Raw genomic sequence first — 115,343 nt, 5'->3', positions numbered from 1 at the left:
TGAAATTTAGGCTTTTTCTATTGATCACAGTGCTTTGCCAGTTATCGGTTAGTGCTCAAATTCTTAAATATACCAATGGCAATAATGATTGGAACCCAGATTCTTTGGGCAACCATAGAGCGGTAATCCAGTTTAATGGCAAGGGGGAAATTGCCCATGTGCGCATCGATTGGCGTAGACGTGATGAACATCCCGAGCTTAAAAGAATCATTGTTCAAGATATCAACGGAAAAGTTATTCCCTCAGTCGCCTTAAATTTAACCAGGGAACTTGCCGATATTTACCTGAATACCAAAGTGGCAGGTAAATATTTTATCTATTACATGCCCTATAAAAATGAGGGAAAAAGTAATTATCCAAAGGGAGTATATTTAAAATCGGTTGCCGGAGAAGGTTCTTGGTTAAAAGCCGTCGAAGAAGCACCTGTAAATGCAGTGGTTACCGAAATTCAATCTATCGATGCCTTTAATTCCTTTTATCCAATGGAGGTTATTGCCACCACAAAGGAAACAAAAGCCTTAAAAGCTAAACATAAAGCCGAGTCGTTTATTGTCTTTCCGGAGGATAGGATGTACCCAATTAAAATGCTAAAGAACTTGCCTTATCGATGGATACAAAAGGGCGCAACAAATACTTTTACAGGCTCCGCAAGCAAAGGCGAAAATTATGCGTTTCAGCTAGGCGTATTTGCATTAACCAATTTAAAAAATGTTGAGGTAGCTTTCGGCGATTTAAAAACATCAACTGGTAAAACCATTGCTTCAAAATACATTAACTGCATAAATACCGATGGAACAAGTTACGATAACAAGCCATTAAAGCAGGTCGTTAACGTTGCTTCTGGTCAAGTTCAGGCTTTGTGGATTACTATAAATGTTCCAAAGAATACTTCAGCAGGGTTGTACAATGGAAAATTCTATGTTAAGGCCAACGGAAAAACAAAGGCGGTTGATGTTAAACTAACCATTGGGAATGATGTTTTAGCTGATGCAGGTGTTGCAACGCCAAATAAACAAACCCGATTAACGTGGTTAAATTCTACTCTAGCTCAACAAAACACGGTTGTTGCACCTTATACACCTTTAACAGTTGAGGGAAACGTAATATCCTTATTGGGAAGAAAGTTCGAAATTAATGCTGATGGATTTCCTAAACAGATTCAAACTTTTTTTAATTCAGAGATGACTGCTTATACGGATAAGCCGAACAATTTGCTGGCAGAACCCATTCATTTCCATTTTTACAATACACCTAAAACGCAGGAAAAATTTGTTCCGGGCAATTTTCAAATTACGAATAAAGATGCTGGAACGGTAAAATGGACAGCGACTAATACATCTGCTAACCTTAAAATGGATTTAGAAGGCAGTTTGGAATTTGATGGCTATGTACATTATGTGGTTAAAGTTACAGCGCTTAATGATGTTGATTTTAGCAATGTTGATTTTCATATCCCCTTCGAAAAAGGTTCGACAAAATATTTAATGGGTTTGGGCGAAAAGGGCGGAATTAGACCAGATACTGTAAAGTGGAAATGGGATGTAGCACATAAAAATCAAGATGCTGTTTGGGTTGGCAATGTAAATGCTGGCTTGTACTACAATTTAAGGGATGAAAATTATGTTCGCCCACTCAACACAAACTTCTACTTACAAAAGCCGTTGCTACTTCCGAAATCTTGGGGGAATGAAAATAAAGGTGGAATCCAGATTAACATCAAGGGAAGCTCAATGCTTGCCGATAATTTTACAGGCGCCAGAACGATGAAAAAAGGCGATGTGCTTTATTATAATTTCAACTTATTGATTACCCCGTTCCATTTAATTGATACCGATTTTCAATGGGAAAACCGCTTTTACCATAAATATGGCGATTTAGATTCTATCAAAGCTACTGGAGCAACAGTTGTAAATATTCATCATGCTACACCAATTAATCCTTGGATCAATTATCCGTTTATCGAATGGAAAAAAATGAAGAGCTATATTGATGAAGCACATTCAAAAGGCTTAAAGGTAAAAATTTATAATACCGTTCGCGAACTTTCCAATCATGCCTACGAACTACCTGCATTAAGAAGTTTGGGCACAGAGGTATATTCTCCTGGAAAAGGTGGCGGATTTAGCTGGTTGCAAGAGCATTTGGATTCTAATTACATCGCTGCTTGGTTTGTTCCGGAAATTAAAGACGCTGCAATCATAAACAGTGGGATGAATCGCTGGCACAATTATTATGTTGAAGGTATGAATTGGTTGGCAAATAATGTTGGGATTGATGGCGTTTATCTTGATGATGTTGCTTTTGATAGAGTAACCATGAAACGGATTAAACGTGTATTAACAAGCAATGGGCATCCAGGTATTATCGATTTACACTCTGCAAATCAGTACAACAAAAGCGATGGTTTTAATAATAGCGCCATTTTATACATGGAGCATTTCCCTTATTTAAATCGCCTTTGGTTTGGAGAATATTTCGACTACCAAAAAAACAATCCAGATTTCTTTTTAACTGAAGTAAGCGGAATACCTTTCGGTTTAATGGGTGAAATGTTGCAGGACGATGGGAATCAATGGCGTGGAATGATTTATGGCATGACGAGCCGGTTAGCTTGGAGCGAAGGCAGTGATCCAAAACCACTTTGGAAAGCTTGGGACAACTTCGGAATGAAGGGCTCTTCTATGATTGGTTACTGGAGCAATAACTGTCCTGTTAAAACCGATAATCCAAAGGTTTTAGCTACAGTTTATAAAAAGCAAGGCAAAGCGATGATTGCCATTGCGAGCTGGGCAGAAAGCGATGTTAAAGTGAATTTAACCATAGATTGGAGCAAATTAGGATTGGATGAGCGTAAGGCAAAAATTTCGGTACCAGCAATTGATAAGTTTCAGAGTTCAGGTGTTTATAAAAATGGGGAACCCATTTCTGTAGAAAAGGGAAAAGGTTTGATTTTGATAGTGGAGTAGCTCAAAAAACCGTCATTGCGAGGCACGAAGCAATCTTAATGCGCTAAATTATAGCGATAGTTGTAGGATTGTAACATAGTCACTCCTTTGGAGCTTCGTACCTCGCAATGGCGATAAGTTATTATATTTTCACATTCTGCATTCCATACTGCTTCAATACATCATCCGGAACACCAGCCCATTGATTCGGAGAATTGCCTACATAACCAATATCCTTAACGCCAATTTCAGTTGTGTAAAAACCTGAAGCCGTTAAATCTCTCATTCTGTTAAAAAAGGCAACTCCAGCCTGCATTTCTGGTCTTGCCTTTGCAGGATAAGCAATTTCATCTATAATGGATATTTGCTCTTTTTCCGAGGCTTCTACAAAAGATTTCTGAAATTTGTTAAAGCTGTAAATATCTAACCATTTAAGTCCGCCACGCATCGGAACTTTGTGCTCTGGAATGTCTTTTACAATAAATTCGATAAATTCAGGGACTTTTGCATCTGAAGCGCTTCCAGATATATCATCTTTAGGGATAATGATATCAGCCAAAACGGTTATGGTTGCCATCTCATGCTTATTAAAAAACGTTTCAGATTTTAGATTTTTATCTCTATCAATCTCCCATGGTTCTCTGCCTGCTTCTTTGGCCGTTTCTTCTGGTTTGGCAATTTCTGTTTTGGTTTCAGGTTGTTTACAAGCTTCAACAAGAACAGCCGTACTTATCGCGGTTAGGCCAATGGCCTTTAAGGATTCTCTTCTATTCATATTAAATATTCTGTTTTTTCTTTTGAGCCAAAATATATTCAGCAGTTCTCATGGATAAGGCTAAAATGGTCCAAGTTGCATTTTTATCACCCTGCTGTACAAATGGACCAGCATCAACAACAAATAAATTTTTACAATCGTGTGCCTGGCAATATTTATTTAAGGCCGATTTTTTAGGGTCATCGCCCATGCGGATGGTTCCAACCTCATGAATAATCTTCCCTGGATTTAATAAGCCATAATTGGTATCAGCACCATGGATTTCAGAAGTAACCACTGCACCCATTTCCTTCATAATGGAAAGGAAGGTTTCTTGCATGTGCTTGGCCTGAAGAATTTCTTCCTTAGCCCAAGTATAGTTGAATCTTAAGACTGGAATTCCATATTTATCAACCATATTCGGGTCGATTTCGCAATAATTATCTTCACGAGCGATCGCTGTTCCCCTACCTGCCATACCCACACTTGTTCCGTAAAACCGGCGGTAATCATCTTTTAGTGATTTACCATATCCGCCGGCTTCTTTTTTGTTGCCATTTCGATCGGGAACCATCCCATTTATTTTTGAAACACCTCCGCCAAATCCGTAAGATGGCATACCCATTCCACCACCATATTCTATGTGGTAACCACGAGGAAAGTTTAATTTCTTATTATCAAGCCACCAAGGGGAATAAATATGTACACTTCCAAGTCCATCTTCATTATAACGTTTCCGATCCATTAACTGTGGAAGAAAGCCATAAACACCTGCGCCTGTAGAATCGTGGAGATATTTTCCAACTACACCACTGCTATTGGCCAAACCACCAGGATGTGCCGAAGATTTTGAATTTAAAAGAATCCGAGCAGATTCGCAGGCACTGGCACCCAAAATTACAAGTTTCCCATTTACCTGATATTCCTGCAAATCTTTTCTGTTAACATAAGAAACACCTTTTGCAGTTCCATCCTTATCGGTAATTACCTCTCTAACCATTGCGTCGGTAATCACAGTTAGATTTCCGGTTTTTACGGCGGGAATAACCAAGCAAGATGATGCAGAAAAATCGCCATAAACTTTACAGCTTCTTCCACATTGACCACAATAGAAACATGGTGCACGATCGTTATTGCCCTTAATGGATTCCGTCATTACGGCTCCACGACCGGTAATTACTTTCACGCCCGCTTTTTCTGCACCTTTTTTTATGAATAATTCATTTAAACGAGGTTTCGGCGGTTTCATAAAGATTCCATCGGGTTCATTTTCTAAGCCTTCTACCGTTCCGTAAATGCCAATCATACGATCAACCTTATCGTAAAATGGTTTTACATCGTTGTAGGTTATAGGCCAATCGTCAGTTAAGCCATCGGTTGGTTTAAAATCCTGCGGACCCATTCTTAACGAAATTCTTCCCCAGTGATTGGTGCGGCCACCAAGCATTCGCGATCTAAACCATTCGAATTCTGTTTTATTTTTTTGGGTGTAAGGTTCTCCTTCAAGCTCCCAGCCGCCGTATGAAGCATCAAAATCTCCAAACGGACGAACAGTACCCGCGCCACGGCGAGGCGATTCCCACGGCCATTTTAGCTGATGAGAATCTAATCTTGGATCGAAATATTGACCGGCTTCGAGCATTAAAACTTTTTGACCTGCATTGGCAAGAACATAAGCGGCCATGCCACCTCCTGCGCCCGAGCCAACAACAATGGCATCATACACAATAGGCGACTTTTTTATCTGAAATTCACTCATAGATAATGGTTAGAAATGAAATGATATTCTAATCTAAAGCTAAAATTTGTGAATTAAAAGCTTATTCAACATGATTTTCTATTTTGGAATGATTACATATTCTTACTTGTGGTGTTTTCTAAATCGTATTAGTAAAAGGTTGCTGGTAAATATTTTAAAGATGATTCTTTTAAATTACAAAAATGATTTGAATAATTAGTTTTTTTAAAGTCGTGCAATTGTTACATTATGGTCTTTTGGGTGATGACAAAATAAATTGGATTATCTTTGTTTTTTAAAATTTATCGATGGTATTTTCAGAACATATAGAACAATTTATTTCAGCCTTTGAACTGAGCTTAAAATCACAAAACTTTGTTAAAGTTTCTTTGGGTAATTATAAAGGTTCGGAAGAGGCATTAAAGCAAATTCTTGTTCGAAAAGTTTTAATTAAGCGAGAAGATAAGTTGGCTTTCACTTTTCGATATAAAACTCGGGATGTAGTTAAAAACTTTGAATTTAAGGAAGGAGTAAATCTAATTTCTGAATACTTAAATACCGGATTTAAAATCGGAACATTGTTTACAACCGAAAAGGATTTAATTTTTGAGGAGTTGAACAATGGTAAAATTGTTTTAAGAGAAACAAAAGCGTCTGCAAAAGAAGTTCCGACAGGTAGCCATGATAAAGAAAAATCGAGGTTGATTAAGCCTGATTCAAAATCTTACTTAACGGAATTAAAGATTACAGATGCTGATGGAAAAGTTTTCAAAAATGCACAGGATAAGTTCCGTCAGATTAACCATTACATCGAGATTTTAAGTTCTCTAATTAAGGAACTGCCAGAGGGTACAATTAAAAAAGTTGCCGATATGGGTTCTGGTAAAGGTTATTTAACTTTTGCATTGTATGATTATCTGCATTCGGTTTTAAATCTAAATTCAGAAGTTGTTGGCGTTGAGTTTCGCCAGGATATGGTAGATTTATGTAATGCAGTGGCTGATAAATCGTCTTTTGATCAATTGAATTTTGTTCAGGGAACGATTGAAGATTATAATGCTGAAGATGTGAATTTGCTAATTGCACTACACGCTTGTGACACGGCAACCGATGATGCAATCTTCAAAGGCATTAGAGCCAATGCTGAACTAATTGTAGTTGCACCATGTTGCCACAAACAAATTCGTAGGGAAATTGAACAAAATAAAGTGAAGAACGATGTTTCGTTTTTAACCAAATATGGCATCTTTCTGGAGCGTCAGGCTGAAATGGTTACTGATGGAATTCGTGCCTTGATTTTGGAATACTTCGGTTATAAAACAAAGGTTTTTGAATTTATTTCTGATGCGCATACACCGAAGAATGTACTGGTAGTGGGGATTAAGAGCAAAGAGCAAGGAATAAGGAACAAAGAGAAGAGTACTGAGATATTAAATAAAATTAAAGAGAGCAAAGCATATTTCGGAATTGGTTATCATCATTTGGAAAGATTGCTGGAATTGTAATTTAATCTTAAAATGAACCATATAAGAAAATATAAGACAGATGGCTTATATGATTCTTCGATGTCTTATATGGTAAAATGGTTTGTGTCATCACGATGGCTTTTAAATTTCTTAAACATAAATCCAAAGCAAAACCGGCTTTTTCTTGGTTTTTAAAAGAGCATCGATTTTCCGCATCGTCGCATCAGATAAAACTGGGCAACCAGCGCTTTGCCCAAACAACGTTTGAGGATAAATTTCCTGACTCGGAACCGGTGTATAGGAATGCAAAACTACAATTCGTTTAAAGGCATTGCTGTTCGTTTTTTCCAGTCCATACATTTTATAATGAACATTAATTCCCCAATTGCTGTACGAACGGCCCTGAACTTTATACTTTCCCAATGAAGTGCAATAACTGCCTTCTTTGTTGCTGAATACTGGCTTGGTTGCTGTACTTCCGCCTCCAATACCATGTGCACAGAGACCTTCGATTGTGATTTCTTTTTTATTAAAATCGTAAACAAAAATTCTGTTTTTGCCAGAATGAATGCTCATATCTACAAAAAGGCAAATGGAAGTATCCATTTTGTTTTGCTTACAAAACGTTAAAGCTTCATTAATTTTTGACTCGTTTATTTTATTGTTAGTGGTTGATTTGAAACTGGTAAGTGTAAAAAGGATGATGAGCATTAAACAATTTCTCATGCCTTTTATCTATTTCAAATGCAATAAAATCAAAGCAACCAAAGCTGGGATAGATTGCACATAAAGAATTTTTTTACTCGCTGTTGCAGCACCATAAATACCGGCAATAATTACACAGGTTAAGAAGAATATGGCTACGTAAAATCTCCAATGATGGTCGGTAATGCAAAGCGACCAGATTAAACCTGCAGCCAAAAAACCGTTATAAAGACCTTGGTTCGCTGCTAAAGTTTTGGTTGGTATGAATAAATCTTTGGGGATTGTTTTGAAAACTTTTGGTGCTCTTGTTGTCCAGGCAAACATTTCTAGCCACAAGATGTAAATGTGGATTGAGGCGACTAAGCCAATAATGATTTCTGCTGCTAATTGCATTTTGATTAGGTTTTAGAATTGAAGATACAATAAATTGAGGATTATTCATCTTCATTGCCGTTGGTTTCAACCAACGGTTTTTGGTTTCTTTCGGTCAGATAAGTTAATGCCGATTTTATCGGAAAGCTTTTTCCACTTTTTCTTGATAAAAAGTGGAGCAAAAATCAAGGCTGAGGCCAGTCCTCGCCACTTTGAATGTTTGGAGTTTGGTAATTTAGTATGTACTAACTTTAGGTTGTGCCTTTAGTCAATTTTTTTGGCCTGCACTATCCAGCTCCCCTCTTTATTTTAAGGAGGGGTTGGGGGTGGTTTCTTTACGAAAAGCACAAAACTCCTTTTATAACCCGATGGGAGCGAGCACGGAGTGTAACGAAGTAAAGCGTACAGCTCCAAAGGAGTGCCTTTGGCACGGGGCATGTGCTCCCTAAGAACTTCTAACTTTAATTTTCAAATAGCCCAACCCTCCCCAAAAGGGAGGGCTTAGCCAGTTGCCTAGCTAGTATGCTATCCTTCTCCTCTGGAGAAGGTGGCCAAAGGCCGGATGAGGCTCTCTCTGTCATGCTGTCAGTATTCAAAGACAACATTTTTTACATTTTATCAGTCTTTTACCAATATTAACTGCCAAAAACCAATTGGCACATGCATTGTTTAATAGGAGTAGAAATTATAATACTTAAAAAAGAGAAAATAAAAATACAATGGGAAAAATTATTGGAATAGACTTAGGAACAACAAACTCTTGCGTGAGCGTAATGGAGGGCAATGAGCCTGTAGTTATCGCAAACAGTGAGGGTAAACGTACTACACCGTCTATTGTTGCTTTTGCAGAAAACGGTGAGCGTAAAGTTGGCGAGCCTGCTAAACGTCAGGCTATAACCAACCCAACAAAAACGATATATTCGATTAAACGCTTTATGGGCAGCAGCTACGACGAAAGTGCGAAAGAAGCTGGACGTGTACCTTATAAAGTTGTTAAAGGTGATAACAACACACCTCGCGTAGAAATAGACGACAGAAAATATACTCCACAAGAGATTTCTGCAATGATTCTACAAAAAATGAAAAAAACTGCTGAAGATTTCTTGGGTCAGGAAGTTACCGAAGCAGTTATTACTGTGCCGGCTTACTTTAACGATGCACAACGTCAGGCTACTAAAGAAGCTGGTGAAATTGCTGGTTTACAAGTAAAACGTATCATTAACGAGCCAACTGCAGCTGCTTTAGCTTATGGTTTAGATAAGGCACATAAAGACATGAAAATTGTTGTGTTTGACTGCGGTGGTGGTACTCATGATGTTTCTGTTTTAGAATTAGGTGATGGTGTTTTCGAAGTAAAATCTACTGACGGTGATACACACTTAGGTGGTGACGACTTTGACCACATTATTATTGATTGGTTAACTTCTGAATTTAAATCTGAAAACAGCATGGACCTTGCAAAAGATCCGATGGCGTTACAACGTTTAAAAGAAGCTGCTGAGAAAGCTAAAATTGAGTTATCTAGCACAACTTCTACTGAAATTAACTTACCATACATTACTGCTGATGCGAGCGGCCCTAAACACTTAGTACGTACTTTAACTCGTGCTAAATTTGAGCAATTGGCTGATAGCTTAATTAAACGTACTATCGATCCTTGTAAATCGGCTTTGAAAAACGCTGGTTTAAGCACAAGTGATATCGATGAAATTATCTTGGTAGGTGGTTCAACTCGTATTCCTGCAATTCAGGAAGCGGTTAAAGCTTTCTTCGGTAAAGAGCCAAGTAAAGGTGTTAACCCTGATGAGGTTGTAGCAATTGGTGCTGCTATTCAAGGTGGTGTGTTAACTGGTGATGTGAAAGATGTATTGTTATTAGACGTTACGCCTTTATCATTAGGTATCGAAACTATGGGTGGTGTAATGACTAAATTAATCGAGTCTAACACAACCATTCCAACTAAAAAATCTGAAACTTTCTCAACTGCAGCTGATAACCAGCCATCAGTAGAAATCCATATTTTACAAGGCGAGCGCCCAATGGCTACTCAAAACCGTACAATTGGCCGTTTCATTTTGGATGGTATTCCACCAGCACCTCGTGGTGTGCCTCAAGTAGAAGTATCTTTCGATATTGATGCTAACGGTATTTTACACGTAAGCGCTAAAGATAAAGCGACTGGTAAAGAGCAAAAAATCCGTATCGAAGCATCTTCAGGTTTAACTGATGCTGAGATCAAAAAAATGAAAGAAGAAGCAGAAGCTAATGCGACTGATGATGCTAAAGCAAAAGAAGAAGCTGATAAAATCAACGGTGCTGATGCTTTAATCTTCTCTACCGAGAAACAATTGAAAGAGTTTGGCGATAAATTATCTGCTGATAAAAAAGCGCCAATCGAAGCTGGTTTAGAGAAATTGAAAGCAGCACACGGTTCTCGTAACTTTGCAGATATCGATGCAGCACAAGCTGAATTGCAAAATGCATGGAATTCAGCATCAGAAGAAATGTACAAAGATGGCGGTCAGCCTCAAGGTGGTGAACAACCACAAGCTGATGGTCAGCCTCAAGGTGGCGGTGATAACGTTACCGATGTTGATTTCGAAGAAGTGAAAGAAGAAAAATAGTTTTTAGTCAAAAGACCAAAGATTATAAATATAAAAAGCGTTTCTGATTAAGTTCAGAAACGCTTTTTTGTTTTATGCGCTCGTCATTGCAAGGCACAAAGCAATCTTAATGCGATCGCTATTCATGTCTATAGTTTTAGGATTTAACACGATCAACTCCTTTGTAGCTTCGTGCCTAATAATGACCAAATTTTTATTTTTTTGGAAATGAAAGGTTCTATACTTTTCGGGAACAGTAGCCCCGCCATTCGCTATTGCCCTCATGAAGAATTCGGGGCTGTCGCTACTGTCGGGTTTGTTGATTGTAGCCTCTACAACTATTAATCAAATTTGGCTAAAGCCCAAAACCAGTTGCAAAAAAAAGTCGGTTAAAACCGACGGCAATGAATATTAATTATGCTGTGTAATTTTCGTGTATTTGTCATTCAGAGCGATAGCGAAGACTCTATTACTAATTTATATTCCTATTATGATTCTAAACCGCAAAGTACTTATAGAATTTATAATTAACGCATTTTGCTATTCATTGCCGTTGGCTTCAGCCAACGGAAAACATTATAAACATTCATCAATTATTTCCTGCAGTTCTTTCTCGTTTACGAATAATTCATGCAACAGTTTAAACTGGTTTTTCGCTCGATCCAAATTTTGATTGGGATAGTTTATCGGGTAATACACATCTCCATTTAAAAAATCTGTTAAGAAACGAATGGCCTGCATATAAATCATATACTTGCCAGAGAATAATATAAGTTCCTTTTCAGTAGCGGTTAAATTATTCTTCATTTCCGATAAATAACCTTTCACTGTAGATTCGAAATAAGGTACGCGGATTCTGATTTTGCTTAAATCTGTTTCATTCTCAGAAAATGCACAAAGATAGGTTCGCATCATATCGCCCAAATCAGAGATAAACTTACCAGGCATTATCGTATCTAAATCGATTACGCAAATACCTTCGAAAGTGTTTTTATCCAATAAAACATTACTAATTTTAGTATCGTGATGCATAACGCGATCAGGAAAATCATTTCTATGTATAAATGAATTATAATAATCCAATACGTATTTATGATCAATAGCAAAATCTATTTCATGTTTTGCCAAGCCTTTGAGCTGTTTAGAAGTTTGGTTTAAGGCGAGCACAAACTGTTCGTATCTCAAACTTAGATTGTGGAATCCGGGAATGGTAGGTTCTAATGCATCAACATTAAACTGATTCAATAATCGACTCAGCTTACCGAACTGCTTGGCAGCTTCGTATGCTTGTTTCGGATTGGATATAACTTCAAGAGATATTGCATCTTTAACAAAAGGAAGCATACGCCAATATTCACCATTAATATAGGCCATTTCTTCACCATTTATGGTTAAAATGGGTTTTATAAAAATGTAATCGGGGTAATTTTTGGTTAGGTAGTCGGCAATTGCTTTGAGATTATTCGCAATGGCCTCTGGGCTTTTAAAAACTGATGTATTAATATGCTGCAGAATGTATTGTTTATCTTCAGATAGGGGCGAAAGCAAATAAGTTCGGTTAATTAATCCCGAACCTATTTGTTTAACACTTACATTTTCTTTAGTATATCCGTACGTTTTTAAAATTTCGGGGGCTAAAATTAGCTCCATAATTTTTCAGGGTAAGTACCATTTTTAACCAATTGATCAATACTATCTTGAACGTATGGTTTATCTTCTTTATAAGTTACGCCAAACCATTTGTTTGATGTAGGAACAACCTTAAAAGTAGCTTCGTTGGTTTTTACCAAGCTTTCGCCAATTAGTGGAATAAAGAATTCGGCTTTAGGCTTGTCTTTATTTGCCAATGCAAATTCTTTAAATAGCGCTTCGGTAATTTTAAAAACCGCTGGTGTAAAGCCCCAAAAGTTCATAGAAACCGGAGTATCGAAGCTCAACGGGAATTCTTCTCCATCTTCTTCGTAGAAAATCTTTCCATCCTTTGGATATACCTTTGTGCGTTCTATAATTTCTTCTAAGTTTCCAGATGCATCTACTTTGCAAACACCACGAGATACTGCACCAAATTCAGAAAGCGTTTTGCCAATTTCATAGCCAATTATGGAGAAATTACTGTCTGATGCCTCATCATTTAAGAAATCGACCATTTTTTTAAATGCATCATATCCATAATAATCATCTGCATTAATAACGCAAAAAGGCTCTTGAACAACTTTTCTGCCCGAAAGAATCGCATGAGCAGTTCCCCATGGTTTTTCTCTATAAATTTCCTCTTCGATACCAAATTGTTTTAAATCGAAATTCTGGAAAACGTAATCTGTTTCTATTCTTCCGTTTAATTTTGGTTCAAAGATGGATTTAAAATTATCTACAAATTCTTCTTTAATAATGAATACAACTTTGCCAAAGCCAGCTTGTATTGCATCATAAATAGAATAATCGATAATGGTTTCGCCATTCGGGCCAAATCCATCAATTTGTTTCATGCTTCCGTAGCGGCTTGCCATCCCGGCTGCTAGTATTAATAGGGTAGGTTTCATAATTAGAATTGGTAACAGCCTTTTGCTTTTTTTTGAAGGCTATGCGTTTTTTTATAGTTTGTTAAAGTATATAAATAGATTTTTTAGGTCTTGGTCATTTTTGAAATTAACCTTTGTGTTTTTCAAGTAATCTGTTATCTCAGTTTTCTTACTTTCAAATAAAGTTAGAACAGTTTTTGAACTGAGGCTGATCTTTTTTAAAGTGCCATCTTGAAACGTGTAGTAACTGTTGTTCAATTTGAAAGATTTATTAACAGTTGCCGAACCGTATGGTTTGTCTTCTACTACAACTTTACTGGTTCTTTTGTATAAGGCAACCTTTCCATCATAAATAACTTCAAGATAAGAATTAGAGTTTAATCCTTCGGCACTAGGCAAACCATTTACAAAATAAGATTTTTCGCCAAGACCATTTTCGATTTCAAATTTTGTAACCGGTTCAGCAAAATGCATTTGAATTCCTTTATCTCCCAGAAAAACTAATTGATCATCTATTAAATCATATTTCAAAGAGTCTACCTGGTACATTTTGCCACTTTTGGTTATGATTTTACCTTTGCTCCAATTGTCAAAAAAATAAGCACTTCCCGATACCTCTGTATATCTTACTTCTTTTAGTGGAGTTCCTTGAACATCGCCATAGGGCTGAATGGCGTACTGAGCACTTGCCGTTCCAGAAAAACAAAATAAAATAAAGAGCAAATTTTTCATATAAATAATTAAAAGCCGAATAATCCGCCACCTTTTCTAGTTTTCTTTCCGGTGAGCATACCAAAAATACCTCGAACAATTTCCTTCCCAATTTGCCGGGTGATTGTTGCGCCCATAACCTGTTCAACAATACTTTTCTCGCCTGGTTTTGGTTTACTTTCTTCTTCAGCTTGTTTCTGTGCCTCAACCTGTTGTTTCTGCTCTTCTACAGCCGCAGTTTGTTCGTTAATTCTTTTTGTTAAAATTTCGTATGCACTTTCCGGATCGATCGGGTCTTTGTATTTGGTATACATCGGACTGCCCTGAACAACTTTCTCAAAATCAGCAGAAGTTAAAGGCCCCATTACGGCTCTTGGTGGCGTTAGCATTGTAGCTGAAACTTCGGTGGGAATACCTTTTTCATTTAAAACTGTAATTAATGCCTGTCCTGTACCTAAGGAAGTGAGGATTTTATCTATTTCGTAGAAATCTGATTTAGGGTAGGTATTAACCGTTTTCTTTAGAGCATCAACATCATTAGGCGTAAATGCTCTTAATGCATGCTGAACCCGATTTCCCAATTGTGCCAAAACACTTTCGGGAACATCCGTAGGGGATTGCGTACAGAAAAATACACCAATGCCTTTTGATCGGATTAATCTAATAATCGTTTCAATTTGCTCTAAGAATGCTTTGGAAGAATTTTTGAAAAGCAAATGTGCTTCATCAAAAAAGAAAACCAATTTTGGTTTGTCTAAATCGCCAACCTCTGGCATTGTATTAAATAATTCGGCCAGTAGGCTTAAAAGAAATGTAGAATACAAAACAGGTTGATTTTGAACATCAGCAATGTTGAGTAAACTTATGGTTCCTTTTCCATCCACACGCTCAAATAAATCTTCAATATCAAAAGATTTTTCTCCAAACATGCCACCTAAACCTTGTTGTTCTATAGCAACTATCTTTCTTAAAATCGTACCAGAAGTAGCCGTAGAAATTGTGCCGTAATCACTTTTAATTTCTGCGGCGCCAGCACCCTCCGATAAATATGAAACTAATTTTTTAAGATCATTTAAATCAATAATCGGCATTTTATTATCGTCGGCATATTTAAATATGACCGCCATAACGCCCGCTTGAGTGTCGTTTAAATCTAATACTTTAGATAAAAGTGTTGGGCCAAACTCTAAAACTGTTGCACGCATTTGAGCACCCAGTTTGCCAGAAAGCGAATAAATTTCTACTGGAAATCCGGAAGGGGTAAATGGTTTTTTTAATTGTTGTGATCTTTCTTCGATTTTTGGATTTACAGCACCTGGTTGGTTTAAGCCTGATAAATCGCCTTTCACATCCAGCATAAAAACAGGAACTCCGGCATCAGATAACTGTTCGGATAGCAACTGTAAGGTACGGGTTTTTCCTGTTCCTGTTGCGCCCGCAACTAAGCCATGTCTATTCATCATTTTTAATGATAAATTAACTTCGGCATCGCCATAAACTTCTCCATCTAACATACCCGCACCCAAATAGATATAAGAACCTGTTGGAGCATAGGATGCTTTGATTTTTTCGATGAATTTTACTGAAGAATCACTCATTATTTACATTTTGAAATGCCAATTTAAGAAACTAATCTTAAAAAGATATGGTTTTATTATTGCCTTTTACTACTAAAAATAATTTACCATAAATATAGAGCAATTCGGAGCATTTATTTAAAAAATTAATGCACTTGATGATAGTAGTTAAGCTCGTTTTTTAACTGTAATACCTCGTTTTGCATTTTATATAATTGATTTAACAATTGTGCAACGGCATGGAGGCCTTCTAGATTAATTTCGAGATCTTTTGATAAGCGAATGCATCGTTCGAGTTTGGCTAACTCCTCCAGATCTAAAAAAACCGTCTTTTTTATAATGGTTGTCTGCACCAAACCAAACTCTTCTAAAGAGCGAACAAAATTGATTTCTATATTGTGAAATGAACAGATGTCTTCTACAGATATGAGATTATTTTCCATCAGAATCTATTTGGCTAAACGTATTTTATTTGCTCATATATAACGTATAGATTCTGCATTTGGTTTTAAGAACGATAGGGTTGTTTATAGTTGGGAGAGTTTTTCAAAAAGCTCCTTTTGTTCTTTGTTAAGATGAGTGGGAACTTTAACCTGCCACTTTACATATAAATCGCCAAATTGGTTTTCTTTTTTATAAACAGGAAAACCCTTGCCTTTTAACCTTAAAGATGCATCTGATTGGGTACCCGCCGGAACATTTAGTTTTACCTTGCCATTTAAGGTTTCAACAATTTTTTCGCCTCCTAAAACTGCAGTGTATAGATTGAGTTCTTCGTTAATGTAAATATCATTTCCCTTACGCTTAAATTTAGGGTCATCGGCAATGGTAAACGTTATAAATAAATCTCCCGGAGGGCCATTGTTGACACCAGCAGAGCCGTAACCCGGTAGTTTAATCTTTTGCCCATTTTCTACACCCGCAGGAATTGTAATTCGCACCTGCTTACCATTTACAGTAAGCGTTTGTTTATGTGTAGTATAAACATCAAGGAGATTTAACTGAAGTTCTGCTGTGAAATCTTGTCCCTTAAAAGGAGATTTTCCGCTGCTTCTTGCACCACCGCCACCAAACATCGAAGAGAAGAAATCAGAAAAATCGCCCCCACCAAAGCCTCCAAAAGCATCATATTCAGAATTTCTGCCTCTAGATTGGTTTTGTCTTTGTTGGTTAAACTGATCTGCATGTTGCCAATCTTTTCCGTGCTGATCGTACTTTTTGCGTTTAACGGGATCACTTAAAACCTCATTAGCCTCGTTAATTTGCTGAAACTTTTTATTTGCCTCTTCATTGTTGGGATTCAAATCAGGATGATATTTTCTAGCCAACTTGCGGTAGGCCTTTTTAATTTCATCGGCAGTTGCATCTTTCTTTAACTCAAGGATTTTATAATAGTCTACGTAGTCCATATGGTACTAAACAAATAAATGGCGGGTATGTTCAATTTTATCACGATAAAGGTAACCTTAAAAAAAATAAAATCAACCTTAGAAACGTAAAGAACGTAATTAAATGAAAAATGCCCCGAAATTTCGGAGCATTTTTATGGTTTAAGAAAAAAAATTACTTTTTATTCTTTACATATTTCTCCAACCATTGGTCCTGTTCCCAAAGCATGTGTAAAAGATTTTCCTTTCCACGATAACTGTGTGCCTCATAAGGTAAAAATACAAAACGCGTTGTGCCGCCTGCACCCTTAATTGCATTAAATAAGCGTTCGCTATTTATTGGAAATGTGCCTGGGTTATCATCAGAATCCCCATGGATTAAAAGAATAGGCGTTTTAATTTTATCAGCATAACTAAATGGACTCATTTCATAATATAATTGAGGCGCTTGCCAATAAGTACGTTCTTCGTTTTGAAATCCAAACGGCGTAAGTGTACGGTTGTAGGCACCACTACGGGCAATACCTGCAGCAAATAAATTGGTGTGCGCTAAAAGATTTGCAGTCATAAACGCACCATAACTGTGTCCGCCAACTGCCATACGCTTCCGATCGCCAACACCTAAATCTGCCAATTTATTTATGGCCGCTTCTGCATTTAACTGAAGCTGATCTACAAAAGTATCATTAGGTTTTTTACCATCTTTTGCAACAATTGGCATTTCTGCATTATCCAAAACAGCATATCCTCTGGTTACCCAAAAAATTGGAGATGCCCAGCTAATGGTTGTAAACTTATCTTTAGATCCGCGGATTTGAGCTGCGTCTGCTGCAGAGTTAAACTCGCGTGGATATGCCCATATCAGTGTAGGCAGGGGTCCATCCTTATCTTTATTATAACCTTTTGGTAGATATAAATCTCCAGTTAAATCTACTCCGTCTGCACGCTTGTAAGAAATTTTTTCTTTGGTGATGCCCTCTAAAGATGGATAAGGATTTGTGAAGCTGGTTACCGGTCTATCTGCAATCCGCAGAATTAAGTTTTTAATGTAATAGTTGGGCACTAATTTTTGGCTCTCTTTACGTGTTAATAAAACCAGCTTTTCTGGATCAATTACATCAGTTACATATTCATAAGTTCCTTCTGCGCTTCTCCAAATAATTTCATTTTTTTTAGTTGAAAGATCAAATTTGGCCAAGAAGGGTAAATCCCCTTTTTCTGAAGATCCGACCGTATTATTCATTAATAACTTGGTGCCGTTATCAACCGTATGAATCACCTGGCGGCCATATTTGTTTTTTGTTGTTACTGGACTTCCGGGATTTCCATAAGCATCAGTTTGGTTACGACTATAAAGTTCTTCTACTGCGCCAGTTGTTGGGTTGTAGCGGCTTACCTTGCTGGTTTGTTTGCTGCGTAAACCCTCCATAATTAGGGCAAGATTTGCATCGCCCCATTGTACATTGCGATAACGCGTAACCGTTTTAAATAATTCTTTTTCTGTTCCTGCAAAGGGTGCGCTTAATGAGTAAACAGCATCGTGAAAAGGAACGTTTTTCTTAATTAAACCACTATCCAATGGCTTTGCCCAAACAATTGTTGCAGGTTCATCATCTCTCCAATCGAAACCACGAGAAACATTTTGCGTATTATCATATCCCGATGGTGTGCCTTCTGATGATGGCAGTTCTGCCAAAACTTTAACCGCTTTGCCATTCAAATCTGTAATTGTAATGGTTGATGGAAAACCTCCGGCAGCAACCAAATATGAAAAAGGTTTGCGAATGGTTTCTATCATCATGTATGTTTTATCTGGAGATAATCTTACCGAACTATAAATTGCAGGTTTACCAATTGGCGTTTCGATTCCGCCGGTGTTTTTTACCAGCTGTGAAGTGCCATAAAACTCGAATAATTGTTCGTCAAAAGGCGATTTAATTAAATCTTGATAAGTTGCACTTGGCGCAGCCTTACCCAAATTTTGCTGAATAGTTGGTCCTTTTGGCATTAATGGCTTTGCAGGAGCAGAGCTGGCCGGTTTTGTTGCCGTACGATAAATGATGGTATTATCACTTAGCCAGGTTAAGCCACTTCCTAAAACAACATTTAAAAATGCTTTATTAACCTTTGTCGCTTTTTTTGTTGCTAAATCTATAATATATAAGTCAACTCCTTTTTGTGTAGTGTTGGTAAACGCTATTTTGCTTTCAGAGGGATTCCAACTGATGTTGCTTGCGTATAGAGGTGCAGGTAAGCCTGTAACTGGAAATGTTTTATCTGTCTTAATATTTTTCAGACTAAAATTGTTGATGTAAGTCTGTCTACTTGGCGAATAATTGTTGGGATTTAATCTTAAACCTGCAATGCGATATTCTGGCATTGCCAATTCTTCTACCGAAGGGTAAGAGTTACGTTCGCTAAATAAAATCCATTCTGCCTTGCCATCAATACTTACGCCTGGAGTAGGTTTAGCAAGTAACAAATCTGCAATTTCTTTTGGGGGAGTTTGATAGCTAACAGCATCTTGCGCCCTTGCATTTAACGAAACGCAAGCGCCAGCTATTAAAAAATAGAGGTGTAGTTTTTTAATCATTTCCGGTTAGTTTGTTTGAAATAAGGAATAATCAAATATGCGAAATTTACCTTAGTGTATTATTTCGTAACTGCATATTTACAAGGTTAATTGCTTTATTAACAGATTATAGGTCTTTTTTTTGAATTATACCTCGGATAAATTATGGGTACATGCTTTTAATTTTTTCTACTGAATTAGTTATCATCTCTTTTAAGATGTTAATATCTATATCTGATAACTTTTTAATGTATACACAGGCTTTGGCAGTTTTGTGCTTGCCAAATTTTTTTAATAGAGCTTCTCGATCTTTAAATTGGGAAGAAAAGTAAAGTGAAAAAGCATCTTTTCTTGGAGAAAAACCTACCAAGGGTGCATCGCCTTGACGGCCACTTTCATAAATGTAATGATAACTACCAAATCCAACTATTGCGGTACCCCACATTTTGGCATCCAGACCCGTAGTATTGGAAATGATACGAACCAATTCAAAACTATCTTTTCTTTTCGCTTCATCCTCAACTTTATTTAAAAAATCTGATACACTAAGATTGTTTTCGGTAGTTTTATTCTGAGCCATAACATTTATAATTTAACTATAAATTTAAACAACACATTTCAATTTTAGCCAATCATTTCATAATAAGTACATTGTATTCTTTCGGAATTTTAAGGCCATGGAAGTGATTGGTCAATCCAAAAAGGATAACTCCAGTAAATATAATTCCAAAACATACAATAATTATGGCCTGCCGATTTGGATTTAACCCAATAAAACTCCGCTCAGCTTTGGATTGGTGTATGGAAGCGACATGTCCAAATACGGAGATTATAGCCAGTGAATAATATGGAATAAAAAATAAGTTAAATGGAAATACATTTAATCCTGCAACACCAAAATAGATATTGGTGTCTAGATGTAAATAATATCGGCCAACGAATACGGCCAATAAATGGATAATTAAAAATATTGAGAGATAAATTCCAGTCCAGATCTGTAGTTTTTTAAATCCCGACAAATTGATTTTTTTCCTTTTTTTCAATAGTCTAAACCCAGAAATTATTTGAACAAATACAGCTAATAATAAAATTGATTCTATAAATGCATTTCTGTAAACCATACGTAGAGCATTCATCAAATGTATGTGGTGTAAAATTCCAAATACACTGTAAAAATGATTGAATAAGTGCAGGCTTATAAATATAGATAGTATAATGCCTGAAAAGTAATTTAGCTTTTTGGTATCCATTTCAATAAAAAAGTATTCTTACCAAGTTTAATATCGGTAGTTTCATTATTTAATTGGGATGAATGTATTTGAAATCGGGAGGAAGGAATTTAATCATTCAAAATTCGCTTTGCGAATATAAAAATTAAAATGTGTGGTGAATAAAATTTGTAATATTTTCATGTAGATCTGATAACAAAAGCATTAATGTATAACTTGTAGAATCACCAATATAGATTACTATGAAAATGGTCACTTTATCCACCTGTTTTAAAGGATTAATCCTTTTAACTTTTATCTGCTTATCACTTTGTGTTAGAGCTCAAAAACTTAATGTGGCGATTGCTGGCCTAAATCATGATCATATTTATCTGATTATGAATAGTTATCAAAAAGGCTAAGTAAATATTACAGGGATTGCAGAGGTAAACCCCGAATTGGTGGATCGATTTAAAAGTCGCTTTAAACTTGCAGACAGTCTGTTTTACCCAGACTTAACGGCTCTGCTTAAAAAGAAAAAGCCAGATGTTGTTTTGGCATACAATGCAATAAGCGATCACCTTGCTGTTGTAGAAACTGCAGCTCCCTTGGGTGTTTCGGTCATGGTAGAAAAACCTCTGGCAATGAATGTTAAACAAGCGCAGAAAATGGCAGAGCTGGCAAAAAAATATAAAATTCATTTGCTTACCAATTATGAAACCACTTGGTATCCAAGTAATCAGGAAGCTTATTTAAATATTAAAGAAAAAAGTTCAATTGGGCCAATCCGAAAAATGATTGTTCATGATGGCCATCAAGGACCGAAAGAAATAGGCGTAAGTAAAGAGTTTTTAACTTGGTTAACCGACCCAAATAAAAATGGGGCAGGAGCATTGGTAGATTTCGGTTGTTACGGCGCAAATTTAATGACTTGGCTTATGGATGGTCAAGCGCCCGTTTCGGTTTCTGCCATTACGCACCAAATTAAAAAAGATGTATATCCAAAGGTTGATGATGACGCGACAATTGTATTGGAATATGCCGATGCAACGGGAATTATAGAGGCCTCTTGGAATTGGCCATTTAGTATAAAAGATTTAGAGGTTTTTGGGAAAACCGGTTATATACAGGCTGTAAATGAGCAAAACCTTCGTACTAAAGAAAGCGGAAAATCAGAATATTCAATTTATAAAGCTAAACCATTGACCACGGCTTATGCAAATCATTTGGGCTACTTATCGGCAGTGCTTAAAAACGAAATTCAGCCGGTAAATGATTTATCTTCTCTAGAAAACAATTTAATTGTGGTTAAAATTTTAGAGGCTGCCAAAACCTCTGCAAAAACGGGAAAAAAAGTATTCATCAAGTAAGTTAATATGTATCATTAATCCCGACTTTTGTATAAATCTGGCTCGCCTTAACGCTATAAATTTGCTTTATAAATTAATAATAAAGCAATGGCTAAAACAATTTTTATTACTGGCGCTTCTCGTGGATTTGGTAAAATCTGGGCAGAAGCATTTTTAAAACGTGGTGATCAAGTAGTAGCAACCGCGAGAGATTTAAGTACCTTGAGTGATTTGGTTTCTACTTATGGCGATCAAATTCTTCCGATAAAATTAGATGTTAACGATAGAGCTGCAGATTTTGATGCAGTAAAAAAAGCTAAAGATCATTTCGGACGAATTGATGTGCTGATTAACAATGCTGGTTATGGCTTATTCGGTGCAATTGAAGAAACATCGGAAAAAGAAGCAAGAGACCAAATTGAAACTAATGTTTTTGGACTTTTATGGATGACACAGGCTGTTCTTCCAGTTATGCGAGAACAAGGCTCGGGCCATATTATTCAAGTTTCTAGTGTACTTGGCATAGCAACGCTTCCGGTTTTGGGTATTTATAATGCATCGAAATTTGCCGTTGAAGGTTTAAGTGAGACTTTGGCAACTGAGGTAAAAGGTTTTGGTATAAATGTTACACTGGTAGAGCCTAATGGCTTCGATACCGATTGGGCAGGTGGTTCTGCAATTCGCACTGAAACAATAAGCGCTTATGATGGTGTTAAAGAGGCTTTTAATGCAGGCTTAACCGAAGATAGTTTTGGTGTGCCAGCTGCTACTGTTGATGCGATTTTAAAATTGGTTGATGCTGAACAGCCACCGCTTAGGTATTTCTTAGGTAAAGTAGCTTTGCCATGGGTTAAGCAGGTATATGCAGAAAGATTGGCAAGCTGGGAAGACTGGAAGGATGTAGCCATAGCTGCACACGGAAAATAAGTGAAGTTTTAACTCGAAAATCTTTAAATAAACTGACAAAAATCTGCGTTTTACAGCGTAGATTTTTGTTAAAATTGTATATCATGAAACATTACAGCAGTCTTAATCAGCTTCATCGTGAAAACGGTTTTAAGCTTCCAGAAAACCCGTTGGTTAGTGTTGTTCAGTGCGATAAAAGCTGTTCGATTGGAGATAGAGAATTTACCACAGATTTTTACATTATCGGATTTAAAAAACTTAAATCGGGAACGTTTCTTTATGGAAGAACAAAGTATGATCATGATCTGGGTTATATGTCGTTTATTAAGCCTCGGCAGGTAATGGAAATGAAAAATCTAGAATTTGAGGAAGATGGTTTTTTGATTTTTTTACACGAGGATTTTTTAAACGGACACCCGCTTCATTCCGAAATTAAGAAGTACGGATATTTCGATTATGAAACGAGCGAAGCCCTGCATTTATCGCCAAATGAAGAAGAAATTATTTGGGATCTTTACCATAAAATAGAAGGCGAATACTATAATAATCAGGATGAATATAGTCGCGAGATAATTATTGGTTATATAGATTCGATTTTAAAATATGCCCAACGGTTTTATAAAAGGCAGTTTATTAATCGAACAGCGTTGTCAGGTAAGGTGGTATCTAAATTTAACGAAAGTCTTTCGAGCTATTTCGAAAAAGGATTTTTGGCAGAAAAGGGATTGCCAACAGTAAAACTGATGGCTGCGAGCCTTAATTTAAGTTCTAGGTATCTTAGCGATTTATTAAAAAAGGAAACGGGTAAAACCGCTTTAGAATTGATTCATATTTTCTTAATTACCGAAGCTAAAAATATGTTAAAAGTTTCGGATACCAATATTGCAGAAACGGCTTATAATCTGGGCTTTGAAAATTTACCATACTTTTCTAGGTTATTTAAAAAGGAAGTTGGAATTAGCCCAAATCAGTTTAAACGGCAAGTATTAAATTAGTTAACTGCAAAATCTGTAATGTCTTGGCTGGTGCCAATAATTTTGCTGATTTCGCCGGTTTCTTGTAGCAAAATACCGTCTACTTTTATTTTTCTAATGGCTCCATCCGCACGTTTAATTCTATATTGTACATTGTAACTGCTTCGTTCTCCAGATATGGTTAATTGGATTTCATCCTGCATGATATCCAAATCTTCGGGCAAAATCATTCCTAATAAATCATCGAAAGTAAAACTGGCATCAGCCAAAAGACCGTAATTTCTTTTACAGGTAGAACTGGTATGCAAAATCCCAGATTCGAACTGAAACTCCCAAAAACCGAGCCTAACATGATCAAAGATTACATCCCAATGGCTATCACAGATCATAGAAAAATCCGTTTTCTTGGTGTTGATACGAGCATCCATAACAAATAATGGTAAAGAATAATAAGTTTGGTTGAATGGCGAGGAACCATTTATGATATAAATATAATGAATTTGTTACAGTCAATTTAAAAAATCCACATATACAACCATACGGAGTAAGAAAGTGATGTTCTTTATTAAATTTTATAAATGGTTAATTTTAAGAGGCTTAAAGATTGTTTTTTAGACCCGATCATTTTTATTGCAAATGTTGCTCGAATTTTTATTCAAGATAATAGTGTCTTATTTTTTGAAGATTATCATCCAGTTCGTAAACCAATGGAACACCGGTAGGAATTTCCAATGCTGTAACCTCATCGTTGGATAAATTATCGAGGTATTTTATTAAAGCTCTTAAGCTATTGCCATGTGCCGATATAATTACCTTTTCGTTCTGGCTTATTGCTGGTACAATGGCTTCGTTCCAAAAAGGTAAAACTCGGGCAATTGTATCGCTTAGGTTTTCGGTTAGTGGAAGGTTTTCTAATTTTAAAGATTGGTAACGTAAATCGTTGCCCGGATAGCGTGGGTCTTCTTTTGTTATGGCCGGTGGTTCTTCATCCGGATCCCGTCTCCATTTATTTACTTGTTCTAAACCAAATTTATCTGCAGTTTCCTGTTTGTTGAGTCCTTGTAATGCGCCGTAAAAGCGTTCGTTTAAATGCCATGTTTTTTGTTCGGGAATCCAAAGATGATCGAGTTCTTCTAAAACAATGTGCAATGTTTTTATGGCTCTTTTAAGAAGAGAAGTAAAGGCGATATCGAAATTATAATCGTGTTTTTTTAAAATTGCACCAGCCTTTTTGGCCTCTAAATAGCCACTTTCTGATAAATCTACATCTGTCCAGCCTGTAAAACGGTTTTCTAAATTCCAAAGGCTTTGTCCGTGGCGAATTAATACAATTTTCTTCATTTGCTTTTTATCTAAGACAATTCGGCGAAGTTTATGTTTTGGTAGATATCAAGTAAGGTTACTAAGTTTTTTGCAGTTGCCCAACCAAATAAACCCGACATACGTGGAAAGCGCCCGATTTTTCTTCGGGACTTGCAACATTGGCAGGACTGTTGTGTAATTTGTGCACTGCAAATGCTTTTCTATTAAATAATAAAAGGTCTAAGAAATTAATCCTAGACCTATCTTTAATCCTTGCCCTTTATCTTTGCTCTTTGTTCCTTTATCTTTGCTCTTTTCTATCCTACTTAAATTCCCTGAAATCCTGCCCGTCTTTAATATTCAGCAAGCTCTCGTAAATTAAGCTGATTACATTATCTACGTCTTCTTTGTGTACCATTTCTACGGTGGTATGCATGTAGCGCAATGGCAAAGAAATTAATGCAGATGGAACACCGCCGTTCGAATATGCGAAAGCATCGGTATCTGTGCCTGTAGAACGAGATGATGCCTGGCGCTGAAAAGGAATTTCGTTTTTCTCTGCAGTTTTAATCAGCAATTTGTTCAGGTTGGTTTGAACCGCTGGCGCATATGATACTACTGGCCCTTTACCCGAAGCTAAGTCGCCCTGAACGTTTTTGTTGATCATTGGCGTAGTGGTATCATGAGTTACATCAGTCACGATTGCCACGTTTGGTTTAATGCGTTGCGCAATCATTTCTGCACCGCGAAGACCAATTTCTTCTTGCACCGAGTTAACAATGTACAAACCGAATGGAAGTTTTTTCTTGTTCTCTTTTAATAAACGTGCAACCTCGGCAATCATAAAACCACCAACACGGTTATCTAATGCACGACCAACATAATAGCGGTCGTTTAAAACCATAAATTCATCTTCGTAAGTAATTACACAACCCACATGAATGCCCAATTTTTCTACCTCTTCTTTTGAAGTACAACCACAGTCCAAGAAAATGTTTTTAAGTTCTGGTGCCTGTTCTTTTTCACCATGTCTTGTGTGGATGGCTGGCCAACCGAAAACAGCTTTAACCATGCCTTTTTCTGTATGGATATTTACACGTTTTGACGGTGCGATCTGATGATCGGAACCACCGTTACGGATTACATAAATTAAACCATCACTGGTGATAAAGTTTACATACCAAGAGATTTCATCGGCATGTGCTTCTATAACCACCTTATAAGGCGCCTTTGGATTAATAACGCCAACTGCAGTTCCGTAATTATCAACAAAATGATCGTCGATATAAGGTTTTAAATAGTTAAGCCAAAGTTTTTGTCCTTCCCATTCATAGCCAGTAGGAGCAGCATTGTTTATATATTCTTCAAGAAACTGTAGCGATTTTTTGGTCACAACAGAAATGTGTTTTTTCTTTTCGTCTTCTTTTTTCTTTGCCATATTTATTTACGGTTTTAGATTTACGATTTTAGATTGGCAAGTACCAAACCGATCGAAAAATCATTTTTATTTTTTGTGGGTTTTAAATCGTATTTCGTGCCAAAGGCATCCCTTTGGGGTAAATCTACAATCTAAAATCCCCTTTCCATTACCACAAAATCATTTCCGTCTTTTTGAAAGATTTTATTGGTTTCGTGGAAGCCAAATTTAAAATAAAATTCTTTAGCATTTACACGGGCATTGCACCATAATTTGGTTGCTTTTTGAATTTTACAAAAATCTAAGATATATTCAATCAATTGCGATCCATAACCTAGTTTTTGAGCATTAGGCAGAATAGCGAGTTTTCTAAACTGATAAACATCTCCATGAGAAAACAAAGAAACCACTCCTGTTAGTTTATGATCGGCATAAAGCCCGAAATGAATTCCATCAAAATCATCCTCAAGCTTAACAATATCGAAGGGTTGATCTGCATACATGGCCTCATGCCGAATGCGCCAGGTTAACGATGGGAATATTTGTTCTATTTGAACCATTAAATAACTATGCTGTTTTTCTTCCGTAGAACTGATAAATTAAAATATTGAGGACAATGATTCCCATCATCCCGTAGCAGAACAAAGCCCAGCCACCATGATCCCAAAGGAATAAGCCCAATGCAGAACCACAGCTTGCACCGATAAAGCTAACCGACATAAAAATGGTGTTTAGTCTGTTTCTAGCTTCAGGAATTAAAGTGTAAATACGGGTTTGGTTGGTTACGTGAATGGCCTGCTGACCAATATCTATCAAAACAATTCCGATTACGAAAAGATATAAATGGCTTCCGGTAAAGTAGAATAAAGCGATGCTGATGATCTGAAGGATAAAACCGATCATTAAATTTTTCCTTGGGTTATTTCCATCACTTAGCTTTCCAACCAATGGCGCTGCTAAGGCACCGGCTGCACCGGCAATTCCAAATAAACCGATTTGTAAGGTTTGAAAGTTAAAAGGAGGATTGGCCAGAAACAAAACCATGGTTGTCCAAAATGCGCTGATGATGGCAAAGGCCAAAAAGTTAATAATTGAGGTTTCGCGTAGGGCTGGCTGTGTTTTAATGTAACCAAACATTGAACGCATTAACTCTTTATAAGTTCCCTTAAAGGCGGGGTAGCTTTGTGGAAAACGCTTGGCCATTAATCCAATTAGCAATAAACAAATCCCTGCTGCCATGTAATAAACTGAACGCCAGCCAAGCCAAAAGCCAATGCTTCCGCTTACTGCACGCGAAGCTAAAATTCCAACCAAGAGACCGCTCATAATCATACCAATATTTGCTCCTCTATTTTCATCAGAACTTAGGTTAGCGGCCAATGGTAAAATTAGCTGTGGAACAATAGAACAGGCTCCAATGAGTACTGATGCAAATTCTAACAGGAAAAATGTTTTTGAAACCGCAGCTACCAAAAGCGCTGCTATTGCCAATCCGGTTATTACGAGGATTTGTTTTTTCCTTTCGAACATATCGCCAAGTGGTACCAAAAGAAATAACCCCAGCGCATAACCAATCTGCGTTAAATAAGTGATTCGCCCTGCGTAACTTTCCGTTAAATTAAAATCTTTGGCCACCAAAATAACCAATGGCTGGCAGTAGTAAATATTTGCAACGATTAAGCCTGTGCAAAAGGCCATGAGTAGGATATCGGTACGGGATAATTGTGAAGGTGACTGCATAAATTGGGTTGATAGATTATGGTCTATGATCGATGGCTTTGCCGGCAATTGGCCATTAAACCATCAACTATTAACACCATTACAAAGGTATATTTCCATGTTTCTTACGAGGGTTGTTTACAACCTTATTTTCTAACATTTTAAAGGCTTTTATCAACTTAATGCGGGTTTGCGATGGTTCGATCACTTCATCAACAAAGCCACGTTCGGCTGCTCGGTATGGGTTGGCGAAAATATTTGAGTAAAGTTTCTCTTTTTCAAGCCATTTATCCTGCGGATTTTCTGCCGATGTAATTTCTCTTTTAAATATAATTTCAGCTGCGCCTTTTGCGCCCATAACTGCTATTTCAGCACTTGGCCAGGCATAATTCATATCGGCTCCAATGTGTTTGCTGTTCATTACATCATAAGCGCCACCGTAAGCTTTTCTGGTAATCACAGTAATCCGCGGAACGGTTGCCTCACTAAATGCATAAAGTAATTTTGCGCCATTGGTGATGATTCCATTCCATTCCTGATCTGTACCAGGTAAGAAGCCTGGAACATCTTCAAAAACAAGTAGGGGAATATTAAAGCAATCGCAGAATCGGACAAAGCGAGCGGCCTTGGTTGATGAGTTACTATCTAAAACTCCAGCCAAATAAGCAGGTTGATTGGCCACAATTCCGATACTTCTCCCCGCTAAGCGAGCAAAGCCAACAACAATGTTTTCGGCAAAATCCTTGTGAACTTCCAGAAAACTATCAACATCGGCAACTGTGCCAATAATTTCTCGGATATCATAAGGTTGAGCAGCATTTTGTGGCATAAATGTATTCAACGCTGGTCGGCTTTCGTCGCTTTGCTCATAAGGTAAAAATTCAGCCATTTCCTCACAATTTTGAGGCATGTAACTCAATAATTTTTTAACATGATCAATGGCTTCAATTTCATTAACGCAGGCAAAATGCGTTACGCCAGATTTGGTAGCATGTGTTGTTGCACCACCCAGTTCTTCTGAGGTTACCTCTTCATGCGTAACCGTTTTAACTACGTTGGGGCCAGTAACAAACATGTAAGATGTATTTTCTACCATCAATACAAAATCGGTAATGGCAGGAGAATATACGGCTCCACCTGCACACGGACCCATAATTGCCGAAAGCTGAGGGATAACACCCGATGCCTGAACGTTACGATAGAATATATCAGCATAACCTCCTAAAGAAACAACACCTTCCTGAATTCTGGCACCACCGCTATCATTTAAACCAATTAACGGAGCGCCATTTTTCATTGCCATTTCCATTAACTTACAGATTTTCTCTGCATGCGTTTCGGATAATGATCCTCCGAAAACAGTAAAATCTTGAGAGAAAACATAGGTTAAGCGTCCGTTAATGGTTCCATAGCCCGTAATCACGCCATCACCCAAATACTTTTCGCGTTCCATTCCAAAATCGGTGCTGCGGTGCGTTACCATCATTCCAATTTCTTCGAAACTTCCTTCGTCCATTAAAAAATGAATTCGTTCTCGAGCAGTTAATTTTCCTTTTTTGTGCTGACTATCAATTCTTGCCTGTCCACCACCAAGGTTTGCCTGGTTTATTTTATCTTGAAGTAAAGCTATTTTTTTGTCCATGCCAATGTTATCAGAATTTAAATTTAAAAATTACCAACGGTATTGCAAGCGGGTAGTAAACACATCATCTCTAATGTCGTTGGGTACATCGATAAGGCTGGTGCTTTCGTTGGTAACATGTTCATTGTAAACTGTAAATTTTAAACGATTGCTGAGTTGATAAGTTAAGCCATATCCTAGGGTGTTGTATTTAACATCGCCTGAGGTTGTAAAGGTGTTGGGTTTGCCAATTTCCATGCCCTTAACATCGGTATTTGGATCGTAAACATCGTAACCAACAATGGCCGCCAGTTTAGTTTTGCCAATTTGTTGCGTTAGCCAAAAGTAATAGCCACTAAAATTACGAGCATATAAATTGGTTGCTGGCTGTATTGCAAAACTCTGACTTGCATAAGGGCCTTTTAAATCTGCAGAACTGGCAACACCGGGTTGCTTGCCTGCAATATATTCTGCTTTAATTGCCGTTTTACCAAAGGTATTATCATATTGCAATTGAGTGTTTGCTCCGTAATAATTCCGATCTAAATATTTGCCTACAAAATCATCGCTCGTATTTGCATTAAATCCTCCAATGGTGGAATTGTAATAAGTTTTAGTACCACTTCTTACGTAGCCCCTATAAATGGAACCACCAAAACCAATATGGAATTTTTTACCGGCAAGGCTATCAAACTTAAAAGCGATGTTGCCAATCATGTCTTTCTTTGAGTCATAATCTCTTGCCGTTAATCCGCTTCCATTAACAACAGCAAATTCTAGCGTTAAAAACTTAAGAATGGTGTGTGGGCGATACCCAATTAAAGCGCCAATATCTCTTTCTCTTGGCATTAAAAGTTGAAATACGCGTGGCCTTTCGGGAAAATCCCGATAACCTGATGAATACACGATACTATAACCAAAGGGTCTATTAAATAATCCAGCTGTAAAGCTAAACTCTTTTAATTTTGGCTCTCTTAATTGTATAAAAGCATCCATTAACTGCAATCCATTTTGAGTGGCATCCAACTGGAAAACAATGCTTGTGTATTTATCTACACGGTCTATTTTTAATCGGCCACGTCTGATTATAAAACGATTATCTGAGTTTGTGGAGAAATCTCCACCAGAAAAAGAAGTTATTCCGGCCGATTGTGCTTTTTGAAATTGAGTTTGAAGATAACCTGTTATCGCAATTTCATGTGGATCGTAAGTAGACGGCGCATTGTTATTCTGTGCATAAATTAATAGTGGGCTACACAACCAAGTTAAAAGCAAAAATTTCTTCATATTACGCGAAATTAAAACATTAAATTCAATTAATATCTTTCGCTATACTACTTAAATTACAAATATTTTACAGCTTTTTGCATTGAAAAACCAAATATGCTCTTATTTTTGTAGGCATAGAATTAAAATAAGATTAGAAGAAATCGATGTTTTTAAGAAAATACAAATACTTAATCGTAACCGCCTTTATGTTCATCTTCATGGCGAAGATGGGTATTTCTGGTGCACCGGTTTTTTGTACCAGTATTGATAAAGATATTATGAACGCGGTAATCATGCAAATTGAGTTAGAGCACGATGGCGGGAAGGATACCGCCAAAGACACCGCAAAATTTACCGATTTTAAATTGGTAGAACTTAATCATCCTATCTTTTCTTACGAGTTCTCTTCAAGTCATTTCGTTCTAAAAAGTAGTTTTGTAGAACATTTTAAAAGATATGTAGATCCATATCATCCTACCGTACCTACCCCACCACCAAACGTTATCTAGTTTTTGGTGCTTTAAGCATTCATCATCATCGTTATAGTCATGTTATGGAATTCAGTATTGAAAACATCAATGCCATCCATTTATTGTTATGCGTTTGGTTTGCTTAAACATCACGATTATTCGTTAAAATTTACTAGATAATTATATCGTTATGCAAAAGTTTAACCCGGCCTTTTCAGGCTCGGATGTAAAGAAATATTTTCTTAAAAAGAATCTAAAGAAAGATTTACCCTCAAGTATTGTTGTTTTTTTGGTGGCTTTGCCGCTTTGTTTAGGTATTGCCCTTGCTTCTGGCGCACCATTATTTGCAGGTTTAATAACCGGAATTGTTGGTGGTATCGTAGTGGCTTCGTGTAGCGGCTCGCAATTAAGCGTTAGTGGGCCAGCCGCCGGTTTAACTGTTATTGTACTGGGTGCAATCACCTCTTTAGGAAGTTATCAAACCTTTTTGCTTGCTGTTGTTTTGGCAGGTGTTTTTCAGTTGATTTTAGGCTTGGTAAAGGCCGGGACCATTGGGAATTATTTTCCATCAAGTGTTATAGAAGGAATGTTGGCCGCTATCGGTCTGATTTTGATTTTAAAACAATTACCGCATGCTTTGGGTGTAGATACTGATTTTACGGGTGATGAAGGCTTCTTTCAGCAAGATCATGAAAATACTTTTTCTGCAATTACGGCTGCGGTAAGTCACTTTAGTCTGGCTGCGGTTGTAATCAGTTTACTTTCGATTGCCATTCTGATTATCTGGCCAAAATTTCCAAAATTAGCCGTTGTACCAGCTCCTTTACTTGTCGTAACCTTAGGTGTATTGGGTACAATATTTTTCGCTGGTACAGATCATCCACTTCGTGCCGATCAGATGGTTAAAATTCCGGTAGTTAGTGGTTTTGGAGAGTTTTTAGGACTTTTTACCATGCCAGATTTTTCTCAGCTGAACAACAAAAACGTATACATTGTTGCTTTAACAATTGCGGTTGTAGCCAGCTTGGAAACTTTATTAAGTTTAGAAGCCGTTGATAAAATAGATCCGATTAAGCGGGTATCTCCAACAAATAGAGAACTCATTGCCCAGGGTATTGGTAATATGACCAGCGGAATGATTGGTGGTTTACCCATGACCTCCGTTATTGTTAGAAGTTCGGCCAATGTCAATGCTGGCGGAAGAACCAAAATGTCGGCCATTTTTCATGGCACCTGGCTTTTACTTTCTTTGCTCTTTATTCCGCAGGTTATCAACATGATCCCACTTTCATGTTTAGCTGCTATCCTTTTAGTTACCGGTTATAAATTAACCAGAATTAGCTTGTTTAAACACATGTACCATAAAGGTTGGGATCAATTTGTTCCATTTGTGGTAACTGTTTTAGCCGTATTGTTTACCGATTTATTAAAGGGTGTTGCAGTAGGAATGCTTGTATCAATCTTTTATTTATTACGTACCAATATGCGTAATCCGTTTTTTTATAGAATAAGTAACGAAGGCGATAAAAAGAATATCAGAATTAAACTTGCAGAAGAAGTTTCATTTTTAAACAAAGCTGCAATTCAGGTAGTTTTAACGAATATTCCAAAAGAAACAAATGTAATTATTGATGGTTCAAATTCAAGATACATAGATCCTGATGTGCTTGAAACCATTTTTAACTATAAGCATAATGCATACACAAAAGGCATTATTGTAACCCTGGAAAACATAAAAAACCATTATGTGGTTCCAAAATTAACGAACAAAGTTGTAGAAGAAATTAACAAGTAAAATTATGTGCGCAAAAAAAATAGCAACAAAAGATATCTCATGTGAAACCCTTTTACAGGGCAATAAAGATTGGGTAGAGGAAATGATTCAGACAGACCCAGAATATTTTAATATCCTATCTGCAGGCCAAACACCGCCAGTATTGTGGATTGGCTGTTCTGATAGTCGTGTTCCAGCAAATCAAATTACCAATACCATGCCGGGCGATGTTTTTGTACATCGCAATATTGCAAATGTAGTCGTTCATACCGATATGAATTTATTATCTGTTTTGGATTACTCGGTAAACGTGTTAAAAGTAAAGCACATTATTGTTTGTGGCCATTATGGTTGCGGTGGCGTAAAAGCTGCATTAGGCAATAAACAAGTAGGAATAATAGATAATTGGTTAAGAAATATTAGAGATGTTTATCGTATGCACGATAGAGAAATGGAAACCATTAAAGATCCCGAGCTAAAATTTGATCGCCTGGTTGAACTTAATGCCATCGAAGGTGCTGCAAACGTAATGAACACTTCAATCGTACAAAACGCCTGGTCAACCGGACAAGAATTGTCTGTTCATGCCTGGGTGTATAGCTTAAAAACAGGTTTAATAAAAGATTTGAAGGTTACAAGCTCAAGTCTTGATGATGTTACACCGACATTTAAGGTAAGTTAAACCACGCCGATTAGGTGTTGTTTTTGTTGTTAGGAAAGCCTCGGTATAACACCGGGGCTTTATTCTTATTCCTCCGTATTCGGCATGTTGCCTGCATGGCCTTTGTTTCCCTTTTCCGAATCTTCTCTCGCTTCTTCAGATCCGAAATCGCCTCTTCCAAAATTTCTGCCTAAGTTTCCTGCGTCAGATTTCACTTTGTTTTTATCGTTATTTTCATCGCTATGATGGCGAGGAACCAATCCATCTGGCATGTTCGTTGCATCTGGAGCATTATCAGCGTTTTTATCTTGTAAGTTTTCGTTTTGATTTTCCATGGTGTGATTCTTTATTTATAGAACAGTTGGAAGTAGCGATAGTTTTAAAAGAGTAAAAAGGATTTGGAAATGAAGGTTGGTACATTATTGAAACAATAATTAAAATACTGTCTTTGCTTTCCAAATCCTTTTAGACAGAAAAAACCCCCGATTGCTCAAGGGTTCTAATATGTAGTCATCGGATGAATATAAACATCATGCAGATATCATCCGATGACTAGTACTATTTTTCTTAATCTTCAGCTAAAAACGGATAGCGATAATCAGTTGGCGACTCAAAAACTTCTTTTATAGTACGTGGAGAAACCCAACGCAATAAGTTAATCATTGAACCTGCTTTATCATTCGTGCCCGAACCTCTGGCGCCACCAAACGGTTGCTGACCAACAACTGCTCCAGTACATTTATCGTTGATGTAAAAATTACCGGCAGCGTTACGTAAAGCATGGCTCGCTTTTTCAATTGCATATCTATCTTGAGCAATAAAAGCACCCGTTAAAGCGTATGGAGAAGTGGTATCAATAACTTCTAAAATTGAATCAAAATCTTTATCTGCATAAACGTAAACCGTTAAAACCGGACCGAATAACTCTTCGCACATGGTAGTATATTTTGGATCGTCTACAACCAAAACAGTAGGTTCAATGAAATAACCTTTGCTCTTATCGTAATTTCCACCTGCAATAATTTCTACACCTTTATCTTTTTTAGCCTGATCAATATATTTAGCTAACTTATCAAAAGAGCGCTCATCAATAACAGCATTAATAAAGTTGCTAAAATCTTCGGTTCCGCCCATTTTAAATGAAGCTAAATCACGTAACATTTGCTTTTTAATTTCTGGCCAAAGGCTTTCGGCAATGTAAACGCGGCTCGCAGCAGAACATTTTTGTCCTTGATATTCAAAAGCACCACGAACAATTGCTGTATTTGCAACATCGGTTTGTGCCGAGGGGTGAACCAAGATAAAATCCTTACCGCCAGTTTCTCCAACTATGCGGGGATAAGATTTATACTTATGGATATTAGTGCCTATTGTTTTCCAGATTTCCTGGAATACTTTTGTAGAACCCGTAAAATGAATGCCTGCAAAATCTGGATGATTGAAAATAACATCGCCAGTTTCAGGTCCATCAGCATATACTAAATTAATTACACCAGCAGGTAAACCCGCTTCGATAAAAATTTCCATCAAAAGGTTGGCTGCATAAACTTGTGTATCTGCAGGTTTCCAAACCACAACATTACCCATCATGGCAGCTGAAGCTGGTAAATTTGCAGCAATAGCGGTAAAGTTAAATGGCGTTAATGCGAAAACAAAACCTTCTAATGGGCGTTGTTCCACTCTATTCCAGCTTCCACGTGGAGAAACCGGAGGTTGCTGTTTATAAATATCTGCCATATAGCTTACGTTAAAACGTAAGAAATCAATCAATTCACAAGCCGCATCAATTTCTGCCTGATAAGCATTTTTGCTTTGGCCAAGCATTGTTGCAGCGTTTAATTTATAACGGTATTTTCCAGCAATCAAATCGGCAGCTTTTAAGAAAATTGCTGCACGGTGCTCCCATGCTAGGTTTTCCCAATCCTGTTTAGCAGCAAGCGCTGCATCAATAGCTTTGGTAATATGAGCTTTTTCGCCAATACTAAATTGAGCCAAAATATGTTGATGATCGTGAGGAGGTGTTACTTTGCCTTTCTTTTCGGTATGCACAGCTTCACCACCGATGTACATAGGTATATCTTGTTGGTGTGAGCGACCTTCAGCAAGAGCTTCTTTTAAAAGAGCACGTTCTTTACTGCCTGGCGCATAGTTTAAAATAGGCTCGTTTACCGGAATTGGTACGTTAAAAAATCCTTTAAGCATGATGTTGTTTTTTATGATTTGCGCAAAGATAAGGCTTTTATAGGTAGGCAATTCTATTATTCTGTAAAGAAAATAAAGCAGTTTTTATAATTCTCACCGTTCAATCTTTCAGCAACCCTCAACACTCAATTTTGCACAAATCATTTTAATCAACGAGATAATTTTATCCTCATTAATTATTTAAAATACCCGTATGTAACATTCAGAACATAAGGTTCCCCATACTCATTTCCATCTCTTTTGCTATAACTGCTGATTGATGTAAATTTATTGTTCTGTAAGGTAAACTCATATTTTCTCGATCTGTAAGGATTACTGCTTTCGAGTACCAAATTGCCTAAGCCGTTTTTGCTGTAAGTAGAGTTTGTTTCTATAACCTTGTCATATAATAGGTCCTTTCTGATCACTTTTACAGGCAACTCCCAATTGGTATTATTATAACAAATAGATGCTTCAAATTTCTTGCTTTCAGTACCAGTACTTTCCAAACATTTTTCGTTAACAATTTTGCTGTCGCTATTTCTAAGCACCATGTTGCTGTAATCATCCTTGTTGATTTTATAACGCTCTACATCGAAAAAAACCTTGTTTGCCAACTTAAAAACGCTGAGGTAATTTTTCTCTTTCATGATAACCAAATCATTCTGGTAGTAGAATTTAAATGTTTGCCCCTGTCTAACAGCCACATCCGGTAGGCCGTTTTTGTAGGTTATTGTAGTGCTGTCTCGCCTATCTTCAAAAATTTTAATCAGCTGATTGTTTTTGTTAAATACATAGGTAACTCTTTTATCAGCCTCTTGCACAGATTGAATGATTATTTTGCTTACCCCAGTTAAATCAGTAAATTGGAAAGGTACCACTGCTTCGTTGAACATCTCTTTTTCCAAAAAGAAGTTCATGTTATCCTTTAATTTTTCTGACGGATTAACAGTGTTTTGATAATTTTCTATAATTAAACTGTCTTTTTTAAAGTTTCTATAATAAGATGATGTTTTGCTATCATGGATTTTTTCTGCAACAAGTTCAGTTAGCTGAACCATTTTTGTTCTATGAACGGTACTATCGTTTTCGTTTCCGCTCCAAAATAAAAAACCTGTGTGTCTAATCTGCCTATCGAGCAGGTTTAAAGTCTGTTTTTTAGTGTTTGGAGTTTCAATCAGTGTGTTGCGAAATACGTACTGGTATTTGTATTTTTCTTCTGGAAAATTTCTGTGCAATTCATCCCATTCTCTTTTGTTCAAACCAGATAGTGCGTAATAATCTTTACTTAAATCGCTCTGCGTAGGTTGGTTGCTATAGCTTCTTGTGTCGGGACTGCTCATCCATTTCACATCATAAATAATAATATGGGGCACATTGGCTTCTAACTTTAAAGTGTCGCAAGTTGTACAAATCCGCTCATTTCTAAACTTTGTCTCTTCAGCACTTTCCATTACCATTGGTGGTGCGCCAATACTCATACTCCCGCTGTACTTTGGTGGCGGCGGCGGAGTTTCGTATCTGTAAGTATCTTTTTTAATTTTTGGAGGTGTAAATCTTATTGCCGGTTTTTTAGGTGGCGGTGGTGGCTTTGGTACCGTTTTTTTTATCGGTGGTTTTACTGGGGTTACCTGTGCTGATGCACTTAAAGCTAAAATTAAAAACAGATAAGTTAGGATATGTTTGCTCATGCCTTTACATCAGAAAATATTAGGCCAATTAAAAAAGAATACCACAAGCCATGCAGGTATAGATTGGTAAGCTGAACTGTGGATATTATTCCCCTTTTTACTGATTTGCGTCCTGATTTGGGGAATATCAATACAACTGTGTTTCCCAACTTGGGGTATTTTAAGAAAAAAGCAATAAAAAATTAGGAATATTAACAGTGTTAATTATATTTGCGGTGTAAATATTTATCATGGGAATTAAAGAGCGTAAAGAAAAGCACAAAGAAGATTTAAGGCAACGAATTTTAGATGCGGCCAAAGAACTTTTTTTGAAAGATGGTTACGATGCAACCTCAATCAGAAAGATTGCAGAGAAGATTGAATTTAGCCCGACAACGATTTATCTGTACTACAAAGACAAAGCTGATATCATGTATGCTTTGCATCAGGAGGGTTTTATTTTGTTGGGAACTCAATTCGCAGTTTTGCAGCATGTTCATGAACCTTTCGAGCGTTTAAAGGCTATGGGTCGTGTTTATATGAGCTTTGCGTTAAATAATCCCGACTTCTACGAACTCATGTTCATTATGAAAGAGCCTATTGAATTTGTAAAAGCACATTGTCATGGAGAAGAATGGGAAGAAGGCGAACAGGCGTTCGGTGCTTTAATCATGACGGTAAATCACTGTAAGGAAGTGGGCTATTTCACCAAGTTTGATACGACGGCCTTTGCGCTAAATATCTGGTCGCTGATGCATGGGTTATGTGCCTTAAAACTTCAGGGTCATTTAGATCATATGGCATCTACTAAAACTGAAATATTTGCTGGCGACGATTGGATGGAGAAAACATTCTCCAGTTTTGTTCAAATGCTCGAAGGTTTGAAATAATAAAGTTAACACTGTTAATTATGAAGTTGTCTTTTAAATTATCGATTTGTTTTTTTGCATTTGCCTCATGTGCACATGCTCAACAGATTATTGATGGTTATATTGCTGAGGGTTTTAAAAACAATATCGTTTTACAACAAAAACGAATTTCTTTAGAGAAAGCTCAGTATGCCTTGAAAACGGCTAAAAGTTTGTTTTTGCCAACAGTCGCTTTTTCTGGGGCCTGGTCTACTGCAGATGGTGGCCGTAATATTCCCTTGCCGCTTGGCGATTTATTAAATCCTGTTTATTCCACGTTAAATCAGCTTACAGCAACCAATAAGTTTCCTTTAATGGAAAATCAGAGTATTAATTTCCTGCCCAAAAATTATTACGATGCAAAGGTTAGAACAACCGTTCCGATTGTTAATTCTGATCTTGTTTACAACAAGCGCATTTCCGAGCAACAGGTAGTTCTTCAGGAATTTGAAGTGCAGATTTATAAACGCGATTTAGTTAAGGATATTAAAACAGCATATTACAATTACTTAAACGCACTTCAGGCCGTAGAAATTTATAAGTCTGGTTTTCAACTGGCAAATGAGGGATTAAGGGTTAATGAGAAATTGCTCGATGGCGGTAAAGGTTTGCCAGCTTATGTACTCCGATCTAGAAGTGAGGTAGAAAATGTAAATGCACAGGTCGTAACGGCCGAACAACAGGTTATAAATGCAAGAATGTATTTTAATTTTCTTCTGAACCGAAGTGCAGATGAGAAAATTGATGTGGATTTTGATAATAAATCCGGACTTGCAGAAGTTGAAGGTCTGGTCGCTAATTTGTCGCCTGCAGTAAATCGAGAAGAATTGAAAGCCTTGGATCAGGTGGTAACCATCAATAAAACTGCCTTGAAAATGAATAAGCAATTTGCAGTTCCCAAACTTGGTGCATTTGTAGATTTAGGTTCGCAATCTGAAGGTTTTAAGTTTAACGATAACACCCGATATTACATGTTGGGCTTACAATTGGACATTCCAATCTTCACCGGAAACCGTAATAACATCAAAATCAAACAGAGTAATTTAGACATTAAAAATGCCGAGCTAAATTCTAATTTGGTGGCGCAGCAATTAAATTTAACAGCTAAAACTGCACAAAATAATCTTAGGGCAACTTATCAAACCTATCAATCTTCTTTAAAACAATTTGAAGCAGCATCAAGCTATCAAAGATTAATTGAAAAAGGATATAAGGCTGGAACAAATACATTTATCGAAACAATTGATGCCCGAAATCAATATACAGCTGCCCAACTTTTAGTCAACATTAACCGATATAAGGTTTTATCAGCACTGGCTGATGTAGAACGCGAAACCGCAAGTTATTCAATAAATTAATTTATGAAGATGAAACTCATATACACCACAATAATTCTGGCAACTCTGGGTATAAGCGCCTGTAAAAGCCATAAGGAAAAAGAAGTTGCAATTGGCAGTCAAGATACCATTCCGGTTAAAGTAATTTCGTTAAAGGTTGAAGATGCAAGTCATACCATCTCTGCTTCTGGTCAGTTTACTACAAACGACGAAACATTGCTTTCGTTCAAAAACGGTGGGATTATTAATAGAATTTTGGTTAAGGAGGGGGATGCCGTTCGAACTGGACAGCTATTGGCAACTGTTAACCAAACTGAAATTTCTGCACAGGTTCAGCAGGTAAATTTATCTTACCAAAAAGCCGAACGCGATTATAATAGAGCAAGTAAATTATACAAAGATAGTGTGGCCACTTTAGAGCAAATGCAAAATGCAAAAACGGCTCTTCAGGTAGCAAAGCAACAATTAGATGCTGTAAAATTTAATCAGAACTACTCTGAAATTAGAGCCACCAGCAATGGTTTTATACTGAAAAAGCTGGCAAATGATGGACAAGTTGTTGGTCCTGGAACACCCGTTCTTCAAATCAATGGCGCCAATCAAAGCAAATGGATTTTAAAAATCGGATTGAGTGATGCCCAATGGTCGGTTTTAAAGATAGGTGATGGAGCTACCATTACAACAGATGCTCTGCCTCAAAAATCCTTTCAGGCTAAAGTTACCCGAAAATCAGAAGGCATTGATGCTCAAAGCGGAACTTTTGGGATTGAGCTTACACTTACGGATTCCAAGGTACAGGGTCTGGCATCAGGCTTATTTGGAAAAGCGGTAATTATCCCAACCAAAAGTACAAGTGGATATAGTATTCCTTATGATGCCTTGTTGGATGGTGGAGAAAATGAGGGTTATGTTTTTGTAACCAATGATGATAAAATTGCCCGAAAGGTTAAAGTTCAGCTGGGTGCAATTCAAAATGATAGAATTATTATAAGTGGTGGATTGGAAAATGCAACATCGTTAATTGTATCAGGAAGTGCTTATTTAACAGATGGTTCGAAGATTAAGGTAGTGAATTAAGCTGAGAGCAAACCCAAGCTTTCGTCACCCTGAATTTATTTCAGGGTCTTAATAACAAGAAAAATGCTGTGTTAAATTTCGCATAACGAGCAACTTTGCCTTTCTCTGTGAAAGCTTTATGCCCTCTGTGGTTAAAAATATAAAACATCAAAAGATGAAAATATCAGAATACGCTGTAAAAAATTACCAGTTTACTTTAATCATGGTACTCATGGTTTTGGCACTCGGAATTACGACCATATTTAACATGCCTCGATCTGAAGATCCGGACATGAATGCTCCAAATTATCCTGTTGTAGTCGTTTATCCAGGTGCAAGCCCAAAAGATATGGAAGAACTTGTTGTAAAACCCCTGGAGAAAAAAATCTATGGGTTGGATGACATAAAAACCATTAAAACCACCATTCGCGATGGTTTGGCCGTATTATTTGTAGAATACAAATACAGTGTAAATGTTGATGATAAATTTCAGGAACTGGTTCGTGAGGTGAATAGCGAAAGGGCAAATCTTCCACAGGAAATTTACAGCATGGAAGTTCAACAAGTTCAGCCTTCGGATGTAAATGTGCTTCAGGTAGCCTTAATCTCCGAAAATGCATCCAGAGATAAATTAAAAAGTTCGGCCGAGGATTTACAGACCGCTTTGGAAAAAATTCCATATTTAAAAAATGTAGAGATTATGGGGCTTCCCGATCAGCAGGTGCGGGTAGATTTAAACCTCGAAAAATTGGCCCAGCTTCACATACCAATTACATTTATCGCAAATGCCATTCAAAGTGAAGTAGCCAATATTCCGGGAGGGAGCGTAAATGCTGGTACTAAATCCTTCAATATCAAAACAAGCGGTAACTATCAAAATATTGATGAGATCAAGAATACGATTGTTTTTAGTGGAAATGGAAAAAATACAGCCCTAAAAGATGTAGCAAATGTTTATTTCGATTATTCGCAAGAGAAAGACATTACCCGTTTAAATGGCCATCGCTGTGTTTTCGTTGTGGCCGCCCAAAAAGCAGGCGGAAATATTACCGTAGCACAAAAGGCATACTTGCCAATAATAGAAAGTTTCAAAAAAACGCTTCCAGGCAATATCGATCAACAGTTAATGTTCGATCAGGCCGATAATGTAAATAATCGTTTAGGTGGCTTGGGCACCGACTTTTTAATTGCAATCCTCTTGGTTTTGGTAACGCTTTTACCTTTAGGTACTCGGGCATCAATCGTAGTAATGGTTTCAATACCGCTTTCCTTAGCCATTGGTGTAATCTTGTTAAGTGTTTTAGGTTTCGGTTTAAACCAATTGAGTATTGTTGGTTTAGTGGTTTCTTTAGGCCTTTTGGTTGATGATAGCATCGTTGTAGTTGAGAATATAGAACGATGGATGCGTGACGGACATAGTAGGTTAGAAGCAACCTTAAAGGCAACCAAACAAATCGGAATGGCTGTTATGGGTTGTACCGCAACTTTGGTAATCGCGTTTATGCCCTTGATGTTTTTGCCAGAAGCATCAGGAGAATTTATTAGAAGTTTGCCAGTAGCAGTAATCTGTTCGGTTATTGCATCTATGTTGGTGGCATTAACTGTCGTTCCATTTCTATCAAGCAAATTATTAAAACCTCATGCCGATGTAAATGGAAACATTTTCTTGCGTACGCTACAAAAAATCATCCACGGTTCGTATTCTAAACTATTGGACAAAGCTTTGGCAAAACCAATATTAACCATTGTTATCGCCGTTGCAATTTTCATTGGTTCAATTATGTTGATTCCTGTAATTGGTTTCAGTTTATTTCCGGCATCAGAAAAGCCACAGTTTTTAATTAACATTTCAACGCCACTTCAATCTAACCTAAATTACACCGATTCAATTACCAAACAGATAGAAAAGGAACTGAAAAAAATTCCTGAGGTTAGATATTTTGCCTCAAATGTTGGTAAGGGAAACCCGAGGATTTATTACAACGTAATCCCTCAAAACGAACGGACCGATTTCTCTGAAATGTTCGTACTGCTTCAGCCTGATATTCGTTCAGACCGCAAAATCGAAATCATCGAAATGCTCCGCAAAAAATGGACGCCATATCCAGGTGCGAAGGTAGAGGTTAAGGATTTTGAGCAAGGTCAGCCGATTATTTCTCCTGTAGAAGTTCGTTTATTGGGCGATAATTTAGATACCTTAAGAAACCTTGCCGGTAGAGTTGAAAATATGCTTTTAAAAACTCAGGGCACCATCTATGTAAACAATCCGCTTAAAAATCTTAAATCAGATATTAAGGTTGATATTAATAAAGACAAAGCGCAAACGCTCGGAATCCCGACGGTAAATATTGATAGAACGGTAAGAATGGCCGTAGCTGGGCTCGAGGTCGGAAAATTCATTAACCCGAAATCAACAGGAGATGATTATAGTATTTTGTTAACCACAAATCATCCTTCCTACCCAGATTTATCTGTATTCAACAACCTTTACATAAATAACAATCAAGGAACATCGATTCCATTATTGCAGGTTGCTTCATTGCGATTGGAAACATCACCATTGAGCATCAATCACTATAACAAGACTCGAACCATTTCAGTTAATGCCTTTGTGCAGAAGGGCTTCCTGAACGATAAAGTTATTCAGGATGTAAATGCGCAAATGGATAAGATAAAATTGCCAGCAGGTTATCATTTCGAAATGGGTGGCGAACTGGAGAGTCGGAACCAATCTTTCGGAGGTTTTGGAAGCATTTTATTGGTCACCTTATTCTTGTTTATTGCAGTATTGGTATTAGAATTTAAAACATTTAAAAGTACGCTAATTGTGCTTTCCGTTATTCCATTAGGAGTTGTAGGTGCAGTTTTAGCGCTAATGGTAACCGGAAATTCCTTATCATTTGTAGCTACCATTGGTATTGTCGCCCTGGCAGGAATTGAAGTGAAAAATACCATTTTATTGGTTGATTTTACTAACCAGTTACGCTCAGAAGGTAAACCGTTAAACGATGCAATTGAAGAGGCCGGAGAGATTCGATTCCTTCCAATTATTTTAACCACGTTAACAGCAATAGGAGGGTTGTTGCCAATTGCGTTATCAAGCAACCCACTCATTTCTCCATTAGCCATAGTTATGATTGGAGGATTAATCAGTTCTACTTTACTATCCAGAATTGTTACACCAGTGGTTTATAAATTAATGCCACCACGGGTTGATTTAATCGAAGAGGTTAAAGAATAATACATATCATAACATTTAATAAATCACATCTTCAAGAAGAGGTGCACAAAATAAGGTATTTTTAAAATTAGAAAAGCAGGGGCTGGCATTTTATAGGAATGTCAGCCCCGTTTTTTGCTCCAATCTTTTTTTACTTCTTCCCTGCTGATATTCAGGGTTGTTGTTAAAAAAAGTATTTCCGCTTCAACCGGGTTTAGGTACTTCGTACAGTTATAATTTGGGTCCAATTTCTTTCAAAGCGTAATTATTGTGATATTAGTGATAGATAATCTAACCATTATATAATCTAAGTAATCTCTCGATCTACCCATGCGCTACGTCCCAAATATCTTTCTATCCATTGTAATCTGCTCGCTTTTTTTATTTAATAATGTACTGGCTCAAAAAATTGTTACCGGCAATATCGTTAACGAAACAAATAAGGGCATTGAATCGGTATCTATTTATAACAAGAAAATCTTAATTGCACTAAGTGATCGTGAAGGAAATTTTAGTGTTAAGGTCGATTCTTTAAAAAACGGACAAACGCTTTCATTCAGCTCGGTTGGTTACGAAAACCGATCTATTGTGATAGATGAAAACAACACTGCTACAAGCATTACCGTTAAATTAAAAGATAAATATGTTAATTTAAAAGATGTTCAAATTTACGCTCCAAGCTTCGTTTTTACATTGCTCAAAAATGGTTTGAAAAAACTTGCGGATACAGGTATTGTTAACAAAAGCATACTATGCAGGCAATATATGGTGAGAGAAGGTAAATATAAAACTTTCGCCGAAGGCATTTTTAACCTGCGTACCGATGAATATAAAAACGATATTCTTCTTCAGTTAAATAGTATAAGAAGGCTCGATCATTTGAGCAGTGTAAACCCCAACGGAGTACAAATAAATTATGCAATTGATATGAGGATGGAACTCAAATCTTATTTCGTTAATAATTTAAACGATAACCTTTCGAGTGAGGATAATGATTATGAAATTGAAGGACAAGTTGAATACGAGGGCGAAAAATGCTATAAAATTTATTTTAATCGAGCTAAAAATGTACAATATAAAACCAGAAATGGATGGATTTACATTACCGTTGAAAAACATCTTATTAAGGGAATAGAAAGCAATATTGCAACACTGGCTAAAAATATGATTTGGATAAATAAGCAAAACTATACCATTAAAAACGGCATGTCCCATCTTGCAACAACCTACTTAAAATGTAATGTAGTTGCCGGATTATTCTCAGAAGGTGAACCATCTGCAGAAATGGAGTTGATTTTTCTTGAAGATATTGATCCATTAGAAAAGAATAGCAATAACTATTCTACCTCAAAGCTAAGGCAAGATCTTTATAAATATCCTAAACGATATAGTGCCGAATTTTGGAGAGATATTTATCAAAAACACAATCTAACTTTCCCGCAAAGTATTGTAGAAACCTATAAATTTAAGGGCAGTATAGAATCAGAATTTTAATCTATCTATCGCTTCGCTCTTCCATGTTCAAATCGGTATCAAACGGACTTTTGGTAAAGGGATAAATAGATTGTTTAATAAAGCCCTTCGGGTACGACGCCTCATGAACTCCTGTGCCTGCCGGCCAAGTATTTCCGGGTAAATAATAAGTGCCAAAAATCATATCAATAAAAGGAAATATCGATGCGAAATTGTGGCCATAATATTTTGGATCTTCACAATGATGCCAATGATGATACTGTGGCGTAGTGAAAATGTATTTTATTGGTCCGAAGTTTACCCGAGTATTTGCATGTATTAACACGGCATGTATGGCAATGAAAATAATGTAAACATTAAAAACGGTCGAAGAAAAACCTAAAATGTACAGCGGAATAAAAGTCATTGCCCTGGTAAAAAAGATATCGATAAAATGCGTACGACTACCGGCAAGCCAATCCATGTTTTGAGTAGAATGATGAACGGAATGAAAGCGCCATAACGCAACTCTTGTATGAAAAAAACGATGCGCCCAATACTGAAATAAATCGGTACTGAAAAAGGCAATAAACAAAGCTACAGCAAAAGGTAAGCTTTGAATCCAAAGGTGAACCTTATCTAAACCCATCCATCCAAAAAATAATATGGCAGGTTTCTGAGTTACAATCCCGAAAAACTGAATAAACAAATGGCTGATTACAAAATAGGTCAAATCAGTTCGCCATTCTTCGTGAAATTTAGTCTGTTCGTTGTTTTTAGGAAAAAATAATTCTAATGGAACAAAGATGGCCACCATTAAAAGTAAATCCAAAATCATCCAGTCTAGGCCAAAATGCCAGCTCGATTTTGCAACATCCCTGCCTTCAACGCTCAATGCGCCCAATAATACCGCTAAGCCTGCCAATACAAATCCCGGCCAGCCATATTTCAGTTTCTTGCTCAAAATAATGCTCAGTGCGGCGAAGAAAAAAGATGCAATAACGCCACCCAGCATTAATGCTTCCATACTGTTCTTGGTGTAAATCTCCCTAAATTCTGGCGTGGTTAGTTTCTCTGGAAAATGAAAACACAGAATACCCAATAGCGCCAAAACGGCTAAAAATATAGATAGATACCCACTAATTTGGCCTTGGCCAACTACTAAACGCTTTCGTGCTGACATTAAAATATGTTTATTTACTTATAACAATGATAACTAAAATTATAGATTATTTAAATAATAAGCTTTCTCTTGATCTGCTCTAAAAATTGTTTTCTGTAAGTGTCTCCAATAAAAATTTCCGATGAAATTCCTTTCAGCGTAACTTGATTTCCATTGATAGCCGTTATTTTGTTTATTGCAATTATGAAAGATTTTTGAACCCGAACAAAATGTTTCTCGGGCAAGCGTTCTTCTACATCTTTCATGGTTAATAAGGCGAGCGTACGGATACCATTATGATGAAAAGCAACATAGTTCTTCATGCCCTCAATAAAATCAATATCCATAATATTAATCTTAAGCATTTTGCCCTTTGCTTCGGTTTTAACCATAAAATAATCCATCTCCAATGGTGTGGTTGTAGCCTCTGCAGGCTTTTCTAACCTATTTTGCACCTTGTTAATGGCCTGCAGAAATCGATGGAGGGGAATAGGTTTAACCAAATAATCAGCCACTTCCAAATCAAATGCTGTAGTTGCAAATTCTCTGTATGCAGTGGTTAAAATAAATAACTGTTTTTTATCTATAAAAGATTGGATAAATTCTATACCCGAAATCTCGGGCATGTGGATATCCAAAAAAATCAGATCTACTTTTTGGCCATTTAAAAAATTCATGGCCTCAACGGGGTTGGTGAAACTTGCTACTAAGTTTATGTAGCTAATAGACTGAATATAATGTTGTATAACTTCTATTGCGTGCTCTTCATCATCAACAATGACACAGGTAATCATGGTAAAAATATTTTGTTTAAAAGGCTTGCGCCAAATTGGAACTATATTTTGGGATGATTAAGCTGGGCTGATTTTTTTAAGCTGTTACAAGTATCGGCAATTTTAGTTCAATAGAATAATTAGTTTCACTTTCGTTGATATTTAAGGTGAATTTATTTCCATAGTGATGCGTTAACCGCTTCCTAATGTTTTCTATCCCTATACCGCTAGATAGTTCTTTTGGGCCATTTTTTTTTTGTTGCTGGCATGGAAGTAAATTGCCTGATCCTGTTCTGAAACACTTAAAATAATATAAACAGGGTTAAGTCTATCGGTACAATCGCCATGTTTTAATATATTTTCAACCATTGTAATTAGCACCAAAGGGATTATACGGACATTTGATAGGCTGCCCTTAATATCAAAATCCAGTTGCAGTTTGTTGTTAAAACGAAGCTGATTAATGCTAATTACATTTTTAATGTGTGCAATCTCATCGCCCAACAATGTAGTTCGATCGTCTTTATCAATTTCCAATGAGTATTGCATTATTTCGCTTAAAGTCATTATACAGGTAGCCAAATCTGCAGATAAGGGCAACGATTTAGCATAAATGAAATTAAGTGTATTGTTTAAAAAATGTGGGTTTATCTGCGCTCTTAGAAATGCATATTCTGCTTCGTGTTTTTCTTTTTCGATACTACGTAATTTTTTCTGGTGCTTGATGTTTTGTGTGGCGTAATAGTAGCTAAAACCAAAAAGAGCATATTTGATGAAAATCCAAATCAATAAAACAGAGTAGTTCCAAACACTCATAACCGGTGCAGCATCGCCGTTCATCCTAAAGTGAGGTCGTATAATATATCCTGTTACATACCAATGTAAACAAGAAAATACGTAAACTAATGTTATGCAAATGAATAGCGGAACAATCCTTAGTGGTGTAGCAAATTTGTTAAAAAGAAAAATGCATAAGTATACTGTGCAAATATTAGGGAATTCTGAAAAAAAAATATCAGGAATACTAAAAAAATAGCTTTTAGGGTCTGCTACGAACTCTAGTAATCCACCTAATAGCATATATGGTATCCAAAAAAGGATATGATATATTATTAATTTATATTTATTATTAGTCAAGGATTATTTCTCTTTATATTTTCTTACATAATCGACCCAATTTTCAACTTTTGTAGAAATTTCTACGTCAGGCTTTATACCAATATTATCTAATGGATTTTTAATGCTATAAAGAGATTTACCTGCAGGATATACTAACATATAAAATACACAAGGTAGTTTGGCAACTACAACTTCACCATAGTCTACCATTCCAGAACTATTGGAACCAAATATTTTTGATTTTGAACTTTGCTTTGCTTCTAATAAAAAAAGTTCCGCTGCGCTTGCTGTATTCTTATTAACTATGAATGATACTCTTTCTGGGTTTTTTAAAACACTTTCATATTTGATAGTGTCAACAGGATATAAATTATAAAGTTCACCTTCATGTTTTTTGAGCTCTATTAAATTTTGATTTAAGACATTCTGAATGCTGTCTGAAGCCTCAGGATACTTGATTGAATATCCATCTTTTATGTTATCTGGTGTGGCCAAGACCATTCCCCCAACTGTTAAAATGGGTTTAGTATAAATGTATGGAGTCAAACTTTTGTATACATATATTGATCCTCCCCCATTATCTCTTAAATCAATGATTAAATGCTTGGTGTTTTTTAATATTGATTCATTTTCTTTTACAATACTATCAACTTGCTTTATGTATGACATAGATTCGAACGATGGCATTGTAAATAAAACAGTCTGACTATCTAATACTTTAAATTTTGGAGACAAATCTGTATTATTTGCTATAGTTTCTTTAGGCTTATTTACACCCTTAATCCATTTTCCGAAAATCCCGAAATCTAGTGTGTCTTTTTTATAAGAAAGTCTAGGGTTATTAATTGAGTGATCACCTCCGCGAAAAAAAACAGTGCTATATTTGCTATTATTTTTTAATACTCTAAATTTTATTTGTTGAGGTACCCACCTCGACCCATCTGCTTTCAATATAAATGCAATGAACTCTTGGTTTTTTTTGGTTCTATCTCTTACAATCCCAACTTGATATACTCCAAAACTCCAAATTCCCTCAATGTGATCTAGATTGTTTTTCTTCTTTTCTAGATATTCTTTGAACTTATCATGAGTCCATGTAGTTCTTTCTTCTCTTGAGAAAAAATGTCTTATTGAATCAGGAGATATTGCATCGAAATCTATCCCAATATTTACATGTTTATCTTTAAATAGAGCGAGCCACTCTCGACTTAGAGACAAGCACTTATAAGGATTAGAGTGGCTTGCGATTTTCTCTAAACTGTCAGTTGTTTTTTGAAATGCATTCTGGTTTATAGGAGTAACTTTGTCAGAATATCCCACATAATTTTTTTTAATTCGTTCTACCATAAAACGAAAATTCTCAGAACAATTGCAATTTTGTGCAACTGCAGAAGTAGATAATAATAAGAAAAATATGAGTTTTATATATTTCATTAGATTATAAAAAAATAAGGTAATTGCTCTGTCTGTGGTTATTCATTAAACTAATTCTTTTAAATTAGTTACTTACGGTTTTGACGGAAAAATTTTTACACGCAGGATTTCCTGACCAATCACCTCCATTTGTGCCTCCACCACCATTAATATTGTTCATCTGATCTTTATTCAAGTCTTTAATCACATTTTTTTTGAAAACAAATGCTGTTTTCTTTTCTAATTTTTTAGGTTTCATAAAAGTATATTTAATTGTTTATGCACCTAAAATGTAATTTCATTACAGATTTGCCAAAATTGATACACCAAATGGGTCATTCTCTATATCAAAGCATCTAATTGTAAGTATTGCCTTAAGTTACACTTGTTAAAAAATCTTATTTTAATATCTTTAAATTACTCTTTAATGGTATATCTTTTCTTCTTAATTTTTAATAGTAAAAGTTCGAAAAAATCCATAATGTACTTACAAAGTGCCAATTGGTGTATCTTTTTTGTAGCTTAAAAAATTAAGCTCAATACTTGTTTAATGTTTGGCCAAAAGTGGCGGAACCCGAAAAGCCAATTATGAGTAGGGAAGATAAATAGTAAAACAAATTATGAAAAATTTAGAATTACAAAACTTTAGTGTTGTAGAAATGGACACCAAAGAAATGTGCGAACAAAATGGAGGAATAAATCCATTCTTAGGTTTCGCTGTGGCTTATATTTTAGCAGAGGCAGCATTAAACCCAAGAGCTCATTATAAGGCATTTATGGAAGGTTGGAATAGTAAATAATTAATTAAAAAATATTGATATATGAAGATTAAAGAAAACATTCTTTTAATAGAGTTGAAAGAAGAAGATTTAACAAATATTAATGGTGGTAGCGAATTTAGTGAAGCAGTATTTAAAACACTTGGATTTGTTGCTAAAGCTTGCTACATTTTTGCTTTGGAAGGTGGGCGAAACGCTCATATTTCAGTTAGATAAATTGTTATACTGCCATACTTATTTATGGGGTGGCAGTATAATTCATTTCCTTAAAAGCTATAATCGGAGTATGAAAAAAAATAGTCTTTATTTAAAAGAAGTGATATATGCTTGTTTTTTTCTTTTAACTATGTTTTTAATCGAAACTGTAATCAATATCATAAATAGTATTGATTTCAAATTGTTTAATGTCTTTTTTTCAGTTGCATGGAAGATATTACTTATTTTAGTAATTAGACTTACTTATTTACGTTTTGTTTTTTTTAAAAAAAGAAATGAATCATAAGCATATAAAAGAGATTGGCTGGATAAGAGTTATTCAAATAATAATTCCGTATATATTAATTGTTGGCTCCTTTCAGCTTTTGGCCTATTTTATTCTCGGTTTAAATATTGAAAATAATCTTCAAGAAAAAACTATTTTTCAAAAGCTAATAATAGTCCTATTTACTTTTTTGGGTACATTGATCGTAATTGGCCTTTTCAGAAAATATATTGATAAGAAAACATTTAAAAGCTTAGGATTTGAAAATATCCTGAGGAATGATATTTACTTAGGGTTATTAACAGGTTTCTTCATAATGTCATTCTCATTCTTGATGCTATTGTTTTTTAATCAAATATACTTTGTAAAATTTGACTTTGATTTCTCTAAAATAATCTTTAGTTTTTTGATTTTCTCTCTTGTCGCAGTTACAGAAGAACTTTTAATCAGAGGCTATATACTTAATAATTTGATGGTTTCAATTAATAAGTATTTAGCATTAGCAATTTCAGCAACAATATTTAGTCTAATGCACGTTGCAAATGATGATTACGGATGGTTTCCTGCAATTGAACTATTTATTTCTGGTATTTTTCTTGGTATTTCTTACATATACACTAAAAATTTGGTCTTCCCTATAGTATTTCACTTTAGTTGGAATTTCTTTCAAGGGACTGTCTTTGGATTTAATGTTAGCGGAAATAGATCATACTCAATGTTGCATCAATCTAGGTTGCATGATAATATTTGGAATGGGGGTGCTTTTGGATTTGAAGGATCGATTTTTTCCATAGTTGCACAAATTATTATGGCTATGTTAATTTATTTATATTGGCGTAAGTATAGAAATGTTTTCCAGTAATGCACTACTTTTCTAATAGTTACTTAATCTCTGGTCAGTTTTTTTATTTCAACATTTAAAATGCTCTGTGGGAAATCATTAATCAATTATTTATGATACAAGAATTGAATGCAGAAGAGCTGTTGGCCACAAATGGAGGCTTAGCAAAAAGTCCTAAAGATGTTGGCTACTTTGTAGGACATTGGGTAGGGAAAGCTTTAATAGTTTGGGCTACTTTCTTTGAATAGTAATTAATGTTATACGATTTTTTTAAAAATCCTAATATTCAATTTAAGCAAAGCAAATCCTTTAAAGATTCTTTAAAGGATTTGTTTTCTGTTTTTGGCTATGCATTTTTATGTGTTGCTCTAAATTATTTAATTGTTTCATTTATCGATTTTATTATAACCTCAACCAAGCATTTCTCTTTTATTACAGCTATAGATAAGGCTCAGAATGTTGCATCTACAGAAAAAAACATCTTATTCTTTTTGGTTATTGCTCCAGTAATCGAAGAATTAATTTTTAGATTACCTTTAAAAGCAAGTAGATTAAATATCTTTATCTCTTTTATTTTAGCTTATTATCTATTTTATTTATCTCATAAAACTTTTCAATCGATAGTAAATATTAATGAATCAATAAAATTTTTAACTTTTAGTTTAATATGCTATTCTCTTTTATATAAAGTAAATACGAAATTTTATTATACCTTTTCAGGTAAATACTTTACGGCTTATTTTTACCTACTTACAATTACTTTTGGTTTATTACACCTTTCTAATTTTATACATCTAGTTCCAGATAATTTAATCTTATTCGCTCCAATATTTGTCATACATCAAATAATTGTAGGTTTTTTCTTGGGTTATCTTAGATTAAAAAGAGGATTATTCTGGAGTATTTTAATGCACACTATGCTTAATGTATTACCCACAATAGGATATTTCATTAAAAAATAATCGCAAATCTTGTTAATGATGACGGAACCCAAAAAGCCAATGATGAGTAAGGAAGATAATATTAAACAAATTATGAAAAATTTAGAATTAACAAATTTTGGTGTTCAGGAATTGGATGCTAAAGAAATGAGAATGCAAAACGGAGGGTTTATTGGTGAGTTAGCTATTGGTATGTTGTGTTTAGCTGCAAGTTGGATATATGAAACCGGAAAGAAACAAGGTGCTGAACATCATAATAAGTAAAAATTTAGAAAATATTCGTATGAAAAATTTAGAAAAAATAACTGAAGAATTTCATGAACTTAGCTCATCGGAATTAATAAAAATTGATGGTGGTGTTTGCGACAGTTTGAAACACAATCTTACTCAAGCAACATTTGGAGCGCTTTTTGGCCCAATCGGGTGGATTGCATATGAATGGGGGCATGCTAATGCATAATTGCAAGAAAAAATGTATATTGCTGTTTAATATATGTTATGAACACGAATATTAAAACAAATTAAAAGCCTATTTAATGATTTTATTGATTGTTGCATCAATGCAATCAATTTATTGGGTGGGTAAAAAAATGGGACATGAACATTATACTAAGATAGTTATAAGGTAGGTTTTCGGTTTTTAATGTAATTTATGAAATAATTTAAATGCATATTACAAATATTTAACAACTTGAATAGCCTGTATTAAATTTTACAGGCTATTTATTTTTAATGGTAGTATAATTATATAACCTTGTTATTATAGATATCAGCAAGCGCATCTCTCGAATACAAATGCTTTCTAATATTGATTGTTAGATTAACACAGACTCATATCTAAACAAAAAAGCTACATATGGAGATTTATGGATTTCCCCTATTCTCAAGATCGACATACTTTAATTGCATAAGCATCCTAAATGCTACTTTACCTAATTTTTCAACAAGTTATCAGGTTTTGTCCCTACAAAACACCCTTTAGTGTATCATTTTTTAACTTTTAGATCCTTTGATGTACACTTGTTGCATAGATGTACATTATGATTTTATGCAGTTAACTAAAGAAGATGATTTACAAAATACATCCCTTCTTTTTATTCACCAAACCCGTATCCGCTCTCAAATTACCTATAGTGTAACCCTCATAGCTGTTTTGGCAGTTATAGGGTTGCTACCTTTTTTGTATACTACAGTTAGTGTAAAAGGAACTGGTTTAATTCAGAGCAACATCGAAAAAATCGAGCTCTTGGCACCTGCGAGTGGAAGATTAATATCTGTTAAATTAAAAGATAACTTAAAGGTATTAAAAGGCACTACACTTTTAACCATCGATGCCACTTTACCCAATCAACAAAAGAATTTAATTGGCAATCATGAACAGCAAATAGAACAACAGCTTCAGGATGTTCAGATTTTACTTTCCAATATTAATAAGCCATTTAACAGTATTAATAGTGAAATATCAATTGGAAAGCTAAGTACTGGTTTATATATGGCCAGTTGGCAACAATATATCGAAACCTTACAAAATGCAACAAATGCAAAGGAGCAGGCAAATAGAATTTATCAGCGATATCAAATTTTGTACTCCAAAAAAGTAGTTACGCAGGCTGAATACGAGCAATATCAGTTTAATTACAATCAATCGGTTTCAGATTGGAAAATGGTTAACAAAAAATATAAAACACAATGGCAAACAGAGTCCAATCAGTATCGTAACGAACTTAGAGATTTACAAAATCAGCAAGTACAGCTAACCGATCAGGAAAAACAATATTCGTTAAAGGCCACAGTTACAGGATCAATACAAAACTTAACGGGTGTACAGGCAGGCGCTTATGTATATGCAAATCAAAAATTGGGCGAAATATCTCCAGATAGTGCATTGCTGGCTTATTGTTACATCAAACCTTCAGATATTGGGCTAATAAAAAAGAGACAACATGTTCGTTTTCGAATTGATGCCTTTAATTATAACCAATGGGGTTTAATATATGGACAGGTTTTAGATATATCTGATGACATAATTATCCAGAATCAAAGCCCATATTTTAGAGTAAAATGTAAGCTTGATAAAGATTTTTTACAGCTAAAAAATGGTTATAGAGGGCAAGTTAAAAAAGGAATGACATTTAGCGCCAATTTTACTGTAACCAAAAGAAGTTTATACCAATTGCTTTATGATCAGGTTGATGATTGGCTAAATCCTAATGGATTTAAAGATTAAAAGTAATGAAATAAGCACTCGCATTTAAATTTAATATCTCACTTCCATGTCTATTCTTATAAAACAACGCGATATAACCGATTGTGGTGCCGCATGCCTAGCCTCTGTATCTGCACATTATAAGCTAAAAATGCCTGTGGCAAGGATTAGACAATTTGCCGGAACCGATAAAAAAGGCACCAATGTTTTAGGTTTAATAGAGGCGGCAAATAAACTTGGTTTCGAGGCTAAGGGCGTACGCGGAAGTTTAGATAGCTTAAGCAAAATACCTTTACCGGCAATTGCTCATATTGTAATTAAAAATCAGTTGCAACATTACGTAGTGATTTATAAGTTAAACGATAAGCATATTGAAGTAATGGATCCTAGCGATGGTAAACTACATCGTAAACCGATTGATGAGTTTGTTAAAGAATGGACGGGTGTTTTAGTGCTTTTATTGCCCGATGAGAGCTTTAAAAAAGGTAATGAAAGTGTAGCTAACAGCCTCCGTTTTTGGAAACTAATACAGCCACACAAAAGCATAGTTCTTCAAGCTTTGTTTGGTGCTTTGGTTTATACTATTCTGGGTCTTTCTACTTCTATTTTTGTTCAAAAAATTACAGATCATGTTCTGGTGGATGGAAATCGGAATTTGCTTAATTTGATGAGTATAATGATGATTGGAATTTTGTTATTGCAACTATTCATTGGCACTGTAAAAACCGTTTTTACCATGAGAACTGGACAACAGATTGATGCTCAATTAATTTTAGGCTATTACAAGCACTTGCTCAAATTGCCACAACAATTTTTCGATACCATGCGGGTTGGTGAAATTATTTCGCGAGTAAATGATGCGGTAAAAATCAGAACTTTTATTAACGATGTATCAATCAATCTCGTAGTAAATGTATTTATTGTTTTCTTATCCTTCACACTAATGTTTACCTATTATTGGAAACTAGCATTACTTATGCTTGCTGTAATTCCACTGTATTTGGCTGTTTATTTAATTACCAATAGATTAAATAAAAAAATCCAGCGTAAACTGATGGAAGATTCTGCAGAGTTAGAATCGCAATTGGTAGAAAGTTTAAATGCCATTGGAACAATAAAAAGATTTGGTTTGGAAGAATTCACCAACTTTAAAACAGAAAATAGGTTTGTTCAATTATTAAGAACTGTTTATAAATCTGGAATCAATTCTGTTTTTTCTGGTACATCAGCAGAAATAATTTCACATTTGCTTACTATTTTCTTATTATGGGTAGGTGCTGGCTATGTACTGGATAATGAAATAACGCCGGGCGAGCTATTTTCATTTTACACCCTTATTGGATATTTTACCACACCTGTAGCATCATTAATTGGAGCCAATAAAGTAATTCAGGATGCGATCATTGCCTCGGATCGATTATTCGAGATTATGGATTTGGAAATTGAGAATGATACTTCAAACGTTGAGCTTACGCGTGAACTTATTGGTGATATTCGTTTCGAAAATGTGGCCTTTAGATACGGTACAAGAGTTACCGTTTTTGAAGATTTGAATTTAAATATAAAAGCAGGAACTTTTACCGCAATTGTTGGCGAAAGTGGTTCGGGTAAATCTACTTTAATGGGTTTGTTGCAAAACATTTATCCCATCCAAAAAGGCAATATATTTATAGGGAAATACGCCATTAAATATTTAAAAAATAATTCGTTAAGAAATCTTTTGAGTGTGGTGCCTCAACAAATAGATTTATTTGCAGGAAACGTAATTGACAACATTGCAATTGGAGATTACGAACCTAACATGCAACGTATAGTTGATATCTGCAACCAACTTGGTATTTTGAATTTTATAGAAAGCCTACCAGAAGGTTTTCAAACTTATTTAGGAGAAAATGGGGCAACATTATCTGGAGGGCAAAAACAACGAATTGCTATTGCGAGGGCTTTATATCGCAACCCGGAAATATTAATCTTGGACGAAGCAACATCTTCTTTGGATTCTGCTTCCGAACAATACGTTCAACGAACAATCGATTTATTGGTAGAGCAACAAAAAACCATAATCATTATTGCCCATCGTTTAACTACTGTTAGGAAAGCAGATAAGATTATAGTTTTGGATAAAGGAAAAGTAGTAGAAGAGGGAAATCACGAAAATATGCTTATTAGTAATGGGCATTATACAAATTTATGGCGTCAGCAGTTTGGCTAGTTATTATTGTAAAAACCACTTTCAATTTCAAAAAACATTTCATGCACCTAATCGGTTGCTTTATAGGGCGTCGCCAATAAGCGATGCTTTTCTTTTTTAAATAATCTGTATTTTTGAAAACACGGTATGCTAATTAAATATCTCCGCCTTTTACTTTTTCCTTTCTCATTCATTTACGGAATGGCCATTGTGCTTCGTAAAAAACTGTACGATTGGGGCATAATCCCATCGGTTAAGTTCGATCTGCCAATAATTTGTGTAGGCAATCTCGCTGTAGGTGGCTCAGGAAAAACACCCACAACCGAATATTTAGTACGTTTACTGGCCGATTATAAGATTGCGATTTTAAGTCGCGGTTATGGAAGAAAAACTAAAGGTTTTATTTTGGCAGATGAAAATTCAACTGCAGAATCTATTGGAGATGAACCGCTACAATACCATCAAAAGTTCAAAAACGTAACGGTTGCCGTATGCGAAGATCGGGTAAAGGGCGTAAATCAATTAAAAGATGATCATGATTTAGTTATTCTTGATGATGCCTTTCAGCACCGCCACATCCAAGCCGGATTTAACATTTTGCTTTTTGAATTTAGGAAACTCGGAACACTCCAGTTCTTGCTTCCGGCAGGTAATTTAAGAGATGTATTTTCTTCAAGAAAAAGAGCTGATGTTCTTTTGGTCACAAAATCACCTGTGCCGTTATTGCATGTAGCTCAGCAGGCATCCATAAATGAGCTGCAGCCCAATAATAATCAGCCGGTACTCCATTCTTATTTAAAATATGGAAATTTAGAGCATCTTTATAAGGATGAAAATCGTTCTTTGGAATCGATTAGAGATTTTGAAATCTTTTTGCTTACAGGAATTGCAAATCCTCAACCTTTAATTGAAGAGCTTCAGAAGCAGAGTAAAAACATCCATCACGAAGAATTTCCAGATCATTATACCTTCAAAATCGATGATCTTAAAAAGTTTAAATCGGCTTTTGATCATGCAAATGGAAAAGAAAAAATCATCATCACAACAGAAAAGGATAGTCAACGTTTAAGAGCTATCGGATTTGAAGATTTACTGGTAAATTTACCAGTATATTATTTACCCATCGAGGTTGAATTATTTGAAGAAGATAAGATTACCTTTGATGAACTTATTTTAAACTATGTTAAGAGCAATAGAAGAAACCGTTGAATACATTAAACGTAAAACTGAAAACTTTAAGCCTGAAGTAGGCATAATCTTAGGAACCGGATTAGGTGGGCTGGTAAAAGATATCGAGGTTGAATATCAGTTGATGTATTCTAATATTCCAAATTTCCCAATATCTACATTGGAGTTTCATAGCGGAAAATTAATTTTTGGAACATTAAACGGAAAAAAAATAATTGCTATGCAAGGCCGATTGCATTATTACGAAGGCTATAGCATGCAACAGATTACCTTCCCGGTTCGGGTTATGAAAGGCTTAGGAATAGAAAACTTAATTGTTTCCAATGCTGCGGGTTCTTTAAATCCTGAATTTAAAAAGGGCGATTTAATGATCATTTCCGATCACATTAACCTACAGCCAGATAATCCGCTTCGTGGCTTGATTGAGAGTGAATTAGGTCCGCGTTTTCCAGATATGAGCGAGCCTTATAAACGCTCTATTATTGCAAAGGCATTGGAGATTGCAAAAGAGGTTGATGTAAAATGCCATAAAGGTGTTTATGTTGCCGTATCTGGACCAAATCTGGAAACTAAGGCAGAATATAAATATTTACGCTTAATTGGTGCCGATGCCGTTGGAATGAGTACTGTTCCAGAAGTTATTGTGGCAAACCATGCCGGAATTCCTGTGTTTGCCATTTCTGTTTTAACAGATGAAGGTTTTCCGGAGGATTTGAAACCATTTAATTTAGACGAAATTTTAGAAGCTGCGGCAAAAGCAGAACCTAAAATGACCGAAATTCTAACCCGCTTAATCTCTGAATTATAAGATGCAGAAAATTTTTCAAATCTGCTTTTTGATGATGCTTTTTATAAGCACAAGCTCGGCATTTGGACAGGAGTTACAAACGCATATTAATGATAATAAAGAAGCAGATTCGATTCGTAAAAAATTAGATGGTGCTAAAGATTCTGTAATATTTACGGCAAAATATATTCGTTTTACAAAGCTGGGATTAAGTAAAGACAGTATTATATTGTTGCCTTTAGATACCTCTACCGTAAACATCCAAAATTATAGCCCGCTTTTACAGCCTAAGCACCCAACAATAAGCTTGGGCAATATGGGTTTGGCGGCTCGGCCTTTGCTTTATGAACCCTCGAAAAGAATAGGTTTTGATGAAGGTTTTCATTCTTTGGATTATTACGCCCTAACTCCAGAAGATATTGTTTACTATCAAGCCAGAGCCCCTTTTACCAGTTTGTATTTTGTTAGTGCAGGGCAAAAGGAGCAATTGTTTAGGGCCATTCACAGTCAAAACATCAAGAAAAATTGGAACGTTGGCGTAAATTTTAATCGTGCCGATTCGAAAGGATTTTATGCCAGGCAAAGAGGCGATAATTTAAATGTAGCTGTTTTCTCTTGGTATCAATCTCCAAACAAACGGTACAACATGTGGGCTTCGGCTATTTTTAATACCATGAGGGCTTACGAAAATGGATCCAATGCCGATTCGACTATTTTTGAACCTGGATATAATAAAATCAGTCGAGATGCTGAAGAAGTTAAACTTACAACCGCTAGAAATTTATATCGTAAAAATACTTTATTTTTAAAACAGACATATTACGTAGGTAGAATTGATACTTCTACTAATGCCAACAATTCAGTGTTGCCTACAAACAAAATAACTTACACAATAGAATACAACAACAACAGCTACGATTTTTATAAAAACGAAACGGATACTTATGGCGTTATGCCTGGAGGAATTGCGAATTCAGTATATACAAACGATTCTACCCACGTCCAGCATGTAAGAAATGAATTTATTTACAGTTTCTTTTTGAGACCAAAAAATTCTACTGTCATAAAAAATGAACTTAAGATCGATGCGGGTATACGTCATGATTATTATAATCATAAATATTTAAATTTCCTTCCAACTGGAGCCACATTTGAAAACAGTCAAATCGCTTTTCAGAATATAACGATATTAGGGTCTGCCGGATATCGTTTTACGAGCAATATCGATTTGAATTTAGATGTTCAGCAGGTTTTGCAAGGTAACAATGCGGGCGATTTTTTATATGAAGCAAAGAGTAGAATTTTACTCGGTAAATCTGTTGGAAGAATAGAACTTGGTGCATATCTCCAGAATCAATCACCCGCTGAGATTTTTAACTATTACCGCGGAAATCATTATAAGTGGTCTTATACTGATTTAAAAAATACCAAAATTGCAAATGCCTCATTTAACTACATCAACGATAAGTTTGGATTTGAAGCTGGAGCAAAATATTTTCTAACCAGTAACTATCTGTATTTTGCTGCAAATGGAACCAATTCTATTTTGCCTGCGCAGGAATCTGCAGATATTAGCTTGATTAGAATTGATGCCTCTAAAAAATGGAGGTTTGGGAAATTTGTGATCGAAAACTATTTGGCTTATCAAAAAACTGATAAAGAGGATGTATTAAGAACGCCAGAATTTTATACCTGCAATAGCTTTTATCTGGATCAAACTTTCTTTAAAGTGTTAAAAGCAAATATCGGTTTCGATGTAAGATATAATTCTGCGTATGCAAATTATTCTTATTCTCCGGCAACATCCCAATTTTATGTTGGTGAAGCAACTGTTTATAAATCGACACCAATTATTGATGTTTTCGTTAAAGCAAATTTAAAAAGAGCAAATATCTTTGTTAAATACGATTACGTTAATCAAGGTTGGCTTTCTCCGGGATATTATACTGTAAATCGATACCCAATGCAGGATGCCTTATTAAAGTTTGGTGTAAGCTGGAACTTCTACGATTAATAAAAACATAAAAAAGCCGTTCAGATTTAAATCTGAACGGCTTTTTGTTTTTCAGGCAATCGCTTAGAAAGAGTAACCTACTGAGAAACCCAATACACGGTTTGATAATTTTGCGTCACCTGCTCTAGAATCTTTCGGAATTAAATTCGAAAAGCCTAAACCATAGTTGGCACCAACCAAGAAACCAGAGGTTGTACGGTAAGCCAAGCCAAAGTTTGCACCAAATTCTGTCGAACTGTAATTTTTATCAGTTGCCGAGCCAAAGGATAAATCATCATCGCTTGATGATGTAGAAGTGCTTGTGGTATTTGCTGTGTTATTACGTGTTGTAATTGTTGATTCCAGTTTGTTTTTACCAGAAATGTTAAATCCTACATATGGACCAGCAGAAATTTGAATCGCACCAGCATCACCTGTAGGAATTCTAAATACGGCATTCACCGGAACTTCAATTGTCATTAAACTTGTTTTGTTTGTAGCAACTGTGGTAGTTGTGGTATTGCCAACTGTTATCGCATTGGTTGATTCGAATTTTGCTCCTTTATTCTGCAACGAAACGCCTGGCTGAATAAAGAAATTATTTCCGACACCAAAATCGGCAAAAGCTGTAACGTTAAAACCAACGTTATCTTTTACGTTGTTGTTAAAGTCCGAACTTCCATTAGTACCGCTTGAATGAAATCTGGCAAGGTTTACACCCGCTTTCAGTCCAAATCTGGCATCACTTCCCGTCATTGTTGTTGTTTGTGCAAAAGCACCTGTGGATAATAATAGTGCAGTAGCACCGATTAGTAACTTTTTCATAATAATATTTTTCTTTAGGTAAAGAATCTTGTTTAAAAATGCCGAGCTAACCCGGCGTTAATTGCAAGCATGTTTCCAAAAGCTGTGCCAAAGTATTATTTGTGTTACAACCCAAAGCGTTAAGCAACTGATTAACAGCTCTTTTTTATGCGATTTTCAGTATTAAAACCAAAACTTCAGCTAGCAGGTATTTGATGTTAAAGTTGTATAGATAAAAGGAAAAAAAGAAAATATTGGTCTTTTTTGATACCAATGAAAATTAAATTTTAAGTTTTCTGTGGTTTCTTCTTCGCAGCAGGGAACAATACGTTGTTTAAGATTAATCTATATCCCGGTGAATTTGGGTGGAGATTTAAATCTTTAGTCTTAATAAACTAATTTTTTAGTCTGATTTAAAAATTATTCGCCTCACTATAAGCTAAATACAATTATTTTCAAAACCCAATTCACGGAAACCGCTGTTTCAATTGGCTTATATATAAACAGCTAATATTAACCTTTAAAACTAAATTAATGAACGCTATTTTTTATCGCCTTTCAATTTTATTGATTATTTCAATAGTTTATTTTTCTTGCAGAACAGATCATTTATTATCGCCAAATATTGATAATCCACTTGATGAAGTAATTCTTTCAAAGGCAAAAACTTGGTATAGAGAAAGCAGTTCTATGCCTGCATCAGATAATCCAAACGATATTAATTTGAAAGAATACATACCTGATTGGGACAATTTTAAAATTAGTCACAATTCTGTAGGTGCTAAAGTGATAACAATTCCATTAAATAAAGTAAAAAGTACCAGTAAGGTTATTGCTTATTATTCCGAAATAGGTTTGGTACTAAACAAAGCTGGTGTAGCTTGTGGTATGATAAAAGAATATGTAGGAAACCCATATGCTGGGGAAACAAGGTTAAATTTATATTCAAAAGACGGGCATTTATTTGATCAAGGTTTATATGATTCTACAACACGCACCTTTATCTCAGCCGTTAAAAGACGTAGTAATACGCCAAACAGCCAATAAAAAAATTGATCACTAGATTTTCCCAAATCAAATGCCTAGATAAAAATTATTTGCCTCACTATTAGCTAAATACAATTATTTTCAAAACCCAATTCACGGAAACCGCTGTTTCAATTGGCTTATATATAAACAAACTAATATTAACCTTTAAACCTAAATTAATGAACTCTATTTTTTATCGCCTATCAATTTTATTGATATTGCTAAGCACAGTTATTTACTTTTCTTGCCGAAAAGAGAACCTGCCAACACAACCTAACGAACTAAAACTTACCAACCCATTAGCAATAAAGGCACAGGAATGGTTTAAAGAGAATAGTGCCTTGCCAGCATCTACAAATAAACGTGACATTAATGTTAGAGATTACACTCCAGATTGGAACCACTATAAGATAGATACCAATTCAAAAGGAGTTGATGTTATTACAGTGCCATTAAATAATAAACCAGCTCGTAACAAAGTAGCAGCATACTATACTGAAATAGGGGTTGTTTTAAATAAAGATGGCATAGCTTTGGGAATGGTTAAGGAATATGTAGGAAACCCATATGTTGGGGAAACAACTTTAAAATTATATACAGGTAGTGGCCGTTTATTTGCCGTTGGATTATACAATGCTAACACAAAAAAGTTTACACCAGTAATGGCAGAGAGCGGATCTCGTGGTGTGGTCAATGGAGGTGGTAATCCACATGATCGTTTAATGAGCGTGCCCAATACGTATATGGTTGGGGATCCTGAGTCTGGTGGAGGTATTCCATTGGGAGAAGTTACGATAAAACCTAATCCAACAATTCCTACTGGTAATGTTGGAGATCTTCCAACACCTCCAGGTGGAAACGGAGTGCCAAGTAATCCCATAACACCGGCTGTTATACTAAACCGTTTAGTTGCTAAACTAAATATTACAAATACAAATCAACTCGCATACTTAACAGCACATCCAGAAGTTGTAGAGGCCTTAGATCAGTATTTAATAAATAATCAGAATTCTCAAGAAAGTATAGATTTTGGTAAATGGGCTGTTGGATATTTAACTGCGAATCCTGATTTTAATACCTTGAAAACGGGATGGCTAGAAAAATTATTGTTAATTAAATCATTAGATATAACTACTTACCAATTTACATCTTTATCGGATAAAAATTCGATGTATAGTGCCATAGTCGATATTCTTAATGAAGAAGATAATAATACAGAAGAAAATGAAATTGTAGCCGAAGCAGTTTTCGAATATATGAATGTATCTAATTACTCTTCAAATTATAGTGTAAAAATGACTAGGCTTAAGCAACACACAAAAAATGCAATTACTAAAAGTATTATAGCTACAGCAAAGGTTGCACGGAAATTATATTTGGTACTTAACCGGTTAGCTGAAAATAATCCTGGTACAATAAATAATATTAATACTTACTTTCTAGATCCACTTAGAAGTGAAGTTAATAGTACTGTTAATTTTAACCCACAAAGTATGAATTGGGGCGATTTATTTACCATTTGGGTTTTTGAGTTGGGAAGCTTCCCTTCGGCAAACGGTGTGCCAACCATTAATATTATTACTGGCGCAAATCTTATTACAGGTATTAGTATTTCAAACCCGAGTACAAATGCTTTTAAGAATTTGTCAACAATAGTTACATTAAGGGAGCGAAATAGAATCCTCTTGCAAAATAGCATAAAAAATGTTGGAGGACAAGATTCTTTATATTATCGTTATGATGTACCAGAATATTATAATTCATTGGTAGAAAGAAGTACAGCAAATATTTTCTTAGGCTCATTCAACACTAGGATAACTATTTTGGCTAAGGGTTCAAATTCCGCTACAATCCTTTTCTTATCAGAAAATGTCTCTAGTTGGGAATCTGCAACCCGTTTTATTAAAACGGAAAGGGGGAATGTGGGTATTATAGATAACAAAGCAAGGGGAACTGGCTTACATTTGGGTGGAAATGTTGGTGAAAAATTTACTTGGACAGAAACTATAACATGGTAATCATGAAAAATAAATATTTGATTGTAATAATGGGTGTATTTTTCGCTCTGTTTTTTACAAGCTGCCACGATATTTTGACCAACCTCGATAATGAGACCGAAATGGTTACTGATTCTTTGAGCTACAAGGAGTTAATCGGTACCTATACTTTTGTGCCAAAAGATTATCAAGCAAAAATACTTCATATTGAAACAAAGGATACCATTATACTTAAAATAACAAGCGATTCATTACATACTACAAAATCTGGAGGTTATAGCGGTAAGTATGAAATTAACAGAATGATTTTAGTTAAACACATTAATTATACATTGCCTTATAAAAATGATTGGTACCTCGATTTTTTAAAAGAAAAAAACATATTAATTCCAAATATTCTAAATTTTAATCAAAATATCAAAAATTTTAGCAATATAAGTTACGAGATTAGAAAGGATACTAGTGGCGTTTTGCATATTATAGGCGTTACTGGAGATGAAGGAGGCGAATATAATGAAGCATTTGAGGTCTTTAATTTTAAAAAGACAAAATAGCTCATTAATATAAGTTGGCACATACGTTCATGTTGTGCCAACTTTGAAAGTTATTGCATAGAAACTATAACATGGTAAACATAAATATTTAATTGTAATAATTGTTGGGTTTTTCACTCTGTTTTTTAAAAGCTGTCACGATATTTTGACCAACCTTGATAATGAGACCGAAATGGTTACAGATTCTTTGAGTTATAATGAATTTAATAAAATGGTCCTAGTTAAAGACATCAAGAATGTATTGGAATATAGAAATGATTGGTATTTTGATTTTTTAGGGAATAACAAGGGTATAGTTCAAACTCAAACCAAATCCGTTTTTATCAAAGTTTTCTTAATGGCTCTAATATTACTTTCCAAATAAGGCGTGATACAGATAGCATATTACATATTATCGGAATTACAATTGATGAAAATGAGCTCGATAAAGAACCATTTGAGGTTTTTGATTTTAAAAAAGTAAAATAATCTCTAATACCATTTGAGAGGTCATCGACCTCTCAATTTATTTAATTTTATGTTAAAATCATCAAGCGTTATTTCTGTTTTATGCGTAGCAATCTTTAGCTCTTGCCAAAACCTTTCAGCTAATATTGAAAAGGATAAGGTTAAACTTAAGGATTCATTATTCAAAATGTACAGTAACAAGGCCGATTCTGTAAAACGTGAGGCCGTACTGTTTTTAATTGATAATATGGATGAAACCCAAACGGTAACCTATCCATACTTTTTTAATAAAAACACCAATAAACAAGTAAATTTTAACCTGCTCGAAATAGCTGGAGAAAATGATTTTAAAGCTGAACTTAAAAAACGAAATATTGCTTATAAAGATACTACAGTTAATGATGCTCAAATATTAACAGCTAAGTATTTGGCAGGTTGCATTGATAAAGCATATGCCGATTGGAAGAATTATCCCTGGAACAGGCATGTTTCAAAAGAAATGTTTTTTAATTATTTATTGCCATATAAGGTATACAATGATAAACCGAGCCAATGGAGAGATTTGTTAGCCAGGCAGTACTATTTGGATCTCTTGCCGCTCGATGGACAGCGAAGAAACTCTACATCGGAGAATGTTATAGATAAAATTCCTTACTTCCACCCACTACAACCAGATCCGTTACTAACTTTTAATGAAAATAGCTTTAAAATATCTAAAAGTAACCATTTTGATGAAATGATGGCAATAAGAGTAGGTGATTGCTTGACTGGAAATTTAATGAATATTTATCGTCTAAGAGCAATGGGCATACCCGCAACGATGGATTTAATTCCACTTTGGGGTAAACTAAATGCTAGCCATTCTGAAACAGTATATGAAAATTCGAGCGGAAAAATGGTTGCATTAAATACAACTGCCAAAAATTTACAGCAAACGGCTAAAGTAATTCGATATACCTATAAAAACCAAAAAACCTGGAGCGATACCATTAGTAAGTTATTGCTAAACCCTAAAGAATTCGGATTAAAATATTTGATGAATAATCATTGGATTGATGTAACATCATCTTATAACCAGGTTGGGGATATTAATTATAAAATAAAGGAGTTTTACCCTGATGGCTATGCCTATATATGTGTTTTCAATTACGGGAATTGGGCACCTGTTTTTTGGGGTAAAAAAAACAAAGATGAAGTGGTTTTTAAAAATATGGGAACCGATATCTTTTATCGAATTGCTATACCTTTTGCCGGCCAAATGAAATTTGTGAGTGAGCCGTTTTTATTTACTAGAGATAAAAAAATTAAATTTTATCATAATAACAAACAAACCTATCCTAAATTAAACCTTTACAAAGTAAATACTGGAACAGCATCTTTCGTAGAAATTGATGGCATTTACACATTATCATATTGGGATGAAACAAATAATTGGAGAATTGTTGCAACTAAAAAAGCACAAGCACTTTCTATCGATTTAAACAGTCCAGAGGTAAAAGAAAAAATTAAGTCATATAAAATTACTGGTTTTTCGGACGCAGCTATTAACGATTTAATAAAAAACGACTTAGAACTTAAAAAAGGTATTGAATTTAATAATGTGCCAAAAAATGCTTTATTAAAACTCCAAAAAAGCGATGATACAAAAGGTTTGGCTCGGATATTTTTAATTGATGGTTTAACCCATAAGCAAATATGGTATTAACTAAGGTTATAAGGCAACTACCCACTAGTTTGGCTTTAATATTAATTAGTATTAGTAGTTTTTGCTGGTCGTTTTATAACCTAGAGAATAGTAGTTTTTACCCGCTTTTTTTTAATGCTACTACTTTAGTGGTAAGTACTATAGTTTTAGTTTTTGCAAGTGTAAAAAAAATCCCATTTCAATATCACAAAATAGATGTTTTGGTTTTTATTTATCTCATTTACAATATTATTTCTACTTGTTTTAACGGTTGCTATAATGTGCAATATCATCAGTATGATGTTTACAATTATATTTGTTATTTATGGATATATTTTGTTGCTCGAGTTTTAATACCAAACTTCTTATCCATTAACCATGCCATAACCATACTCTTGGCAATTGCTTTGGTAATTTGTAGGCAATTCATTACCCATAAAAATATCCTGATTATAAATTCAGGCTTATTGGCAGGCTATTTATGTGCATTGCTTCCATTATCCATTATTTTGTTTAAACGTAAAAACTACATACGGAATTTTATCATTTTATTAGGACTAATTTTAATGTTAGCTGCCATTCTAATGGCAGATTCTAGAACGGCAATTATTGCACTAATTAGCACAGCATTTCTTTATTTTGGAAGTAAGGTTAAATCGAAAAAGCGTATTTGGTTCGCTGGTTTCATGTTAATTTTAGTTTGTGGATTATCAATATTGCTTTACTTCAAGCGTCCAGAATCTTTTAATGGAAGGATACTGATTTGGAAAATTGCATTTTCTATTCCCAAAGGGAATAACTTTATATTCGGTAAAGGAATAGGATATATTGATAGACAGTTTAATAGACACCAGAAAAATTATTTTGAGAATAGCAATCGCAATTTAAGCGAACAACAATTGGCAGACGATACGCATGCTGTTTTTAATGAGCCCCTTAGAATCCTTATAGAAGCAGGATTAATTGGTTTAGTAATTTTATCATATTTATTGTTTTGTGTTTATAGAACAGGTCTGATAAATCTGATAAATGATAATAAAGCTCAGGTCTTTTTGAAATTATCGATATCCTCCATACTTATTTTTGGCTTATGCTCCTATCCATTTCAATCTTACAGCATAAGCAGTTTGTTTTATATCCTATTAGCCATTTTTGCAGGTTTAGATAAAAAAGATAGTAAGGTTTTGCCCCCTAGATTCGGACTTTATGTTTTGCTCTTTATTTGTTCGAGTTACTTTCTGTTTATTGTAAGTAAAACTATTTATGCCACAAAGGAATGGGTTAATGCCAAACAATTAAACTGGCAATATAATGAAGCCAAAGCTTGGAATATCTATAATAATCAGAATAATGTGCTGCGGTATAATGGTAATTTTTTGGCAGATTACGGACAGAAACTGAATATATCCGGATACCATAAAGAAGCTGAGTTTGTGTTGAGTAATGCATTGGTTCAACATTATTCTGTTGCTAATCTTCTAAATGCTGGATATAATGAAGAACTAATGTTAAATTTTAGGAAAGCAGAGCAATTCTATTTAAATGCAAGCTGTACAATGCCGAAGATGATTTCGCCTAGATTTTATCTATTTAACCTCTATGTTAAAAATGGGCTAACTAAAAAGGCTATTGAACAGGGTTTAATAATTTTAAGTACACCAATTAAAGTACCTTCAAAAGAGGTGGATGAAATGCGTAATACCGTAGCAAAATACTTAATTGATAACGACTGATTAAGTTTTCTGCGGTTTCTTCTTCGCGGCAGGGAACAATACGTTGTTTAAGATTAATCTATATCCCGGTGAATTTGGGTGGAGATTTAAATCTGTCGGTGGATCGCCAACAGCATGCTGATAATCTTCAGGGTCGTGGCCACCATAAAATGTAAACTGCCCTTTACCAATTTCTCCATGTAAATATCTTACTTCCGATGCACCCTTGTTTTCTCCTAAAACCGTAACGCTGGTTTTAACAAGATTCTTTTTAAAAGCGGTAGTTTGCCCCATAAAGCCCTTAATTACTTTGTCATGATTTTGGGTTAGCATTGTTGGAACAAGATCCCATTTGGCAGAAAAATCGAACAATGTAAAGTAATCATTAGTTTGGTTTAAGGTTCTGTAAGAAGTAACATCAATATCCGAAAACTCGTAATTCATCGGGTTGTTATCTAATTTAAAATTTTGAAAGGCTAGTGTTTTATTAAAATCCAATTTGGATTGAGCATTTGGATCGGCACCATCACCATCAAACATACTTGCGCAAATATCTACACCTTCTGCAGCCAAAGCAATATCAAAACTATCTGTTCCAGAACACATTGCAAAAAGGAAACCCCCACCTGCACAGTACTCCTTAATGTGTTTGGCAACCGCCAGTTTCATTTCGGAAACTTTTTTGTAACCCATTTTTTTGGCTAGTGCTTCCTGGTTTTTAACATCCTCCTGATACCAGGTTGCATATCTAAAAGAGGACCAAAAGCGTCCATACTGACCCGTAAAATCTTCATGGTGAAGGTGTAGCCAGTCATATTTGCTCAGCTTGTCCTGCAAAATATCATCATCGTAAATAACTTCGTATGGAATCTCGGCATAGGTTAAAACGAGTGTAACGGCGTCATCCCAGGGTAATTTACTTTTTGGTGAATAAACTGCAATTTTTGGCGTTTTTTCCAGCTTAACCATCTCCATATTTACAGATGGATCACTAATTTCATTTAAAAGATTGGTTACCTTTCCATCGGCCAAAACCTCATAAGAAACCCCACGTATTTTACATTCATCCTCAACGGTTTTGTTGTATTTAATTAGAAAACTTCCTCCGCGATAGTTTAAAAGCCAGTCTACCTCCACTTGCTTACTAATTGTCCAATAGGCTATTCCGTAAGCTTTTAAATGGTTTTTCTGATCTTCATCCATATAAATTAATAGAGAGGATGCTCTAAGACCTATACTGGATAAGAGGCAAATTAGTAAGATATAATATTTTTTTGTCAAAACCTTTGTTGCTTAAAATACTAAAATACCGCATTTAAATTGGTTAGAAAAATTTTATGGTGTTATAAGTTACACAATTTTGTTATTTTTGCCCTCTACTTAAAAAAACGCTTTGTTTATTAAGTTGGATAAAAACGATAATTAGTACCAAAATTGATATGAGTAAAGCAATAATAAAAACCGAAAAAGGCGAAATGACCGTTGAATTTTATGAAAACGATGCGCCAAAAGCAGTTGCAAACTTTAAAAAATTAGCTTCAGAAGGCTTTTACGACGGTGTAACATTTCACCGTGTAATTCCTAACTTTATGGTTCAAAGCGGATGCCCAAATTCAAAAGACGGTGCATCGGGTATGCCAGGTACTGGTGGTCCGGGTTACAAAATTGATTGTGAGTTAGATGGTGAAAACCAATACCACGATCGTGGCGTGTTATCAATGGCTCATGCTGGCCGTAACACTGGTGGATCGCAATTTTTCATTTGCCACAGCAGAACGAATACTGCACATTTAGATCGTAACCATACTTGTTTTGGTAAAGTAATCGAAAATGTAGATTTAGTTGACGATATTCGTCAAGGCGATAAAATCGTTGGCATTGAAGTTTTAGAAGATTAAAAACAATAGATGTGAGATGTGAGCAATTAGAATTGAGATTTGGTTCTCTAATTTAAATCTCCTTCTCATTAATAATTAGACAATAGGTTTGAGTATTTGATTTGAGCGATTTCGCACATCTCAGGTCTCATATCTCATATCTCAAAAAAAATATGAATTTAAGAGGAATTGTTGCCGTTTCTGGCAGACCTGGTTTATTTAAACTGGTTGGGCAAAATAAAGTTGGTTACATATTAGAAGGTCTTGATGCTCAAAAGCTTAAGGTGGTTGCTAATATTACCAATACAAAACTTGCTTCGCTTGAGGATATTACAGTTTATGGCGAAGATGAGGAAATTAAATTGGTTGATATTTTTACCAAAATTTCTGAAAAAGGCAGCACGCCTGATTTAAAAGGCGATTTGCGTGCATATTTTCTTGAAGTGGCTCCTGGTCACGATCAAGAAAAAGTTTATGCTTCTGATATGAAAAAAATTATCACCTGGTATAACATCATCAAAGATTTGCCATTGTTTACGGAAGAAACTCCTGAAACGCCAGGTAGTGCCGCAGAGGTAAAATTATCAGAAGAGAAAGCTGCTTCAGATAAAAAACAAAAAGCAACGGCTTCGAAAGGATCTGCTAGTGCTAAAGCATCAACTAAAACATCAGCGCCTGCTAAAAAAGCAAGTATGACAAGTAAGAAAGGCGTTTAAGCTTATCTTAAAATAGAATTGAAAGCACCATGCATTTTGTATGGTGCTTTTTTTGTAAAATTAATCCAAAAAATACCAAAGCAAGGCAACAATTACAAGAGAAGCCAAAATGCTAATCCACAGGTATTTATTGTTTCCACTTTGGTTACTTTTATAACGATATTCCCTTTTATATTTATCTAATAGCATAATTTTTTTTAATATATGATGATTTTAAATCTTGTTTTCCATATCAATTTTTAGGCATGATGATAGGGTTCACCTTTTAAAATACTAAATCCTCGGTATAACTGCTCTACAAAAAATAACCTGATCATTTGATGCGAGAAAGTCATGTCAGATAAAGATATTAGTCCATTAGCTCTTTTGTAAATGGTCTCATCAAAACCATAAGGTCCGCCAATTATAAAGATTAAATGTTGCACACTGCCAACCATTTGTTTATTTAAGTAGGATGAAAATTCTACCGAAGAGTATTTTTTCCCTTTTTCATCCAACAAAATAACAACATCGCCATTATTAATTTGTTTGTGTAACAGCTCAGCCTCCTTGGATTTTTGTTGAGCCTCGCTTAAATTTTTTACATTCTTAACATCAGGTATCGCTAAAAAACCAAAGTTGATGTAATGCTTTAAGCGATTGATGTATTTTTCAATGCCCTCAATTAAATATTTGTCTTCTGTTTTACCAATGGCAATCAGCGTAATCTTCATCTAATATTTCCCTATCTTTATAATTTTAGAGATTCAAATATAATGTTAAAAACACAAGCGCAAATACTATTAAATTACAACCAGAAAATTATTAACGTTACCGAACAGATTTCTAAAACAAAAAAACTAATCGATCAACTCTCGTTTTTGAGGATAGGATTGTTTTTAGCTGAGATTTTATTGTTTGTGCTTTTGGTTAGATCAGAAAATGATGGATGGTGCTTATTAATCCAGTTTTTATTAATGGTGCCTGTATTACTTTTTGTGTTAATTGTGCGCAAACAAAGTAAACTGGATCGTGAAGTTGAATATCAAAAACAACTGCTTTGGGTTTATCAAAACGAATCGAATATTTTAAATGGATTGGAAAATGGTTACGATAATGGTCAAGCTTTCGAATCCGAACTTCATCCCTATACTTCAGATTTAGATGTTTTTGGCCGATCTTCTCTCTTTGCACTTCTAAATCGCACAAGTACCAAAAACGGAACCGATTTATTAGCAGCAAGACTATCCTCAAAAACATCTAGAGATCAAATTCTAACCAGACAAGAGGCTGTAGAGGAAATGGTTTCTAAAATTGAAGAAACATTTAAGTTCAGAGCACATTTACAAGGTGGAGATGTAATCAAAATAGAATCCATTACACAACAACTAAAAAGTTTATTGGGCAAACAGCTGGAATTTACCCATCAAAAATTTTTTAGATTCTATGTGGCTTTGGTTCCTTATCTATCTATAGTTCTAATTCTGGGCTCAATATTTATCGGCGGAATCTTCATTAAGTTTTTGGTTTTAATGGCTGTTATTCATACAGGCTGGAATGTTTTGCTCAATCAAAAAGTGAATAAAGTTTTTTATTCCTTTAGCGGGGGCTCCGGTTTATTAAATAATTATTCCTCAGCAATACTTTGGACAGAAACTCAACAGTGGAAAAGTCCCTACATCTTGAACCTTTTGGATTCTAAAATTCCAGTTAGTAAAGAGATTAAAAACCTATCCAAAATTATTCAGAATTTTGATGCCCGTTTAAATCTGCTTGTTGGTGGAATTTTAAATGGCATTTTACTCTGGGATTTTAGATGTTGCATCAGTTTGGATCGTTGGTATCAGTCTTCCTCACAGGATGTAATTTCGGCACTTAATCATTTTGGAGATTTTGAAGAATTAATTTCACTGGCTACCACAACTTACAATCAGCCAAACTGGGTTTTTCCTAATGTTGAATCTGCATTTACCTTAAAAACAAAAAGTATTGGTCATCCACTTATTGCGAATAAAGTTAGGGTTAATAATGATTTCTCTGTGGAAGCCAATTCAACAGTCGATATTATTACAGGCTCGAATATGGCAGGAAAAAGCACTTTTTTAAGAACCTTGGGTATTAATATGATTTTAGCTTATGTAGGTGCTCCCGTTTGTGCAGAAGAAATGTCGTTATCGGTTTTTTCCATTAATACTTATATGAGAATTAAGGATTCGTTAAATGAAAGTACTTCTACTTTTAAGGCAGAGCTGAATCGACTGAAAATGATTTTGGATAACGTGGTTCAGGATAAGGATACTTTTGTTTTAATTGACGAGATGTTGCGGGGTACAAATAGCCGTGATAAATATTTGGGATCGAAGGTTTTTATAGAAAAATTAATTGCCGAAAAAACACCTGCACTTTTTGCAACACATGATTTACAGCTTGCAGATTTAAAAGAAGATCATCCTACAGCGGTTCGGAATTTTCATTTCGATATTCAAATAACAGAGGGAGAAATGCGGTTTGATTATAAACTTAAACATGGGCCATGCACAACATTTAATGCCTCAATTTTACTTAAAGAAATCGGTTTAAGTTTAGATTAATCTATCGAAGCAGCGTAACAGAGCCTGAATATCTAACGCTATCATTTTTTAAATTGGTACCTAAAATTACATAATAGTACACGCCAGTTGGTAAATCGTTGTTCTTAAAAGTTCCTTTCCAATTGTCGAAAATGCTGGTTGCAAAGAAAACCTGATCGCCATAACGATTGTAAATTTGGATTCGATATTTTTTTAAATTGGTTATTCCGATTACGAATTCATCGTTAACACCATCGCCATTTGGTGAAAATGCATTAGGCGCAAACACCGATGCACTTTGTTTAATCACCAAATTGCCTTTGGTAACCGAAGTTGAGCATCCATTTTTAGAAAAGGCTGTTAAGGTTATTTTAAAAGTTCCTTCGCTTTCATAAATATGTGTTGCATTGGCAGCACTCGAGGTATAACCATCACCAAAATCCCATTGATAATAGTCGGCATATAAAGATGTATTGGTGAAAATCATAGGTACGGGTGCCGAAAATTTAATATCGAAAGTGGGCTCGGTATAAAAGCCAGCCACTGGGATTTTTGCTATTGGTGGAATAACAAGCGTAGCAGGCTCACTTTCGCAAGAGCCAGATTTTAAGGTTAACTTATATGTTCCTCCTTTATTTAAATTATTTACCGGGATTTCTACTGCACTTGTTGTCGCAGTGAAATTATCTGGTCCGGTCCATAAATATGTAACATTGTCCTGCTCCGCAACAGAAAGTTTTATAATGTCGTTGAGACAAAATGCTGGCTGGTTTACAGTAATCGTAGGCTTATCAGGTTTAAGCTCTACCAGTAAATCCTGACTTATTGTTGATGAACATCCATTGTTTGTTTCTACGGTTAAAGTGATGGTTTTTAAACCAGCAGAATTAAATGTGAGTGCTCTGCTATCATTGGCCAAAGTAGAAGTTGTTTTAACATCAGGGCCGAAATTCCATGTAAGTTTGGTGTAGTTTTTTGAATTGTTAATAAAGGAAAAACTCTGATTGCTTTCGCATTTATTGTTGGTTTGGATTGCAAAAATGGCTTCTGGTTTGGCAACAACAGAAACTACATCAATAGCATTCTTTAGACTGATGCAATCTCCCACTTGTACGAAAAGTTTATAGGTTCCAATGTTTTCTGGTCCAGTAATTGGAATGACAGGATTTTGCAGTGTTGAGGTAAAGCCATTTGGCCCAGACCAATGATAGGTTGCCAGATTAACAAAATCAGTAGAAAGTTTCAAAACATCATCAATGCACAGATTAACTTTTGATGCCGTTATATTTGGCTTTTCTGGCGTTTTAGCCACAATAAAGGTTTGTGTGGTTACTACATTACAGCCATTGGTTGCTTTAGCTTCCAATACTACAACCTTTTCGCCGGGGGTACTATATGTAATGGTAAAAGGACCTTCAGTTGTTGCAGAGGCGATACTTGCTCCTTCTCCAAAAGACCATTTTAAGGATGCGTAGTTGGTTGAATTACTTTCAAATACATACGCCTGATTATCTGTGCATGGATTTAGCTTATCTACTTTAATGTTTGCTGTAGGTCCAGCCAAATCTGCTGTGCCGCCAAACTCTAATGTAAAGCCGTTGTTTCCGCTAGAAAAATTATCAATTAGTAAAGCATAGGTATGCCCGGCAATCAAATCAACATATTTTACAAATCCATTTTGGCCAGGAACGCATCCGCTTGCTTCACTCAAATCCGTTTCAGTTAAACTCAGTCCTGTTTTGTAATAAGTTGGCGTACAGGTAACACCACTTCCGCTGGCACATCGAATTGCGTTAGAACTATTTACATTACTACAATTTCCTCCAACACCTAAATCGTAAAAAACCCAATCGATATCGTTAGTTGTTACAGTTGGTGTAATTACGAAAGTAAAATCTCCACTTTTAGATGCCGTAAACATGTACCATGCAGAATTCGTTTCGGTGCCTAAGCAAGTTCCAGCAGTTTCGTTTCTATTTGAGCCTGGCCCGGTTACATTAAGCTGGGTAAAGGTTTCTTTGGTACATAATAAGGAGATTGTTCCGCAATCCTGACCTGGCTTGATGGTCGGGAAATAATTATCCAAGCATAATTTAAAAGTACCTGTGTTATCATTTGATGCGCTTACACGGATATAATAAATTTCTCCAAGGGTTAATCCACCCTTATAATAAGAAGTTACATTATTTGATGAGGAGGAGGACCCAATCATTTCACCAACGTTTTTTGAGATTGGATCATAAGAATAAAGGGCAACCAATGGAGCAATTAAGCTGTTGGAGCTGCTTGCATTAACTTTGCCGCTTACCGAAATGTTTACATCATACTTTGATGCCGTAAATTTAAACCATACATCCTTACCAACTGCTGACCAGCCCAATGAAGCTGGATAAGGACTTGATGTTGCTTCTAAATTGTTATAAGCGGCATCCTCACTACAAAATGCACTTGTGTTGGAAATGTTTATCGCATTTAAAATTTCATCATTTATGGGTGGGGCGTAACCGGCCTTTGCAATAAAGCAGGTAAGAAATAAAAAGAAGAGTATTAAGGAGAAACGCATAAAGTAAAACTATTAAAAATAGTTTTGATTTTTAGCAGTTTAAATTGTTAATGATTAGTTAATATTAAACTCGCAACTTGGCGAAACAATTATATGATCAAATCTACTGACTTTGGAACAGATTTTTTATGGGGTGTAGCAACTGCGGCGGCCCAAATAGAAGGTGCTTCTAATCAGTATGGTAAGGGGCAATCCATTTGGGATAACTTTTCTTCAAGGTCCGGGAAAATTAAGAAAGGCAATAAACTTAATGTAGCCTGCGATTTTTATCACAAGTATCAAGAAGATATTGCTCTAGTAAAATTGCTGGGCTTTAAGGTTTTTAGGTTTTCAATAGCCTGGTCTAGAATATTGCCTAACGGAACGGGAGAAATCAATCCCGAAGGAATTCGTTTCTATCATAATGTAATTGATGAATGCCTAAAAAATGATATTGTTCCTTACGTAACGCTTTACCATTGGGATTTGCCCCAGGCTTTAGAAAATGAGGGCGGATGGACAAGTTTTAGCATCAATTTCGCTTTCAATTCTTTTGTTAGAATTTGTGCAAATGAATATGGCGATAAGGTAAAGAACTGGATTGTTTTAAACGAGCCATTTGGTTTTACTTCCCTTGGATATATGTTGGGCATTCATGCGCCGGGAAAAACAGGATTAAGCAATTTCTTTTCTGCAGTATTGCACACCGCGCTGGCTCAGGCAGATGGAGCTAAAATTTTAAGAGCTGAAGTAAATCGGGCCAATATTGGAACCACATATTCCTGTTCGGAAATTATTCCCTTTACGCAAAGCGATAATGATATTTTAGCCGCCAAAAGGGTAGACTGTTTAATGAACAGACTTTTTATCGAGCCCGCCCAAGGCTTAGGTTTCCCAACAGCAGATTGGGATGTGCTCGAAAAATTTCAAATTGAATATGGCACTTGGCGACACAAGGAACGTTTAAAGTTTGATTTTGATTTTATCGGTCTGCAAAATTATTTTCCGTTAACGGTAAAGTACAATGCCTTTATCCCGGTAATTCAGGCTTGGGAGGTTAAAGCGAAAAGCAGAAAGAAACCGCATACCGCAATGGGCTGGGAAATAAACGCAAATGGTTTTTACAACATTATAAAACAGTTTGCAAGTTATCCAAATATTAAAAATATCGTTATAACAGAGAATGGCGCTGCTTATCATGATAAAGTTGTTAATAATAAGGTTGAGGATCAGGAACGTATAGAATACTTTAAACTTTATTTAGATGCATTGCTTAGAGCGAAAAATGAAGGTATAAATATTACAGGTTACATGGCTTGGACATTGATGGATAATTTTGAATGGGCCGAAGGATTTACCACACGTTTCGGTTTGGTTTATAATGATTTTAAAACGCAGCAGCGCACTATAAAAGATTCGGGATATTGGTGGCAAGAGTTTTTAAGACATTAATTTTGACGGTCATTAATAGAATTCATAAGTTTGAATATGAACGACACAACAATTGTTTACAGCACATTTTATAATCCAATTGAAGCCAATATAATTAAGTCTCGATTAGAAGATAGCGGTTTTTCCTGCTTCTTGGCCGATGAAAATGTATCAACCATCCAGCCTTTATACAATCAGGCAATTGGAGGTGTTAAACTTATTGTTTTTGAACGAGATGTAGATGAAATCAATCAGCTCTTGGCCGAAGATAACAGTAATTTGGTTGATGAAAATGATGGAACGAACCAAGTCACAGAAGAAAAAATTCTCTGCGAAGTTTGTGGCTCAGATAACGTTGGTTACGGAATGGCAACAAAAAAGAAATTTAGCTGGTGGGTTATTCTAGTTTCTGTTTTTGTAGGTGTTTTTCTTCCTTTCAAAGGTAACAAATGCCATCATTGCTATAACTGTGGTCATGAATTTAAATAAGGATGATTGATTAAAAATGATGAGAGATAAAACTATTGGAGAAAATCAAGAGAAAAAGCTAACCTGCCCAAAATGTGGTTCAGATAAATTATTCAAAGAACATTCGAGGCACAATCAATTTAATTTTTTGGGACTTTTAAATTTGCGATTAGCACCAAAAGGTACTTTTAAATGTGTCGAGTGTAATTTTGAATTTAGAGCTTAATAAAAAAACTCGTTTTGAGTTAACAAAACGAGTTTTAGCACGAATTTTATCTTAAAAACCAAAACCTAAGGCAATACCGGTACGAATACCAAAGCCTTCAATACCACCTTTAATATCAGGCTCATTGTTTCCTTGAGTTGCTTTGTATGTGCCGTTGTTATAGCTTGGGCCAAAAAATAAATCGAGAACAAAGCCACTACCGTAAACCCACTGGCGACCGATTAAGGCTCCACCGCCAAACGAGTTATAATTACCTTTATCTGTTCCGTCGGTAACGGTATAATTTTGATACCTTAAAAAAGGAGCGGCGTATACACCGCTGATGGCTTTTTGTTTTAGGTAGAAACGAACCTCTGGTGTAATTGCAAGTCCTGTAAATTTAACATCATCTAGTTTAATGCCTGTGTAAGCAAGCCCAAGCTGTGCCGAAATACCATCATTGATTTTTCGTTCATAGAAAACAGATCCGGTGCTCAGCAAGGCACTTAAAGGGTTAATTTTGATTGTGTTTTGAGCATCCTGAGCCTTGGCTCCAAGGAATGCTAATGCGGTTAAAGCACAAAGAAAGAGCTTTTTCATGATTAGAGCGTGATTTAATGAAAAGCAAAAATAGATTTTAATTTTAATTCTGCAACAAAAAAATCCCGTTCTGATTTTACTCAAAACGGGATTATATAAACTATATGCTTTTAGCTTTATGCTTTAAGCGCAGCTTCTCTTCTGATAATGTTTAATGCACCACCTGCAATAAACCATTCAATCTGTTGAGCATTGTAACTGTGATTAACCAAGAATGATTCTTCAGTTCCATCTGCATGGTGTAAAACCAATGTTAGTGGTTTATCTGGAGTAAATTCTGTTAAACCGATAATATCGATTACATCATCTTCTAAAATCTTATCATAATCATCTTTATCGGCAAAAGTTAAGCCCAACATACCTTGTTTTTTAAGGTTGGTTTCGTGGATACGAGCAAAAGATTTTACCAATACTGCACGAACGCCTAAATGACGAGGCTCCATAGCGGCATGCTCACGAGATGAGCCTTCACCATAGTTTTCATCGCCAACAACAATAGAACCAATACCTGCAGCTTTGTAATCGCGTTGAGTAGCTGGAACTGGACCATATTCGCCAGTTAATTCATTTTTAACGTTATCTGTTTTATCATTGAAGTAATTTACTGCGCCGATAAGCATGTTGTTCGAAATGTTATCTAAGTGACCACGGAATTTCAACCATGGACCGGCCATAGAAATATGATCGGTTGTACATTTACCCTTAGCTTTGATTAAAAGTTTTAAGCCTTTTAAATCAGTACCTTCCCAAGGCGTAAATGGATCTAACAATTGTAAGCGGTGAGAAGTAGGTGAAACCAAAACTTCAACCGATGAACCATCAGCTGCTGGTGCTTGGAAACCTGCATCTTCTACAGCATAACCGTTTACAGGTAACTCATCACCAACTGGTGGATCTAACTTTACTTGCTCACCTTTATCGTTTGTTAACGTATCCGTTAATGGATTAAAACCTAAATCACCAGCAATTGCAATCGCTGCAACCATTTCTGGTGAAGCTACAAATGCGAATGTATTTGGATTACCATCGGCACGTTTTGCAAAGTTTCTGTTAAACGAGTGTACAATTGTATTTTTCTCTGCCTTTTCTGCACCTGTACGGTCCCACATACCAATACATGGTCCGCAGGCATTCGTAAATATTGTTGCATCTAAATCTTCGAAGGTTTTTAAGAAACCATCGCGATTTGCAGTGTAGCGTACTTGTTCAGAACCCGGGTTAATACCAAATGCAGATTTCGTAACCAAACCTTTAGCAATGGCTTGATTGGCAATTGATGCCGCTCTTGATAAATCTTCGTACGATGAATTGGTACAAGAACCAATTAAGCCCCATTCAACCTTTAAAGGCCAACCGTTTTTCTCTGCTTCCACTTTCATTTGAGAAACTGGAGTAGCTAAATCTGGAGTAAAAGGACCGTTTAAATATGGTTCTAATTCATCTAAATTAATTTCAATTACTTGATCAAAATAGCTTTCTGGATCTGCATACACAGCATCATCGCCAGTTAAGTAAGCGGCAATTTTATTTGCTTCGTCTGCAACTTCGTCTCTACCTGTAGCACGTAAATAACGTTCCATGCTTTCATCGTAACCGAAAGTTGAAGTTGTTGCACCAATTTCGGCACCCATATTACAGATGGTTCCTTTACCGGTACAGCTTAAGTTGATGGCGCCATCGCCAAAATATTCTACAATTGCACCAGTACCACCTTTTACGGTTAAAATACCTGCAACCTTTAAAATTACATCCTTAGCAGAAGTCCAGCCATTTAATTTACCTGTTAATTTAACACCAATTAGCTTAGGGAATTTTAGCTCCCAAGGTAATCCAGCCATAACATCACAAGCATCTGCACCACCAACACCAATAGCAACCATACCCAAACCACCTGCATTAACTGTGTGAGAGTCGGTTCCGATCATCATTCCACCTGGGAATGCATAATTTTCTAAAACTACTTGGTGGATAATACCGGCACCCGGTTTCCAAAAACCAATGCCGTATTTATTTGATACAGAAGATAAGAAATCAAAAACTTCAGCGCTTTCTGTTTTTGCGTGGGGAAGATCTATTGAAGCACCTTCTTTAGCAGTAATTAAGTGGTCACAGTGAACGGTTGAAGGTACAGCAACTTGCGGACGACCAGCTTGCATAAATTGCAAAAGAGCCATTTGAGCAGTTGCATCTTGCATTGCTACACGATCTGGTGCGAAATCTACATAGTCTGTTCCGCGAGAAAATGCTTTTTTTGGATCTCCATCCCAAAGGTGAGCATACAATATTTTTTCTGATAATGTTAAAGGTCTGCCAACGATCTTGCGAGCAGCTTCTACACGGCTCCCGAAGTTTGCATAAACCTTTTTAATCATGTCTATATCAAAAGCCATCGATTTTATTGGTTAAAAGGTAATACTTCTATTCTACTAGCTGCGAATTTACAAAAAAAATACTCCTATAGCAGTCATACTTACATCATTGTATTATTTAGGATTATTCTAAATAACTGTTCTCAACTTCCTTTTTAATCTACTTATGAATTATTCATAAAGTTTTATGGAATGATCACTTTTAAAACATCAAAAATATAAAGCCCTATGAAAAAAATAATTTACCTCGCATTATTGATCTTCACAATTTTAACTGCAAAAGCGCAGGAAACCCAAAAACTACAGTTAGACTGGCTCAACCAAAATGCGGTTAGTTTAGATTCGGATTACCTTTCGAAAATAAAAACAGGAACGGTAGTTGGTCTAGGCGAAGCCTCGCATGGTACTGAAGAATTTTTTAGAGAAAAGAATAAGATTGTTAAATATCTTATTAAAAACCAGAACTATACGCAGATAGGATTCGAATTTACAGATACTGAAATTGAAAAGATTAATCAATATGTACTAACGGGTAAAGGAGATTTAAAAGTACTTATGGATGATTTTAGACTGTATAAAACACAATCATTTTTCGATTTATTTGAATGGATTAAGAATTATAATAATACCTCAAAGGTTAAGATAGAAGTTTTTGGATTCAGTAAAATAGATTTTACCGATCCTTATACCCGCGATAGTTTAATGGCCGAATGCATTATTGAAAAACAGGTGAAAACAAAAGCTAAAACAGTTGCTTGGAGCCATAACCTGCATTTGGCTAGGAACAGCACAATGGCCGGAATAAATGGATTGGGTCAGCATTTGAAGAATTATTTTGGCTCCGATTATTACAACATTGCCTTCGATACTTACCAAGGAACTGTAAATACCTTACGTTTTTTAGAAGATGGAAGCTTCAAAATAGAAAGCCATAAACTCGAACTTCCGGCCAAAAACTTTACCCAATTGTTTTCTGAAGTAAAATTCTCTAACTTTTATATTTACCTCCGTCAAGATAGTCCGCTGTCTGGGTTTAAAAATTCTATAACCAACATTTGGGCAGATTGGCGAGCGCCTTATGCCTTACCCGTTAAACTTACCGATGATTTTGATGCGGTAATTTTTATCAAGAATACTTCTTCATCGATTATGCTTAAATAATGATTTGCTCATTGTCCGTTAATGAACATTTTTGTTCGATTTTGGACAAAAATTCTAGCTATATTTAATAAAGTGCTATTTAATAAGGTTTTAAATGGCATTTTATTTTTGGCACAACAATGGCCTAAACGTTAAAGTGAAGAAAACTGATAACCTTTTTGGGTAAAATAAGCCAGCACTTTAGGTAATGCACATTCCAGCCGATCAAAAGCTTTTAAGCTATCGTGAAAAACGATTATCGATCCGTTTTGTGTATGTTTTATCACATTGTGATAACATTTTTCGGGAGCTAGATTAACGTCGAAATCACCGCTTAAAACATCCCACATAACAATTTTTAGTTTGGAGTCTGGAGTTTGATGCCCTAAGTTTGAATTTAGACTTTTGATCTGTGATTTTTTAATTCTTCCATAAGGTGGCCTAAAAAGATTGGACTTGGTAAATTGTTGACACTTAATTGTATTTTGCAAATAAGTTTCATTCTCGGTTACCCATCCTTTTAAATGGTTGAAAGTATGGTTGCCAATTGCATGGCCGTCGTTTTTTACACGCTCAAAAACATCAGGGTGTTTTTGAATATTATCGCCGATGCAAAAAAAAGTGGCTTTAGCATTAAAGGCTTTCAAAGTTTTTAATACAAAGTCTGTAACATTGGGTATAGGTCCATCGTCAAAGGTCAAATAAATAACTTTTTCGGTTCGGGATTTATTCCAAAGTAAAGATGGGTAATACCATTTAAGCAGAAGCGGTGATTTGACCAAGTACATTATTCAAAGTTAGTAATTGCTTGTGCAGATTGAAATTATTTAAAGTTGTTTATATAGATTTGAAACAAATTATGAAAATGTTTACCAAGAATAAGTTTTTAACCGGTTTTGCTTTAATTGTAAGTTTTTGCGTCTCTCAGAATGTTCAAGCTCAGGAAGTGATTACGATTCAACAGGCTGTTGACAATACTTTAAAGAACAACCTGCAAATTAAACAGGCTCAGTTTAGTGCTGCTTTAAGCGAAGAGAACCTTAGTCAGTCTAAATACGCACTTTATCCTACCTTAAACGGAAGTATAAATCCCAATTTAACTTTCGGACGTGGTTTGGACCAAACAACTTTTCAGGTAACCAACCAAACTTCATTATATACAAGCGGTAATTTAAGCACCAATGTTGATGTTTTCCAGGGGTTTGCAAAAATCAATCAGATTAGACAAAATAAAACTTTATTAGAAGCAGATAAAAGCAACATAGAAAAAGTTAAAAACGATTTGATTTTACAAGTTGTAACGGCTTATCTTCAGGTGCTCTACAATACAGATTTGGCCAGAGCTTCACAAGAGCAATTGGATATCTCGAATAAAACATTAATTAGAGAAAATGCGCTGTTGGATGCTGGAAATAAAACCTTGGCAGATATTTCTCAGGCTAAATCGCAAGTTGCTACAGCCGAATTAAATTTAACCAATGCACAAAACCAATTATCGGTTTCGTATTTAACATTGGGTCAATTAATGGAATTGCCACCAAGTCAGAAATTTGTTGTGCAGGCACCGATTATCGATAATATCCAGGTAACGCCAACCACAAATAATCCAGATGAGATTTTCGATAATGCCATGAAAATCTTTCCAGATATTAAATTGGCAAATTTGCGTTCTTTGGCTGCTAAACAGGCTATTGACGTCGCAAAGGGGGCTTACTCGCCTAGATTGAGTTTGGGTGCTGGATTATCCTCTTCCTATTCTTACCAGTTTAACTATGCAGGTCAATTTGCACAACAGTCATTTGCAGATCAGATCAATCAACGTTTTGGTCAGAGTATAGGCATGAGTCTTCAGATTCCAATTTTTAATGGTTTCGCTGCCCGTTCCGGAGTTAGAAGAGCGAAAATAACTTATAACAATACTTTAACGCAGGAGCAGTTGGCAAAAAATAATCTGAATAAAGTTATTTTTCAGGCAACAACCGATTTAAAAGCGGCGCAGAGCCGTTTCGTTTCAACACAAAATGCCTTTAATGCACAAAAAGATGCTTTTTATGTTGTAGAACAACGTTATAATGTTGGTTTAGTTAACTCTTTAGATTATAGCACAGCACAAACGAATAGAAATAAAGCAGAGATTGATTTTATTCAAGCAAAATATGATCTTTTATTTAGAGCGAAAGTTATTGATTATTATCTAGGCAAACAGATTAATTTTTAAGGTGGAAAACACTAAGCTGAAAGTCTAAATCTAAAATAAATACAAATTATATAATAGGTGTAAACCTCGCGAACGACGATTACACCCTTAAACATTACAACATAAATACAAACAAACGCAATACAATATTATGAAACTGAAGCACATATTAATTACCGTTGGAGTTATTCTGGTAATCCTTATTGGATTAAAACTAGCTGGAGTTATCGGTGGCAATAAAACAGAAAAAGTAACTACAGAAAAAGCATCAGATAAAACGGTTGTAGAAACTGTAACTGCTAGTGGTAAAATACAGCCAGAAACTGAGGTAAAACTAAGTTCTGAAGTATCTGGAGAGGTTGTAGAATTAAAAGTGAAAGAAGGCGATATTGTTAAGGCAGGTCAGTTGCTTTGTAAAGTGAGACCAGATGTTTTGCAATCGGGTTACGAAAGAACTGTGGCTACGTTTAACGCTCAAAAGGCTAGTGTAGCAGGCGCACAACAACAATTGATTCAAAACCAGGCAAACTTTGTAAATGCAGAAGCAACATACAAACGTAATGTAGAGCTTTTTGCCAAAAAAGTAATTTCAGCTTCAGAATTTGATGCGGCTAAAGCTGCTTATTTAACAGCTAAAGCAACTTTGGCCAGTGCAAAAGAAAATGTAACAGGTGCTAAATTTACATTAGAACAAACTGGTGCGAATGTTAAGGAGGCAGGTGCCAATTTAGCCAAAACAACAATTTATGCGCCGGTTGATGGTGTGGTTTCAAAATTATCTATCGAATTAGGCGATCGTATCTTGGGTACTTCGCAAATGGCAGGTACAGAAATTATGCGTATTTCGAATTTATCATCAATGGAAGTTAATGTTGATGTAAATGAAAACGATATTACCCGTGTTAAAGTGGGCGATAAATCATCAATAGAAGTGGATGCTTTTTCTGATAAGAAGTTTAGAGGTGTTGTAACCGAAATCGCAAGTTCATCAACAGCAGTGGGTACAACGACTTCAACATCAGTAGATCAGGTAACCAATTTCTCTGTAAAAATTAGGATTACTGAAGAGTTAGCCGGAAAACAGCAGTCTATTTTCCGTCCGGGTATGTCTGCAACCGTAGATATCGAAAGCGAATCTTTAACCGGTTTGGCAATTCCAATTCAATCTGTGTTTACAGATAATGGAAGCAAGACAGGAGATGATGCTAAAAATCAGGGCAACCAAGAAAATACCGATAAACAAAAATCAAAACTTAACGATAAAACCATAAAGCAGTACGTTTATGTTTACGATGCTTCAACCAAAAAAGTTAAAAAGGTAGAAGTTACCACAGGCATTCAAAATGATCAGTTTATCATTGTAAAAACAGGTATCAAAGCTGGTCAGGAAATTGTTACTGGACCGTATTCTGCAATTCAGAACAAATTGAAGGATGGACTTGTTGTAGAGAAAACATCTAAAGACCAATTGTTTAGCAAAGACGCTAAAAAGTAGTTGATAATTAATCGCGAGAAATAGTATCTTGCGTTAGTGAAGGTGTAAGGTTTAGGGTTTAAAGCGAATGCTTAGCCTTATGCCTTACACCTTTTACCTTTATCTTTTTTATAAACATGGTACCTAAAATAGCAATGATAGGGGGCGGGAGCTGGGCGACTGCCATTGTAAAAATGTTATCAGATAATCTTTCTGAAAAGGAAATTTTCTGGTGGATGCGTAACGAGGAGGCAATTGAACACATTAAAAAGTTTAAGCACAATCCACATTACATCAGTTCGGTAGAAATAAAACTCAATGAAGATAATATCTCATCAGATATTACCCATATCGTTAAAACTGCAGATTATATTATTTTAAATGTTCCGGCGGCATTTTTAAAAGGTAGCCTTGACAATATTACCGCAGAAGAATTGAAAGGGAAAAAAATCATTTCTGCAATTAAGGGAATTGTTCCTGAAGATAATTTAATTATCGGAGAATTCCTTCACGAAACCTACGACATTCCATATCACGACATTTTAGTGGTTAGTGGCCCCTGCCATGCAGAAGAGGTGGCTTTAGAAAAACTTTCTTATCTTACCATTGCTTGTACCGATGTAGAAAAAGCTTCGACTTTTGCATCATTTTTAAATACCCGTTATATTAAAACCAACGTTTCGGATGATATTTTTGGAACCGAATATGCAGCCGTTTTGAAAAACATATATGCTGTAGCAAGCGGGATTTGCCATGGAATTGGTTATGGAGATAATTTTCAGGCGGTTTTAATTAGTAACGCCATTCGCGAAATTGAACGATTTGTGGATGCCGTTCATCCGATAAATCGCGACATTAAAGAATCGGCCTATCTGGGCGATCTTCTGGTTACCGCATATTCTCAGTTTAGCCGCAATAGAACCTTTGGAAACATGGTAGGTAAAGGTTATACTGTAAAATCGGCGCAGTTAGAAATGAATATGATTGCAGAGGGATTTTATGCAGTAAAATGTATGCACATCAAAAATCAGGCTTATAATGTAAATATGCCTATCTGCAAGGCGGTGCATAATGTTTTATATGAGGGTAGATCACCACATATCGAAATGAAGCTGCTTGCCGAAAAGTTGAATTAACGATCAAAAACAAATTACTGCGAATCGGTTTTGCAGGTCTTCTTTCCACTTTATCTTTTTGGTAACAACATCAGATTATTATTGCATCTGCACCAAAAAGTATATTGCTGTGCCATAGGTGTCCCCTTGTAACAATAAGGTTTATTTAAAACAGTTGTGTGCAAACAAAAACACATGCCAAATGTTGTTCAATAAATAAAAGTATAACTGTTATGAAAAAGAAATTTGTAATTGGCTTGTTAACATTGGCATTGTTCGGTGGTGTAACTTTAAGCGTTAACGCACAAGAAAAAAAGAAAACAGAAGTTGGTAAAGCATTAGATCATACAGGTAAAGCAATTGGTAAAGGCGCTAAATCTGTTGGTAATAAAACTGCAGAAGTAGCTGTAAAAGGCGGTTCTAAAGTTGCAGACAAAACCTGGAAAGGTAAAATGGCTCCAGATGGATCTGATGTGTACATCAACGCTAAAAACGAAAAATATTACGTAAACTCTAAAGGTGCTAAAATCTGGTTAAAACCTAGCCAAATTAAAACTAGAGTAGAAACAAAAAATTAAGTGCCAAAGTAACAACAAAGCCCGATTTGATATGATCAGATCGGGCTTTGTTGTTTATAAATTCTTTATTTCAGTTTATCAAATAAATTAGTAAGCAACAATTTAAATTTTCCCCGAAATTTTTCTTCAATAAATTGGTAAACCAAAAATGATAGGGTAACAGATAATAGTGTTGCAAAGAATAATAGAACGTACTTATTTACACTAGTGCCCCAAATTAGAAAAAGACCTATCCCAAATCCATGCATTAAATACAATGGATAGGTAAGTACACCTAATTTGGCCGGATATTTAAGCCACTTAAAATCCAGTTTGTTTAAGGCTGATAAAAGGAAAAAGATATAGAATATGGTTACGATAAATATCACCACATATTTATTGTAAATGCTCGAATCGTGATAAAAATCGTTCATCTCCTGAACAATTAAGAGGTTGTTTTTCAAGTTTACTAAGAAACAAAGTATCAATAACGAATAAATTTTCCAGCTTGATGCGTATTTAGTTCTCAAAAGATAAAATAGCATTCCGGCAATAAAATAAGAACTATACTTGGGGATTAAAAAAAATGAAAAAGCATTGTTTGGTGCGCTATAGTTTATTGTCAATGTGTAAAGAAGCCAAAGCGACAAAATGAGAAGCAGATTTTTCCAAAGCTTAAGCGCAGAAATCAATAAGATTATGAAGTAAAACCCAAGCTCGTAGGTGAGGGTCCAAAAAACGCCATACATATTGGCTTTGCCCAAAAACTCCTGAAACATCGTCAGGTTGTAGGCAAATAGTTTTAATGTAACCGGTGGCGTATCAGGTGGGGTAATTTTTGTGATGTAAATAATTGCAAAAGTAATAATGCAACAAACCCAATAGGCTGGATATAACCTTAACACTCTGGATATGACGAAGTATTTGGGTGATTTATTCATCGCCGACATTAGCACCACGTAGCCACTAATCATAAAAAAAGCATCTACACCCAAATAACCATATCGCATTATAATATCGATTCCGAATGTTGGCGTTCCCAATAACCTTGAAGAACCGAAAGTGAAATGATAAAACATAACGGCCAATGCCGCTAAAAAACGCATTATATCTAATTCGTAGAAACGAAAATGATCTTTTTGGGATGAAAGCATTAAGTTTTTTTAAGGGATAACAACAACGGATAAGCCGATATTCTTTATGTTACTAAGATATAAATTACCAGGCTATTCTTAGTTAGAATTGGTATAAAACATAAAAGTCCCAATAGAGGCTCTATTTGGGACTTTTAAATAAATTTTTTACAGCTTATATCTTCACAATCTGACCGTACAAATCAAAGTCTTCGGCTCTATCAATTTTAACATGTACAAAACTTCCGTTAGCAGCATAACCTGTAGTTGCATCAATTAAAACCTCATTATCAACTTCAGGCGAATCAAATTCGGTACGGCCTACAAAGAAATTACCTTCTTTCTTGTCGATAAGCACTTTAAATGTTTTGCCAACTTTCTCCTGATTAATATCAAAGGAAATTCCTTGTTGTATTTCCATAATATCATCCACGCGTTGTTGTTTTACTTCATCAGGAATGTCATCCACTAAAGTGTGTGCGTGTGTTTTTTCTTCATGAGAATAAGTGAAACAACCTAAGCGATCGAACTTGGTTTCTGCAACCCAGTCTTTCATCTCTTCGAAATCGTACTCTGTTTCACCAGGATAACCGCAAATTAATGTAGTACGCATGGCAATGTTTGGTACCTTATCTCTAATCTGATTTACCAAATCAATAGTCTTTTGTTTTGTAGTACCCCTTCTCATCGATTTCAGCATATTATCGGTAATGTGCTGTAAGGGCATATCCAGGTATTTACAAATATTATCACGCTCATTCATGGCATCCAAAATTTCCATCGGGAAGCCGGAAGGGTAAGCATATTGTAAACGGATCCATTCAATACCCGGAACATCAGATAAACGGCGCATCAATTCATCCAACTTACGAATACCGTAAAGGTCAAGACCATAGTAGGTTAAATCCTGAGCAATAAGAATTAATTCTTTCGTTCCGTTTTTTGCAAGAATTTTTGCCTCGTTAACCAATTCTTCCATTGGCTTACTTAAGTGTTTTCCACGCATTAGCGGAATAGCACAAAACGAACAGGGACGGTTACAGCCTTCGGCAATTTTAAAGTAGGCAAAGTGTGATGGCGTGGTTAATAATCGTTCGCCGATAAGCTCATGTTTATAATTTGCACCGAGCTCATGCAATATATTGTGTAAATCGTTGGTGCCAAAAAAAGCATCAACATTGGTAATTTCTGATTCTAGCTCTGGCTTGTAACGTTCGGATAAACAGCCTGTAACTACAACTTTTCCGATTTTACCAGCTTCCTTAAGCTCACTGAACTGTAAAATGGTATCAATCGATTCTTGTTTAGCATTATCAATAAAACCGCAAGTATTGATCACTACGATATCATCCTTTCCCATTTTATCAGATTCGTGAACAACATTTAAGTTATTGCCACGAAGCTGACCCATCAAAACTTCTGAATCGTAAATATTTTTTGAGCAACCTAAGGTAATTACATTAATTTTAGGCTGTTTAATTGTGCTTTTAATTTTTGCTATTTTGGTATTCATATTACTATTTTGATTTCACCGATTAATGGTGATTTCACCGATCAGGTGATTTAACAACTCGATGACTATATATCTATTCGTATTAGATGGATAATCTTTTGACTTCACAACTTGTATTGCCAAAATTTATCAATAACCCAGTTTTAACTTTACTAGCTTTAAGATATGATAACAATTGACTTTGAAATAATTTCGGTTGGAATCCTGTTACCGATTTTAATTCTACAATTACTTTATTTTCTACAAAAAGATCACATCTAAATTTTCCGATATTGACATTTTGAAAAATCACTTCAAATTCCTTCTCCGCTTGAAATGATAACCCAGCTTCATTAAGTTTAATTTTTAAAGCATTGGCATATATTTTCTCAAGAAAACCAGGGCCAAGTTCATTATGTATTTGAAAGCAACATCCAATAATGATCTCAGTAGCTTATCGTTCTGATTTTCAGGCATATTATGTGCTTGAGAATTTTATAATCAGTGCAATCAATTAAAAATCGGTGTAATCTACCGCTTGCGTCTATTTAAACAAACTGTTCACAAACTCCTTTTTATCGAAGAGCTGTAAATCATTTATCTTCTCCCCAACACCTATATATTTTACCGGAATTTTAAACTGATCCGAAATTCCAATTACTACTCCACCTTTCGCCGTACCATCTAATTTTGTTATGGCTAAAGCATTAACGTCGGTAGCTTCGGTAAACTGCTTGCATTGCTCAAAAGCATTTTGGCCGGTTGAGGCATCCAGAACCAATAAAATTTCGTGTGGAGCATTTGGAACAACCTTTTGCATTACCTGCTTAATTTTGCCTAACTCATTCATCAAGCCTATTTTGTTATGTAAACGGCCAGCAGTATCAATAATTACAACGTCTTCGCCATTTGCAACGGCAGATTGTAATGTATCAAAAGCAACAGAAGCAGGATCTGAGCCCATGGGTTGGGCAACAACACGCACCCCAACGCGTTCGCCCCACAGTTTGAGTTGATCTACCGCAGCCGCTCTAAAAGTATCTGCCGCACCAAGAACAACCTTTAAGTTTGCTTCTTTTAATTTATGGGCGAGTTTGCCAATCGTTGTTGTTTTACCAACCCCATTCACACCTACAACCATAATTACGTAGGGTTTATGGTCGCCGTATTCAAACTGGCGGAAATCGTTACTGTTGTTTTCTGAGAGCAATAACTGAATTTCATCACGGAGCAAAAAATTCAGCTCCGAAGTAGAAAGATATTTATCGCGGGCAACACGTTCCTCAATGCGTTTAATAATTTTTAGCGTGGTACCTACACCAACATCAGAAGTGACCAATACTTCTTCTAAATTATCGAGCACTTCATCATCAACGGAAGATTTTCCTGCAACGGCTTTCGTAATCTTGTTAAAGAAGCCATCTTTGGTTTTCTCTAAACCCTTATCTAAAGCTTCTTGAGCTTCGGGTGCAGTTTCTTTCTTTTTGAAAAAATCGAATAAACCCATATCTAAATTTTATATAACAAAAAAAGCCCTTCCGGTTAATACGGAACGGCCTTTAATATTTTTATCAATATTAAAAAATATTAACCTTATTTAGATGCGATAGCATCTTTTACGTGGTCGTTGTGCACGATAAGCTCTTTGAATGAGTAAGCACCACTTTTAGGTGATTTTACCATTGTAATTACTTTCGAATATTCTTTACCTGTACCTGTTTTAAGGGTTGCAACTACTTTCTTTGCCATGTTCTTATGTTTTTAATGATTGAATTGGTGAATTTTGGAATGAGTGAGTTTAAATCAATCATTCAATCCTTCTATCATTCAATTATTTAATTTCTTTGTGTACGGTTACTTTTCTCAATACTGGGTTGAATTTTTTCAATTCTAAACGCTCAGTAGTGTTTTTACGGTTTTTAGTAGAAATATATCTAGACATACCTGGCATGCCACTTTCTTTATGCTCAGTACATTCTAAAATAACCTGAACTCTGTTACCTTTTTTTGCCATTTTAATATAAATTGTAAACTGTTAATCTCAACAGTTAATGTTTTTTACAAAAATCCTTTTTTTACGAAACGGTTAATTGCTTCGCTGATACCCACTTTGTTGATGGTTTTAATCGCTGAAGTCGAAACTTTCAACGTAATCCAACGGTCTTCTTCAGGGATATAAAATTTCTGAAGTTTCAAATTAGGATAAAATTTGCGTTTGGTTTTAACGTTCGAGTGAGAAACGTTATTACCTACCATTGCCTTTTTTCCTGTTAAATCACAAACTCTTGACATGACTTGTAAATATAGTTGTTAAAATATCGTCGCTTAATTTTTTTAAGAGTGTGCAAATATCTGAATAATAATTGTAAACAGCAAGAGCGTTGCTAATTATTTTCAACTATTTTAAAAAAGCAATGCGCATATTCATTTTGATACGATTTCAATATTTTTGCTTACCAATATTTAATTAAATTAGCCGCTACTAATCCAATATAATAAACGAGTCCCATGCAAATTACATCTTTTAAGCAATACGAAGAAGATTATAAGAAAAGTGTAGAAAACCCCGAACAATTTTGGGGAGAAGTAGCGCAAAATTTTCAATGGAGAAAGCCATGGTTTAAGGTACTATCATGGAATTTTAATGAGCCTAATATTAAATGGTTTGAGGGGGCAAAATTAAACATTACCGAAAATTGTTTAGATCGTCACTTGGCTACAAGTGGAGATAAACCTGCCATTATTTGGGAACCCAATAATCCTGAAGAAGAGAGCGTTACCCTAACTTATAAAATGTTGCATGAGCGGGTTTGCCGTTTTGCCAATGTATTGAAAAGAAATGGAGCAAAAAAAGGCGATCGTATTTGTATTTATATGCCAATGGTACCTGAGCTGGCGATTGCTGTTTTGGCGTGTGCCAGAATTGGTGCGGTACACTCGGTAATTTTTGGTGGATTTTCAGCTAAGTCTATTGCCGATCGGATTAACGATTCGCAGTGCAAACTGGTTATTACAGCCGATGGCGCTTATCGTGGGAATAAACAGATTCCTTTAAAAGATGTAATTGATGATGCATTAATTGGCTGCCCAACCGTAGAAAAATGTATTGTTTTAACCCATGTTCGCACACCTGTTTCTATGTTGAAAGGACGTGATGTTTGGTGGGAAGATGAAGTTAAACACGTTAACGATATCTGCGAAGCCGAAGAAATGGATGCAGAAGATATGCTGTTTATTTTATATACCTCAGGCTCTACAGGAAAACCAAAGGGTGTTGTACATACTTGCGGTGGCTATATGGTTTATGCCGGATATACTTTTTCTAATGTATTTAATTATCAACCAGGAGAAGTTTATTTCTGTACTGCAGATATTGGTTGGATTACCGGGCACTCTTACATTGTTTATGGCCCGCTATCTCAAGGTGCAACATCGGTATTGTTCGAAGGTATTCCAACCTATCCAAGCCCTTCCCGTTTTTGGGATATTGTAGAAAAACACAAGGTAAATACATTATATACAGCTCCAACAGCAATTCGTTCGTTGATGAGTTATGGAGAAGAACCCTTGAATGGAAAAGATTTAAGTTCGATTCGTGTTTTAGGATCGGTAGGAGAGCCGATTAATGAAGAAGCATGGCATTGGTTCGATGAGAAAATAGGGCATGGTAAAGCGCCAATTGTAGATACCTGGTGGCAAACGGAAACCGGTGGCATTATGATTTCTCCAATTGCAACCGTAACTAAAACCAAACCAAGCTTTGCAACCTTGCCTTTACCAGGAATTCAACCCATTCTTGTAGATGAAAACGGTAATGAAATAGCAGGTAATGGCGTTATGGGAAATCTCTGTATTAAGTTTCCCTGGCCCGGCATGTTGCGCACCACTTATGGCGATCATGAGCGTTGCAAACAAACTTATTTCTCTACTTACGAAAATCTATATTTTACCGGTGATGGTTGCTTACGAGATGAAGATGGTTATTATCGGATTACTGGTCGGGTAGATGATGTGTTAAATGTTTCTGGCCATAGGATTGGAACAGCCGAAGTAGAAAATGCAATTAACATGCATGCCGGAGTTGTGGAGAGTGCCGTTGTAGGTTATCCTCATGATGTAAAAGGACAAGGCATTTATGCTTTTGTGATTTACCCAGAAATGCATGGCGAAGCAGAATTATCGAAGAAGGATATTTTACAAACCGTATCCCGTGTTATTGGTGCTATTGCCAAGCCAGATAAAATTCTTTTTGTTACTGGCTTGCCTAAAACGCGTTCTGGGAAAATTATGCGTCGTATTTTACGTAAAATAGCTGAAGGCGATACTTCAAACTTAGGCGACACTTCAACTTTATTAGATCCTACTGTTGTGGAAGAGATTATAGAAGCATCGAAAAAGTTGTAATCGATAAATATCGTATAAAAAAAATGCCTCCCGATTTCGGGAGGCATTTTTTGTTGTGTTCAATTTAATAACCTGGGTTTTGAACTAGGTTTTTGTTTGCATCCATTTCTCTTTGAGGGATAGGAAACACTAATGCATTCGAATTCCAGGCTAAAGAACCAATATTAGTCTGTGTCCTTTTTGCATCATGTAAAGCAAAACCTTCAAAAGCAAGTTCAAGCTTTCTTTCATTTAAAATATTAGCTAGAGTTGCGGTGGTGGTTGTTAAGCCAGCACGAGATCTAACTACGGCTAAATCCTGAAGGGGTGTTTGTCCTCCAATTGGTGCAGCTGGTGCTAAGCGAGCATTGCATTCTGCCCTAATCAAATACATTTCAGCCAACCTAATAATCGAAACATTTCCATAAGGGTTTGCAAATTTAGAAGTGTACATATCACCATCATCATAAAAAGCATTAATTCGATCATCAGCTGTACTATATGTATTGTCTATCCAATCTTGAGCAATAACAGCATCTCCACGACCGCCATAAGTTGATGATCCATAAAACTCGTTAAAGCCATTAAAGCCAGTAAGTGTTCTTACTTGAATAGAAAAAACATCTTCAGTTGTATTTGATCCGGGAGATGAACCCATTACCGGAAATGCATCTATGAAAGCAGGGGTAAGACTGTAATTTCCTGAAGCAATTACTCTATTTGCAGCATTTGCAGCGGCAGAATAGTTTCCCATCTGTAAATATAATCTTGCCAACATCCCGGCTGCAGAATATTTAGTTGCAAAAAAGCCATTAGTTGCTGGCAATTTAGCTTCTGCATCCGTTAAGTCGGCGATTGCTTGTGTGTAAACAGCAGCAACTGTAGCCCTACTTACATAACTTGCATCTGTAACTGAGGTTGTTGGTGTAAGAATAATCGGCACTCCTAGATTTGTTGTTGGGCTACCATCATTATAAGCTTTTCCAAATAATCTTACTAAGTCAAAATAGGCAGACCCTCTTATAAACTTGGCTTCACCTTCTACTTTATTTTTCTTTGCAGCATCAACTTTGCTAATGGATGCGATTACATTATTTACATCATTGATTGTTGTATATCCATCTGCCCAAACATTATCAACAAATGTATTTGTTTTTAAGAGAGATTTATTTATGGTCTGCGTAAGCTCCTCATAGGTGCCATACCATTCTATTGCATCGGTATTTGCTAAGAAATCGGCCATTAAAAATGGTCTGCCTCCGTAAAAATTTCTACTTCCTAATGCTGAGTAGGAGCCAACAAGCGCCACTTCTACATCTTTAGATGTTTGTAGTGCTTTACTTTGCTCTATTGTATCAACTGGGTTAATATCTAGAGCCTTTTTGCAAGATGAAACTGTAGCCAACAGCATCGATGCAAATATTAAATTATATATATATGTCTTTTTCATAATGATTCTTGTTTTGGATTATAGGCCAACGTTTATACCAAACGAGATAACTCGTGGTTGTGGAGCAGAATAAAAATCTACACCTTGATTAATATTTGTTGATTGATAATCGGCATTAACCTCAGGATCCCAACCTTTATATCCGGTTATAGTAGCCAAGTTTTGTGCAGTTGCAAATAACCTCAGTTTACTAAGTTTGATTTTACTTAAGATTGTAGTGGGGAAATTATATCCTAATGTTAATGTTTTTAAACGAATGTACGAACCATCAGAAAGATATCTTGTTGAGTTTCCTACTCCGTTTGCATAAAACAAACGTGGCTCTGGTGTAACGGTTACATCGCCTGGTTTATTCCAATAATCCATTTGATCTACAGTTTGGTTATCATAACCATTTGAAGCACTTGCGCTCATGTATTGCCCACCAGCATTAAAAATCTTATTTCCTTGTACTCCCTGCAAGAAGATGGTAAGATCAAAGTTTTTGTAAGAAAAACTGTTGTTAAGACCAAAAGTATATTTTGGGTTAGGATTACCAGCAAAAATTCGTTGTGCTTGATTGATGTCGTTCGTGGTTGATCGGTTTACATTCCCAGATGCGTCCGTTGTATTAAGATAATAAATTGCATCCCCATTGGCTGGATCTACACCTGCGTATTCTGGCAAATAAAACACACCAATTGGCTGATTAGATACAGCTGCATTGATTTCGTTGCTGTTTAAAACCTGTCCACCTAAGTTTGTTATTTTGTTGTTGTTTATGGCCGCGGTAATTGCAGTTGACCACTTGAATGCCCCAACTAAGTTTTCTGAATTAATTCCCAGTTCAAAACCTGTATTTTTTAATGTACCTAAGTTTTGTGTTATTGTTGAGAAACCTGTTGTTTGAGGAATTGGAACATCTAATAATAGCTCTGTAGTGTTTTTTTGATAGAAATCAAATACACCAGTAATTCTATTCTTAAGGAGACCAAAGTCCAAACCAATATCTAACTGTTTAGTTTTTTCCCATGTTAAATCTGGGTTCGCTATTCTTGTAGGGATTTGACCAGCACTGCCACCATAAGCACCTGTTCCACTGAATAAACCACGTGCAGAATAATTTCCAATTTCAGCATTACCTGTTAAACCATAACTTACTCTGAATTTTAATAAGCTTATGGTTTCATTCGTTTTTAAGAAATCTTCTTCAGAAGCAATCCACCCTAGTGATCCTGCAGGGAAGTATCCATACTTATGATTTTCACCGAAACGGGAAGATCCATCAGCCCTAATACTGAAACTAACTAAATAACGATCATTGTATTTATAATTTGTTCTAAAAAAATACGAAAGAAAGCTAAAAGCACTCTCATTACTTGATGCTGTTACCTTTGTGGCAGCGCTACCAAGTTTTATATATGCATCACTTGGGAAATCTTGACCTTCAATTGTACTGTATTTTGTAGTCGATTTTTGATAACTTGTACCTAAAACAGCATCAAATGTGCTTTTGCCTACAGTTTTGTTATAACTAAAAAAATTATTTGTATTTGCATTAATAACAAATGTAGAAATATTTTGTCCGTCACCATTTGCGGTTCCAGTATTTCTAAAAGTTAAAGCGCCATAATAACTCTCTTCATTTTGATTTAAGTTATCAATTGAAAAATCAGTACTAAATTTAAAGCCCTTTGCAATGTTTACATTCGCAAATGCTTTACCAATTGTTCGGTAAACAGTAGCCTTATAAAAAGCATTATCTACACCAATTAAAGGATTATAATATACTGGGAAATTGGAAGCTGCTCCAGGTAATGTACCACTAACCAATCCCGATCTTGGATCAATAAATGGCGTAATAGGAGATAAAGCAACAGCCTGCAATGGACTAGAAAACGCATTATCATTAGACAACCTATTATTTATACTGTTTGAAAAATTTAAGTTTACCCCAACCTCTAAGAAGTCAGTAACCTTATTTGTAAGGTTTAATCTTCCACTGTATCTCTTGTAGCTATTTCCAATAACAATACCTTGTTGATCTAAAGCTTGACCACCAATATAAAATTTCGTTTTTTCATTACCACCATTCAAACTTAAATCATATTGTTGAGTAATCGGATCATTTTGAAAAGCAGCCTTCTCCCAATTGGAATTAACCTTATAGGTTTGGTAGTCATTGTTGCCTGCTGAATATCTATTTAAACGGCTTTCAACGCTAGCAGCATAATCTGCTTTTGCAGCTGCCAAAGTTGGGTAATCTCCATTAAGAAAATCTTGGTTCGCAGCGCCTTCTCCAGCTCTGCGCAAAATTTGAACATATTGTTCTGCATTTAAAAATTCTCTATGGTTGGATGGTGTACTAACTCCGCCTAAAGCATTAAATTGAATAAGTGTTTTACCAACTTTACCCTGCTTTGTTGTAATTAAAACAACACCATTGGAAGCCCTAGCTCCATAAATTGCCGAAGCAGCGGCATCTTTTAAAACTTCTATAGATTCAATATCATTTGTATTAATATCTGCCAATGCACTTGTTGGAGCTGATGTGCTCGATAAATCAGCAGTTGTAATGGGAATTCCGTCAACAATATATAAAGGTTCACTACCTGCAGTAACTGATGATGCCCCCCTAACCCTTACAGTTATACCTTGGCCTAATTTGCCATTTTGAGATGATATGCTCACCCCGGCAGCCTTGCCCTGTAAAGCTTGCTCAAAGCTGGTTACAGGTAGGTTTTCCAGGTCTTTTGATTTTACGGATGCTACAGATCCTGTTAAATCCTTTTTAATCTGCGTACCATAACCCACAACAACCACATCGCTTAAGGTGTTGTTTTCTTCCTCTAAATTTGCATTAATGCTACTGCCTGTAATGGCAACTTCTTTTGTTTTGTACCCAATAAAGCTAAAAACAAGGGTTTTTGCATCATCTGGAACCGTTAGTTTATAAATTCCGGTGGCATCTGTTTGTGTTCCGGTGTTTGGAGAGCCTTTTACAAATACACTTACTCCTGGAATCGGTCCTGAAGTGCCTGAGCTTACCTTTCCGCTAATAACCTTGCCTTGCGAGAAAGCAAACGAAATTAAACCGAAAGACAAAATGAAACTTAATAGTAGTCTTTTCATCAAATTTTAGTTTAGTTAATAATGTTTTTATTTATTTAGGAAATGATAATTCCAATGTAACAAAAAGATAGGATATAGCTAAACGGAATGGCAAAAATTTGATTTTTTCTGATTGATTATTGTGTAAAAACAAACAAAGGCACTTCTTTCTTTGTTAAATAACCATAAAATCAATATTAAATATTAAAAAAATAAAGAAATGGATAAGTTAGAATTAAAAGGAAAGTGGAACGAGATAAAAGGAAAGGTAAAGCAAGCTTATGCAGACTTAACCGATGATGATTTGAAGCACGAAGATGGACAAGATGATGAATTATTGGGCAAACTTCAACAAAAAACAGGCAAGGGAAGAGAGGAACTTGTTAAATGGATCAACTCCTTATAGTACCAGCGGTAAAATAAACAAAACAGGCCATCACTTTTGATGGCCTGTTTTGTTTACTGGTATTTGTGACACGTTTATCCCAATATTTTTTTTAAATTTATACATCCTCAAAAGTTCTATCCAAATAATTTAATTGTTGCCACTATTCTTGAAATGAGTAAAACTTATTTTATTTATATCCTGCTAATGGGATTAACTTTTTCGCAAACCCTTTTTGCTGAAGATGTTAAGCCTGGGGTATCCTTTTATTACCGCCAACTGGATAACCGAAATGGTTTATCAAATAGTTCCATTAACTCAATTCTACAAGATAAAGATCAATTGTTGTGGATTGGAACCTGGGATGGGCTAAACCGTTATGATGGTGCACATTTTAACGTTTATAACCACAATATTGACAAAGCCGAAAACAGCATCGGGAGTAATGTAATCCAAACGATTAAAGAAGATAACCATAGTAACATTTGGATTAACACCATTGGAGGAATTTCTAGATACAATAAAAATACAGGTGCTTTTAGTCGTTATTTTTATAAAAATACCACTGCCCAAAAAATTAGAGAAAATGAGTACGAGCTTGTAATAAATACAAAGGGGGAGGTGTTCTGTTTTTCTGCCAATGGAATTTTGAGTAAATATAATTCTGCAAAGGATAAGTTTATCGATTATCAGAAGTTTCCGGTTTCGAACGGAATTGTTAAAATGAATTTCCTGAATGATAATCTTTGGTATTTAAATGCGAAAGAGGAATTGGTTGTTGCGCAGGTAACAAATCAGGGGTTAAAGACATTAAGGATTTTTAATCATTCAAGTGGGATTTCCAATTTTTTTACCATCAACAACCAGATCGTTTACACACTCAACAATGATAACCACTTTAAAATTGGAAATGACTTAAAGCCACAGCCATTGGCCATTTCTCAAAAAAGAATTAAGGCCATTACTTTTTATCAGTCTAATTATGTGGTTGCGTGGGAAAATCAAGGCATTACCATTTACGATCAAAATTTTAAGCCAACAAACTTCCTGAAAAACGAGACTAAACCCTTAGAAAACCTAAAAGTTACAGCTTTAAATGTTGGTCAAGATAAAGTGCTCTGGTTGGGGACAGATGGAAATGGGTTAATACAAATTTATCCGAAGGAAAACTATTTTGGCCTGTTAACCAAGATTAATGGAACAACCATAAATAAGCCAATTAGAGCTTTTGCTGAAGAAGGTGGAAATTTGTGGGTTGGTACTAAAGGAAATGGCGTTCTAATCTTCAATAATTTTTGGAAAGTGGGAACCGAAACCACAAAACCCCAAAGAATTGATGTAAATTCTGGTTTGGATAATAATTCTGTATTTGCCATGAAACGTGGCGCCGATCAGTTTATTTATATCGGTACCGATGGAAAGGGAATTTCGGTTTATGACCAGACATCGGCAAAAACCATAAGTTGGAACAAAATAAAGGGAACGGATAAGATTCCCGATTTTCGGTCAGTTTATACCATTGTTCAGGATCAGGATAGTTCGGTTTGGATTGGAACCAGTGGTTATGGATTAATTCATTTAAAATTAAGAAGAAATGTAGATCACTCGGTTTCGGTTCAAAGTTTTAAGCAGTATAATTCTTCATCGATAGAAAAAAATGGCCCTGGCAATGATATTATTTATGCTTTGGCAAAGGGAAAAGATAATAGACTTTGGATTGCCTGCAGATACGGTGGCTTAAGTGTTTTGGATCAAAAAACCGGAATATTTAAAACGTACAAGGCTTTGGGTTACGAAGGCAGTTTATCACATAGCGATGTGCTTTCGCTCTTTTACGATAGCAAAAACAGACTTTGGGTTGGTACAAGCTATGGCCTAAATTATTTATCGTACGCCGAATCACTCAAATCAAAACCAAAGTTCAGTAAAATTACAATGGACAATGGCTTGCCTAACAACACCATCCACGCCATACAAGAAGATGGGACAGGAAGTATTTGGTTGAGCACCAATAAAGGGCTGGCGAAATTAAATCCTGCAAACAACAGCATTGCGAATTATCAGGAAAGCGATGGTTTGCAGAGCAACGAATTTAGCGATGGAGCAGCATTAAAAGCATCAAATAACAATTTATTGTTCGGGGGAATTTACGGTTTTAATTACTTTCTCCCGAAATACATTACCGAAAACACCAAACAGCCCAATTTGCTTATTTCTGATTTGCAGTTGGGTGGTAAGCAGTTCGAAAATAATCAGTATTTAATTGTAAAAGCAAAACAGCAGCCGACAGAAGTTTTTGATTTGGAACGGAAAAGCAACTTTTTCCAGTTTTCTTTTAATGCGCTCAATTATTTCAATGCTTCGAAAAACGAATTTGCCTATAAATTAAAAGGGCTGGATCAGAATTGGCGCTACACAGGAACGGATGGAAAAATCGCCTACTACAATATTCCACCCGGAAAATACGATTTGTTGGTTCGATGGAGTAATGGAGAAGGAATCTGGACGAAAGTTGTGGTTGCTTTAAAATTAAATGTGAAGCAATATTTCTGGCTCACTTACCCAGCTTATGCCTTTTATTTTTTACTTCTGCTTATCGGAGGATATGCTTTCCATCTTTACAGAAAAAACAAGCTGGAGATGAAGTTCAAATTGGAACGCGAATACCTTTTCAGGCAAAAAGATGAAGAAGTGCATCGCCAGCGAATTAACTTTTTTACCAATATCGCTCACGAAATTCAAACCCCGCTTACCTTAATTCTGGGTTCTGTTGAGCATTTTATGCAACGGAAAAATATGCTCGATAAACCGATTGACAAGAATTACTTTTTATCGCTCGTTCATCAGCATACTGCCCGTTTAACTTATCTGGTGCAACAATTATTAGAGTTTAGAAGGGCAGAGGCAGGTTATTTAAAAAGGAACGACGATTATTTCGACATTACCAAACTGCTGAACAGCCTTACACAATTGTTCATTCCAGTTGCAGAAAAAAATGAACAGCGCTTCGACCGTAAAATTCAAAACGGAATAGCTGGCTTTATTGATAAGGACAAGTTTGAAAAGGTTCTGTTCAACTTATTATCAAATGCATTTAAACATGCAGGAGAAAAACAGGATATTCTCTTTTCGGTAAGCTTTAATGCTGAAGATCAGGATTTGGAAATTATCGTAGCCAATTCTGGCTGTAAGTTAAAAGAACAAGATTTGGAAAGCCTTTTTAAAGAGTTTCACATCGGCGAGGAAAATCAATTTGAGAAATTTAGCACGGGTATTGGCTTAGCTTTTACCAAAGAATTAATTGCCATTATGAATGGTTCAATCCAGGTTTCCTTAAAAAACGAATGGATTTATTTCAACTTTAAATTAAAGCTCAAGCAAGCTGTAGAGGGCAAACAAGACGAGGTAATTGCCTCTGCACCATCTTATTTATTCGAATCTATTTTAAAACCTTATCAGGATGAAGTAGCCGAAACGGTTGAAGAAAATAACAAAGTTGCACTGATAGATGATTTACAGGGCGTTGCAGAATACAGTATTTTAATTGTTGAAGATGATGCCGCTCTGCGTTTTTTAATCAAAAACATACTTAAAGACCAATACAATATTTACGAAGCTGAAAATGGAGTTTCGGCGATAGAGTTTTTAAAAAATAATACGCCTGATATTATTATTAGCGATGTTATGATGCCCGATATGGATGGACTTGAGCTTTGTAAATATGTTAAAACAGCGCCTGCAACTTGTCATATTCCATTTATCATGCTCTCTGCAAAGGGAACCGAAGAGAGTAAAACCGAAGGTTACGAAACCGGAGCAGATGCCTACATTCCAAAACCTTTTCACATAAACTATCTGCAAATGCGGGTTCGAAAATTGTTGGATTACCGAAATCGGATGAACCATTTGATTAAGGATAGAAACATTAACAACCAATTTGTTGATGTGGATTTGGAACAGGGGGATAAAGAATTTCTAAATGCTTTGGTTAAGGCTGTTGAAGAAAACCTTGCTGAGCCTGATCTCGATGCATCAAAACTTGAAGATGCTCTATGCATTAGTAAAATGCAATTGTACAGAAAACTGAAAACACTTGCAGGGATGACACCTTCAGAATTTATTAAGCGGATTAGATTGAAACACGCTGCGGTTTTACTGCAAAATTCGAAGCTTAACGTTTCAGAGATTTTTTATTTAACAGGCTTTAACAACAAATCCTATTTCTTTAGAGAGTTTAAGAAAATATATCATTTAGCACCGAATGATTATAGGCAAAAACAACACGAAGGATCTACAACGGCAGAAAGTATTTAATGCAATCGAAAAACAACATTATCTTAACAAAAACGATGTTTTTAGCTTGTTTTGCAACAATAGTGAACTAAAATGTTATTATAGTACACTCCGTTAGCTCGTCTCTTGGTCTATATTTGCCTATAATCAAATATAAATCAAATGAAAAAAAACAGACGTATTTATGCATTGTTGGTTTTCTTGTTTTTAGCCGTTTCGGGTTTCACAAGTTATGCACAAACAAAAGTAACGGGTAAGGTTACTGATGAAACAAATCAGCCTTTACCTGGAGTAGTGGTTATGCAGGCCAACACTCAAAACAAAACTTCTACCGATGGCAATGGAGTTTATGTATTAACCCTGCAGGCAGGCGCATCCCAATCCTTAACATTCACTTACATAGGTTACACTCCTGTAACTTTAAATGCTACTGGAGGCAATTTAAATGTAGCATTAAAGCCAAGCTCTCAATCATTAGATGAAGTTGTGGTTTTAGGCTACACCTCTCAAAAGAAAGCATCGATTACCGGAGCCGTTGGTTCTGTTAATATGGAAGATGCAGAAAAGCGTAGAGTGCCAGATGTTGCTCAGGTTCTTCAAGGTCAGGTTGCGGGTGTTGCGGTAACACAAAGCACCGGGGCGCCAGGCGATCCAATTACCATTAGAATTCGTGGTGAAGGTACAATCGGAAACAACAGCCCTTTATTTATTGTTGATGGAGTTCCATCTCGCGATATTTCTTTCTTAAACACGAACGATATTAAATCGTTAACGGTTTTAAAGGATGCTTCCGCAGCCGCAATTTATGGTTCTCGTGCATCTGCCGGGGTAATTGTAATTACCACTAAACAGGGTTCGGCCAATAAGACAAACATCGAAGTTAATTATTTCAACGGTGTTCAAAATGTAACCAATTTGCCAACCATGTTAAATACCACTCAGTATTTGGATAAGTTGCAAGAAGCTTGGAACAATGCGGGTTACGCTGGAACAAATCCATATAACGCAGAAAAAACCAGAACGGATTTGGCCAATACAGATTGGCTAAACGAACTTTTTGAAACCGGACATTCGCAAAGTGCACAGGTAAGTGCAAACGGAGGAAGCGATAAAGTTCAGTATTTATTATCTGGCGGTTTCTACAAACAAGACGGGATTGTAATTTTTAACAACGATCAATACAAACGTGTAAATTTTAGAGCCAATATTAATGCGAATTTAACGGATAGGTTTAAAATTGGAACTAATCTTCAAATTTCAAACGAAGCTCAGGATGCCTTATCATCAAAAGGTGATGCACCAGGGATTATTCGCCATGCCTTTTTAAGACCGCCAGTAATTCCGGTTTATAAATCGCCAAACGATCCAACTTATTCAGCTGCAAATCCTTTTACAGATTTACCTTTCTATAAAAATAACAATCAATCTACCGGTTGGGATCAAAACTTCGAAAAATCTCAAAACCCAATTGCTTTGGCCTATTTCAGTAATGATAAAAGAAATACGTTTAGAACTTTTGGTAATGCTTACGGAGAATACTCTTTCTTAAAGGATAAAGAATTAACTTTTAGAACCAATCTGGGTGTAGATTTATTGTTTAGACATAACAAAGCCTTTTTACAAAACTTTGGTGATGATGACGGTGGCGGTTCAGCAATTGATGCCGGACAGGGAAGAATCAATCGCCCAAATGGTTTAAATGAAGAACGCGGACAGGAAACCAATTTTACCTGGAACAACACCTTAAATTACGTTAAAACTTTCAACAAACATTCGCTAAGTGCATTAATCGGTTCAGAATACATCAGCAATAAAGCAGATGCAATTTCGGCATCAAGAAGAAGATACGATTATACATCGGGCACTTTCCAATACATTGATTTCGGTGGAACAGCTAATGATCTATATAATGGTGGTTCTGGCGCAGAATGGAGTTTGTTCTCTTTGTTTGGTTCGGTAAACTACAACTACGATAACAAATATTTCTTAACAGGGAATTTAAGGGGCGATGCTTCATCACGCTTTGCGGAAAACAACCGTTGGGGTTATTTTCCTTCGGTTTCTGCGGGCTGGAAAATCTCTTCAGAAGATTTCATGAAAAATGTTAGCGCAATTTCAGATTTAAAATTGAGAGCGAGTTACGGTAAACTTGGTAATCAGGAAATTGACAACTATGCTTACTTAACATTAATCCGTAAAGACGGCGATAAATATGTAACCGATCGTTACGGAAATCCAGATTTGAAATGGGAAACCACTACCCAAACCAATATTGGTTTAGATTTAGGTATGTTCAAAAATAGTCTATACTTATCGGTAGATTATTTTATAAAAAATACTTCGGGAATTTTATTGCCAATCTCACTTCCAAAATTTGTTGGAGATGTAAAACCAACTTATGTTAATGCTGGCGAGGTTCAAAATAAAGGTTTGGAGGTTGCTTTAACTTATACCAATAACAGCCACGCATTTAAATATTCAATTAATGGAAACCTGGCTACCTTAACCAATGTGGTTAAAAAACTTCACCCTAATTTACCAAGTATAATTGGTCAGGTTAGCCGGACTGAAGTTGGCCATTCGTTAAATGAATTTTATGGTTATAAAATGGTTGGCATTTATCAAAATACTGCAGAAATTAACAGCTATTTGCATGGAACTGCAACACATGATGAAAAACCTGGAGACATTAAATTTGCTGATTTAAATGGTGATGGTGTAATTAATGATAACGACAGAACTTACATTGGAAGTAACATTCCTAAACTAACCTATGGCTTAAACTTAAACGGTTCTTACAAAGGATTTGACCTATCGGTTTTGGTTCAAGGTGTTCAGGGAATCGATAAATTTAATCAGTTGAAACAAATTATAGATTACGATACCCGTCCGTTCAATTATACAGATGCTGTGTTGGGCAGCTGGCATGGAGAAGGTACATCGAACACCATTCCACGAGTAAGTTTTACCGATAACGGAAGCAGCAAAATCTCTAGTGTTTTCATTGAGGATGCATCTTATCTAAGAATAAAAAATGTAGAGTTAGGTTACTCATTCGGGCCAATGCTTAAAAAATTAAATCTAGGTGTACAAAATGTTCGTTTCTATGTATCAGGACAAAATTTATGGACTAAAACAAAATATACCGGATTAGATCCAGAAACGGTTGATGCAATAGACTACGGTACTTACCCTCAGTCAAGAGCATTTTTATTTGGCGTAAATGTTAAATTTTAATTAAAGAAGAATTATGAAAATCATATATACATCCGCAATTGCAGCAGTGCTACTTATGGCCGCTGGTTGTAAAAAAGAATTGTATAAAGATCCTATCGGATTGATTACGCCCGCTCAGGTCAACCTTGATCCAACGGCAAATACATTAACATCATCTGTAACATCGTCTTATCAAATGCTTTCAAGCACACTTAATTTATTGGGTGAGTGGGATTGGAGTGCAGGTACGGTTTTTAGAAACGACTATATCGTTCAGGATATTGCCTCTGATGATATGCAGAAAAAATGGAATCCCGATGGTGATCAAGCCTGGATGGATCAGGTAGATAATTTCAGCTTCATTGCGACAAACCAAGCCTTTAACGGAATATGGAGTTATGATTATGAGGGCGTTTCAAGAACCAATCAGGCAATTGCTTATTTATCTGATGATGCCATTGTAGCGAAAGTTGGTTTAAGCGCCGATTTAAGAAGCCGTTCTTTGGGCGAAGCTTATTTTTTGAGAGCTTATTACTATTTTGATTTGGTAACGAATTTCGGCGATGTACCTGTTGTTTTGGCTCCATTAAAAACTTTTAACGAAGCTTATGATGTTGCAAAACGTGTTCCTAAAGCTCAGGTTTGGGATCAGATCAATTCAGATTTAGCAAAAGCAAAAGCCGCATTGCCATCAGCCAAGTTTTCCAATACCACCGAAAAATGGAGGGTATCTAAAGGCGCCGTAATCGCGATGCAGGCAAAATCTGCTTTGTACAACGAGAAATGGGCCGATGTAATTACTTTGGTAAACGAATTGCAAACCCTAAACTTTTACGGACTTAATGCAAATTATTTCGACAGCTTTGATCAAACTAAAGAGTTTGCAGATAGCGAGGTAATTTTTGCTTACGATCATCAATCGGGTAAAACACCACGAAACGGTAATGGAATTTGCGCTCCATTGGGTTGGGGATTTTTTGCCCCAACCACCAATTTTATAAGTGCTTTCGAAGCAAACGATCCTCGCTTGGACTACACTGTAAACGTGAGTTCGCAAAATATTTATAAAATGTTGGGCGATAAAACCGGCGCAAATAAAGGGAATGATGATGCCGGAAATAACAGAATCTTTATTCGCTATGCAGACGTTTTATTATGGAAAGCCGAAGCCTTAAATGAAACAGGAGATTATGCCAATGCGGTTACACTCATTAACCAGATTAGAAGGAGAGCTAGAACATCGCCTACTATTGCTGGCGGAACAGCACCTGCCGGAACTTTGCCAGATCGTCCTGCATCTACCGATAAAGCGCAGATTAAAGCTTGGTTGGTTCAGGAAAGACGTGTTGAGTTAGGTTTCGAAAGTCAGCGCTTTAACGATTTAAAAAGATGGAAATTGGCGAAAGCTGTATTAACTGCAGCGGGCAAAAACTTCCAGGATAAAAATTATTTATATCCAATTCCACAGGGTGATGTAGATAAATCAGCCGGATCAATTACCCAAAACGCTGGTTATTAAAAAAGAATAAAAACCGGATGATGTAAAATCCGGTTTTTATTTAAAATTCTTATTCATTCATACCCAAGCCATTTTATTGATGGTAAAGGATTTCTATTCCCTAATATTATGACAGATAGCGCAAAAAGATTTTCCCAGAACCCAATTTTATCTCCTAAAGATTTAATTCCAAGCAGACCAGGATTAGAAATAGCATGTTTATTAAATCCCGGTGTATTTACTTTTCAAAATAAAACCTGGTTACTTATCCGCGTAGCAGAAAGACCAAAACAAAAAGAGGGCATAATCTCATTTCCGGTTTTGCGTGGCGATGGAATTGAAATCATCGAGATACAAGAAAACGATCCGGATTTAACTGCAACTGATCCTCGGGTTATAAATTATAAAGGCGCCGATTATTTAACAACCCTTTCGCATTTGCGCTTGGTTTGCAGTGATGACGGCATCAGTTTTTATCAGCCAGAGGGTTACCCATTATTACAGGGCGAAGGACCTGATGAGGCATTTGGAATTGAAGACTGTCGTGTTGCGTTAATAGACGGAACGTATTATTTAACCTTTACCGCAGTATCTGAACATGGCGTTGGCGTTGGAATGCGCACCACAAAAGATTGGAAAACTTTCGAGAAACATGGAATGATTATTCCGCCGCACAATAAAGATTGTGCCGTTTTCGAAGAAAAGATAAACGGTAAATTTTACACCTTACATCGTCCAAGCAGTGTGGATTTGGGTGGTAACTACATCTGGTTGGCCGAATCTCCTGATGGAATTCACTGGGGAAATCACAAATGCATAATCAAAACACGCAAAAACAGCTGGGATAGCAAACGTGTGGGCGCTGGTGCTGCACCTATTAAAACCGACAAGGGCTGGTTGGAAATTTACCATGGCGCTAATTCCGAGCATCAATATTGTTTGGGCGCATTTTTAATGGATTTGAATGATCCATCAAAAGTGATTGCACAAAGTGAAGAACCCATTATGAAGCCAATTGCCGAGTATGAGCTTTGCGGTTTCTTTGGTCAGGTTGTGTTTACCAATGGCCATACAATAAATGGTGATGAACTTACTATTTATTATGGTGCGGCAGACGAGTTTGTTTGCGGTGCCAAATTCTCAATTCAAGATATTTTATCCTCTTTAAAATATAATCATGCTGAATAAACTTAAGGCAGAAATTGCCCATTTTAAAAGTCAATCGTATAATTTTAGAGTGCTAACGCTAACCAATTTAATTTATAGCATTGTACTCCCGGTTATTGATATTTTTGTGGCCGCTTACGTAATGCGAAGCTCCAACGATCCGGTCAAGGTTGTTATTTATCAGTTAACAATTTACACAGGAATCCCAATTACCTTTTTCTTAAACGGTTACCTACTTAGCAAATTTTCAATAAAAACCTTATACTCTTTGGGCATGATGTTAAGCGGTGTTTCCATGATGGTGATGATGTCTTTAACCACTTTGGATAATACGGGGATTGGAATTGCTGGCTTAATTATGGGCATGTCATTCGGTTTTTACTGGGCCAATAGAGATTTTTTGGCACTGGCCATAACCAATGATGAAAACAGAAACTACTATTACGGGTTGGAAACTTTCTTTTATACCATAATTGCAGTGGTTATTCCGTTTTTAATCGGTTGGTTTATAGAACTTTATTCGGGTACAGGAGATGCGCATTTAGCTTACAAAATTGTAACTGGATTGGTGTTCGTGGTAACCATATTGGCCTCTATAATGTGTTTTAGAGGGAAATTCGAAAACCCGACAAATAAGAAATTCGTGTATTTCAAGTTCGATCCGTATTGGTATAAACTGTTAAAGTTGGCTACTTTAAAAGGTCTTGTACAAGGGTTTTTGGTTACTGCGCCGGCAATGCTCATAATGCTTTTGGTTGGTAAGGAAGGCGCCCTAGGAACCGCCCAATCTGTCGGTGCAATTATAGCCGCGGTATCGATGTACATTATTGGCAGAAACACTTCTCCAAAACATCGTTTATACGTTTTTGGAGCTGGATTATTGCTTTTTGCGATAGCTGCGGTAATTAATGGAGTTTTGTATAGCAGTTTAGGTGTAATATTGTTTATGCTTTTCCTTTTATTGGCGAAACCACTTTTAGATTTGGCTTATTTCCCGATCCAGTTTAGTGTAATTGATATTTTAACCAAAAAAGAAAAAAGAAGCGAATTTGCCTATATCCTAAATCATGAAGCTGGTTTGTATATTGGCCGTTTAACAGGAGCTGGAACATTTTTGATTCTAGCCTATTGTTTTTCAGTAGAAATTGCTTTGCGTTATGCTATTGTAACCGTTGCCATTTTACAGCTTGCCTCTTATTGGGTAGCCAAGGGAATTATTAAACAAGGAAAAATCGAAAATATAGAAGCTGCCCCAATTTTGAGTACCGAAGAGCCGGGTGTTGTTGCACCTGTAGGCTTGTCATCCTAAGCACAGCGGAGGATTCCCAAACGATGGAAATTAAACTTTAATAAAACCACACGCCAGATGGAAGGCCAGCAACCCAATTTAGTAAATACAAAAGGTTACAGATTCTTCGCTACACTCAGAATGACAAAACATGTCCCAGAACAATAAAATCAATTATGAAATTTAAAAACATACTTTTATCCACCTTATTTATACTTATCGCTTGTTTTTCTCAAGCCCAGATTAAGCAACTAAAACTTAATAGGGTAGAGGAAATGGCCAATCTTCCTCAACCGTTAAAAATTATCGATTGGAAATTGATGGCTCAGAACTTCGATAAAACCATTTACGATTTTAATGCCAAAGGCGATTATTGGCCAATGGTTTGGATGGACAGCACGAAGAAAAATTTCGATCAAAATGTAATGGGAATTTATACGGCTGTTGGCGATGTTAGGCAGGGTAAATTACATAACAAAGGCATGTTTCATGAGGCTTTAGCCAATATGGGTTCTGTTTTGGGCGCAAGTTTAATTGGGATTGACAAGAGTAATCAAAACGGTATAAATTATACTGCCATGCTGAAAAACTATTTTAATCGCGATACCAAGTGGAACATCATGATGAATAATACTGCACCAGAAGTTGCGCTGTTGGGCGGTGGTTATGGCAGAGATTGGTGGTATGATGTTTATCCAAACGTATTGTTTTATGCCATTTGCGAAAAGTACCCAAATGAAAAGGATTTTGATTGGATCGCCAAAAGCATAGCAGAGAAATTTTATAAGGCAGATTCCATCTTAAAAGGTGATTACAACTATTCTTATTTTGATTATGGACAGATGAAGCCAATGAAAAATCAAATCTGTGCGCAACAGGATGCCGCTGCGGGCCATGCTTGGGTTTTGTATGCAGCCTATAAGAAATTTGGCGATAAGCGTTATTTACAAGGTGCAATTAGTGCGATGACTGCTCTAGAAAGCAATAAAATAAATCCAACTTATGAATTGTTAATGCCTTTCGGTGCTTATTTAGCGGCAAGAATGAATGTAGAGCAAGGAACTACATTTGATGTGCAGAAACTTTTAGGCTGGACCTTTGATGGAACCGCAGTTTGCAGAGAAGGGTGGGGAGTGTTAACCGGGAAGTGGAATAATTACGATATTTCTGGTGTTGTAGGAAGTACCGTAGATCATGGAGGTTATGGCTTTTTAATGAATACTTTTGATGCGGCTTGGCCTCTGGTTCCCTTGGTTCGTTATGATCCAGCTTATGCGGATGCAATTGGTAAATGGATGTTAAATGCGGTAAATGCTTCAAGACTATTTTATCCACAATATATTCCGAATGAGCATCAAACCATTTTGCAGTCTGCAGGTGTAACCAAAGGTGTAATTGCTTACGAAGGCATAGCCAAAGGTTCTACTTTTGATACCCTCTATATGGATAAAATAGCGCCGGTTGCGCAGGGCGATGGACCAAAATGGGTTCCAGGTGAAAATCCTGATGTTTCACAGTTTAGTGTTTATGGAAGTGGGCATGTGGGTATTTTTGGAAGTATTGTAGAGAAAACAAATGTTGAAGGCATTTTAAAATTAGATGTACTTGCAACAGCTTTCTATAAATCGAAAGCTTATCCAACTCACTTGGTTTACAATCCTTATGGCCAAACTAAAGTTGTTTCTTACAAAATTAAAGGTGTAAAAAATGTTGATTTATATGATGCTGTAGCCCAAAAATTTATTGCAAAAAATGTATCTGCTAAAGCAAATATTCAAATTTTGGGTAATAAATCCGTTCTGATTGTTGAAACGCCTGCATTTAGTAAAATGTCAATGGCAAATCATAAGCTGTTGGCTAATGGTGTGGTGATAGATTATAAAAAATAAAATATTTACTGTGTTAAAAAAGCATTGCCTCTTGGCAATGCTTTTTTATTTGGTAAATTTTGTACAGCCTTGGAATAGTTTTTGCAACCTTTAAATAAATCCCAAAATTATGAAAGACAGAAGCTTAAAAGATTTAGCGAGAATTGCACTAGGTGCAGGATTAATATTTGCAGGAATTAGTCACCTCACTTTTGCAAGGAAAGAATTTAAAGCTCAGGTTCCGGATTGGGTTCCAATAAAGAAAGATGATACTGTTGTATTATCCGGCATTGGCGAAATTGCTTTGGGTACAGCTCTTGTGTTAACACCCAAAAAACATGAAAAAATTGTTGGGTTAGTTGCAGCAAGTTTCTTTGTTGCTGTATTTCCTGGAAATATCTCTCAGTTTGTAAACAAAAGAAGTGCTTTTGGATTAGATACAGATTCAAAAAGATTTCTTCGCTTGTTTTTTCAACCGGTTTTGGTTTATTGGGCTTTAAAAAGTACCGGTAATGATCTAAAGAAAATTAATTATAATTCTTATCATCATTGCGAGGGACGAAGCAATCCTACTACTTTGGGTTAGATAGCGACCGCATTAAGATTGCTTCGTGCCTCGCAATGACGATCGTTCTTATTAGGACGCTATAAACCCAGCAGAAGCATTGCCTACTTTCTTCGGTTTAGCGGATGGCGGGACTAACTAAGCCACATTGATACTGCCTTTCGCTTTCAAATATGAATAAAGGCTCATTAAAAATATAAATGTGACTAGTCCTGAAATAGCGATACAGGATTAATAAAAATTACAATTTAAATAGCAGTTAGTTCATTCTGGCTGCTATTTTTTCGTTTATAGGTCCTGATTTTAATTTTACTCTGCCTGTGCATATAC

Annotated in this window: 96 protein-coding genes (1 of these 96 running past the window's edge); 51 read left to right on the top strand and 45 right to left on the bottom strand. The window is 35.8% G+C overall.

Features of this window, described 5'->3' with window-relative positions:
• Positions 1-2,966: the 3' portion of a glycoside hydrolase domain-containing protein gene (locus DF947_RS08545; protein ID WP_109929310.1), read on the top strand. It extends 1 nt beyond the left edge of the window; 2,966 of the gene's 2,967 nt are visible here — the last part of the coding sequence; only part of the start codon is in view: it crosses the left edge, with 2 bases visible at positions 1-2; it ends in the stop codon at positions 2,964-2,966.
• Positions 2,967-3,087: 121 nt separating this feature from the next.
• Here the strand turns inward: DF947_RS08545 and DF947_RS08540 are convergent, their stop codons facing one another.
• Positions 3,088-3,720, bottom strand: coding sequence for a gluconate 2-dehydrogenase subunit 3 family protein (locus DF947_RS08540; protein ID WP_109929309.1), 633 nt, complete (start codon positions 3,718-3,720; stop codon positions 3,088-3,090).
• 1 nt (position 3,721) lies between these two features.
• Positions 3,722-5,458, bottom strand: a complete 1,737-nt coding sequence (locus tag DF947_RS08535; RefSeq protein WP_109929308.1) for a GMC family oxidoreductase — start codon at positions 5,456-5,458, stop codon at positions 3,722-3,724.
• 287 nt (positions 5,459-5,745) lie between these two features.
• Between DF947_RS08535 and DF947_RS08530 the strand changes: the two genes are divergently transcribed.
• On the top strand, positions 5,746-6,942 hold the full coding sequence (locus tag DF947_RS08530) for a class I SAM-dependent methyltransferase (RefSeq protein ID WP_109929307.1): 1,197 nt from the start codon (positions 5,746-5,748) through the stop codon (positions 6,940-6,942).
• 111 nt (positions 6,943-7,053) lie between these two features.
• Here DF947_RS08530 and DF947_RS08525 read toward each other — a convergent pair whose 3' ends face one another.
• Both DF947_RS08525 and DF947_RS08520 read right to left on the bottom strand, forming a co-directional pair.
• On the bottom strand, positions 7,054-7,629 hold the full coding sequence (locus tag DF947_RS08525; RefSeq protein WP_109929306.1) for a murein L,D-transpeptidase catalytic domain-containing protein: 576 nt from the start codon (positions 7,627-7,629) through the stop codon (positions 7,054-7,056).
• A 9-nt stretch (positions 7,630-7,638) separates the two neighbouring features.
• On the bottom strand, positions 7,639-8,001 hold the full coding sequence (locus DF947_RS08520) for a DUF1304 domain-containing protein (RefSeq protein ID WP_109929305.1): 363 nt from the start codon (positions 7,999-8,001) through the stop codon (positions 7,639-7,641).
• A 698-nt stretch (positions 8,002-8,699) separates the two neighbouring features.
• Here DF947_RS08520 and dnaK point away from each other — a divergent pair.
• The gene (dnaK, locus tag DF947_RS08515) at positions 8,700-10,604 is read left to right on the top strand and encodes a molecular chaperone DnaK (RefSeq protein ID WP_109929304.1); all 1,905 of its coding nucleotides are present in this window, start codon (positions 8,700-8,702) and stop codon (positions 10,602-10,604) included.
• Between the two features lie 555 nt (positions 10,605-11,159).
• Here the strand turns inward: dnaK and DF947_RS08505 are convergent.
• The 9 genes from DF947_RS08505 to DF947_RS22400 form a co-directional block, all read right to left on the bottom strand.
• On the bottom strand, positions 11,160-12,233 hold the full coding sequence (locus DF947_RS08505; protein WP_109929302.1) for a phosphotransferase enzyme family protein: 1,074 nt from the start codon (positions 12,231-12,233) through the stop codon (positions 11,160-11,162).
• Positions 12,224-13,123, bottom strand: coding sequence for a nucleotidyltransferase family protein (locus DF947_RS08500; RefSeq protein ID WP_205940763.1), 900 nt, complete (start codon positions 13,121-13,123; stop codon positions 12,224-12,226). Before DF947_RS08500 ends, DF947_RS08505 begins: the two co-directional genes overlap by 10 nt.
• Before the next feature lie 51 nt (positions 13,124-13,174).
• A complete protein-coding gene (locus DF947_RS08495) occupies positions 13,175-13,834 on the bottom strand; it encodes a hypothetical protein (RefSeq protein ID WP_109929300.1) in 660 nt (219 codons plus the stop codon).
• An 8-nt stretch (positions 13,835-13,842) separates the two neighbouring features.
• Positions 13,843-15,411, bottom strand: a complete 1,569-nt coding sequence (locus tag DF947_RS08490; protein WP_109929299.1) for a helicase HerA-like domain-containing protein — start codon at positions 15,409-15,411, stop codon at positions 13,843-13,845.
• Between the two features lie 125 nt (positions 15,412-15,536).
• Complete coding sequence (locus DF947_RS08485; protein ID WP_109929298.1) at positions 15,537-15,833, bottom strand: chaperone modulator CbpM; 297 nt, start codon at positions 15,831-15,833, stop codon at positions 15,537-15,539.
• Between the two features lie 84 nt (positions 15,834-15,917).
• The gene (locus tag DF947_RS08480) at positions 15,918-16,799 is read right to left on the bottom strand and encodes a DnaJ C-terminal domain-containing protein (RefSeq protein ID WP_109929297.1); all 882 of its coding nucleotides are present in this window, start codon (positions 16,797-16,799) and stop codon (positions 15,918-15,920) included.
• Positions 16,800-16,953: 154 nt separating this feature from the next.
• The gene (locus DF947_RS08475) at positions 16,954-19,371 is read right to left on the bottom strand and encodes an alpha/beta hydrolase family protein (RefSeq protein ID WP_109929296.1); all 2,418 of its coding nucleotides are present in this window, start codon (positions 19,369-19,371) and stop codon (positions 16,954-16,956) included.
• A gap of 142 nt (positions 19,372-19,513) precedes the next feature.
• Positions 19,514-19,930 (bottom strand): DUF1801 domain-containing protein, encoded by a 417-nt coding sequence (locus tag DF947_RS08470; protein ID WP_109929295.1) that lies wholly within the window; start codon positions 19,928-19,930, stop codon positions 19,514-19,516.
• A gap of 52 nt (positions 19,931-19,982) precedes the next feature.
• Positions 19,983-20,369 (bottom strand): hypothetical protein, encoded by a 387-nt coding sequence (locus tag DF947_RS22400; RefSeq protein WP_205940762.1) that lies wholly within the window; start codon positions 20,367-20,369, stop codon positions 19,983-19,985.
• A 617-nt stretch (positions 20,370-20,986) separates the two neighbouring features.
• Between DF947_RS22400 and DF947_RS08460 the strand changes: the two genes are divergently transcribed.
• The 3 genes from DF947_RS08460 to DF947_RS08450 all read left to right on the top strand — a co-directional run bounded on the left by DF947_RS08460 (position 20,987) and on the right by DF947_RS08450 (position 23,808).
• The gene (locus DF947_RS08460) at positions 20,987-21,928 is read left to right on the top strand and encodes a Gfo/Idh/MocA family protein (protein ID WP_317046761.1); all 942 of its coding nucleotides are present in this window, start codon (positions 20,987-20,989) and stop codon (positions 21,926-21,928) included.
• A gap of 87 nt (positions 21,929-22,015) precedes the next feature.
• Entirely contained in the window at positions 22,016-22,834 is an 819-nt protein-coding gene (locus DF947_RS08455) for an SDR family oxidoreductase (RefSeq protein ID WP_109929293.1), read from the top strand.
• 83 nt (positions 22,835-22,917) lie between these two features.
• Positions 22,918-23,808 (top strand): helix-turn-helix domain-containing protein, encoded by an 891-nt coding sequence (locus DF947_RS08450; RefSeq protein ID WP_109929292.1) that lies wholly within the window; start codon positions 22,918-22,920, stop codon positions 23,806-23,808.
• Here DF947_RS08450 and DF947_RS08445 read toward each other — a convergent pair.
• From DF947_RS08445 to DF947_RS08415, 7 genes are all read right to left on the bottom strand, one after another.
• Complete coding sequence (locus tag DF947_RS08445; protein WP_109929291.1) at positions 23,805-24,215, bottom strand: PAS domain-containing protein; 411 nt, start codon at positions 24,213-24,215, stop codon at positions 23,805-23,807. The genes DF947_RS08450 and DF947_RS08445 overlap by 4 nt on opposite strands.
• A gap of 223 nt (positions 24,216-24,438) precedes the next feature.
• On the bottom strand, positions 24,439-25,128 hold the full coding sequence (gene gpmA, locus DF947_RS08440) for a 2,3-diphosphoglycerate-dependent phosphoglycerate mutase (protein WP_109929290.1): 690 nt from the start codon (positions 25,126-25,128) through the stop codon (positions 24,439-24,441).
• Between the two features lie 283 nt (positions 25,129-25,411).
• Complete coding sequence (locus DF947_RS08435; RefSeq protein ID WP_109929289.1) at positions 25,412-26,527, bottom strand: M42 family metallopeptidase; 1,116 nt, start codon at positions 26,525-26,527, stop codon at positions 25,412-25,414.
• A 131-nt stretch (positions 26,528-26,658) separates the two neighbouring features.
• Positions 26,659-27,066 (bottom strand): GNAT family N-acetyltransferase, encoded by a 408-nt coding sequence (locus DF947_RS08430; RefSeq protein ID WP_109929288.1) that lies wholly within the window; start codon positions 27,064-27,066, stop codon positions 26,659-26,661.
• 7 nt (positions 27,067-27,073) lie between these two features.
• Positions 27,074-28,246 (bottom strand): MFS transporter, encoded by a 1,173-nt coding sequence (locus DF947_RS08425; RefSeq protein ID WP_167398005.1) that lies wholly within the window; start codon positions 28,244-28,246, stop codon positions 27,074-27,076.
• Positions 28,247-28,325: 79 nt separating this feature from the next.
• Positions 28,326-29,867, bottom strand: coding sequence for an acyl-CoA carboxylase subunit beta (locus DF947_RS08420; RefSeq protein ID WP_109929286.1), 1,542 nt, complete (start codon positions 29,865-29,867; stop codon positions 28,326-28,328).
• Between the two features lie 30 nt (positions 29,868-29,897).
• Complete coding sequence (locus DF947_RS08415) at positions 29,898-31,133, bottom strand: porin (RefSeq protein WP_109929285.1); 1,236 nt, start codon at positions 31,131-31,133, stop codon at positions 29,898-29,900.
• Positions 31,134-31,279: 146 nt separating this feature from the next.
• Here DF947_RS08415 and DF947_RS08410 point away from each other — a divergent pair, with 146 nt between their 5' ends.
• From DF947_RS08410 to DF947_RS08400, 3 genes are all read left to right on the top strand, one after another.
• Positions 31,280-31,624, top strand: a complete 345-nt coding sequence (locus DF947_RS08410) for a hypothetical protein (protein ID WP_109929284.1) — start codon at positions 31,280-31,282, stop codon at positions 31,622-31,624.
• A 151-nt stretch (positions 31,625-31,775) separates the two neighbouring features.
• A complete protein-coding gene (locus DF947_RS08405; protein WP_109929283.1) occupies positions 31,776-33,380 on the top strand; it encodes a SulP family inorganic anion transporter in 1,605 nt (534 codons plus the stop codon).
• 4 nt (positions 33,381-33,384) lie between these two features.
• Positions 33,385-34,041 carry a carbonic anhydrase gene (locus DF947_RS08400; protein ID WP_109929282.1) on the top strand — a complete coding sequence of 219 codons (657 nt, stop codon included), beginning with the start codon at positions 33,385-33,387 and terminating at the stop codon, positions 34,039-34,041.
• Positions 34,042-34,106: 65 nt separating this feature from the next.
• Here DF947_RS08400 and DF947_RS08395 read toward each other — a convergent pair whose 3' ends face one another.
• From DF947_RS08395 to DF947_RS08385, 3 genes are all read right to left on the bottom strand, one after another.
• Positions 34,107-34,355 (bottom strand): hypothetical protein, encoded by a 249-nt coding sequence (locus DF947_RS08395; protein ID WP_109929281.1) that lies wholly within the window; start codon positions 34,353-34,355, stop codon positions 34,107-34,109.
• Between the two features lie 232 nt (positions 34,356-34,587).
• Positions 34,588-36,222, bottom strand: a complete 1,635-nt coding sequence (gene pruA, locus DF947_RS08390) for an L-glutamate gamma-semialdehyde dehydrogenase (protein WP_109929280.1) — start codon at positions 36,220-36,222, stop codon at positions 34,588-34,590.
• A 176-nt stretch (positions 36,223-36,398) separates the two neighbouring features.
• Positions 36,399-37,892, bottom strand: a complete 1,494-nt coding sequence (locus DF947_RS08385) for a hypothetical protein (RefSeq protein ID WP_109929279.1) — start codon at positions 37,890-37,892, stop codon at positions 36,399-36,401.
• Positions 37,893-38,122: 230 nt separating this feature from the next.
• Here DF947_RS08385 and DF947_RS08380 point away from each other — a divergent pair, with 230 nt between their 5' ends.
• The 5 genes from DF947_RS08380 to DF947_RS08360 all read left to right on the top strand — a co-directional run bounded on the left by DF947_RS08380 (position 38,123) and on the right by DF947_RS08360 (position 45,886).
• Positions 38,123-38,761 carry a TetR/AcrR family transcriptional regulator gene (locus DF947_RS08380; protein ID WP_109929278.1) on the top strand — a complete coding sequence of 213 codons (639 nt, stop codon included), beginning with the start codon at positions 38,123-38,125 and terminating at the stop codon, positions 38,759-38,761.
• Positions 38,762-38,781: 20 nt separating this feature from the next.
• Positions 38,782-40,137, top strand: a complete 1,356-nt coding sequence (locus DF947_RS08375; protein ID WP_109929277.1) for a TolC family protein — start codon at positions 38,782-38,784, stop codon at positions 40,135-40,137.
• Positions 40,138-40,146: 9 nt separating this feature from the next.
• Entirely contained in the window at positions 40,147-41,193 is a 1,047-nt protein-coding gene (locus DF947_RS08370; RefSeq protein WP_240615345.1) for an efflux RND transporter periplasmic adaptor subunit, read from the top strand.
• A 154-nt stretch (positions 41,194-41,347) separates the two neighbouring features.
• Positions 41,348-44,413, top strand: a complete 3,066-nt coding sequence (locus tag DF947_RS08365; protein ID WP_109929759.1) for an efflux RND transporter permease subunit — start codon at positions 41,348-41,350, stop codon at positions 44,411-44,413.
• Between the two features lie 309 nt (positions 44,414-44,722).
• Complete coding sequence (locus DF947_RS08360) at positions 44,723-45,886, top strand: carboxypeptidase-like regulatory domain-containing protein (RefSeq protein ID WP_109929275.1); 1,164 nt, start codon at positions 44,723-44,725, stop codon at positions 45,884-45,886.
• Between the two features lies 1 nt (position 45,887).
• Here DF947_RS08360 and DF947_RS08355 read toward each other — a convergent pair whose 3' ends face one another.
• The 5 genes from DF947_RS08355 to DF947_RS22210 form a co-directional block, all read right to left on the bottom strand.
• A complete protein-coding gene (locus DF947_RS08355; protein WP_109929274.1) occupies positions 45,888-47,027 on the bottom strand; it encodes a sterol desaturase family protein in 1,140 nt (379 codons plus the stop codon).
• 50 nt (positions 47,028-47,077) lie between these two features.
• On the bottom strand, positions 47,078-47,800 hold the full coding sequence (locus DF947_RS08350) for a LytR/AlgR family response regulator transcription factor (protein ID WP_109929273.1): 723 nt from the start codon (positions 47,798-47,800) through the stop codon (positions 47,078-47,080).
• A gap of 198 nt (positions 47,801-47,998) precedes the next feature.
• The gene (locus DF947_RS08345; protein WP_158526250.1) at positions 47,999-48,619 is read right to left on the bottom strand and encodes a sensor histidine kinase; all 621 of its coding nucleotides are present in this window, start codon (positions 48,617-48,619) and stop codon (positions 47,999-48,001) included.
• 300 nt (positions 48,620-48,919) lie between these two features.
• On the bottom strand, positions 48,920-50,332 hold the full coding sequence (locus DF947_RS08340) for a S41 family peptidase (RefSeq protein WP_109929271.1): 1,413 nt from the start codon (positions 50,330-50,332) through the stop codon (positions 48,920-48,922).
• A 64-nt stretch (positions 50,333-50,396) separates the two neighbouring features.
• Positions 50,397-50,570, bottom strand: coding sequence for a hypothetical protein (locus DF947_RS22210; RefSeq protein ID WP_158526249.1), 174 nt, complete (start codon positions 50,568-50,570; stop codon positions 50,397-50,399).
• 361 nt (positions 50,571-50,931) lie between these two features.
• Between DF947_RS22210 and DF947_RS08335 the strand changes: the two genes are divergently transcribed.
• The 12 genes from DF947_RS08335 to DF947_RS08290 all read left to right on the top strand — a co-directional run bounded on the left by DF947_RS08335 (position 50,932) and on the right by DF947_RS08290 (position 61,739).
• Positions 50,932-51,111: a hypothetical protein gene (locus DF947_RS08335; RefSeq protein ID WP_109929270.1), complete on the top strand. Its 180-nt coding sequence runs from the start codon at positions 50,932-50,934 to the stop codon at positions 51,109-51,111.
• A 21-nt stretch (positions 51,112-51,132) separates the two neighbouring features.
• Positions 51,133-51,306 (top strand): hypothetical protein, encoded by a 174-nt coding sequence (locus tag DF947_RS22205; RefSeq protein WP_158526248.1) that lies wholly within the window; start codon positions 51,133-51,135, stop codon positions 51,304-51,306.
• Positions 51,307-51,581: 275 nt separating this feature from the next.
• The gene (locus DF947_RS08325; RefSeq protein ID WP_109929268.1) at positions 51,582-52,433 is read left to right on the top strand and encodes a CPBP family intramembrane glutamic endopeptidase; all 852 of its coding nucleotides are present in this window, start codon (positions 51,582-51,584) and stop codon (positions 52,431-52,433) included.
• Positions 52,434-52,525: 92 nt separating this feature from the next.
• Positions 52,526-52,660: a hypothetical protein gene (locus DF947_RS22595; RefSeq protein WP_262510077.1), complete on the top strand. Its 135-nt coding sequence runs from the start codon at positions 52,526-52,528 to the stop codon at positions 52,658-52,660.
• Between the two features lie 6 nt (positions 52,661-52,666).
• Positions 52,667-53,374: a CPBP family glutamic-type intramembrane protease gene (locus DF947_RS08320; RefSeq protein ID WP_109929267.1), complete on the top strand. Its 708-nt coding sequence runs from the start codon at positions 52,667-52,669 to the stop codon at positions 53,372-53,374.
• A 72-nt stretch (positions 53,375-53,446) separates the two neighbouring features.
• A complete protein-coding gene (locus DF947_RS08315) occupies positions 53,447-53,617 on the top strand; it encodes a hypothetical protein (protein WP_158526247.1) in 171 nt (56 codons plus the stop codon).
• 19 nt (positions 53,618-53,636) lie between these two features.
• Entirely contained in the window at positions 53,637-53,813 is a 177-nt protein-coding gene (locus tag DF947_RS22200; RefSeq protein WP_158526246.1) for a hypothetical protein, read from the top strand.
• A 588-nt stretch (positions 53,814-54,401) separates the two neighbouring features.
• The gene (locus DF947_RS08310; RefSeq protein WP_109929265.1) at positions 54,402-55,580 is read left to right on the top strand and encodes an HlyD family secretion protein; all 1,179 of its coding nucleotides are present in this window, start codon (positions 54,402-54,404) and stop codon (positions 55,578-55,580) included.
• A 46-nt stretch (positions 55,581-55,626) separates the two neighbouring features.
• Positions 55,627-57,771, top strand: coding sequence for a peptidase domain-containing ABC transporter (locus DF947_RS08305; RefSeq protein WP_109929264.1), 2,145 nt, complete (start codon positions 55,627-55,629; stop codon positions 57,769-57,771).
• A 126-nt stretch (positions 57,772-57,897) separates the two neighbouring features.
• On the top strand, positions 57,898-58,959 hold the full coding sequence (lpxK, locus tag DF947_RS08300) for a tetraacyldisaccharide 4'-kinase (RefSeq protein WP_109929263.1): 1,062 nt from the start codon (positions 57,898-57,900) through the stop codon (positions 58,957-58,959).
• On the top strand, positions 58,931-59,746 hold the full coding sequence (locus DF947_RS08295) for a purine-nucleoside phosphorylase (protein WP_109929262.1): 816 nt from the start codon (positions 58,931-58,933) through the stop codon (positions 59,744-59,746). The genes lpxK and DF947_RS08295 overlap by 29 nt, the downstream gene beginning before the upstream one ends.
• A gap of 1 nt (position 59,747) precedes the next feature.
• Positions 59,748-61,739 carry a putative porin gene (locus tag DF947_RS08290; protein ID WP_240615344.1) on the top strand — a complete coding sequence of 664 codons (1,992 nt, stop codon included), beginning with the start codon at positions 59,748-59,750 and terminating at the stop codon, positions 61,737-61,739.
• Positions 61,740-61,802: 63 nt separating this feature from the next.
• Here DF947_RS08290 and DF947_RS08285 read toward each other — a convergent pair whose 3' ends face one another.
• Entirely contained in the window at positions 61,803-62,543 is a 741-nt protein-coding gene (locus tag DF947_RS08285) for an outer membrane beta-barrel protein (protein WP_109929261.1), read from the bottom strand.
• Between the two features lie 513 nt (positions 62,544-63,056).
• Here DF947_RS08285 and DF947_RS08280 point away from each other — a divergent pair.
• The 5 genes from DF947_RS08280 to DF947_RS08255 all read left to right on the top strand — a co-directional run bounded on the left by DF947_RS08280 (position 63,057) and on the right by DF947_RS08255 (position 69,966).
• Positions 63,057-63,569, top strand: a complete 513-nt coding sequence (locus DF947_RS08280; RefSeq protein ID WP_109929260.1) for a hypothetical protein — start codon at positions 63,057-63,059, stop codon at positions 63,567-63,569.
• 161 nt (positions 63,570-63,730) lie between these two features.
• Positions 63,731-65,569 carry a hypothetical protein gene (locus DF947_RS08275; RefSeq protein ID WP_109929259.1) on the top strand — a complete coding sequence of 613 codons (1,839 nt, stop codon included), beginning with the start codon at positions 63,731-63,733 and terminating at the stop codon, positions 65,567-65,569.
• Positions 65,570-65,571: 2 nt separating this feature from the next.
• Positions 65,572-66,102, top strand: a complete 531-nt coding sequence (locus tag DF947_RS08270; protein WP_146202888.1) for a hypothetical protein — start codon at positions 65,572-65,574, stop codon at positions 66,100-66,102.
• Between the two features lie 517 nt (positions 66,103-66,619).
• Positions 66,620-68,254 (top strand): hypothetical protein, encoded by a 1,635-nt coding sequence (locus DF947_RS08260; RefSeq protein WP_109929256.1) that lies wholly within the window; start codon positions 66,620-66,622, stop codon positions 68,252-68,254.
• Between the two features lie 128 nt (positions 68,255-68,382).
• A complete protein-coding gene (locus DF947_RS08255) occupies positions 68,383-69,966 on the top strand; it encodes an O-antigen ligase family protein (RefSeq protein WP_158526245.1) in 1,584 nt (527 codons plus the stop codon).
• On the opposite strand, the gene DF947_RS08250 is transcribed toward DF947_RS08255, so the two are convergent.
• On the bottom strand, positions 69,967-71,148 hold the full coding sequence (locus DF947_RS08250; RefSeq protein WP_109929254.1) for an asparagine synthetase B: 1,182 nt from the start codon (positions 71,146-71,148) through the stop codon (positions 69,967-69,969).
• Positions 71,149-71,384: 236 nt separating this feature from the next.
• Here DF947_RS08250 and DF947_RS08245 point away from each other — a divergent pair, with 236 nt between their 5' ends.
• Both DF947_RS08245 and DF947_RS08240 read left to right on the top strand, forming a co-directional pair.
• Positions 71,385-71,843: a peptidylprolyl isomerase gene (locus DF947_RS08245; protein WP_109929253.1), complete on the top strand. Its 459-nt coding sequence runs from the start codon at positions 71,385-71,387 to the stop codon at positions 71,841-71,843.
• A gap of 152 nt (positions 71,844-71,995) precedes the next feature.
• On the top strand, positions 71,996-72,538 hold the full coding sequence (locus DF947_RS08240) for a DUF5606 family protein (RefSeq protein WP_109929252.1): 543 nt from the start codon (positions 71,996-71,998) through the stop codon (positions 72,536-72,538).
• 60 nt (positions 72,539-72,598) lie between these two features.
• Here DF947_RS08240 and DF947_RS22590 read toward each other — a convergent pair whose 3' ends face one another.
• Entirely contained in the window at positions 72,599-72,727 is a 129-nt protein-coding gene (locus DF947_RS22590; protein WP_262510076.1) for a hypothetical protein, read from the bottom strand.
• Positions 72,728-72,777: 50 nt separating this feature from the next.
• Positions 72,778-73,251, bottom strand: coding sequence for a 23S rRNA (pseudouridine(1915)-N(3))-methyltransferase RlmH (gene rlmH / locus DF947_RS08235; RefSeq protein WP_109929251.1), 474 nt, complete (start codon positions 73,249-73,251; stop codon positions 72,778-72,780).
• Between the two features lie 42 nt (positions 73,252-73,293).
• On the opposite strand from rlmH, the gene DF947_RS08230 reads away from it, so the two are divergent.
• Positions 73,294-75,108, top strand: a complete 1,815-nt coding sequence (locus DF947_RS08230; protein WP_109929250.1) for a MutS-related protein — start codon at positions 73,294-73,296, stop codon at positions 75,106-75,108.
• A gap of 1 nt (position 75,109) precedes the next feature.
• On the opposite strand, the gene DF947_RS08225 is transcribed toward DF947_RS08230, so the two are convergent.
• Positions 75,110-77,650 carry a PKD domain-containing protein gene (locus tag DF947_RS08225; RefSeq protein ID WP_109929249.1) on the bottom strand — a complete coding sequence of 847 codons (2,541 nt, stop codon included), beginning with the start codon at positions 77,648-77,650 and terminating at the stop codon, positions 75,110-75,112.
• 93 nt (positions 77,651-77,743) lie between these two features.
• Here DF947_RS08225 and DF947_RS08220 point away from each other — a divergent pair, with 93 nt between their 5' ends.
• The 3 genes from DF947_RS08220 to DF947_RS08210 are packed head-to-tail and all read left to right on the top strand — an operon-like array spanning position 77,744 to position 79,754.
• On the top strand, positions 77,744-79,081 hold the full coding sequence (locus DF947_RS08220; RefSeq protein WP_109929248.1) for a GH1 family beta-glucosidase: 1,338 nt from the start codon (positions 77,744-77,746) through the stop codon (positions 79,079-79,081).
• A gap of 36 nt (positions 79,082-79,117) precedes the next feature.
• Positions 79,118-79,549 carry a putative signal transducing protein gene (locus DF947_RS08215; RefSeq protein ID WP_109929247.1) on the top strand — a complete coding sequence of 144 codons (432 nt, stop codon included), beginning with the start codon at positions 79,118-79,120 and terminating at the stop codon, positions 79,547-79,549.
• A 16-nt stretch (positions 79,550-79,565) separates the two neighbouring features.
• A complete protein-coding gene (locus tag DF947_RS08210; RefSeq protein WP_109929246.1) occupies positions 79,566-79,754 on the top strand; it encodes a hypothetical protein in 189 nt (62 codons plus the stop codon).
• A gap of 51 nt (positions 79,755-79,805) precedes the next feature.
• On the opposite strand, the gene DF947_RS08205 is transcribed toward DF947_RS08210, so the two are convergent.
• Both DF947_RS08205 and DF947_RS08200 read right to left on the bottom strand, forming a co-directional pair.
• A complete protein-coding gene (locus tag DF947_RS08205) occupies positions 79,806-80,333 on the bottom strand; it encodes a DUF3575 domain-containing protein (RefSeq protein WP_109929245.1) in 528 nt (175 codons plus the stop codon).
• A 116-nt stretch (positions 80,334-80,449) separates the two neighbouring features.
• A complete protein-coding gene (locus DF947_RS08200) occupies positions 80,450-82,723 on the bottom strand; it encodes an aconitate hydratase (RefSeq protein ID WP_109929244.1) in 2,274 nt (757 codons plus the stop codon).
• 207 nt (positions 82,724-82,930) lie between these two features.
• Between DF947_RS08200 and DF947_RS08195 the strand changes: the two genes are divergently transcribed.
• Entirely contained in the window at positions 82,931-83,863 is a 933-nt protein-coding gene (locus tag DF947_RS08195; RefSeq protein WP_109929243.1) for an erythromycin esterase family protein, read from the top strand.
• Positions 83,864-83,994: 131 nt separating this feature from the next.
• On the opposite strand, the gene DF947_RS08190 is transcribed toward DF947_RS08195, so the two are convergent.
• Positions 83,995-84,630 carry a polysaccharide deacetylase family protein gene (locus DF947_RS08190; RefSeq protein WP_109929242.1) on the bottom strand — a complete coding sequence of 212 codons (636 nt, stop codon included), beginning with the start codon at positions 84,628-84,630 and terminating at the stop codon, positions 83,995-83,997.
• Positions 84,631-84,701: 71 nt separating this feature from the next.
• On the opposite strand from DF947_RS08190, the gene DF947_RS08185 reads away from it, so the two are divergent.
• The 4 genes from DF947_RS08185 (at position 84,702) to DF947_RS08170 (ending at position 89,206) form a co-directional block, all read left to right on the top strand.
• Positions 84,702-86,060, top strand: a complete 1,359-nt coding sequence (locus DF947_RS08185) for a TolC family protein (protein WP_109929241.1) — start codon at positions 84,702-84,704, stop codon at positions 86,058-86,060.
• Positions 86,061-86,190: 130 nt separating this feature from the next.
• Positions 86,191-87,534 (top strand): efflux RND transporter periplasmic adaptor subunit, encoded by a 1,344-nt coding sequence (locus tag DF947_RS08180; RefSeq protein ID WP_109929240.1) that lies wholly within the window; start codon positions 86,191-86,193, stop codon positions 87,532-87,534.
• A gap of 116 nt (positions 87,535-87,650) precedes the next feature.
• The gene (locus tag DF947_RS08175; RefSeq protein ID WP_240615343.1) at positions 87,651-88,649 is read left to right on the top strand and encodes an NAD(P)H-dependent glycerol-3-phosphate dehydrogenase; all 999 of its coding nucleotides are present in this window, start codon (positions 87,651-87,653) and stop codon (positions 88,647-88,649) included.
• A gap of 212 nt (positions 88,650-88,861) precedes the next feature.
• Positions 88,862-89,206, top strand: coding sequence for a hypothetical protein (locus DF947_RS08170; protein ID WP_109929239.1), 345 nt, complete (start codon positions 88,862-88,864; stop codon positions 89,204-89,206).
• A 65-nt stretch (positions 89,207-89,271) separates the two neighbouring features.
• On the opposite strand, the gene DF947_RS08165 is transcribed toward DF947_RS08170, so the two are convergent.
• The 7 genes from DF947_RS08165 to rpmB all read right to left on the bottom strand — a co-directional run bounded on the left by DF947_RS08165 (position 89,272) and on the right by rpmB (position 94,102).
• Positions 89,272-90,339 carry an acyltransferase family protein gene (locus DF947_RS08165; protein ID WP_109929238.1) on the bottom strand — a complete coding sequence of 356 codons (1,068 nt, stop codon included), beginning with the start codon at positions 90,337-90,339 and terminating at the stop codon, positions 89,272-89,274.
• A 154-nt stretch (positions 90,340-90,493) separates the two neighbouring features.
• Positions 90,494-91,831, bottom strand: a complete 1,338-nt coding sequence (gene rimO / locus DF947_RS08160) for a 30S ribosomal protein S12 methylthiotransferase RimO (protein WP_109929237.1) — start codon at positions 91,829-91,831, stop codon at positions 90,494-90,496.
• An 82-nt stretch (positions 91,832-91,913) separates the two neighbouring features.
• Positions 91,914-92,249, bottom strand: coding sequence for a GxxExxY protein (locus tag DF947_RS22670; protein ID WP_394341489.1), 336 nt, complete (start codon positions 92,247-92,249; stop codon positions 91,914-91,916).
• 105 nt (positions 92,250-92,354) lie between these two features.
• On the bottom strand, positions 92,355-93,317 hold the full coding sequence (ftsY, locus tag DF947_RS08150) for a signal recognition particle-docking protein FtsY (RefSeq protein WP_109929235.1): 963 nt from the start codon (positions 93,315-93,317) through the stop codon (positions 92,355-92,357).
• Positions 93,318-93,403: 86 nt separating this feature from the next.
• Positions 93,404-93,559, bottom strand: coding sequence for a DUF4295 domain-containing protein (locus tag DF947_RS08145; RefSeq protein WP_109929234.1), 156 nt, complete (start codon positions 93,557-93,559; stop codon positions 93,404-93,406).
• 82 nt (positions 93,560-93,641) lie between these two features.
• Positions 93,642-93,824, bottom strand: a complete 183-nt coding sequence (rpmG, locus tag DF947_RS08140; protein WP_010599807.1) for a 50S ribosomal protein L33 — start codon at positions 93,822-93,824, stop codon at positions 93,642-93,644.
• A gap of 44 nt (positions 93,825-93,868) precedes the next feature.
• A complete protein-coding gene (rpmB, locus tag DF947_RS08135; RefSeq protein ID WP_109926275.1) occupies positions 93,869-94,102 on the bottom strand; it encodes a 50S ribosomal protein L28 in 234 nt (77 codons plus the stop codon).
• A 216-nt stretch (positions 94,103-94,318) separates the two neighbouring features.
• Between rpmB and acs the strand changes: the two genes are divergently transcribed.
• Positions 94,319-96,214, top strand: coding sequence for an acetate--CoA ligase (gene acs, locus DF947_RS08130; protein ID WP_109929233.1), 1,896 nt, complete (start codon positions 94,319-94,321; stop codon positions 96,212-96,214).
• A 64-nt stretch (positions 96,215-96,278) separates the two neighbouring features.
• Here acs and DF947_RS08125 read toward each other — a convergent pair whose 3' ends face one another.
• The gene (locus tag DF947_RS08125; protein ID WP_205940761.1) at positions 96,279-97,643 is read right to left on the bottom strand and encodes a RagB/SusD family nutrient uptake outer membrane protein; all 1,365 of its coding nucleotides are present in this window, start codon (positions 97,641-97,643) and stop codon (positions 96,279-96,281) included.
• A gap of 18 nt (positions 97,644-97,661) precedes the next feature.
• Complete coding sequence (locus tag DF947_RS08120) at positions 97,662-100,754, bottom strand: SusC/RagA family TonB-linked outer membrane protein (RefSeq protein ID WP_205940760.1); 3,093 nt, start codon at positions 100,752-100,754, stop codon at positions 97,662-97,664.
• A 199-nt stretch (positions 100,755-100,953) separates the two neighbouring features.
• Between DF947_RS08120 and DF947_RS08115 the strand changes: the two genes are divergently transcribed.
• The 8 genes from DF947_RS08115 (at position 100,954) to DF947_RS08080 (ending at position 115,034) form a co-directional block, all read left to right on the top strand.
• A complete protein-coding gene (locus tag DF947_RS08115) occupies positions 100,954-101,139 on the top strand; it encodes a CsbD family protein (protein ID WP_109929230.1) in 186 nt (61 codons plus the stop codon).
• 153 nt (positions 101,140-101,292) lie between these two features.
• Positions 101,293-105,432 carry a hybrid sensor histidine kinase/response regulator transcription factor gene (locus tag DF947_RS08110; protein WP_240615342.1) on the top strand — a complete coding sequence of 1,380 codons (4,140 nt, stop codon included), beginning with the start codon at positions 101,293-101,295 and terminating at the stop codon, positions 105,430-105,432.
• A 141-nt stretch (positions 105,433-105,573) separates the two neighbouring features.
• Positions 105,574-108,648: a SusC/RagA family TonB-linked outer membrane protein gene (locus DF947_RS08105; RefSeq protein WP_109929229.1), complete on the top strand. Its 3,075-nt coding sequence runs from the start codon at positions 105,574-105,576 to the stop codon at positions 108,646-108,648.
• 13 nt (positions 108,649-108,661) lie between these two features.
• Positions 108,662-110,146 (top strand): RagB/SusD family nutrient uptake outer membrane protein, encoded by a 1,485-nt coding sequence (locus DF947_RS08100; protein ID WP_109929228.1) that lies wholly within the window; start codon positions 108,662-108,664, stop codon positions 110,144-110,146.
• A gap of 108 nt (positions 110,147-110,254) precedes the next feature.
• Complete coding sequence (locus DF947_RS08095) at positions 110,255-111,313, top strand: glycoside hydrolase family 130 protein (protein WP_109929227.1); 1,059 nt, start codon at positions 110,255-110,257, stop codon at positions 111,311-111,313.
• Entirely contained in the window at positions 111,303-112,601 is a 1,299-nt protein-coding gene (locus DF947_RS08090; RefSeq protein WP_109929226.1) for an MFS transporter, read from the top strand. Before DF947_RS08095 ends, DF947_RS08090 begins: the two co-directional genes overlap by 11 nt.
• Positions 112,602-112,756: 155 nt before the next feature.
• Positions 112,757-114,469, top strand: a complete 1,713-nt coding sequence (locus DF947_RS08085; protein WP_109929225.1) for a hypothetical protein — start codon at positions 112,757-112,759, stop codon at positions 114,467-114,469.
• Positions 114,470-114,578: 109 nt separating this feature from the next.
• Positions 114,579-115,034, top strand: coding sequence for a DoxX family protein (locus DF947_RS08080; RefSeq protein WP_109929224.1), 456 nt, complete (start codon positions 114,579-114,581; stop codon positions 115,032-115,034).
• Positions 115,035-115,343: the final 309 nt, after the last annotated feature.

The sequence above is a fragment of the Pedobacter paludis genome (genome assembly GCF_003173575.1).
Taxonomy (GTDB): domain Bacteria; phylum Bacteroidota; class Bacteroidia; order Sphingobacteriales; family Sphingobacteriaceae; genus Pedobacter; species Pedobacter paludis.
This window is presented reverse-complemented; position numbering and strand designations above follow the sequence as displayed.

Excerpts from the sequence above, each read along its gene's own strand:
- DF947_RS08540 (WP_109929309.1), bottom strand. The coding sequence starts at position 3,720 with ATGAATAGAAGAGAATCCTTAAAGGCCATTGGCCTAACCGCGATAAGT.
- DF947_RS08535 (WP_109929308.1), bottom strand. The coding sequence starts at position 5,458 with ATGAGTGAATTTCAGATAAAAAAGTCGCCTATTGTGTATGATGCCATT.
- DF947_RS08530 (WP_109929307.1), top strand. The coding sequence starts at position 5,746 with ATGGTATTTTCAGAACATATAGAACAATTTATTTCAGCCTTTGAACTG.
- DF947_RS08525 (WP_109929306.1), bottom strand. The coding sequence starts at position 7,629 with ATGAGAAATTGTTTAATGCTCATCATCCTTTTTACACTTACCAGTTTC.
- DF947_RS08520 (WP_109929305.1), bottom strand. The coding sequence starts at position 8,001 with ATGCAATTAGCAGCAGAAATCATTATTGGCTTAGTCGCCTCAATCCAC.
- dnaK (WP_109929304.1), top strand. The coding sequence starts at position 8,700 with ATGGGAAAAATTATTGGAATAGACTTAGGAACAACAAACTCTTGCGTG.
- DF947_RS08505 (WP_109929302.1), bottom strand. The coding sequence starts at position 12,233 with ATGGAGCTAATTTTAGCCCCCGAAATTTTAAAAACGTACGGATATACT.
- DF947_RS08500 (WP_205940763.1), bottom strand. The coding sequence starts at position 13,123 with ATGAAACCTACCCTATTAATACTAGCAGCCGGGATGGCAAGCCGCTAC.
- DF947_RS08495 (WP_109929300.1), bottom strand. The coding sequence starts at position 13,834 with ATGAAAAATTTGCTCTTTATTTTATTTTGTTTTTCTGGAACGGCAAGT.
- DF947_RS08490 (WP_109929299.1), bottom strand. The coding sequence starts at position 15,411 with ATGAGTGATTCTTCAGTAAAATTCATCGAAAAAATCAAAGCATCCTAT.
- DF947_RS08485 (WP_109929298.1), bottom strand. The coding sequence starts at position 15,833 with ATGGAAAATAATCTCATATCTGTAGAAGACATCTGTTCATTTCACAAT.
- DF947_RS08480 (WP_109929297.1), bottom strand. The coding sequence starts at position 16,799 with ATGGACTACGTAGACTATTATAAAATCCTTGAGTTAAAGAAAGATGCA.
- DF947_RS08475 (WP_109929296.1), bottom strand. The coding sequence starts at position 19,371 with ATGATTAAAAAACTACACCTCTATTTTTTAATAGCTGGCGCTTGCGTT.
- DF947_RS08470 (WP_109929295.1), bottom strand. The coding sequence starts at position 19,930 with ATGGCTCAGAATAAAACTACCGAAAACAATCTTAGTGTATCAGATTTT.
- DF947_RS08455 (WP_109929293.1), top strand. The coding sequence starts at position 22,016 with ATGGCTAAAACAATTTTTATTACTGGCGCTTCTCGTGGATTTGGTAAA.
- DF947_RS08450 (WP_109929292.1), top strand. The coding sequence starts at position 22,918 with ATGAAACATTACAGCAGTCTTAATCAGCTTCATCGTGAAAACGGTTTT.
- DF947_RS08445 (WP_109929291.1), bottom strand. The coding sequence starts at position 24,215 with ATGGATGCTCGTATCAACACCAAGAAAACGGATTTTTCTATGATCTGT.
- gpmA (WP_109929290.1), bottom strand. The coding sequence starts at position 25,128 with ATGAAGAAAATTGTATTAATTCGCCACGGACAAAGCCTTTGGAATTTA.
- DF947_RS08435 (WP_109929289.1), bottom strand. The coding sequence starts at position 26,527 with ATGGCAAAGAAAAAAGAAGACGAAAAGAAAAAACACATTTCTGTTGTG.
- DF947_RS08430 (WP_109929288.1), bottom strand. The coding sequence starts at position 27,066 with ATGGTTCAAATAGAACAAATATTCCCATCGTTAACCTGGCGCATTCGG.
- DF947_RS08425 (WP_167398005.1), bottom strand. The coding sequence starts at position 28,246 with ATGCAGTCACCTTCACAATTATCCCGTACCGATATCCTACTCATGGCC.
- DF947_RS08420 (WP_109929286.1), bottom strand. The coding sequence starts at position 29,867 with ATGGACAAAAAAATAGCTTTACTTCAAGATAAAATAAACCAGGCAAAC.
- DF947_RS08415 (WP_109929285.1), bottom strand. The coding sequence starts at position 31,133 with ATGAAGAAATTTTTGCTTTTAACTTGGTTGTGTAGCCCACTATTAATT.
- DF947_RS08410 (WP_109929284.1), top strand. The coding sequence starts at position 31,280 with ATGTTTTTAAGAAAATACAAATACTTAATCGTAACCGCCTTTATGTTC.
- DF947_RS08405 (WP_109929283.1), top strand. The coding sequence starts at position 31,776 with ATGCAAAAGTTTAACCCGGCCTTTTCAGGCTCGGATGTAAAGAAATAT.
- DF947_RS08400 (WP_109929282.1), top strand. The coding sequence starts at position 33,385 with ATGTGCGCAAAAAAAATAGCAACAAAAGATATCTCATGTGAAACCCTT.
- DF947_RS08395 (WP_109929281.1), bottom strand. The coding sequence starts at position 34,355 with ATGGAAAATCAAAACGAAAACTTACAAGATAAAAACGCTGATAATGCT.
- pruA (WP_109929280.1), bottom strand. The coding sequence starts at position 36,222 with ATGCTTAAAGGATTTTTTAACGTACCAATTCCGGTAAACGAGCCTATT.
- DF947_RS08385 (WP_109929279.1), bottom strand. The coding sequence starts at position 37,892 with ATGAGCAAACATATCCTAACTTATCTGTTTTTAATTTTAGCTTTAAGT.
- DF947_RS08380 (WP_109929278.1), top strand. The coding sequence starts at position 38,123 with ATGGGAATTAAAGAGCGTAAAGAAAAGCACAAAGAAGATTTAAGGCAA.
- DF947_RS08375 (WP_109929277.1), top strand. The coding sequence starts at position 38,782 with ATGAAGTTGTCTTTTAAATTATCGATTTGTTTTTTTGCATTTGCCTCA.
- DF947_RS08370 (WP_240615345.1), top strand. The coding sequence starts at position 40,147 with ATGAAACTCATATACACCACAATAATTCTGGCAACTCTGGGTATAAGC.
- DF947_RS08365 (WP_109929759.1), top strand. The coding sequence starts at position 41,348 with ATGAAAATATCAGAATACGCTGTAAAAAATTACCAGTTTACTTTAATC.
- DF947_RS08360 (WP_109929275.1), top strand. The coding sequence starts at position 44,723 with ATGCGCTACGTCCCAAATATCTTTCTATCCATTGTAATCTGCTCGCTT.
- DF947_RS08355 (WP_109929274.1), bottom strand. The coding sequence starts at position 47,027 with ATGTCAGCACGAAAGCGTTTAGTAGTTGGCCAAGGCCAAATTAGTGGG.
- DF947_RS08350 (WP_109929273.1), bottom strand. The coding sequence starts at position 47,800 with ATGATTACCTGTGTCATTGTTGATGATGAAGAGCACGCAATAGAAGTT.
- DF947_RS08345 (WP_158526250.1), bottom strand. The coding sequence starts at position 48,619 with ATGAACGGCGATGCTGCACCGGTTATGAGTGTTTGGAACTACTCTGTT.
- DF947_RS08340 (WP_109929271.1), bottom strand. The coding sequence starts at position 50,332 with ATGAAATATATAAAACTCATATTTTTCTTATTATTATCTACTTCTGCA.
- DF947_RS22210 (WP_158526249.1), bottom strand. The coding sequence starts at position 50,570 with ATGAAACCTAAAAAATTAGAAAAGAAAACAGCATTTGTTTTCAAAAAA.
- DF947_RS08335 (WP_109929270.1), top strand. The coding sequence starts at position 50,932 with ATGAAAAATTTAGAATTACAAAACTTTAGTGTTGTAGAAATGGACACC.
- DF947_RS22205 (WP_158526248.1), top strand. The coding sequence starts at position 51,133 with ATGAAGATTAAAGAAAACATTCTTTTAATAGAGTTGAAAGAAGAAGAT.
- DF947_RS08325 (WP_109929268.1), top strand. The coding sequence starts at position 51,582 with ATGAATCATAAGCATATAAAAGAGATTGGCTGGATAAGAGTTATTCAA.
- DF947_RS22595 (WP_262510077.1), top strand. The coding sequence starts at position 52,526 with ATGATACAAGAATTGAATGCAGAAGAGCTGTTGGCCACAAATGGAGGC.
- DF947_RS08320 (WP_109929267.1), top strand. The coding sequence starts at position 52,667 with ATGTTATACGATTTTTTTAAAAATCCTAATATTCAATTTAAGCAAAGC.
- DF947_RS08315 (WP_158526247.1), top strand. The coding sequence starts at position 53,447 with ATGAAAAATTTAGAATTAACAAATTTTGGTGTTCAGGAATTGGATGCT.
- DF947_RS22200 (WP_158526246.1), top strand. The coding sequence starts at position 53,637 with ATGAAAAATTTAGAAAAAATAACTGAAGAATTTCATGAACTTAGCTCA.
- DF947_RS08310 (WP_109929265.1), top strand. The coding sequence starts at position 54,402 with ATGCAGTTAACTAAAGAAGATGATTTACAAAATACATCCCTTCTTTTT.
- DF947_RS08305 (WP_109929264.1), top strand. The coding sequence starts at position 55,627 with ATGTCTATTCTTATAAAACAACGCGATATAACCGATTGTGGTGCCGCA.
- lpxK (WP_109929263.1), top strand. The coding sequence starts at position 57,898 with ATGCTAATTAAATATCTCCGCCTTTTACTTTTTCCTTTCTCATTCATT.
- DF947_RS08295 (WP_109929262.1), top strand. The coding sequence starts at position 58,931 with ATGTTAAGAGCAATAGAAGAAACCGTTGAATACATTAAACGTAAAACT.
- DF947_RS08290 (WP_240615344.1), top strand. The coding sequence starts at position 59,748 with ATGCAGAAAATTTTTCAAATCTGCTTTTTGATGATGCTTTTTATAAGC.
- DF947_RS08285 (WP_109929261.1), bottom strand. The coding sequence starts at position 62,543 with ATGAAAAAGTTACTAATCGGTGCTACTGCACTATTATTATCCACAGGT.
- DF947_RS08280 (WP_109929260.1), top strand. The coding sequence starts at position 63,057 with ATGAACGCTATTTTTTATCGCCTTTCAATTTTATTGATTATTTCAATA.
- DF947_RS08275 (WP_109929259.1), top strand. The coding sequence starts at position 63,731 with ATGAACTCTATTTTTTATCGCCTATCAATTTTATTGATATTGCTAAGC.
- DF947_RS08270 (WP_146202888.1), top strand. The coding sequence starts at position 65,572 with ATGAAAAATAAATATTTGATTGTAATAATGGGTGTATTTTTCGCTCTG.
- DF947_RS08260 (WP_109929256.1), top strand. The coding sequence starts at position 66,620 with ATGTTAAAATCATCAAGCGTTATTTCTGTTTTATGCGTAGCAATCTTT.
- DF947_RS08250 (WP_109929254.1), bottom strand. The coding sequence starts at position 71,148 with ATGGATGAAGATCAGAAAAACCATTTAAAAGCTTACGGAATAGCCTAT.
- DF947_RS08245 (WP_109929253.1), top strand. The coding sequence starts at position 71,385 with ATGAGTAAAGCAATAATAAAAACCGAAAAAGGCGAAATGACCGTTGAA.
- DF947_RS08240 (WP_109929252.1), top strand. The coding sequence starts at position 71,996 with ATGAATTTAAGAGGAATTGTTGCCGTTTCTGGCAGACCTGGTTTATTT.
- DF947_RS22590 (WP_262510076.1), bottom strand. The coding sequence starts at position 72,727 with ATGCTATTAGATAAATATAAAAGGGAATATCGTTATAAAAGTAACCAA.
- rlmH (WP_109929251.1), bottom strand. The coding sequence starts at position 73,251 with ATGAAGATTACGCTGATTGCCATTGGTAAAACAGAAGACAAATATTTA.
- DF947_RS08230 (WP_109929250.1), top strand. The coding sequence starts at position 73,294 with ATGTTAAAAACACAAGCGCAAATACTATTAAATTACAACCAGAAAATT.
- DF947_RS08225 (WP_109929249.1), bottom strand. The coding sequence starts at position 77,650 with ATGCGTTTCTCCTTAATACTCTTCTTTTTATTTCTTACCTGCTTTATT.
- DF947_RS08220 (WP_109929248.1), top strand. The coding sequence starts at position 77,744 with ATGATCAAATCTACTGACTTTGGAACAGATTTTTTATGGGGTGTAGCA.
- DF947_RS08215 (WP_109929247.1), top strand. The coding sequence starts at position 79,118 with ATGAACGACACAACAATTGTTTACAGCACATTTTATAATCCAATTGAA.
- DF947_RS08210 (WP_109929246.1), top strand. The coding sequence starts at position 79,566 with ATGATGAGAGATAAAACTATTGGAGAAAATCAAGAGAAAAAGCTAACC.
- DF947_RS08205 (WP_109929245.1), bottom strand. The coding sequence starts at position 80,333 with ATGAAAAAGCTCTTTCTTTGTGCTTTAACCGCATTAGCATTCCTTGGA.
- DF947_RS08200 (WP_109929244.1), bottom strand. The coding sequence starts at position 82,723 with ATGGCTTTTGATATAGACATGATTAAAAAGGTTTATGCAAACTTCGGG.
- DF947_RS08195 (WP_109929243.1), top strand. The coding sequence starts at position 82,931 with ATGAAAAAAATAATTTACCTCGCATTATTGATCTTCACAATTTTAACT.
- DF947_RS08190 (WP_109929242.1), bottom strand. The coding sequence starts at position 84,630 with ATGTACTTGGTCAAATCACCGCTTCTGCTTAAATGGTATTACCCATCT.
- DF947_RS08185 (WP_109929241.1), top strand. The coding sequence starts at position 84,702 with ATGAAAATGTTTACCAAGAATAAGTTTTTAACCGGTTTTGCTTTAATT.
- DF947_RS08180 (WP_109929240.1), top strand. The coding sequence starts at position 86,191 with ATGAAACTGAAGCACATATTAATTACCGTTGGAGTTATTCTGGTAATC.
- DF947_RS08175 (WP_240615343.1), top strand. The coding sequence starts at position 87,651 with ATGGTACCTAAAATAGCAATGATAGGGGGCGGGAGCTGGGCGACTGCC.
- DF947_RS08170 (WP_109929239.1), top strand. The coding sequence starts at position 88,862 with ATGAAAAAGAAATTTGTAATTGGCTTGTTAACATTGGCATTGTTCGGT.
- DF947_RS08165 (WP_109929238.1), bottom strand. The coding sequence starts at position 90,339 with ATGCTTTCATCCCAAAAAGATCATTTTCGTTTCTACGAATTAGATATA.
- rimO (WP_109929237.1), bottom strand. The coding sequence starts at position 91,831 with ATGAATACCAAAATAGCAAAAATTAAAAGCACAATTAAACAGCCTAAA.
- ftsY (WP_109929235.1), bottom strand. The coding sequence starts at position 93,317 with ATGGGTTTATTCGATTTTTTCAAAAAGAAAGAAACTGCACCCGAAGCT.
- DF947_RS08145 (WP_109929234.1), bottom strand. The coding sequence starts at position 93,559 with ATGGCAAAGAAAGTAGTTGCAACCCTTAAAACAGGTACAGGTAAAGAA.
- rpmG (WP_010599807.1), bottom strand. The coding sequence starts at position 93,824 with ATGGCAAAAAAAGGTAACAGAGTTCAGGTTATTTTAGAATGTACTGAG.
- rpmB (WP_109926275.1), bottom strand. The coding sequence starts at position 94,102 with ATGTCAAGAGTTTGTGATTTAACAGGAAAAAAGGCAATGGTAGGTAAT.
- acs (WP_109929233.1), top strand. The coding sequence starts at position 94,319 with ATGCAAATTACATCTTTTAAGCAATACGAAGAAGATTATAAGAAAAGT.
- DF947_RS08125 (WP_205940761.1), bottom strand. The coding sequence starts at position 97,643 with ATGAAAAAGACATATATATATAATTTAATATTTGCATCGATGCTGTTG.
- DF947_RS08120 (WP_205940760.1), bottom strand. The coding sequence starts at position 100,754 with ATGAAAAGACTACTATTAAGTTTCATTTTGTCTTTCGGTTTAATTTCG.
- DF947_RS08115 (WP_109929230.1), top strand. The coding sequence starts at position 100,954 with ATGGATAAGTTAGAATTAAAAGGAAAGTGGAACGAGATAAAAGGAAAG.
- DF947_RS08110 (WP_240615342.1), top strand. The coding sequence starts at position 101,293 with ATGAGTAAAACTTATTTTATTTATATCCTGCTAATGGGATTAACTTTT.
- DF947_RS08105 (WP_109929229.1), top strand. The coding sequence starts at position 105,574 with ATGAAAAAAAACAGACGTATTTATGCATTGTTGGTTTTCTTGTTTTTA.
- DF947_RS08100 (WP_109929228.1), top strand. The coding sequence starts at position 108,662 with ATGAAAATCATATATACATCCGCAATTGCAGCAGTGCTACTTATGGCC.
- DF947_RS08095 (WP_109929227.1), top strand. The coding sequence starts at position 110,255 with ATGACAGATAGCGCAAAAAGATTTTCCCAGAACCCAATTTTATCTCCT.
- DF947_RS08090 (WP_109929226.1), top strand. The coding sequence starts at position 111,303 with ATGCTGAATAAACTTAAGGCAGAAATTGCCCATTTTAAAAGTCAATCG.
- DF947_RS08085 (WP_109929225.1), top strand. The coding sequence starts at position 112,757 with ATGAAATTTAAAAACATACTTTTATCCACCTTATTTATACTTATCGCT.
- DF947_RS08080 (WP_109929224.1), top strand. The coding sequence starts at position 114,579 with ATGAAAGACAGAAGCTTAAAAGATTTAGCGAGAATTGCACTAGGTGCA.